We start from the raw sequence: 115,343 nt of genomic DNA, 5'->3' as shown, positions 1-115,343 counted from the left end.
TCCTCGTTTTACCTTTTGTTGCTCTACCTGAGAAGCCGTAACCATGGACATTTCTACAGCTCCCTCCTTTCCTTACGCGCCAGATAGAGGAAAAACGGAACGCCAATCAATGCGATCAAAGCGCCAACCGGCGTTTCCTCAGGCGGGTTAACCATCCGTGCCGCAAGGTCTGCGAACACGACCAACAGGCTTCCAAGCACGGCAGAGCAAGGAATGATCCAGCGATAGTCCACTCCCACAAGCTTGCGAGTGAGATGGGGAATAATCAGACCGACAAAACCAACGGCTCCAACAACAGAAACCGCCGATCCGGCAAGGATCAGCACGATGATGGCGCATGCAAGCTTGATCAGTTTAGTGCGCTGCCCCAGCCCTCTGGCAATATCCTCGCCCAGACTAAGCAGAGTAACCGAACGTGATAAAGCGATTGCGCCCGCGATTGCAGCGGTTATCCAGGGCAGCATAATTTTCAATTGCAGCCACTTGGTTCCCGCCAGGCCTCCGGCGTACCAAAACGCGATATCCTGGCCAACCCGGAACAATAAAGAGATTCCTTCGCTAAGAGCGCTAAGCAAAGCGCTGAGCGCTGCGCCCGCCAGCACCAGACGCATCGGGGTTAAGCCGCCTTTGGCCAGCGCTCCGATACCGTAAACCAATCCCGCCGCAATACCTGCGCCAAGAAAACAGAACATAATGATATACATAAAAGGCAAACCCGGAAAAAAAGCAAAACAAATAGCCAACGCAAAGCCGGCTCCCGCATTCAAACCAAGCAAGCCGGAATCTGCAAGCGGATTTCGCGTCATCCCCTGCATGATGGCGCCCGCTACCGCAAAGCTGGCTCCAACCATAGCGCCGCCAATAATGCGGGGCAGACGCAGCTCCCATATGACATGATGATCCGGTATGTCCGGGTTAAAACGAAAGATCGCTTCCCACACAATTGCAAACTTGATATCCGCGGCTCCAAATGATACCGACAGCCCTAATCCAAAAATTAAAGCCGCAATGCCGCCAAAAATAATGAGCGTTGCTGCCCATGGACGGCTTTTGAGCTTTTGATGGTCTCCGCGCTTCAAAGCGGGATTGCTCTGATGTAAATTAGCCATAACGTCTCCTTCGGATGATATCAATTCTCATTATCACTAAAAAGAAGTATAGTTTATTTATTCCGTTAATGCAATGCACTTTTTAGCATTTATGATATCGTTTTTGTGACTTGTCCGGAAACAAAAAGGCTTTGCCAGCGTACAGAGACGCCGACAAAGCCTATATTCATTATGATTCATCCCACCGAGGAATTTAGCCTGCCGAGTTCATCCTCTACTAGAGAGGTTAATTCATCTTCGTATCCACCAGTGATTCGGTATTTGCGAATATAATCCTTCACAAATTTCCGCGGGTCCTTAGGCTGAAAAATCCTCGTCAGTTCCTTCAGGCTTTCCTTGACTTCATTCTGGCTATGCTTCGCCATGAAATCTCCTCCCTTATACGATGGATGGTCGTCCTAAACAGCATGATCCGAGAACGTTTGCGGCTTTGACACCGCAATAACCCCCCGCTCGGTACGGCAACTCCATGGCCAATGAGTCACAATGTTTTCATTTTTCTTACTATTATAACAGTTTAAAATCAATTATGAAAGTGAACATTTCGGTAGCGCTTTCTTATTGGCGTTCGGAAATAGGGCCGATAAACCTTTTATACATTCTCTTCATCCTCGGAAAGCTTGCGGCGCAGCACCTTGCCAATCATGGTTTTGGGCAGCGATTCCTTGAAAATATAACGATGCGGCACCTTGTAGGCAGCAAGACGATCCCGGCACCATCGGTCCAGTTGAGACGGGGATACCTGCCAGCCGTCCTTCAGCACAATAAAAGCCTTTACGCTTTCACCCCGGTATTGATCCTTCATGCCAGCCACTGCGGCTTCCTTCACTGCCGGATGCTCGAACAGCACCTCCTCTACTTCGCGAGGATAAATGTTGTAGCCGCCCGCGATAATGACGTCTTTTAACCGGTCCTTGATCGCAAAATATCCCTCCTCGTCCATCGATGCGTAATCACCCGTCCGCAGCCAGCCATCGTTGAACGCTCCCTCGCTTTCAGCCGGACGGCCCCAATATCCCTTCATCACCTGCGGGCCTTTGATCACCAGCTCCCCCAGTTGTCCCGGGGGAAGACGCTCGCCAGTCACAGGATTCATAATGGCGGCTTCCGTATCGGGCAAAGGAAGGCCAATCGTGCCGATTTTGCGCCTTCCCCAGATGGGATTGGCATGAGTAACGGGCGAAGCCTCGGTCAAGCCGTAGCCTTCAATCAAACGCCCGCCCGTCAACAGCTCAAAGCTGTCCTGAATTTCCAGAGGCAGCGCAGCGGAGCCGCTTATGCACACATTAATCGACGACAAGTCGAATTGATTCGCATCCTTTCGATTGATAAGGGCAACATACATGGTAGGAGCTCCGGGAAAAATCGTTGGTCTTTGCTTCTGGATGGCTTCAAGCACCTTATCCGGCTCAAAGCGGGGAAGCAGCACCATTTTCCCGCCGCTCCGCACCGACATATTCATTAATACCGTTAATCCAAATACATGAAACAGCGGCAGCGCCGCCAAATAGATTTCTTCGCCAGGCTTCTGCTTATAGCACCAGGCAGATATTTGCAGCGTGTTGGCCACCATGTTGGCATGCGTCAGCATGACGCCCTTCGGAGTTCCCGTTGTACCTCCCGTGTACTGCAGAGCGGCAAGCTCATCGCCCGTTCCAAGCTCTGGCAGTTGCTCAAGCTCCAAGCGCCGCCCGGAAGAAATCAACTCCCTGTAGCTCCGAACGCCTTCAGTACCGTAAGGCATTTTATGACGAACTCCCTCTTTGCGCTGCTTGATCGGGTATAGAAGGTTAAGCGGAAAAGGAAGACCGTCCTTTATAGAAGTAACTATAACATGGAGCAATTCGGGCAGCTGCCCTTCCCGAGGCTGTTCTCCGCGAGCGCGGGACAATCGGGGGTACAGCAAATCCAGCGTTATGATGGCACGTGCGCCGCTATCCTTAAGCTGCTCCTGAAGCTCGCGTTCAACATAAAGCGGGTTGGTCTGAACCACAACCGCGCCCGCCAGCAAAACGCCATAAAACGCCGTTACCGCCTGGGGACAATTGGGCAGCATAATGGCGACCCGGTCCCCTTTTGCAATGCCGAGCCGGGCCAGCCCTGCGGCTAAGGAAAGCGCATCCTCCTTCAGCTTGCGGTAGGTAACATTTTTGCCCATAAAATGAACCGCAATTTTGTCGGGATAAGCTTCTGCTGCATCCAGCAGAAACTTCGCTACATTAATATCGGGGTAATCCAGCGAAGGAGGAACCTCCGCCGGGTAATGCTTCAGCCAGGGCTTCTCCGGCAAATCCGCGGAAGGCGTTTCCGCCTCTGCGGATTGCGGAGTCGAAGAGACGGATCCGGCATGGTCTTCGGAGTGGGCAGTACGTTCCGTTTCGTCATGCTGTTCCAATACTGAGCTCCCCCTTTACCTAACGTAATGTTCGGTTTCAATCACCTTCGCCGCAATTTTCCGTTTCCGGCTGATGATGTCCGTTGCCGGCGCACGCAGCAGCTTTCTCAAAATGGACAGCTGCAATTGCAGGCCGTCTCCCCGCTCCAGGGCAACCAGCGCAGTTTTGGCAAGCCCGTGAACCTTGTCGACGGTCTCCTGAACGAACGTCTCCACCATCAGGCTTGCCAGAGTTGTACGCTCCTCCGCTGCTCTTTTCTCCAACTCCTTCAACGCCGCTTCCTTCAACGCCGCTTCCTTTGAGCCCAGCGCTTTTTTCGCTCTCAACAGCCCGCTTTCCATTGCAAAAATGCAAATCATCAAATCGGCTAATACGCACAGCACCTCCTGCTCCTCCTCTAGCCGCAAACCATACTTTTGCACAGCCAGGCCGCCAACAAGAAGAAATACTTTTTTGGCTTGCGAAACCAGATAGAGCTCTTTGTCGAGCGGAGCGTCAAAGGAAGGCGCAGCAGCGGCCCCCATCACCTCCGCCTGAAGCTCCTTTGCCTTCTCCAGAAGCGGAAGCTCGCCTTTTGCCGCTTTTTTCAGCAGCATTCCAGGAATAAGCAAACGATTGATTTCGTTGGTGCCTTCAAAAATCCGGTTAATTCTGGAATCCCGGTAAAGCCGTTCCACCTTGTATTCTTTGATATAGCCGTAACCGCCGTGAATTTGCACCCCTTCATCCACAATCGCGTCCAATGCTTCCGAAGCAAAAACCTTGACGATAGAGCATTCCAGCGCATATTCGCCTATTGCTTTTGCCGCCCTATTTTCGCCAATGCTTGCAAGACGTTCATCCATCCAGCCCGCGATCCGGTAAACCATGCTCTCCAGCATGTAGGCGCAGATATTCATATCCGCCAGCTTCGCGGCAATAAGCGGGTAGGAGGAGATGGGTCGCCCGAACTGCTGGCGCGTATTGGCGTAAGCCGCCGAAAGCTGAATAGTTTCCTTCGCGGACCCCAGACAGCCTGCGCCAAGCTTGAATCGCCCGATATTTAATATATGAAAGGCAATCAGATGGCCCTTGCCTATCTCCCCCAGCACATTGCTTACAGGCACCTCCATTTCCTCAAAATACAAGGGACAGGTCGAGGAGCCTTTAATGCCCATCTTGCTCTCCTCCGGTCCAACGCTAAGCCCCGGAGTGCCGCGCTCCACAATAAATGCGGTAAACTGCTTGCCGTCCACTTTGGCGTATACGATAAAAAGATCGGCGAAGCCCGCATTGGTGATATAAAGCTTGGAGCCGTTCAATATATAGGATTTGCCGTCAGGCGATAACCTGGCAGTGCTTCGCGCTCCCAGCGCGTCGGAGCCGGAGGATGGCTCCGTCAGGCAATAAGCCGCTATTTTGGCGCCGGACGCCAATTCGGGCAAATATCGGTTTTTCTGTTCTTCCGTACCGTAGAACACAATAGGAAGCGTGCCTATGCCTACATGCGCTCCAACGGACAGGGCAAAGGAAGATGCTCGGGCCATGCTTTCCGCAAGCAGCGTCGTGCTTACCTTATCCAGCCCCAGACCTCCGTATTGCTCCGGCACATCGGCCCCCAAAAGACCGAGCTCTCCCGCCTTCCGCATCAAGCTGACGGTCAGCTCGTAGTTCAGCGCCTCCAAATTGGCGTCGTTCGGCAGCAGCTCTCCCTCTACAAACTGCCGCGCCGCATCCTCCAGCATTAGCTGCTCCTCTGTAAAATCCTCCGGCGTTGTCGTCAATTCCGGCGCCATATTTTCTATAACGAACCGGCCGCTCCAGGAAATCCTTCCCGCGCTCATGACTCCCCCTCCTCACCGTATACTTCGAATACGCCAGCCGCCCCCATGCCTCCGCCCACGCACATGGTCACGATTCCTATCCCGCCTCCCCTGCGGGCAAGCTCATGTACCAATGATACCGTCAGCTTGGTGCCGGTGCAGCCCAGCGGATGGCCCAGCGCAATCGCCCCGCCATTTACGTTGACCCGCGCGGGGTCTATACCAAGCCCGTCGATGACAGGAATGCATTGGGCGGCGAACGCTTCATTCAGTTCAAACAGATCGATCTGCCCCAGCTCCAGACCAGCCTGCTTCAGCGCCTTGGGTACTGCTTCCAAGGGGCCGATTCCCATAAGCTCAGGCGCAACGCCTGCGGTTCCGAACCCGCGAAGCACGGCCAGCGGCCGAATGTCGAGCTCTCGGGCTTTGGCACGGCTCATCAGCACCGTCATAGCCGCCCCGTCGCTCATTTGCGAGGCGTTGCCCGCCGTAACCGTCCCCTCTCGGGCAAACGCAGGCCGCAACCTCGACAATGTCTCCGTATCCGTATCGCGGCGAACCCCTTCATCGGTATCAAAAATAAAGCTGCTCTCCCACGGCCTGCCTTTGCTGTCGCTCCCTGATCGCCTTGCCATGACGGGAACAATCTCCCTGTTGAACCGTCCCTCATCCAGCGCGGCAGCTGCTTTGACATGACTTTCCGCCGCAAACTGGTCCTGCCGTTCACGCGATACGCCAAATTTGCGTGCGACCTCCTCGGCCGTATGTCCCATGCTCATATAAATTTCGGGCATCGTATCCGCGATGCCCGCATGAGGGGACATCCGAAAGCCGGCCATCGGCACATGACTCATGCTCTCCACGCCTCCCGCTATCACTACGTCCGCGCCGCCCGACACAATCCGGTCCGCCGCATACGCAATAGATTGAAGGCCGGAGGCGCAGAAGCGGTTGACCGTAACGGCGGGGATGGACGGCGGCAAGCCCGCATACAGGGAAATAATGCGCGCCAGATTCAGCCCCTGCTCCCCCTCCGGCATCGCGCAGCCGATGATGACATCCTCTACATCCGCCAGCTTAAGGCCCGGCAGCCGCCCCAGCGCGCCGGCAAGCGCGGTTTTCCCTAAATCCTCGCTCCTCACCCCGGCAAGGCTTCCCTTAAAGGCCTTGCCCGTCGGCGTGCGCACGGCGGCTACAAGAACCGGGTCCCGATCATTGTCTTGAAACGGCGAAACGTTTGCTTCTGACATGTCCCTTCCCCCTTTCCGGCGACCCATCTGCCGGTCAATTGCGAAGCGGCTTGCCCGTTGCCAGCATGTGGCTCATCCTGTCCTGCGTTTTTCGCTCCCCGCACAGACTGAGGAACGCTTCGCATTCCAGGTCAAGCAAATATTGCGGACTTACAGCCGTGCCCGGAGCAATATCACCCCCGCTCAGCACATGCGCAAGCTTGCTCCCGATCAATGCATCATGGCTGCTGACATGTCCTCCAAGCCTTAACGACTTTACTGCCAGGGACAAAAGCGCTTTTCCTTCCCTTCCCGCTACAGGAATACGCTCGTCGCCGGACGGCGAATAGCCTTGGCGATCCAGCTCCAGCACGGCCCGTTTGGCCTCCGCGATCCGGCTGTCCTGACGTCTGATTATTCTGTCCTGCGGCCGCAGGAAACCAAGCTTTGCGGCTTCATGCGCACTCCCCGAGGCCTTGGCCATAGCAATGGTTTCAAACATCGCGGTCAATTGGGGCTGAAGCCTGGCAAGAGCATAGACTACATCCGTGCCTCCCGCATTCTTCACGGAACCGCCATGTGCTATGTCTGCCGGCCACTCCGCCCGGAGCGCCGCCATCGCTGCCGCTTCCTTGCAGCCTCCGCCGGCGGGAATCAGGCCAACCCCGGTTTCAACCAGGCCAAAATAGGTTTCTGGAGGCATCACTATAATATCTGCAGGAAGACAGGCCTCCACGCCGCCGCCAAGGGTCATCCGATGAGGCGCGGCGACAACGGGCCGATCCAGCCGCTTCAGCTGCAGCATGCTGCTCTGAAAGGCCCGGATCATATCCTCAACCTCTTCCCACTCGCCGTTTTGCGCCTCCATCAGCAGCAGCATCAAATTGGCGCCTACCGAAAAATTCCGCCCTTCATTGGCAATGACCAGGCCGCGCCAATTGCGCGAAACCTCCGCCGTTGCATACCGGATGGCGGACAAAATATCTCCGCCAATGGCATTATTCGGGGAATGGAATTCCAGACATGCCACTTCGTCGCCCAAATCGACAAGACTTGCCCCTTGGCCGCTCCATATCGTTTTACCGCTTGCCTTCAGCGGCGCCAGATACAACGTGTCTCCATCCTCCCGCTCCTCGGCCAGCTTGCCGCCCTCCGCCGCATAAAACCGTTTGCCCATGCCCGTCTCGTAAAAGGAAGTCCGTCCGCTTGAGAGCCACGACTCCACCCATTCCGGCAATTCCTCTCCTTCCTCCTTCATTTTTGCGGCGGACTCTGCCAGACCAATCGCGTCCCACAGCTCAAAGGGTCCCAGCTCCCAATTAAAGCCCCAGCGCATCGCCCGGTCGATATCGGAAATGGAATCGGCTATAACGCCCGCCATTTCCGCGGAATAAAGTAAAAGAGATTTCAGCGTAGACCAGACAAAATCAGCTTCTCTCCCTCCGGCGGCCAGCAAAGCCTTCAGCTTGCTGCCGGTTCCTTTAGCAGCCTTTGCCGCATCCAGCGCGGGGGAAGACACCTGCTGCTGCGGCCCGTAATCCAGACTGTCCAGACGGATGGACTGAATCAGGCTTCGCCCGTCTCCTCCCCTAAGCTTCCGGTAAAAGCCTTCGCCGCTTTTGGCGCCAAGCCTGCCCTTGGCCACAAGCGCCTCCAGCACCGGAGGACGGACAAACAGCTCGCGGTCCCGCTGGCTTTCCGCTCGCTGCCGGACATTATCCACCACGTGGAGCAGCGTATCCAGCCCGATCATGTCCAGCATGCGAAAGGTTGCCGTACGCGGCCTGCCCATCAGCGGACCTGTCAACGCATCGGCCTCCTCAACCGTCAGGCCAAAACGCTCCGTATCGCGCAGCGTTGTCAGCATGCCATAAGCTCCGATTCGATTAGCAATGAAATTGGGCGTATCACGTGCAACAACGACGCCTTTTCCAAGTCTCTTTTCGCAAAGCTCGGTCAGAAGCTCCACCACGGCAGGGTCTGTATCGCCAGTCGGCACAACCTCCACCAGCTTCATATAACGGGGCGGATTAAAAAAATGAACCGCGGCAAAATGGCGCCTGAACTCCTGGCTTCTGCCCTCCGCCATAGCGGCTACGGACAACCCGGAGGTATTCGTGCTGACAATGGAGCCAGGCCGGCGATGATTGTCGATCAGCTCCAGCACGCTGCGCTTGATGTCAAGACGTTCGGTCACTGCCTCCACGATCCAGTCGACATCTCCAAGCGCAGATGCATGATCGGCCAGATTGCCCGGAGTGAGGCGGGAAACCCAAGCGGGATCATAGAGCATGGGCGGAGTTGCCTTCGGCATGGCCGCTATCGCGGCAGCAGCAAGCGCATTTCGGTCAGGGCTGCTGCCTTGGCCTCCGCCTTGACGGGTTTCATGCTCACCAGCTTCTCGTAAACTTTCGTGCCGACGCTGAGGATTTGCTCCCCCATCTTCCCCTTCGCTTCTGGCCTGCGGCGGCAAAACATCCAGCAGCAATACCCGCATTCCCGCATTGGCAAGATGAGCGGCTATGCCCGCTCCCATAACGCCTGAGCCGATAACGGCCGCGGTCGTGACCGCTCCCGCACGTTTGGAATCAGTTGCTTGCAGCGGCATCTTTTGAAATCACCATCCTTTGCTTATTTTCCTTCACTGCCAAAAACACTTTGAGCAAGCAGCTCCGCAACATCCCGCGCGACGGTCCCTTCGCCTTCCTGCAATGCCTTCAGGCCATCCTCCATCATCGTCAGGCAGTACGGACACGACGAGCTGATAACGGTTGGCTGGACCTGGAGCGCCTGCTCGGTCCGGGCGTAATTGACTCGCGTCCCGCTTCGCTCCTCCATCCACATCATCCCGCCTCCCGCGCCGCAGCACATGCCGTTTGACCCGGAGCGCTCCATTTCCTTTATTTTGATGCCGGGAATGGCCCTCAGCAGCTCGCGCGGCGCTTCATAAATCCCGTTGTGACGACCCAGATAGCAGGAATCGTGAACGGTTGCCACTTCGTCTACGGAATGGGACGGCCGCAGCCTTCCCTCCGACAGCAGTCTGGCCAGAAGCTCGGTGTGATGCTCAACTGCTACATCCCTTCCCAGTCCAAAATCGGGGTATTCGTTGCTCAGCGTATTGTAGGTGTGAGCGCAAGGAGTGACAATATGACGCACGCCATACTTCTGAAGCGTCGCAATATTATCGCGGCATAGCTCCTGAAACAGCATTTCGTTGCCCATCCGCCTTGCGGTATCCCCCGAATTACGCTCCTCGCTCCCCAATACCGCAAAATCCATTCCGGCTTCCGCAATAAGCTTCACCAGGTCAAAAAGCACGCGCCTGCTGCGATTATCATAAGCGGCCATCGTTCCCGCCCATAATAGAAGCTCCGGCTTCTGACCGCGTTCACGGCATTCCTTCATCGTCCGCACGGCAATTCCGGTTTGCACCCGGCATTCTTCGATCCAGCTATGGCGCTCCCCGCGAGGCAGGCCCCAAGGATTTCCTTGCCGCTCGATATTTTGCAAAGCACGCTGGCCGTCCACAGGCAGCCGCCCCTCCATCAGCACCAGATGACGCCGAAGATCGATGATTTTGTCTATATGCTCGTTGCCTACGGGGCATTGCTCCTCACAGTTGCCGCAGGTGGTGCAAGCCCAGATTTCCTCCTCCGTCATAATGTCGCCTGCAAGCTCCAGCGATTCCGCCTCGATATTATCTCTAGGCAGCCAAGCCGCAGCCTGCATTTCCATCGTTCCTTGGATAGCGCCGGTGTAGAGAGGTGTTTTTCTGGTACGCCGTCCAGCTTCCGTGAATTCCGGCTCCCTCGCCGGCAATACGGGCCCCATGCCATGGGGCGGGGGCAATCTCCCCCTTCTCAAGCCGCTGGGCAGCCAAGGAGAGGTGGACGTAACGGCTGCCCCCTTCTCCGTCAAGTGATCCCTCAGCTTGACGATCAGGTGCATGGGAGACAGCAGCTTCCCGGTATTGGAGGCCGGACACACATTGGTGCAGCGGCCGCATTCCACGCAGGCGTAAAGGTCAAGCAGCTGCTTTTGCGAAAAATGCCGGATATCGCCGGCTCCAAATGACTCCGCCTCCTCGTTCTCCAGATCGAGCGGGGTCAATCTGCCTCTTGGCTCTGAACGCCGGAACCATAAGTTAACCGGCGCTGTCATTAGATGAAAATGCTTGGATTGCGGCACATATACCAAAAAAGCCAGCAGCACAAGCAGATGCAGCCACCAGAACAGCTCGTAACCGGCATGAGCAGCCAAGCTGCCGCGAGCAATTCCGGATTGCTCCAGCAGAGCAGCGAGCGGCGCGCTGACGGGTGCATATCGCATATCCACCATCGCGGTTTGGGCGTTGGCTCGGGAAGGCAGGGGCGAAGCTGCCTGGGCTGCCTGTTCAGAAACTGCTTGGGCTGGCTGGACAGAAACCAGTTCAGACTGGACAGAAGCGGTTTGTGCCTGACTGGAAGCCATATCTGTCTCGCTGTTTGCTTGGATTGTCTGGACAGCGGCAAGCTCGGGCTGTTCGGCTGCAAGCCGTTCAAAGGCCAGAGTAAGGAGCACGGTCAGCATCAGCCCGCCGATAAACCAAAGCACAAGCGAAGGCTTCCAGTCCCTTTTCAGACGAGGCAGCTTCTCTCCGTATCGCCGGTACGCGCCATACAAAACAGCCAGCAGCACAAGCGTAACGGTCCATTCCTGCGACCAGGCAAACCAGTTATAGAAAGGAAAGGGAAGTCTGGCTCCCCCGTTCAGCCCCTTCCAAATCAGGTCGATTGCTCCGAATTGAAGCATGATAAAGCCGTAAAAATAAACAAGATGCATCACGCCGCTGCGGACATCCTTCAACAGCTTTGAATGCCCGAACACTTCTTGTGCAAAACGGCTCTCCGCATGCTTTACACGACTCCGCCCGGCAGCCCCGGCTGGGGATTTTTGCGGGCTGGCCGCATCTCTCCTGACATTGGGCTCAGCCTTTTGCCGGTCAGCTGCGGCTTTTTCGGTATCAGGCACAGCATTCTGCGGGTTGGCCGCACTTTTCCTGGCGACCGGAGCAGTCTTTTGCGGGCTGGCCGCACTTTTCCCGGCGACCGGAACAGCCTTTTGCGGGCTGGCTGCGCTTTTTCCGGCGACCGGAGCAGTCTTTTGCAGGCTGGCTGCGGCTTTTCCCGCTTTGTTAGCTGGCGCCCTCCAGCGCCGGAACGGAACCGGCACGCCCAGCTTTATATAAGTAATGCGAAGGCGAACAACAGCGGCAAACAGCCATAGCGCCGATAGAACAAGAGCGGTAAACAGGAGCCATTTTGCCCAAAACCAGAAGACCGGGTCCCGAACCATTCATCTCTCCCCCTTGCCGTATCTGTTGATTTCATCACATTCTCCTTGTGCGAAAGACTATTCAAGTATATGAGCGCCTTCCTGCGCACATTCGTCATGAAAGCGTTCTCCAAATGGTATAACGGGAGCTCAGGCGTCATATGGTAGCACAGGCGGGTACCCAAAACCGGCTTCTGAAGCCATGTGATTCTTCGCATTTTGAAGGGAGGGACTTACATGAAATGGGTGGTGCTGCTGAAGCAAACCTTTGATACGGAGGAAAAGATTTATTTTACGGAGGACGGCATTCGGGAGGAAGATGTCAAGCTGATCATTAATCCCTATGACGAATACGCATTGGAGGAAGCGCTGCGGTGGAAAGAGCAGCTTGGAGGCGAGGTTATTGTCGTTACATGCGGAACCGAACGAACCCATGAAGCGCTGAGGCTCGCGCTCGCGATGGGAGCGGATCAGGCTATTCGCGTCAGCTCGGACGGCATTCCCGACGATAGCGGCGTCCTTGCGGATGTTCTCGCGGCCGCTATCGCTCCGCTTCAGCCGGATTTGCTGCTGGCGGGGCTTTTTGCCGTCGATACAGGCTCTGGCAGCGTGGCGCTGCAAACGGCGGAATTACTGGGCTTGCCGCATGCCGGCGCGGTCGTGAAGCTGTCAATCGGCACTGCGGCGGAGCTGGGAATTCAGCCGGGAGACGAGCGTCCTTACGCCCTTGCCGTAAGGGATGTGGAAGGCGATCAGGAAACAGTGGCTCTGCCGCTGCCCGCGTGTATTACCGCGCAGCAAGGCCTCAACGACCCTCGCTACCCGTCTCTGCCCGGCATTATGAAGGCCAAACGCAAGCCTTTGATCGTAATCGAGCCGGCAGAGCTAAAGCCCTATCGGCCTTTAGGCGAAGCCCTCATAAAAGGTCAGCCGCCAGCAGGAAATTCCGGTTTATTGGCAGAATCGGACAGCTATTTTGTGCCGTCTGCACGGACATACCGGACACAGCTGTCTCCCCCTCCGCCACGCGCCGCCGGAAAAAGGCTGACTGGCTCACCCGCAGAACAAGCCGAGGAGCTGGCTCGGGAGCTGCATGATGTGCTGGCGGAGGCTTTGGACAAAAAATAAATCTTGCTGCGTGCAGGCTGAACTAGCCGGATTAGCCAGATTAGCCGGATTAGCCGGATTAGTCGGATTAGTCGGGTTAGATGGGTTAGATACGGGAAGGAACGAGTTCGATGCCGTACTATCCAAGAGAAAAAGAAGCACCGGATTCGCTCAATGACGAAGCAGTAACACCGTCAGGAAAGAAAGGAGCTGCATGCAATGGCACGTACGATATTGGTTTACGCCGAGCGGCGCGACGGAGCGCTGCGCCGCGTAGCATTCGAGGCGCTGGGCGCAGCCAGGCGCCTCGCGGGCGATGACGGCACCGTTCACGCCGTCATTGCCGCCTCCGGCGGAGCGGCGGCCGGGGCGGCTGAGGATGCCGCCGCGCTCGCCGCGAGGGGCGCGGACGTCGTGCATATCGCCGACGATCCAGCCTTGGGGGCTTATGCGCCCGAGGCATACGCCTCCATGCTCGGCGCAGCAATTGAAGCGGTGCGGCCGGATGCGCTGCTGCTCGGCCACACCGCTTCGGGGCGCGAGCTCGCGCCCCGGGTGGCCGCAGCTTGCAGCGCCGGCCATATTGCAGATGTCATCGCCATCCACAAGGATGGAGAAGGCGATGACATCAGCTTTACCGCTCCGCTGTATGCAGGCAAAGCCTTGCAGCGGCGGGCTTTTGCTCACGGCGTCATGTGGGTTGTGACCGTGCGCCCGAATAATTTGCCTCCGGCAGAGGCTCTCCCCGAGGGCGGAAAAACCGGCTCTGTCGTCGAGCTTCGCTTTACAGCGCCAACCCTGCTCACGACGCTGCGCGGCATCGTACGCAAAACAAGCGGCGCCATCGATCTGGCTGAAGCCGATATCGTTGTCGCCGGAGGCAGAGGCGTGCGCAGCGCAGCCGGCTTCGAACCGCTCCAGGCGCTGGCGAAGGCGCTGGGAGGCGCCGTCGGAGCTTCCCGCGCCGCTTGCGACGCCGGCTACTGCGACTACTCCATGCAGATCGGGCAAACGGGCAAGGTGGTGACGCCAAAGCTCTATATCGCCTGCGGCATCAGCGGCGCGATCCAGCATCTGGCCGGCATGAATCAGTCCAAAACCATCATCGCCATTAACAAGGACCCCGACGCCCCTATTTTTAGCATCGCCGATTATGGGATTGTTGGAGATTTATTCGAGGTGGTCCCGCTATTTCTTGAAGAGGTACAACGCTTAAGGCCCATACCCGACTAAACATCCTAATCAGCCAGTTTCAAATAAAATTTCAATTTCAAGAGAGCGTCTGGAAGATGAAACATTTCTGCGGACAAAAATGACCGTTAGAAGCTCCTTTTTACTGACTTTCACTTTGTAAAGGACATTGGCGTCCGTAAAACCCCAAATCCACGCCTATATACGCTTCTTTGAAGCTCTAAAGGACACGCATGACCGTTGCTCAAGGAAACTCCAGCTATTTCAAGCTCTTACGGTCATTAATGTCCGCCAAAACACAGATCAGTTCAAAGTCCACCCTTCATTTACTATGGGTGATGTGGTTTCACCAACCTCCGTATTGCTGCAAAAACTGCGCACTGGAAGCTTCGCGCGGGGCGAAATGCGGGGCGAAAATCCAGCCTCCAGAAATTCAGCGTACTCATCCTCACATCTCGCTTGCTACAAGTCAAACACTGGGTCTTAGGTGAAGCCGCGTAAAAAACTGCGCCTGATGCCACGCCATATATGGCTCTCCTTTAAGTAAGCCGTTAAGCAAACCGCCTAAAACAGCTAGCTTAAAGGAGGAGCCTGCCAGACAGCCCGCACCGCGACTTCCTTATTGAATAGGAAAAATAGCCCGACTAGATACGGTAACATGCCCCTTCATAATCTGGTGCAATTGCCTATTCTGATCAAGCAAAATCGCCAATCGAAATTTCCAGCACGCAATCCGGCGACTCGTATTGTTCATCGTGTACGGCGTTGGTAACGGGGTAAGAGCGCGTCAGGTACCCCTCCAATGGCTCCAAATGCTTGCGGAGTCGGCTGAATTCCCGCTCCTTGGGATTAAGCCACTCCTCGACCCCGTCCTCATCCAGAATGATGGGCACCTTAGGCTGCCAAGCGGACATATGACCGGCGGATGCTGCCGTCAGCATCGTAAATGCCCGCTCCTCACGTCCTCCAAAATGCCTCCAGCTATCGTAAAATCCCGCTATCGCGAGCAACGGCTGAGTGGGTACAGTCGTATACATGGCGCGGGGATCCCTCTCCTTTCCAATCATTTTCTGACCGTAAAAGCCGCTGCAAGGAATAACGCAGCGCTGAGTCTTCAGCATTCTGTGGAGGAAAGGCTTTTCTCCAAGCGTGTCATGATCTGTATTAATGGCATCTTTGGCCCAAAATGGAAACAACCCCCATCGGGATTCCTGAAGCACGCGCCGATCATGGCGGTCGTTCATAATTATGGACGCCGTCTGCGTTGGAGCCACGTTAAACCGGTTGCCCTGTTCGCTCATCACCTGACGAACGCCAAACCTCACTGCCACTTCTTCCATATCTGCCGTTAACGCAAAACGTTCAATCATAGCCTCTATCTCCTTTTGCCCAAGGCATGCGTAATTGAATCCATTTTTTGCTATCCGGCTCGTAATTATGCATGAAATTGGCAGTAAAAAAACAACCGGACCCACACACAGCCAAAGGTGTCATGTGCAAAGTCCGATTGTTCGGTTTAGAAGCCATCAAACCTAGAACCTTAAAGACTCAGCAGTCTAAAGGACGGATTTCAGGATTTCAGGTTTTCAGGTTTTTAGGTTTTTAGGTTTTCAGGTTTTCAGGTTTTCGCCTTGTTGCATCAGTGAGCTGTAAAGCGCTTGCGGAACTTAAGAGGCGGCATGCCGGTGTGTGCGGCAAAAAGCCGCGAGAAATGCGGCGTTTGACGGAAACCCGTGTCCTCTGCTACCTTGGCGATCGTCCAGTCCGTTTTAATCAACAGCAGCTTCGCCTGGTCAAGACGATAATAAAGCAAGTATTGCTGCGGCGTGCAGCCAAATACTTCGGACATACAACGCGTAATGTAGTTGGTGTGCAGCTCCAGCGTTTCACTCAGCATGGCATTGGTTATCGGCAGCCGATAATTCATTTTCAGATAAGCCGCCGCCCGCTCCGCAACAGATACCGCAGCTTTTGCCGCGTCGGAACGCCAGCCCTCGTCCAGCATTTGCAGCAAATGAAGAAAACGCTGCTGGCGATCCCAAAAAGCTCCATGAGAGGAGCTTTGAGCGGCGTCATGCAATTGTGAAAGTACCTGCGCGGCTTCCTCCGGGTACGTAAGCTTCATTTTTTTGGGCACCCGTATCGCATATGTGTAATAATCTCCGCGCAGCGTGCCGGGCTGGTTGGCCGGCGTCTCCTCCCATGCCCCCACTGTCTGGAAATGGACCCAGTCAAAGGTCGTTTCCTCCGTGCAGGGCTGGAACGAATAGTGCCAGCGATCCGGTCTCAGAATGAGCACATCGCCAGGCTCCAGGATCCAGCGACAGTCCTCCTCCGCTATAGAAAGAGCGCCTTTGTGTACAAACAAAAGGTCAAATACCCCAATATTGGAACGGTTGGGATGCTCTTCTCCAGGCTTGTATGTCAGCCGGTTCGATTCCACAAAAAAAGGAAGCGGCGGCGAGCGAAACGTCAGCAATAAATCATCTGTCAAAACAAATCTCCTCCAGCCATACGTTAGTCCATCATCAATTGGCGATTTGCTCTAATGGCGCTACATCTCATTTTAATGCTCGTCCCGCCAAAGGACAACGACTTTTCGACAGACTGCCACGCCGATACCTACCGAAATAAAAACTCGCCCTCAAAACACCCTTTCCCGTCCAGTCCTCTGCTGTTTCCCGTCCGGTCCTCTGCTGAATAGTTATTCACAGACTTTTTGGACAGCCCCTCATAATGTGAAAAACGCTCTGCCGCAAGCGGACCTCGTTGTCCAGCTGCTTCAGAGCGTTTTAATGGGAATCGTTCCATTCGTTCATAACCATAATTTTGACCAGTCTCATATAATCCAGCGATTCCTTCAGGGAATCCGGGTCCAGCCGCCAGCGGATGATTTTGCCAGACAGGGGGAGAAGCGCTTCAATGACGGAGGGCAGCCTTCCAAAAGCGTAATACCCAAATACAGCCGTCATGTGGCGATACAGAGCCAGCGCATCCTCGTTGTCATCGGCAACCAGCTTTTGCACCGTATAATCGCCCTTTCCGTCAGGGTGCATATGGATCATATGAAAATGCTGCGTCAGCTCCATCCCCAGCTCTTCAACATAAACGGAGAAGGTTTCAAAACGGGCCATAATCGCCCCTTCGCAAGGACGATGTACCAGAAAAGACTGCAGGCTGGAGGTGATTTGATGCTTGATTTGCAGAAAGTGCTCACTTGAATGAAATTGATAATGCCGATTGGTAAAACGCCTCATCACCGACCGTTCTACCATTTCATCGCTTCGCTGCCCGTTCGGCTTAAGGCAAATGTCAAAAGCGGACAAACACGCGGACTGCAAAGCCAGATCGGTCCAGCCATCGGCAGCTTGTCTGCAAGCCACATGGCCGGTCTTTTGCCTCAGAGGAGCTTGATTGCGCAGCAATCGTTCAATCTGTACATCCTCCATCCGAAGCAGAGGCGTCATTATCCCTTGCACAATACGCCCGCCATAGCCGCGCCAACGGCTTTGCCCTGCTCCTTTTCTTCATCGGAGGCGTTATACTCAAACTTCAGGCTTTCCACTATGATTTCAGCTCCAAGCTCCTTCAGCTTTTTTTCGATAATGTCAACCGCTCCGCAATAGTCGGGATATGAGGTGTCGCCGGAACCAAATACGGCAGCCTGCTTGCCGTTCAGATCAAGGCCCTCCATGTCCTCGTAAAAGTCCAGAAACTCATCTGGAAGCTCGCCGTCACCCCATGTATATGCGCCCAAAATAATCCCGTCATATTGCTCCAGCTCAGCCGCCTTTGCATCATAAGCTTCCTTGAGCGTAACCTCCAGTCCTGCTTCTCTTGCGCCGGCTGCGATGGCTTCTGCCATTTCCTCCGTATTTCCAGTCAAGCTTGCATACACCACAATTACTTTAGTCATTTCCGTTTCCTCCCCGAGCTTATAGCCTCGAATAAATATGCTGCCCTATAGCTGAATGGATTGAACGCCCTGAAAGAGCGTAGCCATGTATAGCTGCTTCCCTTGTACATCTACATCCGTAACCGGAAAACCAAGCTTGACGGACAACAGCACAAGCCGATCCGCCATGCAGGTCAGGGTGAACAACCCCTGATCCGTGCAAACGTAGATATCCCGCCCTTTTGCCGTAACGGAGAAAATAAATTTGCCGCCGAATTTGATCCGGTCAAAACGGCCCTTTTTATCCCCTACGAATAATTCGCCCTGGTCGCTTGTGCCAAGCAGATGCCCGCGATACACGGCAAGGCTTGTAATGCTGCGCTCCAGCTCAAACTCCGCCCATTCATCCATAAAGCGGTCATACAGAGATATGCCGCTGTTATGGCCTACAATCAAGTATTGCGGCAGGTTCATAAAATCGTAGATGCTTTTCCCTTCGCAGGCCAGATAGCCCCATTTTGCCCCCGTTTTGATCCATAAACCATTATCCGTTCCCGCATACTTCGTTCCGCCGATATCCCGATATTGATAACACGGCAGACCCAAGCCGTCGTTTTCCCAAGAATCCCCCGTCCATTCGTAGAGGCCATGGTTCGTGCAGGCATGCAATAGCTCATTTTGAAGCTGAAGGCGATGAATACTGGTTGTATCCTCCAGTCCTTTGTTTAATTTATCCCAAGACTCTATGGCACTGTCGATTTCATAAACGCCATAACCAACAGACGCGGCATATACGCCTTCTGCTCCCGCTTTGATGGATGAAAACGGGAACAACAGCCAATTCCAAGGTTTCTGTATCCCTGTCTGCATAAAAATGCTCCTTTCCGGTCTATTCCCCGCTCCTGTCTGTTTGCTCTGATTGTTGTTTTGCACTGCCTATATAATCGTTCCGCAGTTTGCGGATTTTCTTATATTGTACAAAAGAGGTTCGCTTTTTTTGTATGTGATAATGATTATCACTTTCGTATATATGATAAACATTCTCATTAATTCTGTCAATGCTGCTCCACCTCTATCTCCTATGCTGTTCCGATTCCGCGCGACCGGGGCGATGCCCTCAAAAGCGCCCATTTTTCCGAAAATAGTCAAACGCCTATCCATGTTCGCCCTTGCACCCAAACCTTTGGGGGCATTTGACCATAAACTAAATAAACTTCAGGGAGGTGCATGAATCTGGACTTTTCGCCCAAACGCAACCAACGCCGAAAAGGCGCAGCGAAGCCGCTGTGGATCAGCCAATACAGAAGTAAGCAAAAAACGAAAAAGAAAATAAAATCCGCAGACTCCGGCGCTATTGTCAACAAGGACAGAATTGTTATTCAGGGAGGCGCAAGGCCTCATCGCGATTGCGAGGAAGAATTGCTCGGACCTCTTGGCGTTCCCGGTCCTATCGGCCCCATCGGCGAGCGTGGAAGACGAGGCAAGCGAGGCAAACGGGGACATGACGGCGAGCGCGGGGCGACAGGCGCTACAGGGCCAACGGGCGCCACGGGGGCTAATGGAGCAACCGGCGCCACAGGTGGAACAGGTGCGACCGGACCTTCAGGAGGGCCGCCTGGGCCAACCGGAGCCACTGGCGCAAGAGGCGCTCAAGGTCCGCAAGGACCCCAGGGGCCGCAAGGCGCTCAAGGTTCAATAGGGCCGCAAGGGCCTCAGGGCATTCAAGGCGATCCCGGGGTTCAAGGACCCCAGGGCATACCCGGACCTCAAGGCGTGCAAGGTCAACAGGGTCCGCAAGGACTGGCCGGACCGCAAGGCCAGCAAGGACCGGCTGGCCAGCAGGGACCTCAGGGCCTGCAAGGGCCGACAGGCGCTACTGGAGCAATGGGCGCGGCTGGAGCGCAGGGCGCAATCGGACCACAAGGACCGCAAGGCAATGCGGGCCCCCAAGGACCAGCCGGACTTCAGGGACCTGCGGGTTTACAAGGTCCTGTTGGAGCACAAGGCCCAGTTGGAGCACAGGGTCCAGCCGGCGCTACAGGGCCATCAGGACCGGCCGGGGCTACTGGCGCTGCGGGACCAACCGGCGCTGCGGGCACAACGGGAGCTATAGGACCAACCGGACCTACGGGAGCTACAGGTTTAGGCGACACCGGGCCGACTGGCGCTTCGGGGCCAACCGGCGCCACGGGCACAACGGGAGCTATAGGACCAACCGGACCTACGGGAGCTACAGGTTTAGGCGACACCGGGCCGACTGGCGCTTCGGGGCCAACCGGCGCCACGGGCACAACGGGAGCTATAGGACCAACCGGACCTACGGGAGCTACAGGTTTAGGCGACACCGGGCCGACTGGCGCTTCGGGGCCAACCGGCGCCACGGGCACAACGGGAGCTATAGGACCAACCGGACCTACGGGAGCTACAGGTTTAGGCGACACCGGGCCGACTGGCGCTGTGGGGCCAACCGGCGCTACGGGGCCGACTGGGTTATCGGGAAGCGGCGCGCTTATTCCGTTTGCCTCCGGCGTACCGCTTGCATTAACAACTATTGCCGGTGGCTTGGCAGGCACGGCAAGCCTGGTCGGTTTTGGAAACAGCGGTCCGCTGCTCAGCACTCTTGGAGCAACAATCGACCTCACAGGAGCAGCCGGAACATTATTGAACTTTGCCTTTACAGTTCCCAATGACAGCATCATTACCTCTATTGCAGCATACTTCAGCACAACAGCAGCCTTGACTCTGATCGGAACTGACATTACGGTCAACGCTCAGCTCTATAGCTCGCCCGCTCCTGACAATACTTTTTCACCAATAGCCGGAACCAGTCTGTCACTCACACCTGCATTAAGCGGACTTGTCAGCATTGGAACCATAAGCAGAGCGCGATTGGACGGACTTAGCATACCTGTAACAGCAGAAACCCGACTGCTGCTTGTATTTTCGGCAACTGCCAGCGGTGTAGCGCTTGTTAATGCGGTTGGCGGCTATGGCAGCGCCGGCGTAACCATTATAGAAACTTGATTTTTCTCGCTTGAAAAGAAACATTTCTCTAGAAAAAAAACATGACGAGATTAATGCTGAGACTAACGAGAATAAAGCCTGGGGTACCGGGGGCGGCTTTTACTTGTTCTCTCATTTTCCGTCAAAAAATAATTTCCTAAATGCACACTCCTCTATCTTTGAATTTTCATAATATATCACCAGACATAAAGGAGGTGTCCATTCTGATTAATCAACCACGCAAAAAAAAGGTATTGCGCATTAGTAAAACTAAGTCGGCTATCAAAAGAGGCTCGCTTGAGGTACATTCGCGCAAAGAGCATTGTGTCAAAAGGGAGCGCCAGAAAAAGAACAAAAAGCACGACAGGGAAAAAATTTCATTTTTGCGAGGTCCTCGTGGACTACGCGGGTTCAGGGGAGCCGTTGGACCAGTCGGAGATATTGGTGAATGTGGTGAAATAGGACCATGTGGAGAGCGTGGAAAAAGAGGAAAACGAGGAAAACGAGGAAAACGCGGTCATAGAGGCCCTACAGGGCCAACAGGAGCTACGGGGGCTACCGGGGCCACTGGCGCTACGGGCGCTACTGGACCAACTGGCGCTACGGGTTCTGGCACTACTGGCACTACTGGGGCTACAGGCGCTACGGGCGCTACTGGGGCTACGGGCGCTACGGGGGCTACGGGTTCTGGCGCTACGGGCGCTACAGGAGCTACAGGCGTTACGGGTGCTACGGGCGCTACGGGCGCTACGGGCGCTACGGGTACTGGCACTACTGGCGCTACGGGTGCTACGGGTGCTACCGGAGCGACTGGGCCATCAGGGGGGCCAGCTGGACCGACTGGCGCTACTGGTGCTACTGGGGCTACTGGGGCAGACGGCGCTACTGGACCGACTGGCGCTACGGGCGCTACGGGGGCCACTGGGGCTGACGGCGCTACTGGACCAACTGGGCCGACAGGACCTATCGGACCCACTGGCGCGATTGGCGCTACTGGAGCAACTGGGGCAGACGGCGCTACTGGAGCAACTGGCGCTACGGGTGCCACTGGTGCACTTGGCGCTACAGGCGCTACTGGCGCGGACGGCGCTACTGGACCGACTGGCGCTACGGGAGCAACTGGGGCACTTGGCGCTACAGGAGCAACTGGCGCTACGGGTGCCACTGGTGCACTTGGCGCTACAGGAGCAACTGGCGCGGACGGCGCCACTGGACCAACAGGCGCTACAGGAGCAATTGGGGCAGACGGTGCTACTGGACCAACTGGCGCTACGGGAGCAACTGGGGCTGACGGTGCTACTGGACCGACTGGCGCTACGGGTGCCACTGGTGCACTTGGCGCTACAGGTGCTACTGGCGCGGACGGCGCTACTGGACCAACTGGCGCGACTGGCGTTACAGGTACTACGGGTGCCACTGGTGCACTTGGCGCTACAGGTGCTACTGGCGCAGACGGCGCGACTGGACCAACAGGAGCGACTGGCGCTACAGGTGCTACGGGTGCCACTGGTGCACTTGGCGCTACAGGTGCAACTGGTGCGGACGGTGCTACTGGACCAACAGGAGCGACTGGCGCTACAGGTGCTACTGGTGCACTTGGCGCTACAGGAGCAACTGGCGCGACTGGCGCTACGGGTGCTACTGGTGCACTTGGCGCTACAGGTGCTACTGGCGCAGACGGCGCTACTGGACCAACAGGAGCGACTGGCGCTACAGGAGCAACTGGCGCGGACGGCGCTACTGGACCAACTGGCGCGACTGGCGCTACGGGTGCCACTGGTGCACTTGGCGCTACAGGTGCTACTGGACCAACAGGAGCGACTGGCGCTACAGGTGCTACGGGTGCCACTGGTGCTACTGGCGCAGGGGCAATCATCCCCTTTGCATCTGGTGCACCTGCTATCCTTACCACTGTTCTCGGTGGGCTAGCTGGAACAACAAGCCTTGTTGCCTTTGGAGAAACTGCTACTGGCGTTAGCGTTTTGGGCGGCACCATCGATGTCACTCTACTGTCAAACCTTGCATTCTCAGTACCAAGAGACGGCACTATCACATCCATTGCCGGCTTCTTTAGCACAACTCTGGCGTTGACCCTTGTTGGCTCCACTGTATCCATCACAGCTCAGCTCTTCAGTTCGACAACACCAAACAATATTTTCACAGCTGTTCCCGGGGCCTCTGTTACACTTGCCCCTCCATTGACCGGCATCGTAGCCATCGGAGCAACAAGCAGCGGCATTACGTCCGGTTTGTCCATCCCGGTTACTGCGGGAACGAGACTGCTGCTGGTATTCTCCGCTAGCGTTACGGCGGGCATAGACATCGCTACAACTATTACAGGCAATGCAAGCGGCGGCGTAGGCATCGCTTAATCCAATGCTGTAATCCTAAACGCTCCTGACTCCATGGCAACATGGATTCAGGAGCGTTTTTCCAGCTATGGCGGAGCCATTTTACAGCTTGAGTGGACGTTTACTTAATGCATTGAACCATTGGCAAAACGTCTAAAGCCAAGAAGAGCGATCCCTAATCCAACAAAGCCGATCCCAAGCAAAATGGTTGCATTCAGCCAAATGCCATCTATATGCATCCCCCGCAGCATAACATCCTGCAAGCCTCGCTGGGCCCAGAACTGCGGCGTAAATTTGCCAATCATTCGGACAAACTCCGGCAAAAAGTCATAGGGAAACCATAATCCGCCAACAATAGCGCCGCCCATCGTAATGATTTGGACAAATCCGATGCCCTGATTTTCGCTTCTAACCAGCATCGACAACATTAGGCCGATTCCCGTACAGCAGACAGCCAGGCAGCAAATCAACAACGCGACGGCACTTATATCGCCCAGCTGAAGTCCGTATACGATTTTACCAAACAAAAGCAAAACGGTGCATTGAATAAGGACAACAACTATGTTAGGAACCCACATTCCGATCAAATAATGATGGCTCCTCATCGGGGTCCCGCTCAATCGCGCAAGCATACCAGAGTTTTTGTCCCGCAGAAAATTGCGGACCATCGTAATCATAATGAAAAAGACGAACATAACCGTATACCCCGGCACCACTTGAGTGACCGTATCTATTTTGACCGCCGACTCCTTCATCTCTTGAAGCTCAACCGGAGATGTAAGTATGTTCTCCACAGCGTTGCCTTGTTGTCCAAGCTCCTCCAATACGGCGGCAAGCTTAACCTCTTTGTACTGGCTTACGATGTTGCCCAGCAGAGCAGACACCGGCGCTGAAGCATTATCATCCGCCGCATCACGGTATAGCTCCAGCTTGGCCGTTGCACCAGATTGAAGGCTTTCTCCATAACCCTTCGGAATAACCAGCAGCGAGGAAATTTTCCCCGAGCGTATTCCTTCCAACTGATCGTCAAGCGGCTCATTGGAGTTATTTTGCAGCTTAAAGCCCTCCACTTGGTTAATCAGGTTAAGCAACTGTTCAGAAGCCACGGAGTGGTCAGCATCATAATATCGAACGGCATATTCCTGGGATGTATTGCTGAATATGGCGGAAAACATAACAATGAATAAGATAGGGAGAACGAACAACCAGAAAAACGTTCCTTTTTCCTTGAACGTAATACTCAATTCCTTACGCAGAATGCTGCCTATCATACCGGGCACCCCTTACTTTTCATAGTGGTTACATAGTGGTTATCTAGTACCGGCCGATCATTCATCGCGAAGCGAGCTGCCGGTTAGCTTCAGGAAAACACTTTCCAAGGACGGAGTCATCATTTCAAGACTTCGGACATGAATGCCCTTGGACTGAAAATATTGAACAAGCCGTCCCATCAAGGCCAACGGATCGCTGCTCTCCAGCATCCATCCCCTGCCCTTTGCGCTTGCTTTTGCGATCCCTTCCAGTACAGGCGGTACAGTCACGTCATCGCTTTCTAAATAAATGGCTTTGGCCGCATGCGCCTCCAATACCCCATTCAGCGAACCCTCGGCAATCACTCGCCCGTTGTCCATGATGGCAATATCCTCGCACAACGCTTCTACCTCTTCCATGTAATGCGTTGAATACAAGATGGTCATGCCCTTTTTTTTCAGAGCCATAATCATTTCAAAAATATGATTTCGCGACTGAGGATCAATGCCAACCGTCGGCTCGTCCAAAATGAGCAGCTTGGGGTCATGCAGCAGCGACGCGGCAATGTTAATCCGTCTTTTCATCCCGCCCGAAAAAGTCCCTACTGCATCCTTCGCCCGATCCGCCAGCCCGACCTGTTGAAGCACCTCTTCGATCTTGCGTTTAAGCGGCTCTCCCTTCATCCCATACATTTCCCCAAAAAACACAAGATTCCGCCGCGCGCTAAGCGTCTCGAATAACGTTATTTCTTGCGGCACATACCCCGTTTTTGAAATGATGGCATTCCGATTATTTCTTGCATCCATGCCCATTATGGTCATACCGCCGGAATCCGGGGACAAAATACCCGTCAAAAGCTTCATAAGCGTCGACTTACCCGCTCCGTTAGGCCCCAGAAGCCCAAAGCAGCCGCCTTCCTTTACTTTGAATGTGATGGCATCGAGCGCTTTCTTTTGCCCATATTGCTTGGTCAGGTCATTAATCTCCACAATTGCATTCATATTTGTACCCCCTTATTTGCGTACGGAATTGTTCATGGAACGAGCTTGTTTTCTAAAATAACTGGATATCGCAAGCCAGAATATCGCATAAATAATCATAAAAGTGCCTGCTCCCAGCAGGATCGGCCGCCACTGAAGCTCAATCCAGCCCACGCTTATGGCGATGGGAAAAAACAGCATGATCGACAAGAGAAAATGAACGACAAGCTGCTTTAAGGGACTCCATTTTTCATGCTCAAACAGTAGTGAGGCGATGCCAAAATAGACCCCCATCAGCAGGCTCCCCAGCATATTTTTCCATAAATCGGGCACGGATACATCCACTTCGTTTATCATTAACACCGTCAGGGCAATGAACGTAATAATGCCTCCCGAGCTTATTCCCATAAAACCGCGCTGAATGATGTTACGCACCATCCTTGCCACCTCCCATAATTAAACGCTGTTTCAATTCTGCAACATAGCTTCTGGACACATACTCCTTGTTGCCCGAATGAAAATGAACGCACAAGTTTCCGTTAAAGGCCAGCTCAAAACGGTTGATATGATCCAAATTGCCGATCACTGATTTTGAAAACCGCATAAATGCTCCCCCGGCAAGCAGCTCTTCTATTTCGTACAGCTTCATTTTGAGCTCGATTCGCCTCTGCTTGGTGACGGCAAAAACTTTGCGCTGCTCCGCGCAAACATAATCCAGCTCTGCGGGGTCCAGCAAAATGGAACGTTCATCCTCAACGCCAAGCAGCCGGCGAGGGGTGGATGCCTGAAGCTTGGCCACAAGGGCTGCAAGCTCCTCGGTCCATTCTTTTGCCTGTATGGTAACGGAGGTTTCCTCGCAATGTTCATCAATATGAATATGTATTTTCAACGCGTCCTCACTCCCTTGTGAGCTTTATTATGCAGTTATTTCATATACACCGCTATCGTTTTGACACAACCCGCTGATTCCAATGCATGAAATGCTGATTTACATGACTGAACATGGAAGGATTTACTTCAACGTCCTGCCCGAATAGACAAAAGACTATTTTCACATCCAGCCATAGCTGCCGCCATCTGCTATACATACACTGTTACAGCAGCCTTGCACATTTTAATAGAAAGGAGTTTGATCTTGGTGAACGCTCGTCGTCATTCACAACCAATCTCCTCTACATCCAAGATGTCACAGCTATGAAGTCCCGTAAAAAGTCCCTGACAAAGAAAAAAGGAATTTTTAGCGGAAAGAAGCCTCCCTTTGCTCATTGCAGAGTTGGCCCAACCGGACCGACTGGCCCCCCGGGTCCTCGAGGCAAAAAGGGCAAAAAAGGAAAGCGCGGCAAAAGAGGCGCTGTTGGGCCAACAGGAGTTACAGGCGCGGATGGCGCTACCGGACCGACAGGTTCATCAGGCGCAGACGGCACTACCGGACCAACGGGAGCCACTGGTGCGGATGGCGCTACTGGTCCGACGGGTTTAACAGGCGCAGATGGCGCTACCGGTCCGACGGGTTCAACAGGCGCGGACGGTGTTACTGGACCAACAGGAGCCACTGGTGCGGATGGCGCTACTGGACCGACGGGAACCACTGGTGCTGACGGGGCTACCGGACCAACAGGAGCCACTGGTACAGTTGGCGCGACAGGACCGACAGGTTCAACAGGCGCGGACGGGGTTACTGGACCAACAGGAGCCACTGGTGCAGATGGCACTACTGGACCCCCAGGGCCAACAGGCGCGGATGGCGCTACTGGTCCGACGGGGCCCACTGGTTCGGACGGCGTTACCGGATCAACAGGTTCAACAGGAGCGGACGGCGCTACCGGACCGACGGGGCCGACTGGCGCTGACGGTGTTACTGGACCAACAGGAGACACTGGTGTGGATGGCGCTACCGGATCAACCGGGCCAACGGGTGCGGATGGCATTACCGGACCAACAGGAGCCACTGGTGCAAATGGCGTTACTGGACCAACAGGTTTAACAGGAGCAGATGGCGCGACGGGAGCGACAGGTTCAACAGGCGCGGACGGCGCTACTGGACCAACAGGAGCCACTGGTGTAGATGGCACTACTGGACCAACAGGTTCAACAGGAGCGGATGGCGCTACTGGTCCGACGGGACCAACGGGCGCGGACGGCATTACCGGACCAACAGGAACAACAGGTGCGGATGGCGCTACTGGACCAACAGGAGCCACTGGTGCAAATGGCGCTACTGGATTGACAGGTTCAACAGGCGTGGACGGTGCTACTGGACCGACGGGGCCGACTGGAGCAGACGGCGCTACCGGACCGACAGGTTCAACAGGCGCGGATGGCGCTACCGGACCGACAGGTTCAACAGGCGCGGACGGTGTTACTGGACCAACAGGTTCAACAGGTGCGGACGGCGCTACTGGATCAACTGGGCCAACGGGCGCGGACGGCGCTGCTGGACCGACGGGGGCGACTGGCGCGGACGGCGCTACCGGACCAACTGGGCCAACAGGTGCGGGTGGCACTACTGGACCCACAGGACCAACGGGCGCGGACGGTGTTACTGGACCAACAGGGTCAACTGGGCAGACTGGCGCGGATGGCGCTACTGGACCAACAGGGCCAACTGGCGCGAACGGGGCTACCGGACCAACAGGTTCAACAGGTGCGGACGGCGCTACTGGAACGATGGGGCCGACTGGAGCAGACGGCGCTATTGGACCATCGGGGCCAACTGGTGCTGACGGGGCTACCGGACTCGTGGGGCCAACGGGCGCGGACGGCTCTACTGGACCGACAGGGCCAACGGGCGCGGACGGTGTTACTGGACCAACAGGAGACACTGGTGCTGACGGCGCTACCGGACCGACGGGGCCGACTGGCGCGAACGGTGTTACTGGGCCAACAGGAGACACTGGAGCGGATGGCGCTACTGGACCGACGGGACCAACTGGCACGGATGGCGTTACTGGACCAACAGGGCCGACTGGCGCGGATGGCGCTACTGGACCAACAGGAGACACTGGTGCTGACGGTGTTACTGGACCAACGGGGCCGACTGGTGCTGACGGTGTTACTGGACCAACAGGAGTTACAGGCGCGGATGGCGTTACCGGACCAACAGGGGCTAATGGTGCGGATGGCAGTACCGGATCGACAGGTTCAACAGGCGCGGACGGCGCTACTGGACCGACGGGGCCAACGGGCGCGGACGGCTCTACTGGACCGACGGGAGCAACTGGCGTAGATGGCGCTACCGGATCAACAGGACCAACGGGACCGACTGGTACAGACGGCTCTACTGGGCCGACGGGAGCAACTGGCGTAGATGGCGCTACCGGACCGACGGGGGCAACCGGTGCGGACGGCTCTACTGGTCCAGCGGGAGCAACTGGCGTAGATGGCGCTACCGGACTGACGGGAGCAACTGGCGCGGATGGCGCTACCGGACCGACTGGAGCAACCGGTGCGGACGGCTCTATTGGACCAACGGGAGCAACTGGCACGGACGGCGCTACCGGGTCAACGGGACCGACTGGCGCTGACGGCTCTACTGGGCCAACGGGACCGACTGGCGCTGACGGCGCTACTGGGCCGACGGGAGCAACTGGCATAGAGGGCGCTACCGGATCAACTGGAGCGACCGGCGCGGATGGCGCTACTGGACCAACAGGAGCGACTGGCGCGGATGGCGCTACTGGACCGACAGGTTCAACAGGCGCGGACGGCGCTACTGGACCGGCGGGAGCAACTGGCACAGACGGCTCTATTGGACCAACAGGAGCCACTGGTGCAGATGGCGCTACTGGACCGACAGGTTCAACAGGCGCGGACGGCGCTACTGGATCAACAGGAGCAACAGGTACCGATGGCGCAACGGGGCCGTCTGGTTCAACAGGCGCGAATGGCGTTACCGGACCAACAGGGGCTACAGGTGCGGATGGCACTACCGGATCGACAGGTTCAACTGGCGCGGACGGTATTACTGGACCAACAGGAGCCACTGGTGTGGATGGCGCTACTGGATCAACCGGGCCAACGGGCGCAGACGGCATTACCGGACCAACAGGAGCCACTGGTGCAAATGGCGCTACTGGACCGACTGGTTCAACAGGCGTGGACGGTATTACTGGACCAACAGGAGTTACTGGTGCAGATGGTGCGACGGGACCAACAGGTTCAACAGGCGCGGACGGTGTTACTGGACCAACTGGAGACACTGGTGCGGACGGCGCTACCGGACCGACGGGGCCGACTGGCGCGAACGGTGTTACTGGACCAACAGGAGACACTGGAGCGGATGGAGTTACTGGACCGTCCGGGCCAACAGGCGCGGACGGCGCTACTGGATCAACAGGAGCAACAGGTACTGATGGCGCAACGGGGCCGTCTGGTTCAACAGGCGCGGATGGCGTTACCGGACCAACAGGGGCTACAGGTGCGGATGGCACTACCGGATCGACAGGTTCAACAGGCGCGGACGGCTCTACTGGTCCGACGGGGGCGACTGGCGCAGACGGCGTTACCGGACCGACGGGGCCGACTGGTGCTGACGGTGTTACCGGTCCGACGGGGCCGACTGGCGCAGACGGCGCTACTGGTCCCACGGGGCCAGCGGGTGCTGACGGGGCTACTGGTCCGACGGGGCCAACGGGCGCGGAAGGCATTACCGGACCAACAGGAGCCACTGGTGCAGATGGCGCTACTGGACCAACAGGTTCAACAGGCGCGGACGGCGCTACTGGACCAACAGGGCCAACGGGCGTAGATGGCGCTACCGGACCAACAGGGTCAACTGGGCCGACTGGCGCGGATGGCGCTACTGGATCAACAGGGCCAACGGGCGCGGACGGCGCTCCCGGTCCAACGGGACCAACTGGTGTAGATGGCGCTACTGGACCAACAGGAGCCACTGGTGCAGATGGCGCTACTGGACCGACAGGTTCAACAGGCGCGGACGGCTCTACTGGACCAACAGGGCCAACTGGCGTAGATGGCGCTACTGGACCAACAGGAGCAACAGGTGCGGATGGCGCTACTGGACCGACAGGTTCAACAGGCGCGGACGGTGCTACTGGACCGACGGGAGCTACAGGTGTGAATGGCGCTACTGGACCAACAGGGCCAACTGGTGCGGATGGTGTTACTGGACCAACAGGAGCCACTGGTGCAGATGGCGCTACTGGACCGACAGGTTCAACAGGCGCGGACGGTGTTACTGGACCAACAGGAGACACTGGTGCAGATGGCGTGACAGGACCGACGGGACCAACAGGCGCGGACGGAGCGACTGGACCCACAGGGCCTACTGGCGCGGTTGGCGCTACTGGACCATCAGGGCCAACCGGTGCGGTCGGCGCTACTGGATCAACAGGAGCAACTGGCGCAAATGGCACTACCGGACCATCAGGGCCAACCGGTGCGGGCGGCGCTACTGGATCAACGGGAGCAACTGGCACTACCGGATCCACAGGGCCAACCGGTGCGGGCGGCGCTACTGGATCAACAGGAGCAGCTGGCGCAAATGGCACTACCGGATCCACAGGGCCGACTGGCGCGAATGGCGCTACTGGACCGACTGGACCAACGGGCTCTGTCGGTGCTACTGGACCGACCGGGCTGACTGGTACTACTGGAGCAACAGGCGCGACGGGACCCAACTTTGCTACAAACGGTTTTTCAGGCAGAATAACCAATGTGAGTTTATCTTCCAGTGCGCAACTAACTAACTGGTCTACAGCAAGTCCTTATTTCAGTAATGCTAATTTTAATGAGACTACTGGAACTTTTACCATTCCCGCTACAGGACGATATTCCATTAAAGCAACGATTAACTATACAACCACAGCAACAATTACAATCGGCATTGGGGCAGGTATATTTCCTTCCTTCCGAGTCAGACGTACATCGCCGACAACAACAGATATTATTACTGGCAACTTCCCTATCTTAAACGTCAATATCACTTTGTTGACTTTAAGAACTATTTTGGGCAGCGGGACGGTTACGCTTGCAGGGGATGCTACACTCAGCTTGAATGACCAAATTGGATTATTTTATGTGGCGGACGGTCTTACTATTGGTCTGGAAATTGGCGGTACCGAAAATGAAGGCATCATTTGGTCGATTCATCAAATTAGCAGCTAACAACCCTCAACCTTATAAAAAGAATAATAAAACCCTTGCCCAACAGCACACAAGTATAGATCATGTAGCTTCCTTGACACGATCTTGTGTGGTAACTGCTTGAAGCATGGGTTTTTAACTCTTGTTGAAGTCAACTTTTCAGAATCGAAAATGAAATACAGAATGATATGACTACACCTCGCGGTTTCAATTCTACTGTTGGCAAAGGCAATAGACCATATTCAAGACCAGCCATAGCTGTCTCCATTTGTCATACATATACTGTTACATCACAGTTGGTACATTTTAATAGAAAGGAGCTTGATCCTGATGAGCAATCATTATTATCTGCAAACAATCTCTTATCCATCTAGGATTGCAGAGGCATGAAATACCGCAAAATAATGAGATCCAGAAAAAAAGATCTTTTGTGCGAAAAGAAGCAGTATCTTGATCACTGCATAATAGGACCAACAGGGCCTCCAGGTCCCCAAGGAATAAAGGGTAAGAAAGGAAAGCGCGGTAAAAGAGGCAAAACCGGACCGACGGGGCCGACTGGTGCGGACGGCTCTACTGGACCAACGGGAGCGACCGGCGCGGATGGCGCTACCGGAACAACAGGAGCAACTGGCGCGGATGGCGCTACTGGACCGACTGGGCCAACGGGCGCGGATGGCGCTACCGGATCAACAGGACCAACGGGTGCGGACGGCTCTACTGGACCGACGGGAGCAGGGTCAACGGGACCGACTGGCGCTGACGGCTCTACTGGGCCAACGGGACCGACTGGCGCGGATGGCGCTACTGGACCGACAGGGCCAACGGGTGCGGACGGCTCTACTGGACCGACGGGAGCGACCGGCGCGGATGGCGCTACTGGAACAACAGGGCCAACGGGCGCGGATGGCGCTACCGGATCAACAGGGCCAACGGGCGCGGATGGCTCTTCTGGACCAACAGGAGCGACTGGCGCGGATGGCGCTACCGGACCGACGGGGCCAACGGGCTCTGACGGCTCTACTGGACCGACAGGAGCGACTGGCGCGGACGGCTCTACTGGGCCGACGGGAGCAACTGGCGCGGATGGCGCTACCGGACCGACGGGAGCAACCGGTGCGGACGGCTCTACTGGACCGACGGGAGCAACTGGAGCGACCGGCGCGGATGGCGCTACTGGACCAACAGGAGCGATCGGCGCGGATGGCGCTACCGGAACAACGGGACCAACTGGAGCGACCGGCGCGGATGGCGCTACCGGAACAACAGGAGCAACTGGCGCGGATGGCGCTACTGGACCGACTGGGCCAACGGGCGCGGATGGCGCTACCGGATCAACAGGGCCAACGGGCGCGGATGGCTCTTCTGGACCAACAGGAGCGACTGGCGCGGATGGCGCTACCGGACCGACGGGGCCAACGGGCTCTGACGGCTCTACTGGACCGACAGGAGCGACTGGCGCGGACGGCTCTACTGGGCCGACGGGAGCAACTGGCGCGGATGGCGCTACCGGACCGACGGGAGCAACCGGTGCGGACGGCTCTACTGGACCGACGGGGGCAACTGGAGCGACCGGCGCTGATGGCGCTACTGGACCAACTGGAGCGACCGGCGCTGATGGCGCTACCGGAACAACAGGAGCAACTGGCGCGGATGGCGCTACTGGACCGACTGGGCCAACGGGCGCGGATGGCGCTACCGGATCAACAGGACCAACGGGTGCGGACGGCTCTACTGGACCGACGGGAGCAACTGGAGCGACCGGCGCTACCGGGTCAACGGGACCGACTGGCGCTGACGGCTCTACTGGGCCAACGGGACCGACTGGCGCGGATGGCGCTACTGGACCGACAGGGCCAACGGGTGCGGACGGCTCTACTGGACCGGCGGGAGCAACTGGCACGGATGGCGCTACTGGAACAACAGGGCCAACGGGCGCGGACGGCGCTACCGGACCAACGGGAGCAACCGGCGCTGACGGCGCTACTGGACCAACAGGAACAACAGGCGCGGATGGCGCTACCGGACCAACGGGAGCGACCGGCGCGGATGGCGCTACCGGATCAACAGGACCATCGGGCGCGGATGGCGCTACCGGATCAATAGGGCCAACGGGCGCGGACGGCTCTACTGGTCCGACGGGAGCAACTGGCGTAGATGGCGCTACCGGATCAACAGGGCCGACGGGCGCGGATGGCGCTACCGGATCAACAGGGCCAACGGGCGCGGATGGCGCTACCGGACCAACAGGAGCGACCGGCGCGGACGGTGCTACCGGATCAACAGGACCAACGGGCGCTGACGGCGCTACCGGACCTACTGGGCCAACAGGTGCAATCGGCACGAATGGCGCTACCGGTCCAACTGGACCGACAGGTGATGTATCGGCGATTCAAATTATTCCTACTGCAAATCGCTATTTTTATTTTCCGCCCTCAGATCTGGACTTGTCCTCTTCAGTTACAGTTCCTGCGGGGGATTTCACCGATGATAATGGAAATAACATTACCCAATTTTCCGGACTAGACACAAACAGCTTTAACAACCTATATATTAATGGGCTTATGCAACCAGGCAATTCGTATAACCTAAGTCCAACCATGTTGTTTTTCCCTGCACAAAGCGGCATCATATTTGCCGGCACGCCAATCATTATAGAGACCGTACAATTTAGTATTCAAGTGTAGCATGGATGAAAATGGTTTTACCTCCCCGTTCCTTCGCCCTAGCGCTTCCGAATCTACCACATATACTATTTTTAGGTAGGGAGGTGAGAAACCATGCCAATCGTAACCCCATATCAAAACAGTCTAAGATTCGCATCCACCTTTGGCGCAGGAACAGGAACAGGAGCAACATTCGCTATTGCTGCCACTGCGTTTACTGACGACGAAGGTACTGCCGCCACAGCATTTCCGGGCTCGTACAATTACTACAATCTTTATATTAACGGCTTGTTGCAAACTGCGGATACATCCAGCGTTACAACGACTGCGATTACCATCCCCGGTGGCGATGTACTGAATGACGGCACACCGCTTGTCGTTCAGTTTGTCGTATCTTAAGAAGGCCTGAGTCATTCAAAAACAACTTCTATCCAGGAAAAACCAGATAGAAGTTGTTTTTTTGCGTTAAACATCCCTCAAGTGCAGCTTTAGCTTCTCTAAAGTTGAGCTAAGACGGGAAGACTGCCGCCATAAGTTTTGAACAATAAGCAGAATTCCGTTTATGCTGGGCCTGACTGCCTGACTGACTGCCTGACTAACTGCGCGGCCTGTCTCGGGATACCCCGCCCATATCTTTAAAATGGAAGCTGCATGTTGAACAAAATTTTAATTTGTCCGGTTGCGAATTGTACATCTTTTACTGTGAATAAATCGCCTACCGGCAAATCAAGGGGAACCGTGATTTCCTCCAGCATGCTGACGGGCAGCGAAATATCTTTTAAACGAAGCGAAACAGGCTCCAGCTTAATCGTTGATCCATCCCATTTCATATCATAAACAGCCTGTACCCCGGCTGGAAACCGGTCATAATAAGTAATATTCAAATCCGCCAATAGACGGCTGCCCTCCAGTGAAAAATCTCCTCCGTTCACCGTGACAGCGTCAGAGTAAACGGGGTCCATATTCATTTTGATCAAATTGTTGATATCTTGCTCCGACAAAAGCAGCTCGGGCTTCATGGCCCTGATCATCTCCAGCGCTTTTTCCCTGACGTCAATCCTGCCATAGGCCAAATCCCGCTCCTGATCCGGCGCGATATAGGAACTGAACCACCAAAGCCCCCCGCCGATCAACACCGCCGCTACAACTAGAAAAATCAAAAGCCTTCGCATAAATTTCTTCATCCGTCTCCCCCGCTTTCTTGAACCGGATACATATATGGCTGCGTGCATGCCCAATCTAGTATCGTTAATGGTATAATAAATCAATCTTGGACTTGATTCAAAAGGAACAGTCTATTTCAGAAGGAAGGTTTACCTATGAGCTCGCAGCCAAATTTAGAGCACCGCATCAGCCTGGAGGAAATCGTGCAGGCGCATATGCATTTGAAGGATGTTATCGTCCGTACGCCTCTTCAATATAACCGGGTGCTATCGGAACGTTATAATTGTCAGGTGTGGCTAAAAAGAGAAGACCTGCAAATCGTCCGCTCGTTTAAAATAAGGGGAGCCTATCATATGATGCGCTCGTTATCATCACAGGAAACCTTAAAGGGAGTCGTATGCGCCAGCGCAGGGAACCACGCTCAAGGGGTAGCGTATTCCTGTCAAAGCCTGGGCATACCGGGCAAAATCTATATGCCCAGCACCACCCCTAGGCAAAAGGTCAAGCAAGTCGCTTTTTTTGGCGGCGATCAAGTCGACATTATTTTGACTGGAGATACCTTCGATGATGCCTACGCCGAGGCTCTTGCAGAGAGCCAGCGCAGCGGTATGGCATTTATTCATCCCTTCGACGATCGCAAAATCATCGCGGGCAACGGAACTGTGGGGCAAGAGCTGCTGGAGAAGGCGGAAATTGCTCCGGATTATATATTCCTGACTGTGGGCGGCGGCGGGCTGGCGGCAGGGGTGGCCTCCTATACCAAAATCGTCTCCCCATCTACTCGCATTGTAGGCGTTGAGCCTGAAGGAGCCCCCTCGCTCAAGGCTTCGCTGGACGAAGGTGCGGTCGTGCCGCTGGAGCATATCGACAAATTTGTGGATGGAGCTGCCGTCAAGCGGGTTGGCGATTTGACCTTTAGTATTTGCAAGGACCTGCTCGACGAGGTCATCGCTATACCGGAGGGCAAGGTTTGTACAACGATGCTTGATTTGTACAATGAAAATGCGATTGTTGCTGAGCCCGCCGGAGCGCTTCCTATCGCCGCTCTGGATAGCTTCAGGGAGCAAATTGCAGGTAAAAATGTAATTTGCATCGTCAGCGGCGGCAATAACGACGTTGACCGAATGCAGGAAATCAAGGAACGTTCCTTGATTTACGAAGGGTACAAGCATTATTTTATGGTCAGCTTCCCTCAACGCGCAGGCGCGCTTCGCGAGTTTCTGGATCAGGTATTGGGGCCGAATGACGATATTACCCGATTTGAATATACGAAAAAATCCAATAAGGATAATGGTCCGGCGCTTGTTGGCATCGAATTGAAGCATCGCGAGGATTACGAGCCGCTTGTAAGCCGCATGACACACAAAGGATTTCAATTCGTTGAGCTGAATAAAGATCCCGTATTGTTTAATCTCCTGATTTGAGCAGCTAAAAGGATTTCATCCCCTAAAAACAGCGACCTAATAAGCAGCGCCAGCTCCGGTAGATAGTCCGGTAAGCTGGCGCTGTTTTTGAGAATGTGGAATTTAATATATTTTTGAAAATGTCGCTAAGTCGAATCATTTGCGTTCTGCTATTTTTCAGTTCAGCTTATATTTTTACCACGCATATGCTTTTGGCGCATCGCCGCCGGGTCCTGGGAAAATCTCATCCAGACGCTTCATAGCGGCTTCGTCGAGCTCCACCTCAAGCACCTTAAGAGAACGCTCGAACTGCTCCAATGTACGCACGCCAATAATTGGAGCCGTCACTGCGGGATTGGCAAGCAGCCATGCAAGAGATACCAAGTCCTCGGCATGTCCCAGCTCGTCGCAAAGCTTGGCATATTCATCTAGCTGAGCGCGGTGTTTTTCCAATCGTTTTTCATCTCCGCTCCGGCGTCCGCCATCCTTCCGGCGATGATTGCCGCTCAGCAAGCCGCCATCCAGCGGGCTCCACGGAATTACGCCCAAGCCAAGCGCTTTGGATGCCGGCAGCACTTCTAGCTCCGGCAATCGGCAAAGCAAATTATATTTATGCTGCTCCGACACCAAGCCAAGCTGACCTCTCGCCTTCGCCTCCCCTTGCGCTACAGCAATATCCCATCCGGCAAAGTTGCTGGAGCCTACATACCCGATTTTGCCCTGCAGCTGCGCTTGCTGGAAAGCTCCCCAAAGCTCGCTCCAGTTTACATTCCGGTCGACATGATGCATTTGATATAATTCAATATGATCCGTTTGAAGTCGTTTTAGCGAGCCTTCCAGATGACGGCGAATTTTGTACGCGGACAGTCCTCTTTCCCGGTTAGGTCCATCATGGGAATCATGCATATCGCCATACACTTTGGTCGCCAATACCGTGCTTTCGCGGCGGCCCCCGCCTTTGGCGAACCATTTGCCGATAATTTCTTCCGTACGCCCCGAGTTTTCAGCCCATCCGTAAATATTGGCGGTATCAAAAAAGTTGATGCCCGCATCACGAGCGGCATCCATAATGCGAAACGCTTCCCTCTCGTCCGTATCGACGCCAAAGTTCATCGTTCCCAGACAAAGACGGCTTACCCGCAGACCCGATTGGCCCAGGTATGTAAATTCCATGCTGCTTCACCCTTCCTCAAATGGATTGGATAATGGACTACCCTTTAAGTATAACGGATTGAGGAACGGGATCAAACATCCGCCTACATTTTGGATATGAAACATATTTCTGTATAATAGGAAAAAAACTATCCCTTCCCTAAAAAGGAGCTTGATCGTGCCTACAGCGACATCCTCGTGGTTTAAAGGAGAAATGAGCTTGCTCTCCCTTACGCTGCTTATTGTTCAATTCGTGCGCGGAGCAGTGCTCATCAGCCTGCTGCCTATTTATGGCGCGGGCACGCTTGGCCTTTCGCCGGATATTATCGGAATCGCCATTTCGGCTCACTACATAACGGACACTGTCTTGAAAATAGCCATCGGCTATTTGCTCGACCGGTTTTCGCCGGGGCTGATCCTGAAAATTAGCTTAATCATTGCACTAGCTGGCGTTTATGCCCTGCAATTTGCCGATGTGCCCTGGATGTTCATCGGCGCTGCGGCCTTGTATGGAATCGGCATGTCACCAATCTGGATTATATGCCTGACCAAAGTTTCCGCGCAGCACCGGGCTACACAAATGGGGACTCTGTATACCATTTGGCTGATCGGACTTGGCGGCGGTCCTATTTTGTGCAATATTATGCTGGATTACAGCGCCGAATGGACCTACCAGCTGCTTCTGCTGCTTTCCTTGGCCGCCGCACTGCTAGGCTTGGTTATGAGGCCCGCTGCATCCATCAAGCTTCGGCTAGTGCCGTTTGGCGAGCAGCTTCGAGCGTTGAAGAATCAGCTTTCCGCGATGCGAATGCTGCTGCCCGGCATGATATTGCAGACGATGGCGGCAAGCATGCTGCTGCCGATTTTGCCCCATTACGCCGTGGACAAGCTAGGCTTCAGCGGAGCGCAATATTCCTTCCTGCTGGCATCAGGCGGTTTATTCGCCGTTGCTGGCCTCATACCCATGGGCAAGCTGTCCGACAAGGCTGGAGGACAAAAATTTTTCCTTGTCGGCGGTTTTCTTGCCTTTGCGATTGGACTCTGTCTGTTGGCAAGCGGCCTCTCCTTTTGGTATTGTTTAATTATTGCTTTGGGACTTGGCTTGTCCTATGCCGCCATATTGCCTTCATGGAACGCGCTGCTCGCCTCCTACGTTCCGCCTAAGCAAGAGGGCGTAGGCTGGGGATTGCTGTCTACCTTTGAAGGAGTCGGCGTTATGGTCGGCCCCATTGCCGGAGGCGTGCTTGCTCTGCATGGCGGTGAAACCGCCGTTTTCTGGAGCAGTGCGGCCGTGTTTGCATTAATCGGTTTATTTTATGCCAGATGGAAAGGATTTGGACATTTACGATGAGCGCGTGGCAAGACTGGATCAACAATTTAAAAAACATGGATATCCACAGCATACAGCAAACCTTGGAGAGTTATTCTCAATTCGGTCCGCTGCCGGGCATATTGTTGCCCTTTATTGAAGCCTTCCTCCCCTTCCTGCCGCTAATTCTTATCATTGCGGCAAATGCCAACATCTACGGTTTAGGATTCGGATTTCTATTTTCCTGGAGCGGGGTTGTCGGGGGCGCCCTGGTTCTGTTCCTGCTCTGCCGCACACTGGGTAAAAACGTACAGGCCAAATTGCTGAAGCGGTTTCCCAAGTCTGCCCGCTTCTTTAATTGGGTTGAACGAAGAGGCTTTACCCCCCTCTTTCTGCTGGCTTGTTTTCCATTTACGCCGTCGGTGGTCATTACGGTTGTTTCCGGCTTAAGCCGCGTACCGTTTCACACCTTTTTTCTGGCGACGCTACTGGGTAAAGGCGTCATGATCTTCTGTATTTCGATTATCAGCTTCGATATCAGCAATTTGGTGGAGGAGCCTTGGCGGATTTTTGTGTCCGTTACTGCGGTGCTTGTCATGTGGTTCGGGGGCAAACGGCTGGAAAATCGTTACCAGGTAAACGGCTGATAGGAATTGCGGTTTTGTGACAAACTAATTCTGATCTTCCGCGATAAGATCCATATGCATGAAGAAGGAGCGATTGCCATGTCCGGCAAACACCACTCTAATGAGCAGTTGTCTGCAAGCAAGGCGCAGTCCCTCGCAGACCGCAAGCTGGCAAGCAAGCAGAAAGCCAGCAAGCTTCAATCCAAAGCCGATTCCGATGCTGTACCCAAGCACGGCCTGTAAACTGACACTGCAAGCCATCATTTGACGCAACGCTTGACCCATCATTTTGAATAAAGGGGCAATGGGCAGCATGAGCAATCAGGAAAAACATCGGATGGAGCCTCTATCCGGCGAAACCGTAGAGGCTGACGGCGTTTACCGTAACGAATGGGGAAGAGACGAGCAGATGAAGCGAGGCGAAACGTTTCCTTCCGATCCCATATTGGGGTCCACGGAATGGAAGCAGGTAGAGCTGGATTTCGACAATCACCATGATGGAAAAACAGATCCCCGGCTCGTTCCGCATGACGATGACGATAATTCGGAGGCTCACATGCAGCATCCCCGACGTCATACAACAAGCAACAAAAACAAGGAGTAAAAAAGAAAGACGCTTTCCCAATCCGCTGCCTGCGGTAAAAGAAAGCGTCTTTGATTTTTCCGCTGCTTTTCAGAGGCTTTTCAGAGTAACCCCTGCGAAGCCAATTTCATCGCATCGCTATGGCTTACAATGCTTTGCTTGCAGCAGCCAAAGCGGAAATCTGGTTTTTATGATGATTGTCATGATCGCTAAATTCATGGATGATGTAAAGCAATGAGTAAGGAGTGCCTGTATGAGGGCAATTTTCGGTGCCGTTAGCAGTCACATGCTTAGCAGCAACGTCCGGCTCTGTTAGCAGCAGCTCAACCAGTTGAAGACGGGTTTGCTTGAATTCCGCAAGCATTCTATTTTTAGCAATGCCCGATCGCGCATATTCATAAGCCTTTTTGTTAAACGAATCAAAATCGGGAAAGACCATGCCCTCTCCCCTTTTAATTGCCGGGATAATAGTGTGGATAAGGTAATGATCCCAATTTTGAAGATGGGAAACGATTTCCGCAACTGTTGCTTTGCCTTCAGCGATTGGAGTTACCCAAACATTGTCATCCAAATCATGTAAGGTATCCATCCACTCTATAAATCCTTTATACCGATGAATCGTATCTTCACCTAATATAACCATATCCCAAACCTCCCGATAGACAAGAATAGAAACGTATGTTCCTATATTACCCTAAAACATCTCGGAAAGCAAGTAAATACCATATTTGGTTATAAAAATTATGTCAGTAAACTTGTCGCTAGGCAAAATAAGCATTATCCGCCGTAGTCAGGCTCAAGCAGCGTTAGCGATGTGCGAGCCACCTCCACGCCATTAACCCACAGTGTTACGGCATGATGCCCCGGATAGTGCTTTCGGGTAGTCAAGTCCGCAAATCTATGTGTACGAACCCCTTCGGCTTGCTCCCCTGCAGCATATTCCCGATCCGATAACAAAAAACGCTTTAAGGACGTCTTTCCGCCCGATTTCACAAAGTCAATTCCATATTCCACTCGCAATTTCAGCGTACCCGCTCCCGCTGCGGCTTGTCCCGCTCTGAAGCGATAACGAATGCTTGTATCTCCTCCAAAAGGGACGGTTTCGCTGCTCAGACTAATAGCAGCCTCCGTCGCCAGCCCGCTGCCTGTGCTTTCTCCGCTGGACGCATAGCCGAATAAAGCCATAGCTTCCCGATTGCCCTTCTTGACCAGCGTTCGGCAGGCGTGCCGGACAATCCAATCGGTTTCGGCCGTTTGGCCGAGCCAGCTTCCCGCTACTTGCAGCACCAGCTCCGGGTGATCCTTGGCGATATCGTTCAGGTTGTTCGCTACGCTGCGCCTGACATACAACGATTCGTCATTTTTGAGCGCCTCCAGAATAGGCAATAAGGGCTGCGGATCGCGCTTGAACAGCGGCAGGGATTGGCCCCATGGCAAGCGCGGACGCGAGCCTTCACTGGCAAGCCTCCGCACATGCTCATTGGGATGTGCGGCCCATTCCGCAAGCTGAGCAAGCATTCTCTGCGGATGCTCCAGGATGAATGGGCGTACAGCAAACTCGGAGCTGGAGCGGCGGGTAAAGCGGGCAAGCGCCTCCATCGATTTTTCGAAATGACGCTCCTCCCTGCCAAAAACCTCAACGAAATCAGGGAAAAACAAATACGGAAATCCCGTACACTGCTCGTCAATCCGATACAAGATTGCTAATGCTTCCTCGTAATCCTCTGGCAGAGACGCCCCCAGCGCTTCCGCAATTCGCCTGATTCTTTCTTTTAGCTCAAGCTCCGTCCAGTTCCCGCTCCTCACTCGGCCAATAAAAGCTTCTTCGTCAAAGTCCCCCCATGCTTTTTGCAAGCTTGCTGCAAATGTTTCAAGAAAGTTTCCATCATACATATTCTTTAACGGCTCTGCCAATTGATTTCCTCCTGCCAGTATTTAATGAGATCACATGTTCGTATTTATTCCTCATTAAGGTATATCACATTTTGCTTTACTTTTCAACCAAAGCCGAATGCGGCATATGATGCTGCGGCAAGTTGACTGTGAAGGTGGTTCCAGCTCCTATCTGGCTCTCAGCTGTAATGCTCCCCTGATGATTATCGATGATTTTATAAGTGACCATAAGACCAAGCCCCGTCCCTTTATCCTTTGTCGTATAAAAAGGCTGCCCGATTCTGGCCAGCTGCTCGTCCGGCATTCCAACTCCTTCATCCCTGATGATGATGGAATGATCCTCTTCATCCATCTCTTCGTCCGCTTGCCGGAAGGCCACCGTAACCTTGCCTCCATTGTGCATGGACTCGATACCATTTTTAAGCACATTAATAAATACTTGCCTGAGCTGGCTCTCGACGCCCTTGACCCATAACGGCTGCGGCTGGTCTGCCATTTCCAGCTTGACGCCTCCAATTTTGGCCTGGTTGTGAAGAGATTGAATGCTCTCCTTGAGCAGCTGTCGCAAATCGATGACTACAAACTCATTCATCTGAGGCTTGGATAACATCAGCAATTCGCTAATAGTCGTTTCAATCAAAGCCAGCTCGGAATTCATAATAGCGGAATAACGGTCATTGGGAACCCGCCCTGTGGCAATCAGTTGAATAAACCCTTTAAGAGAGGTTAGCGGATTCCGGATTTCATGGGCAATCCCTGCCGCCAGTTGTCCGGCAATGGTCAGCTTCTCCGCGTTAACGAATAGCTCCTCATTTCTTTTACGCTCGCTGATGTCCCGAATAATGGCTTGCATAATAGGCACGCCATCCAGAATCGTGCTGGTTCGAACCACCTCCGTCAAAATCAGCCCTCCCTCCAATGTAATCCACTGAAGCTCGACCGTGCTGGAGGGCAGCGTTTCGCCGGCCCGGATGCCGCCAAGCCATTCCGCCATTTCCTCATGGTACGGCTTTTGCAGCAGATGAAAAATAGAGGTGCCAAGCAACTGTGCCTCATGGCTTGCCCGAAACAGGGCCAGACCGGACGGATTGATATACTCCCACCTGCCATCCTTGATTAATACAATGGTATCCAGCGAATTTTCCACCAGCAGCTTATAGCGTTCATCCATGGCGGCATACTTTCGCTGGGTTGACCAGGTGACAAGACTAAAGCTTGTAATCAGAAAAGCCGCCATCCACAAAATAACCGCCAGCAAAAGCAAATATTCATTCAGCCTGTCAATGGTGAGAATGTCGCGGTACTGAACCATTAGAGCTTGCAGACCAAGCTGATGCATCGTAACCCCGCCGGCGCCCATCGTAACTGCGCCTATCAGGGCATCGTAACGCGGCTTGCAACGAATGATGCTGAAGGTAAAAAAGGAGGCCAGCCAAATAACGATGAGGGAAAGAATAAGCGGAAACGCTGAAAACGTGTAGTATACAAAGGAGGGGGCCAGGAATGACAGATAATGAAGCATCGCGGCGGCGAAAGCCATCAAAGCGGAAGCCGCTAAATCCGTCAGCCTTTCCGAAAACGGCTTGCGAATATGAAGGAGGAGCGCACCGTACACAAGGCTCATCGTGATGCCAAAAATAAAAACCGTTCTCCAGTTCACCGCCAGCATCCGATCCGAGGCTAGCAGCGCAACCGTATGTTTGGTCCAAAGTCCGAGAGAAAAAACAACTGCCGCCCCCAGAAGAGGAGGATAGAGCCATGGCCTTGGCTTGGATGCAACCTGATGAACTATTTGGATCATCGTATAAGAAACGTAGCTTAGTATGGATATGGATAGCAAAAAATAATAGGGGTTGCCAATCCACGTAGAAATAATCATGGCTATCCTCCCAAATAAAAGTATGAACCCATCTTCACCAGATGCTATCAGGAGTCTGTCCGGCTTATGTGGTAAAAAGTTCGACATCTTCCCAAAATATCCTTTTCGCATGCCTTCAAAAAGGAATGAAGATTTTATAATTTTCTAATGTTTTATCTCATTCTTGCTTTGTCGTATTAGTAATGCTAGATTTGTTCATAATGATAGCAAGCAAATCCATAGCGTGGGGGTTTTATTGGAATGAAAATGTTAAATGAATTCAAGGAGTTTGCCGTAAAAGGCAATGTCGTCGACCTGGCCGTCGGTGTCATTATCGGAGGCGCTTTTGGCAAAATCGTCACCTCTCTGGTTAACGATGTTATTATGCCTCCTATCGGAAGAGTAATGGGAGAGGTAGATTTCAAGGACCTGAAAGTTTACCTGGCGGATCCCGCAGGGAAAACCGGCGATGAGCTGGCCGCTGTTCCATCGATCAACTACGGGCAATTTATTAATGTAATGATTGATTTTATTATTGTGGCATTTTGCGTGTTTTTATTGGTAAAAGGCATTAACGCCCTGCGCCGCAAAAAGGAAGATCCTAATGCGGCAAAGCCGGAGCCTACCGAAAAGGAATGCCCTTATTGCCTGTCGCAGGTTCCCGTAAAAGCAACCCGCTGCAAGCACTGCACCTCTCAGCTGGAGTCGGCCGCTAATGCCTGAGGAGTTTTTTGATATTTACGATGAGGAGCTGAATCCAATCGGGACTGCTTCTCGCCGGGAGACGCATGCCAAAGGCTATTGGCATCGTACCTTCCATTGCTGGCTGGCAAGGCGATCCGACGGACGGGAGCTGGTCCTGTTTCAGCGCAGACAGCTCGGCAAGGATACCAATCCCGGCTGCTATGACATTACGGCAGCCGGGCATCTGCTCGCTGGCGAAGGCTTGTCCGATGCTGTCCGTGAGCTAAAGGAGGAGCTTGGCGTATCCGTTTCGTTACAGGAGCTGATTTATCTGGACCAGGTGCGGGAGGAAGCGGACGGCCTAGTTGGCGGGAAACCATTTATTGACCGCGAGGTTAGCGATGTGTACGGCCTTATCACTTCTATTCCGCTGGAGTCGCTGGCGCTTCAGCAGGAGGAGGTTGCCGGCGTCTATGAAGCGGAAATTTCCGATATGCTGGCGCTTTTTCGCGGCGAGCGCGATTCCTTGACCGTTACCGGCATTGAGCACGCGAACGCTGGAAAAAATAATGAGTACAAGCTCATCAGCCGGATGATAACTGCCGGACAGTTTGTACCGCGGCCGTTCTCGTACTATATAGATGTGCTGGAAAAGCTTCAAAATTGTATAAAGGAATGAATACTTAACGTTTCGAGCGGTAGGCCATAAACAGGCGGGCTCCAGGTCTTAAACCCTGCAGCCCGCCTGTCTTGTCCACCTACAGCAAAAAGAGCTAGCCGATAAGTCTGCTCCATCAAGCCTTAGAAGAAACCATATCCGCCGCCATACCCGCCTCCGTAGCCGTAGCCGTTGCCATATCCGTTGCACAGGCTTCTGACGCAAATATCAAAGGTAATTGTAGCTGCTCCGCCGCGTCCGAAGCTGCAAATTTTCACACAGTCGTAACCAGGCTTTTTGAAGAAGCACACCACTCTGGAATGGCAGCCAGCCAGCAGGCAATTGATAGTTGCTGCGTCACAACAGCGAATGGCATGAACCAACCGCCGTGCATTACGTCGACAACGTAAACGAGCGAACGTTTTACTCAAATCGCGGCTGATTTCCTGAATGCCCTCCACTGCAAAATCTTCGTGATGATGGAATTTCCTTTTGCCTCTGTATGCCCCTCTTACAGCGCCTCTTTCCCAACCGCTGACCTTCATTTTTTTAGACATAAGCATCCTCCTCCCTGATCCGCTTACTCTATTCTATGCAAGCTAAATTGAGAGGTATGGGTTAGTATAGACAGGCATTTGCTGAAATACGACGAGCTTGCCGGTTTAAGTCGACTTCCCTGACAGCCTTGTTTATAATGATCATAATTGCCGCCCATTCTTTACCTATTATTCCTATCTATTTTTACGTAAAATAGAGTTTCACTTGTAAATCAAGTTTCACTGCAAAGGAGTTCCGCCATCATGAGTTCATCCCAAAATGGAGCTGCAGCTCTTATGCCGGGCCAAAATAGCTATTGGCAAGGCATTAAGGACTGTATTCCGACCTTGCTGGGCTACATCAGCATTGGCTTTGCGTTTGGAGTTGTCGGCATTTCGTCCGGCATCAGCGTGCTAGAGGTAGCGCTGCTTTCTTTTCTTGTGTACGGCGGCGCCTCTCAATTTATTTTTTGCGCGTTACTAGTGGCAGGCAGCCCTCCCGCCGTTATTATTTTCACGACATTTATGGTGAACCTTCGCCATTTTTTGCTTAGCCTGACATTGACGCCCCATTTCTCTCATTATTCTCTTGGACGCAATATCGGTATCGGTATTTTACTGACGGACGAGTCGTTCGGCGTTGCTGCCAGCAAGCTTGCGGGCGGTTCTAGGCTTGGGGACAAATGGATGTATGGTCTCAATTTTGCTGCGTATGTATGCTGGGCACTTTCCTGCCTGCTGGGGGCTGTTGCGGGACAATGGGTCGAAAATCCGGAGCCGCTCGGGCTTGATTTTGCCCTGACAGCCATGTTTGTTGCCTTGCTTGTTCTTCAGATTGGAGATGGAGTTTCCTCCAAAATCGGGACAAGTCTGACGTTAATTATATGTACAATCATTACGATGGTCCTTTTTTCATTTTTTATGCCGACCTATATTGCAGTGCTGCTCTCGACCATTCTGGTAGCGGGCCTGGGGGCGGTGATAGACCAATGAGTACAAGCATGCCGATGTTCTGGCTGATTGCCGCCTGCGCCATCGTCACCATCCTGCCCCGCATCCTTCCATTTGCGCTGGTCAGAGGCGTCAAGCTGCCCGCTCCCGTTCTAAAATGGCTCAGCTACGTGCCGCTTGTTTTATTAACGGCGCTAATCGTGGAGGGAATGCTGGTGCAGGAGGGCGGGACACTTGCCGTAAACTGGGAAGGGCTCCTTGCATTAATTCCTACAGCTGTCGTGGCGCTATGGACTCGAAGCTTGTCCGCAACGGTCATTGTGGGCGTGCTTGCGATGGCAATGGTGAGACTTTTATTTTAAGGAAAAAATGAACCGCAGAACTTCCTTTGCCCTCTGCTGCACATGGTCAGCATGGTTAAGGAAGTCCCGGCGGTTCATTTTTATTTTATAGGTAATAAGAAGGCTACATTTTTATGGCTTACGTATGTTGCGCGTAAACAGGAAAAACACTCTGCAAATCCATGCAATGATCAATACAGCGAGAGCGGAATACAGCGTAACGGCAACCGATACAGGAGCCCAAACCTTAATAACCGGCAATGGCAAGCCTCCAAGGGAAAGTTGTGGCGTCATGATAACAATTGCAGCCACCAACAAGGTAAACAGGTTGAAAATAACGGTACGAGCGCGGGTTGGCCGCGTCCATTTTCTTTTGCGGCTTGCAACCTTTTTGCACATGACAGCTATGGCTATAATCCCTGATATGCCTAAACAAATGATGACAATATTAACAACGGTCAGGATACGATCAAAGGTCAGGTAAAAATCAGAATGATCTGGTGCCCCTTCCTGATCCTCCCAAATCCTCATCACGCCTTCACCTATAGCAGTAGGAAATGTCGAGTTCATATTGGCCAATACCGCAATTCCAACCTGCTCATCCGGCTTCAAAACAATGTACGAGGAGAAGTTTGGATTTTCGCCTGCATGCGAAATATAGGATACGCCGTTTCTATTTTCAACAATCCAGCCCGCTGCATAATAAGAATCAGGCGCCAGGGGCTTCACAGTCTCGTCCGGAGTATGGGACGCCCGAAGGATAGCAGGATTAAAAGCGCTGCTCTCTTTTCCGCCTGCTTGAAGCTTCAGCCATTTTGCGATATCCTCCCCGTTGGTGACCAAATACCCTGCGGGTATATTGCCGCGGTAAACAGGAGATTTCAAAACGCGCGGCTTCATAAAGCCGATTTTGTAGCCAACGGCCATTTTCGTCAAATGGCTTTCATTTAGTTGATGCAGCCCAACATAGGTATCCGTCATTTCTAACGGCTCCAGAATATATTGCTTCACATATTCATCATAAGGCATTTTTGAAACGTTCTCGATGATCAGGCCTAACACATCATAATTAATCGTTGCGTATTCATAGGAGCTGCCCGGCAAGCGGTTAAGCGGCTTTTCCAGCAGTGTTTTCACCGTAGCCTCCAGCGCATCTGCGGCATTGGTTTCCGGAATTCGCCCAATGGAACTATAAGGAATTCCGCTTGTGTGGTGGAGGAGATGGTTCAGCGTAATGGGTTGCTGCTCTCCCTTGTAGCTTAGCTTCATCCATGGGATGTAGGCGGAAACATCATCGCTGCGATGCAGCAGCCCCTGCTCCTCCAGCTGTAAAATCGCCAACGCGGTAAACGCCTTTGTTGTCGAGCCGATTTCAAACAGCGTTTCGCTGGTGACAGGCTTTTTGGACTGTACATCGGCCAGCCCAAAGCCTTGCTGCAGGATGGTTTCTCCTTTTTCGACTAAAACAACAGAGAGCCCCGGAATTTTGCTGATGCTTTGCTGCACTTCTATGAACCGGGATATTTTCTGAAGCTTGTCCCCGGTTTCGGCGGAGGCATGATGCGGGAAAAAGCCGGGAGCTGCTAACAGCATAATGCTTAGCATACAAATTAGCAGCAGGGCCAGCTTGTTGGAAGGCCATTTAGGCCGTTTATTTGAAGATCTCTTTGTTTTATCTCGAAATGCTTTTGGGTCATTTTCAATGGTTTGGTTCATGTTATCCATTGCGTTTTGTGTATACTTTGCAATTTGTGTGATTTGTGAGATTTGTAAGTTTTGTTTGTATTGCACTTCTTGTTCACATTGTACCTTTTTTGACTTTTTATGGTCCAACCTAACCCCGTCATACTTCATGGTTTAATCTCCCCTTCAAGCTCTTCCAGATGTTGGTTTTTGCTTGTTCATTATAGGAGATGTCAGAAGAAGCGTCCATAGATTAAGATGACAATTGGAAAAATTAAGGTGACAACTTTGTGACAATAGATTTATTTGGATTCAAGTGAACGACCTTCATCCCCGTCCTGTGCAGGAGCCATGAGACCGTTGAAGGCTCCACCCAATTTTTGAAGAACAGCTGCAAGCTCCGCCCTGGTTACGGGTTGTTCAGGGCGAAAGCTGTAATCGGGATAACCCTGCATAAGCGAGGCTTCCGTAACGTCACGAATCGCTTCTTCTGCCCAATGGCCTGCTTTGACGTCGGTGTAGGAGGTTAAGGGCGGATTCGGACTATCTGGAACAGCAGGTATTCCGGGACTTTCAGGACTATCAGGACTATCAGGAATAGCGGGACTATCATTGTCATTGTCTTTGAAAGAATTACCGCCCGGCTTTTCTGTTTCTCCGTTTGTCTCCCCTGCCTCAAGCTGTTGAAGAGCCGCATTGACCCGCTCCTTGAAGCTAGTCCAATCGCGCCAGTCTCCGCCGTTGTACATGAGTCTGGGACATATTTTGCGATAGCCCGATGATGAAGGCCAATCCCAATGCCGTCTCAGGCGGTCCACTCCCCAGCCTCTTGTCCTCAGCATGTCCGCTACAAGCTGAACGGCGAATGTCAATGTTGCTTCGTAATCGCCGCTTTCGCAAATTTCTATGCCGATGGACGTCATATTTCCGCCACCGGCCTTGGTGCCGTCTCCGGCATGCCAGCCCACCTCGTTAAGCGGTAAGCATTCAATCGCCATCGGAGCGCTGTTTGCCGCCGTCGATTCCGGTCCGATGACAATGTGGTAGCTGGCGGTTACTCCATTGGCTGGATTGGTCAGCCACGCTCTTTCATTAAGCGCGGTACTGGTTGGATTGCCCGTATTGTGTATGGTCAAGGTCGAGGCTTTAAGCGTGCGCCCCGAACGGCGATTGTTAGGAGTATTGCCAGGGATATGATTCATTACATAACGGGGAAAAAGCTTTTTGGGGTCAAATTGAATGGCAATAGCATGGTGCACCATTCGTTCTGTATGATTGAGCGACATATCTGCCACATGGTATGGGCGCTGGCGCTTTGCCTTGTCGATCTCTAGCATGCTGCGAAGCTGGGCATTGTTCGTCGCAAGGGTGGCGCTGCCTCCACCGTCAAGATTGACGGCCTGGGTGCAGCCGTAATGGACGGCAAGCTGCGCGGATTCGGATAGCGTCAATCCTTTGTCATAGCTTCCGCGCCCATCGCCCAAAATGAGGCAAAGAGTGCCGTCCGCTTTGATGCCGGCGAGCAAACGCGGGTTTGAGGCGATAAGGTCTGCCGGTGTTTGCTCTGCTTCAGGAGGCGTTAGGTAAGGCTTGCCGTTTGCGGCAAGTGTCGGCACGGCGCTGATTGCCCAATCAAGCCCGGCTGCACTCTGCTGCCTTCCGATGCCAAATTTACCTCCCTTGCGGTAAAAATGCGGGCGATGCTCGGTTTTGCTTTTAACATCAGGAAATAGGGTTTGTCCCGCTTTATGAGTAAGGCCCAATAATGTGCCGTCTTGGGAGACAAAGGAGGCATTGAAGCAAAGCCACTCGCCTCCATGCCGCTCAACCTGCTGCGCCAAAATAGCGCTGACTGTTTTACCCTTGGCTGTCACCAGCTCCGTGCGGATAATCGCGTCTGGCGGCAAGCTGGCGATGCGGATATCTGTCCAGCCCTGCTCCTTGCTGTTTGCGCCAGTAAGCGCATAGGTCAATGTCCCCTCCTCGACCCGGCCATTTTGGATGCGGATACGCTTATGGGCGATCATGGATTTTTTCTCCTGACTGGCTTTGGTCATTGGGGTGCTTGTGATCTATGGAGGTGATCTCGGAGCTGCTCTCCCCCATATGGGGCCCATTCAGGCTGGCTGGCCGTTCTTCTTCGATATGAGCTTGGGCCGTATATACGCCTTCATTGTCGTGTGTGGCGGTGGATTTCTCTTTTGGCGCCGCTTCTTGAGTTGCTTCATGAGCAGCTTTATGAGTTGTTTCATGAGTTACTTCATGAGCTACTTCACGACTTGCTTCATGTTCAGCCTGCTGCTGAGATTCCTCGTACCTCTCCACGTTAAACGGATTGTCGCCGGATTTGCTCTTCAGCACTTCTACAGCCCTCTGCAGGGCAGGGGGAATGGGAGCGCCGATGCGGCCCGCATTTTCAATCAGCGATAACAGCTCATTGGACAGATAAAAAAAGATGGCGGTGTCCCGGAATAAATGCGCTTCGCCCAGCGCTGTGTCAATCAGGTGCGCAACGGTTACGATTCCGAAAATCATCACCTTTTTAGCAATGCCCCATAGCCCCACATCGCTCCTGAGCTTTCCCTCCTTGGCTGCCGCAGCCAAGCCGGTGCAATAATCAATGATAACGAAGGTTAGCAAAATGGATAACATGATCGACCAACCCCCAAACAAATAAGATGCAACCGCCCCTCCTGCTGCGATTGTTATTTTCGCTAATGCTTCCATGTGTAAACCTCCAGAAAATAAATTAGGGAAGCCGCTATTGGCTTCCCCCTTAACAAATTGTACATATCTTTGTAAAACATACGATGCACCAGTCTAATTTAAAATGATCAATAGGCGGTTATACATTTTGAAATGCTTAGTTTTGAGCCAATGGCCAGAAATGTGATGCAGCGATTCAAAATTCCACATTTCTCTTAGTAAGCACGTTGCTTACAAGAAATAGGATGCACTCATAAACCCCATATCATCTGGCTTCTCCCATAAAAAAATAACCCTACTTATGCAGCGGGGTCATACTGTTTACCTGTGATTTGTTGATATTGAGCTGCCGTGATCTTGTTACCAGCTACAAAAACAGCAACTTGCTCGTCATTGTATCTCTTTGCATCGTAATGCCGTTTAACGATTTCAAACCAATCCATGCTAGATCACCCCCTTGTCAACCAGCTCCAGCAGGAGTGTGGCATGATCATTTTCGGACTGTTGGAGTCTTGCTTGGGTATCGACCAATTCCAGCGCAAGCAATGCGGCTTCGTACTCCAACGCCTCGACAGTTACAGCTATCGGAGGCTTTGCTGGAGTAAGTGGTTCGTCTGCAAAAACGAGATAGTTCCCGTCTATTAAATATTGCTCTTCAACTAGATGCTTATCTGCGTGCGTTTCAACAAGAGCCTGCTTCTCTTCTTCGTTTGTATAAGGGTATTTGTATCTCATACTTTAACTCCTTTAAGTGGCCCTTAGAATATGGCCCTCCGTAAATTATGACCCTGTATTCCATAGTGTTGGATTCGGATTATTAGATGTCTGAAACCTTACGCCCCCCGATCCTGCTGCTGCTGAGTAGTCACTTGTCCATAGGTATAAAGCACACTCGTCGCCTTTGGCAAAATATAAATCCTGCGTGTAGTCGCCTAAGTCGGAGTTTGCTCTTCCGTGCATAATCCCGTAAGGAACGTCGTTTTTGTATATCTGGCCGTAGGCTACATTGCCATGCGATGACATGCTAAATGTGATTCTGTAGATGCCGTTACGATTAATTTTGTAGCTGCGTGCGAGCCTGGGCGTTGGACCATAACCACTCCTGGTAAACGGATCGGAGAGGATAATGGTATTCCCCGCGCTGAAAACTTCTTCTTCGACCAGCGTCCCAGCAAGCCCGAAAACATTGACGCCGCTGCGGATATTGGCTGCTATAAAGTTGGGGTCATCTCTATAAACCCATGAATTACCTTCAACCCCATCATAGTAACCCTTAGGCGGCATCAGAAACAGCCTGTGAGGGGCCGCTGTAGAGTCAATCGCTGTCGCTTCATTCCAGTTAATTCTAATCGGCATCGTTCCTGTTAAAAGTCCGTTATCAGTACCGATTGTCTTCCCGGCCCACACATCGGATGCTGCTGCTGTTCCATACTCACCCCCCTCCCCCATTAATTGAAAAGCCGTGCCATTATAGACTAGGGTGTGAATTGACCAAATACGCATAAACCCAGCGGGAGGGGACGTCATATTGCTGCGGATAATATCTTTTGCACCTAAACCGTTAACATTAATTGTTGGTGATGTCCCATTTGCAAGATGAAAGCTAATTGTTAGCCGCAAACCAGGTTTATATTCCGTTATTGCAGGGCTAAACGTAACCGTATATGCTGTGCCTGTACCTGTCGTTTGAGCAAATGGTGGTGCAAATAAACTATTCAATATAGCAACATCATCTGCAGCCGCAGGAGCCGCAGCCTTCATCCGCCCGGCAGAATCCCGCTTAACCAGCGTTGATGCAGTTGCAGCATTGGTTGCAGCATTCAATGCTGCCTTATCTGCCGCAGGCATCAGACCATTAGCTGACCCTGTGGCTACCGCTGTACCAGCCTTAGCATTCCATGCTGCTTTTTCCGCATCAGTGACAAAGCGGTTGCTAGAGTCCTGCGTAATAATGGATGGTGGATGCGATGAGGGATGCGTATAGTTATTCGCCCCCGTCGCCACGCCGTCTAACTTGCTTTTATCCGCAGCCGACATTAATCCCGCTGCGGATGTCGTTGCAGCCCCCGGGTTGACCTGCGCCCCTGCCGCGATACCATTAAGCTTTACTTTATCTGCGGCAGACATTCGGCCAGCATCCGTTGTGCTGACAAGCTTGGTCACTTCAGCATCCAAAACATCAGAATTGCCGTTCAAATCCTCAACATTTATAGCATCCGACGCTTCCGGCTTTTTCAATTTCAAATTTGGTGTTAATTGCATTGTTTATCCTCCTCCATACGTGCGTAATTGGCCCCATGTGCGTGTTGCGGCATTTTGCCATGTCAATCCCGATACCATGTCCCAGGTGGTGAAGGTATACAGGAAGGAATAAGAGAGATGGGCCGGGCGAATTTGCTCCAGCATTGCCATAAACCCTGCCATATTGGCCGGGACGCCTAATACCCCGATGAACCGGATTACAAACCGATGCTCACCAGGGTACTCCAACACATCCACTTCACCGCCGCTAAAGGCGGAAGCCACATCAATCAGCATTTGTTTGGTTACCGTTCCATGACCGCGCAGCTTGGCGCTGATCATCTCCCGACGCCATTCGTCAGACATGGACGGGTCTGTCGTTAAGCCAAACTCCTGCTCCCAATGCGCCAGCCCCCAGGTTGACGTTGAAACAAAAAACTGATTGATCAGATCGGCAGCCAAGGTTATTGAAATGCCCAGCTCCTCCGCGAGTGTGCTCTGTAACTCCTTCATATCTCTTATACCCTGCCAAAAATCAGGAAGGTACGCCATCAGATCGGGACGTTTTGCTTCAGGCGTTTCCGTGGAAGTTCCCTGACTTCCAAACATCCCGGCGCCATAAAGCGCGACACCGTAGGTCACTACGCATCACCTCGCAATTGCCCCCACGTTAGTGGACCCTTTGGCATGACTTCATCGGAATTTGCCAGTTGCCGCCATGGCAGCCAGCTGTCCGAATTATACAGGGCAAGACGATAATGGATCGGGGCATTATTATTGTAGGGATACAAATATTGAATAGCCGCCATGCTGCTATAGCCCTTTACCGTCATAATTGTGCAATATTGCACGTTGTTAAATCGGCTGGCCGGATTGTTGCTAAAAAAAACGGTCAACCCCCGATCAAACGTTGAAGGCAAAGCATCCCCCTGCTTCCAGTTATCCGCCTTCACGTTTAACGCATCATGACTGTGCGTCGACGGAGGAAAACCAGTCGGTTTGCCGCTCACGCCCGACCATGGCACACTGTCAGCAGCTTCAGCCATATCAACCTTTCCGTTGTCATTGCTGTCGTAGACGCTTTTGAGCATATCGCCAGCGCCAACATTAGCCAATCTTTTGTCGATTGCCTGCTTAACTCGCAGCGGCGTCATATCCGTTGTATGATCTTCGCCTGCTTCTGCTTGCGCTTGAGTGGACAGCCCCCTGTTCACCTGCGCTCCTGCCGAAATGCCATCCAGCTTCGTCTTATCTGCGGCGGACATCAAGCCATTAACGGAGGACGTTGCTGCCACCGTGCTTGCCTTGGCATTCCAAGCGGCCTTTTCCGTATCCGTCACAAATCGGTTGCCAGAGTCTTGAACAATGATAGACGGCGGATGAGTAGCGGGGTGGCTGTAGTTATTTGCGCCAGCCGAAATACCATCCAGCTTCGTCTTATCTGCCGCAGACATCAAGCCATTAACGGAAGCCGTAGCTGCTGTCGTGCTTGCCTTGGCATTCCAAGCGGCCTTTTCCGTGTCCGTCACGAATCGGTTGCCAGAGTCCTGAGCAATGATAGACGGCGGATGGGTAGCCGGATGGCTGTAGTTATTTGCGCCAACCGAAATACCGTCCAGCTTCGTCTTATCTACGGCCGACATCAAGCCGTCAGCCTCAATTGTGGCTGCTGCCGTCTCGGCCTTGGCATTCCAGGCCGCTTTTTCCACATCGCTCACAAACCGGCTGCTTGCATCCTGAGCGATAATCGCCGGAGGATGGGTCGCGGGGTGAGTGTAGTTATTGGCCCCGGAGGCTATGCCGGCGAGCTTGGTTTTTTCGGCTGTTGTATAGTCATTGGCCGATAAACCCTTGCCTGCGACCTTGTCCACCTTGCTTGCAAGCTGCATAGTCATCGTACCAGCAAAGTCCGGGTCGTTATTTAACGCGTCCGCAATTTCCTGCAACGTATCCAGGGCATCGGGAGCCGCTCCAACAATGGTTTGGATACGCTGATCCGTTTCGCTTTTGGTATAAACGCTCGTTTTGTCCGCTTTTGCAACCAGCTTCGAATCGACGTCCGTTTTGTCCGCTTTGCCCTGCTCAACTGCAATAACCCTTGAATCCGTCAGGCTTTTATAGCGGTCGAGCTCCTCCTGCGTTGCCGTTGCAGCCGCCTGAAGCTCGTTAATATCGTCTGCATCCACCTGATCTCCCGGCGTCTGATAGGTCATATAGACAGCATCGGCGTCCGCAAAAATACGAATGTATCTGCGCCATGGCGTTTCCGCAGGCACAGACACCGTAAAGGCCGTTACCTCCTCGCCAGTCATTTTGGGCCCGGTGTGAGCCCGGATCGAGCTGTTCGCAATGTTATCATGTGCCAGCAAACCTTCAAATTTGCCAGCTACAAGGGAAAGCTCCTCCTGTACGGTATAGGCGGTACCGTCGGTCCTTTTGTTCAGCTTAGGCTTAAAAACATCAACTTCATCTGGATAAGGCATCACCTACACCTCCAATTCCACATTTGCCAGCGCCGGGATGTCATGGTCAGACAACGGCACATTGCCCGTCCCGCCATTTAGCGTCAAGCCGGAGTAGTCTTGAACTCCCGCTACTGAAAGCAGCAGCACGCCGATCGCGGCAATACTGACATAGGATGCGGAAAATGCAATTGAACGGAAGTGCGCTTCAAGCGCCGCCGTAAATGCATCCGTTACGCCTTGCAGCGTGTAGCCTGCTCCCAGCACGATACGCGCCGCAGCAACAACCGGCGCAGCGGTAGCGGAAACGACCGTTACCGCTGCTCCAACCGGGCGCACCGTTTCGATATATTCCGCCGTTTCGGCTACCAGCACGGCGCTGGCCGGCGCCTTGTTGCTATCGACAATAATAACTTTAACGGTGCCCGGCCCATCCCACAGCGGCTTGACCTTGGCATCGCCAACGCCGGATACGCCCATTGCCCAGTCGCGGTAATCTGCGGCGTTGCCGCCGCTGGACGGGTTGCGCACCCGGTGAAGGTATCTCGTTCTAAGCGATTCATCGCTTTCCCGGTCTTCGCCGGGAACAAGCAGCTCGCCAAGCTCTGCCCGAGCCAGTCCCTGTATAAATTCCAAAGGCAGTAGCTCGCCAAAATATACATTGCCGCCTCTTCCCGCCACATCGCAAACCAGCACATATTGCCCGCTCCCGAGCTTGGCGGATACCGTATAGCTATAGCCGCCCCCGCTGTACCGGCTGCCAATCGGAACCTCAAGGGGCTCATTATTGCTGCTGTAAAAAGAGCCCTTCCGCTGGGCCGCATCAGCCGGACGACGAGTCAAACCAAAGTCCGCCGCCCGCAAATCCAGATATTCACCGCTGCTGGTAGTGCCAAAGCCCAGCCGCAACTGAAGCTCCATATCCATATACATCTGAGCCATCTCCGCCGCAGCCGGAGCACAGGCATCATAAATGATGCTGCCCTCGCGCTTGTCGATCGTATCCGGTATCCGGTCCAGCATGCGATTCAAAATCGCCTCATAGGTTTGCGCTTCATGCAAAGCCAACCACCTCCTCTTCAAAGCTTCCATAATCACTATGGACCGTAAACGTGACGACAGCCTGGTCTCCCCGCTGACTGACCTTCACTCCCTCCACAGCAATAATCCGATCATCCTGCAGCAGCGCTTCCTCCAGCATCCGCTGGGCCTCCAGTTGCACAAAAGAAGGCTGACGGCCAACCAGCTCCGCCAACTCATTGCCGTAATTTCCGCTGTAGATGACATGGCGGAAGCGCTGACTTTGCAGTATTTTGAACACAGCTTGCTTTATGGCATGCAGCCCGTCCGTTTTGCCCGATATGACGCCACGCTCCAAGTCCATGCGCCAGGTAGCTGACGGCTGGCTCGCCGCAGCAATGGTTTCCGTTAAAGAACCTCCTTGCGGTATCATGGCTTCACCAGCCGATCCAGCAGCAGATAACGCTGACCGCCCTGCATGCGCAGCAAAATGACTGCATCCCCGGCCTCAAGCCCTCTGCGGATGAGGATAGTTGCGGAGGAAGCTTGCTCCGAAATACTGCCCGGCCCAACAGCTTCACCGCTGCTCAGATCTATTTCAAGCGCCGTCAGCGATTCCGGCACAATTAAAAAATCCGCCGGAAGCGTAAAGCGCTGGTCGACTTTTACGCTGAGCGGATTTGCGGACACCACTTCTCCCTGGAGAAGCTGAACGGGATTGCCCGCTTCGACAGCGCCAATCCCTGCTTTTTTGATTAGTTCCAGCATACTCATCCTAGATCACCTTCACATCCAGCGCCATCGTATGGAGAGCGCCGCTGAATTTATGACTGCATTCGTCAACAAGAAACGGCTGGTTCAAGCCCAGCCGCTCGATGACTACATAGATATAGCTTCCCGCGCGCACCTGCAAATCGCCTAAAGCGTTAAGCTTCATCGTTTTGCTCTCGCGGTTATGAAGGGTTGAAAGCATCCTCAGCAGTTCGCCGATTTGCCCCTCGTTCTTTTTTTCGTCCACCGATTGGTACAGCTGGAGCATGCCCCACTTCGCTATGTTTGCAGCATCCTGCTCAATGAACAGCTCGCGATTGCCTGTTTTTTTGTTGTCCTGATAAAGGACAATCCGATTGTACGTGTCCTGGTCGATGGACAAGCTGGTGCTGTAATCCGTCAGCAGGCTGCCTTCACCCAGGTAGTTGTCCGCAACCATATCCTCGATATTCCGCAGCGCAAGGGCACCAAAATCGTCATAAAGCACATAGTTTTTCCCGCCGTGAATCAAGGTCAAGTCTAGCGCCTTGTTGCAAATATCCAGCAGCTTTTTTCCATCCTCCACCATTTCCGGAATGAGATACGGCGTCGTTTCGATATGCCCGGTTTTCAGCTTGAATTTATTCGCCACTTCCACGATGATTTCAGACGCCCGCTTGTTTTTGAAAATAAAGGTGTCCGAAGCCATGAGATACCGGATCTGATCATAAGCTTTGACCTTAACGGTCTCGCCGCTGCCGCCCTCCAGGGTGAAAATATAGCCATGGAACACTGGCTTGTCGCCATATCTGACCTGAACAATATCGCCGTTGTTGATGGCAAAAGCACGCGATTGGTACAGTCCTTCGGTCACCACCGTAAACTCCAGGCTGCCTGCCCTGCCGATCCGGCTTGTTTTCCAGGTGACGTCTCCGGCAATTTGCGATAAATCCCAGACGTTCCCGTTTTTATTGTCCAGCAAAATCGTAATCATGGCAGCTTCAGCACCTTTCCGATGGGCAGCCTTCTCAGCTCGGCGTCGGAAATGCCGTTAAGCTTCTGGATTTCGCCCCAGCGGGCGCCGCTGCCAAGCTGGGTTTGAGCCACCTTCCACAGCGAATCCCCGGCCACCATGACATAGGTTTTGGACTTTTCCCTCTCGTCCGGGCGCTGTGCGTTGGCGGTAGACGCTTTGTTGTCCTTGATGGTCACCTTTTTGGCGGCATGAAAGACGTAATGCTTCAGTTTGATCGTGTATTCAATGTCTCCATTGCCGCCCGCTGTTTCTTTCCATGAAAAGGATTCGATGCTTGCCGGCGTATTGTACACGATTCCGGCTTTTCCCTCATTGCCTGAATCGACAATTAGCCGAATCGGTCGTTTGCTCTGCATCCAGCGGCTAATCTTCAATACCAGTTCTATAGGTGGCTCCCAATTTGGCGGAACGATTTCATTCCCTTGCAGATCCTTCTGCTTTTCAAAAATAAAAGGATACGGCTGCCCCGGAAAAAAGCTGCTGAAGCCGTATTCCGAAAGCTTGCGCTCCTTAATGACGTTAATTTCGCCCAAGCCAATAACCTCGAAGGTGCTTCCCTTAACCCCGTCCGACACCTCAAACGAAGCAGGCAGCACCGGGATAACCAGCTTTTCCTTAAAATTATTAAAGCTTAATTCTATGCGGTAGCTCATCGGTAAACCCCCTCTGCAGAAGACGAGATTTCGTCCTGAAGCATCGTGGTGATCGCTTGCACCATTGAGCCAACATCCATGCCATTGCGGATATCTCCGGTTTGAACATTGACGGAAGGCTGGAGCGTTACGAAGTTTTGAATATTTTTCATCTCCGCCAGCTCGCGCATCATCTTGATATCTTCGCTGCTGATGTCGACGGTATCATTGATTTTACCTACCTCGTCAAGACGGCCTCCGGAAACAGCAACGGCATTTTGCTCAGCAAGAACGCTGTTTGAGGCGGAGGATTCGGTTGGCAGGCCTGTGACCTTCTGCTCCTGTTCGATTTCATCGGCTGCTCTTTTTGCAGCACGTTCGGTCATAAGGTTCTCCCGATATTGGGTCAATTCTTTGTCTTTATTTTCAAGCGTCTGTTCTGCAGCTGCTTTTTCAGCTTTTACAGCTGCGAGTGCTAATTCAGATAAATTTCCAGTATTTAATTTAAAATCAAGTTCTATTTCTTTTCCAAACAGTTTAAACAAAGACTTAATCCCTTCAACCAGTCCATCAAAAAGAAAGTCAAAAATGGAACTTGCTTTTTCATATAGAAACAGGAAGGCTTTTATCGCAGCCTCAGCAAATGACCAGAAGTAAATAGGAATTCTATAGAAAAACAAGATAATAGAATGCCATGCTTTTAAGAATCCCATGGCAACTGCATCGTTTTCCTTGTACAAAGTAACAAGCGCCATAACTAATCCGGCGATTAGGGTAACGATGAGTATGATAATATTACCTTTCATTGCCGCATTCAATCCACGCCATCCTTTTTCTGCGTATGCCGACGCAACTGCTTGAGCATACAATGCCAATGAATTAAGGAACGTGTAGGTTTTACTGATCAGTTGCAGGGCGTTATATGCTTGAATTGCCACGCTTGCGCCTTCATATACCGAACCGAAAAAGCTCCAGTTGTCATTAATAAAATTGGAAACCGCTTCATTCTCGGAAATAAAGCTTTTGTACATTCCCGATAGCTCCACCATCTGCTCCGAGAGGTTGGGCAGCTTGGCCTCTACCTCAGCAGCCTTGGCGGAAGCGGCTTCAGTCTGTGCTACAGCCTCAGCGCTTACTCCTGCACCGCCAGCTCCTGCTTCTCCTGCAACAACCAGCGCCGTTTCGGCGGCTCCAACGGCAAGCGCAGTCGAAGGGCTTCCTGCATTTACAGCGGCGCCCCCCGCTCCTCCGCCAAAAGCTGCGCCTCCCGCAACCATGGCCGTTTCGCCTGCCAGAACGATGCCGGTTTCAACTGACCCCGGCAATGCCGGTACGGAAGGGCCCGCAGGGAGCGCCTTTGCCGCCTGCTTCTCCATATCCTGAGTCCGTGCAGCACGTTTCCCGGCTTTGAGCGCTTGCTGATTACCAGACATTAAATTAGTTGTGGCGGAAGATACCGGGGAGGGACGAGCCCCCGCTCCGCCATTAGCGCCTGCTCCCCTTTGATTAGCCATACTCTTGAAAAATTGGCCTAGTTGATCGAGGGAGGTCGTTATTTTTTGCGCTTCCTGATAGATTTGCCCCAAAGCGGCGATCAATAGCTTCCCCAGTGTATCCAGGGTGGCATTAATCATCCCGCTTTCCGTTGCGATTTGAAGCAAGGGGGAATTCAGGCTCTCCTGTGCGGTTAGCAGCTTCTCCACGGTGACGCTCAAATTAGCAGCATCTCCGGCCTTTTCCTGCGCCGAATTATCCCCATCTTTTTTGGCTCCATCCTTGGATTGAAACGTCGGAAGATGCTTGGCTAAAATTTTGCCAAACTCCTCGATCTTCTCGCCCAATTTTGTGGCATTGTCTTTTGAATCGGAGGGTTTCTTTTCACTATTCGCAACAGCCGTCGCCTGGCTTGCCGCCATAACGGTATTGGCCGCCTGCACAGTATTAACAATTGTAATAGAGCCTGCCGGGTTCCCTCCCATTGTCGGAATAGCAGCGCTCATAGCTTGCAGCTGCCGGGTCGCCTGCTTGATCGGCTCCACCAGCTCTGTCATCGCCTTTTCTACCGATTCCATACCCTGCTGCGCGCGAGCAGCCGCTTTGGTGTCAAAGCTCTCCAGTGCGCGCAGCATGCCGGAGGCGGACGCCGCCGCTGATTGCATGATTGCAGTCATTCCAGACGCCGATGCCAGCATTCGCCGCTGTTGAACCGCCATTGCTTTTGCTGTATTCAATTTTTCACCACCTTTATATAACGCATGAAGAGAGCAGGAGCGATATGCAGCACCAACTGCACCATCCCGCCCCATTGCTCAGGCGGCTAGTGCCGCTGACGGCGTTTCCTGCCCTTTCTACTTGCGCTTAGCCGACCTTTTCTCCGCGGCAAGCCGCTCCTGAATGCAGGCAATCATAAACGCCTTTTCCTCTCGCGTCTGGCTCATGTATTCCCGCGGCGTCATATGAAATTTCATGAGGGCGTAGTACGCGTAGTTCGCGTCGCTATCGCCCTCCCTGATTAGTTTTTTGCTTCGTCCACAAGCTCCTCAAAGTTTGTGTTGTAGCCGGAAATCTGCTGGATTTCCTTGGACAGCTCCTCGATTTCACCAGCCAGCAGCACCTTTTGCAGGTATTCATCGGCATCCGTGCAGCCGAGCTGACGGATGCTTTCCGCATCCTTGAAGCTTGGCACAACCGTATGATTGATCACGATAGCTTTGGAAATAGCGCTGGCGTCGATCTCCACCTTGCGGTCCTTGCTTTTTGGATTGATCTTCATCGCCCGCTTCTGATAAGCAGCCATATCGTCGGCGCTCATCGCCCGGATGGTGAATTTCAGCACGTTGCCATCCTCATCCTTAAAACGATTGGAAATTGCCACCTCCGCTGTCAGGTTGTCAACCGGGTTGCTGTTCAAAAATTGCTGTAATGTGCTCATTTCTTAATACCTCCGCCTTGGGTTGTTTTGTTCATTCCGTCTTCATCGTTTGTTCCGGCGGGCAAGCCTATTGGCTTCCAAGTAGGCTGCCCCGTTCCCTAACACGCCGCCCCCCAGAGCAGCTTACCGCCATTATTGCAGAGAGGAGAATTTATCCGGAATATCGAAGTCTTCAAAAGTAAACGGAAGCTCCTCCTCCAGCGAATCCTCTGCCGTGGCGTCGAATTTTGCCAGCAGGATGCTGTCCAGGTTGCAGCGCTTAAGCACCACGGTTTGCTTGCCCGCGCGGGAAGACGGATCTTCGTTCACGATGGTCAGCTCAAAGTAGAAGTCCTTGCCGGTTTTGACGTAATCTTTTGTCAGCTCCCGGAACTTGGAGGTCATGTAATAGATGGTCAGCGTGCCGGTGCCTGTCCAGCCAACTGTCTTTTTGCCAACGGTTGTGCGGCCCAGCATAGGGACGTCCGCTTTTGTTTTTTCAATGGTTGCTTCACCCGTTTTGGCGTAAAACAGCTCCTCCTGCTGGCCGTTGATCGTTACCGTTGCTTTGGCTTGCTTGCCGCTGATGGTGTCTTGCACGTTCATATAGGACATATTAGTTTACCTCCACTGTAATATAGATTTTTTCAATAGCATCCACAGGCTGAACGCTCAGCTCCACCAATACGCCGTCGCCTTGGCCCTGAATCGGCAGCACCGCGATGTCCGTATCGGAATCGAAGTTTTGGATCGCCCCGATATTTTGCAGCCCCGTCAAATAATTGACGCATTCGTTGCGCAGCAAATTGCGGCCGTCGGCATCATTGGCCACCTTGCCAATGTAGAACGAGCTGAACACTTCAGCAAAATCATTGTTAATGGCATCAAGCACGCGAACAACGCGGTTTTTGCCAAAATGGCGTCCCTTCTCCGGCGTAAAGGACGTAAAGGAGTTGATATCCTGCTCCACCACCGCTCTGCCTTTATCCTGGGTAAAAACAAACTCGCCGTTTTGCAGAGCCGCAATCGTCTGCGTATTGGTATAACGCGGATTGGCGTCCACTGCGCCGTCATAAGCGGCGTAGGTAAGCGATTCGTTGGTGCTCGCGCCTGCCGCCGCACCCGCTGTCCAGGCAACGGCTTCAACCGCGCCAAGCTTTGTTCCGTTATCCAGCACAACGCCGTTTTTGACGCTGATGATGCCTTCATAATCTCCTTGCGGATAACCTGCCAGCACCAGCGTTGCCTTGCGGCCTTCCACATCGCGCAGCGTGCGGATAAAAGAAGCGAATACGCCCTTCAGATCCGTATCGTCGGAAGGAAGCGCCATTGCGTTAAACTGCTGCGTCTCAACCGCGCTGAGGTAATCCATATAATCCTGTACCGTCGCCGTACCGTTGCTGCCGCCGGTCAAAGGAGCGCCAGCCGTTTCCTCCAGCGCACCGGAAGCATTCCAGCTAACCCAGCCATTATCGTTCAATCCGGCAATGTCCGATACCGTTTGAACATCCTGCACGGCTCCCGCTACCACTGTCTTGACGTCAAACAACGCTTCATCATCGGCATTAGCCTCCACGATAATAGAAATGTCATTTCCGCGAATGCCGCCGTAACGAGCCGTTGCAACCAGCTCGCCTACTGTGGCCGATGCTTTGACGCCGGTGTTTACCCGGTAAAGCAGCAGCGTTTTGGCGCGTTTAAGGCTTTCTCTAACCAGTTGCAGCTCGGCTGCGGATACGACATAGCCCAGCTTGTTCAACGTATTTTCGCCAGCCTCCAGCGTTACGATTTCCTTGGGCTGTCCCCAGGACAGAACGAGCGGCATTGTAACTACGCCTCTCTCCCCTGCTACTCCAAGCGGCTGCGGCGTGCTGTTAAAATTGATATAAACGCCTGGTCTTACTTTATTTTGTGCGGTCCAAGTTCCTCCGGTCATCCTATTCCACTCTCCTGTTTTTAAAAGTTTGTACAGCCAGCTCTGCTTCTGCGACTGTGTAAAGCTCACTGTCTTGCAGCAAAGCCTGCAGTTGATTCTTTTCACGCGAGCTCCATCGCCTGGAAGCAAGCAATTGACGCTTGGAGTACCTTCTTTCCTGCGGCGCATGCTGCCCATGCGCTCCCGCGAGTGCCTCCTCCGTCCCGCCACTGCGATCGACTTCGGAGGCTTCGCCCCCATGCTTGATTCCATGAGCTTTACTGCTGCCCTTTTGTCTTCCATCTTGTTGCGGTATTGTCCATTTCCATTTCTTCATTTCAGACCCGCCCCTTGCGCCAAAGCCCCCATTGTTGCAGCGGCTGGTTCTGACCGCTTGATTCGGATGGTTATTTCCCAACCGAAACGGAGCCGGCCATCCTTGATTTCGTGCTTCAAGCCGGTGGAACGGTACGTGAAACCATCCACCTCGATTTCCTGAAGCAGTTGGTACAACTCTTCCGCCATATCATGCAGCGCGGATGTTTTTTCATCGCCATCGGGCACCTGATACTGAATGCTGAATCCATGCGTTCGGCTGCAATAGCCGCCCAGCATAGACGCCTGAGTCATGCTCAAAAGCTCAAAAACCATTCCAGGCGAAATTCCGGCACCGGCAACAGGATCATCCACAATGGACAGTCCGACAAAATGGCCCTTCAACCGCTCCATAATGCCAACTCGAAAGCTGTTAACCGTCATTGCAATCACCCATCCCTCCTTGCGTATTTCTCTCAAAATAAGAACGTGTGTTCTATATTTCGACATCTAAAGCTTATCACAGGAAGATCACCAGGTGCTCCCCAACTTACCCCCAATTTCCCCTCGCCTGTTCGATTGAAAGCAGCAAATATGCAACCCATTGTGAATGCATCTGTTAAAAGGAAAACACCGGGCAATTGCCTCGCGAGGCTCCCGGTGCTCCATATGTCTTGACGTATCTTAATTTGTGCTGACGTATCATAGTGACTCTCAATGCCTTATTACCGTAAATACATAGTGAGCACATATAGCTTCCCGCTCACTCCGTACCGCCATCAAGCTCCCACTCCAGCATGCCCCACATTTTCAAGGTTTGAGCTACGGATAACAAGCCGTCATTGATGCGCCTGTCGATAGTTGAGCTTTTGTCGCCGCGATTCATATAATAGAGCGTTTCGGAATAGGTGTGCCCCTTCAAATAACGAAGCGTAATGGCCTGCTTGGATTCATCGTCGCCGATCATATCTACAGCTCTCTCCAATGCATTCCGCAGCAAATCGCATTTTTCGGCGGCACGCTTCTGGTTTTGGGCCAATTGAACGGCATTGGCGGTTTTATTGGCGTATAGCTCGTCCGCATCTAATCGGCGCGTTGACTCCGAGTTATAGATCGTTTGCTTTAATAACTCCTCATGACGGCGAAAATCCTCCACCACAAGCTTTAGTTCCTTATACTTGCGCAGCATTTGCTGGGCTGTCTTTTTTTCCTTTATATTTGGTTTAGCCAAAAATTGAAATGTTGCGCTGCCTGTTCCGTTTACCAACGTCATCGCCCCCATTGTTCTTGTTTACTTTGTGAAGATGTTGTACACGTTTCTTGTACTTTCTATTCTCAGTATAAGTACAAGATTCTTGTATGTCAATCCAAAGTACAAGTATAATGTATTTATTGTTGCAAAATAAGCAGGATATAGTACAATAAAGATGTACTTATGCGCGGGGAGAGATTACGTTGTTCAGAGCCGACCGATTAACAGAACGCCGCAAGCAGCTTAGATTAACTCAGGAACAGCTTGCCCAGCAGGTCAACCTGACCAAAGCTGCAATTAGCAACTACGAGCATGGCCGAAGCGCCCCGCCGCATGAAACATTGGCTGCGCTGGTTGATGCGCTTCAGACCAATGCCGATTATTTGCTGGGCCTGTCGGATTCTCCCGCTTCATCCGCCGATGCGCAAGGCTCCCTTGCAACCGGCTCGGAGACAGACAAGCAGCCCAAAGAGGCCGTTGCTCCGGAAGCGGGCATTTATATTGCGTACCTTGGCGGACCTCCCGAAGAGATGGATGAAGAAGAAGCCGAACATTTGAAGCGCGAATTGGAAATGTTTCGAGCCTTCAAAGATAAGCGCAGACGAGAACGAGAGCTATACGATCAGAGCTGAATAGAGCTTGTCCTATTTTAAAGCCCGAAAGGGTTTTATTTTTCGCCATACATACGAACATACATTCTATTCTGGAGGTTGCAATGGAAGAATTGGACATGGAGCTGTACAAGCCGACTGAACTGGAGCAGTGGATTTGCAGAATTTATCAGGCAAACGGCATCAGACGATGCGAAGATATGGAGGATTTGGATCATGTCGCTTCCTTATTCAACACTTTTATCGCCTATACAGAGGGAGATACCAAGGTCCTTTATGACGAGGATGGGGATTGCATGATTTTTCTGAATATCTATCTGGAGAAAAGAGAGCAACGGCTGGCGTTTTTCCATGAGCTCTGCCATCCTGCCATGCATACGGGCAATCAGCGCAGCTTGCCTCCGTCTTTTGTCGCTCTGCAGGAGAATCAGGCAGGCTTGTTCCAGCAGTATGCCGCAATGCCCTTTTACATGCTGCCGGACTTTCAGCGGCAGCGCTGCGAGGCTGGACAAATCGCTGAAGCCTTCGCCCTTCCGGTATCCTTTGTCAGACAGCGGCTGGAGCGCGTCAGGCGCCGCATTCGGCAGCAGCGCGAGGATTTATCTCTGCACTCTCGCCTGACCGCAACGTTCCCGCCTGTGCCGCAAGAGCCCTCCCATGCTGCAATGGAGCTTTTGACGAAGCTTAATCGGCAAGTGCGAAACAGAAAGGAGCTGCGCCTATGAAGCTGACCTGTTATTCGGAATGGGATGGTTATGAAGGCATCCAGCGCCCCGTCCTGCTGCTGCTCTATTCGACAGGTTTCGATTGGACAAAAACGTTGGAGGTGAAGCTGGAGGCTCCCTTCGAAAGCTGCGATGAGGATAGTTATAATGAGGCTATGTCGCTAATTGTTCCTGACCATGTTTATGTACGGCAGGCCAACGGGCAGCGGGGTGAAATCGGCATATCCATGCCGCTGCTGGCTAAGTATGCGCAACGCGTGTTGGCCCAATCCGCCAATCCGCCGGGTCTGTCGGATATAACAAGGCTGGTGATAAGAATTTCGGATATCGAAGATATGCTGGTTTTGGAAAAAGGGGCTCCTGTGCAAAAATCAGGCAGGAACATTCCGTGATATGTGGGCCAAATCACGATTGCACGCCACGATCTATTTTATAATGGTTTTATGTCATTTGATTATGCGTAGGAGGCTATCCGTTATGAAAAGATATATCCCCAACCAGCACGGAGCCTGGGCCATGCTTGTCCTTCCGTTCCTGTTCGGGCTGGCAGCTTCGCAGGGAAAATGGCCCCATATCCCTTTGTTCCTGACCTGGCTGCTCCTTTATTTGTTCAGCTTTCCGCTTCTGCAATGGACGAAGACGCGCCGGGGAGACCGCTACCGCAAGCCGGTTATTTTATACGCTGCATTGTTGCTGCCATTTGCGGTCTATATGCTTATTGCTGTTCCGCAGCTTATCTGGTTTACGCTTCCGCTTATTCCGCTTTTCTGCATCAATCTATACTATGCGCGCACAAAAAATGAACGCGCCTTGCTGAATGACATTGCCGCAATTGTCACCTTCAGCCTAATGGTGTTTCCTGTTTTTTATATAGGCGAAGGGGAGGATTGGAGGACGGCAGTCGTGCTATTCGCCGTTTCGATGATCTATTTTACCGGCACGGCCTTGTACGTAAAAACGATTATTCGGGAAAAGAAAAATCCGAAATACTACTATGCATCTATTGCTTACCATCTATGCTTTATTGTATTCGGCTTGTGGTTTTTGCCGCTTGCAGCCGCTCCCGTATTAGCAGCTCTGCTGCTGCGGGCGATCATCGTCCCCAAAATGGGCGTTACGCCCAAAGTGACGGGAATGCTCGAAATCGGATTTACGCTAATGCTGTTTCTTGTTATTCTGTTTAATATGTAACACGAGGTTGAAAGCAAAGTGCTATTTTTAACGTGATCCAGCTTTTGCTGGTCATTCATGACCGTTACAGCCTGAAAGGGCTGGATTTTCCTTGGTCAACGGTCACCCGTGTCCTTTAGCGCTCCAAAGTGGCGTTTACGGGCGGGATTTAAGGGGCTTACGGACGCCAACGTCCATTACAAACTGAAATCCCTGTAAAAACAGCGTCTAAAGGTCATTTTTGTCCGCAAGAATAAGGCCTTCGTTCCATAGGGAGATCGCTCGAAGGTTCATCCCCCGATATACGACATGCCGATTTTGGGCTTGCTAATCGCCGACTCTTCTGTCCGTTCTTCCGAATACCGGTCGCTGCGGTTCTCCCATACATTCGCAATGAAGGCCATCAGCTCTTCATCGCTTGCGCCGCGGCGAATGATATCTCTCAGATCAAAGCCGCGAGATGCAAAGAGGCATGTATACAGCTTCCCGTCGGAGGACAAGCGGGCACGCGTGCAGGTTGAGCAGAAGGATTCGGACACCGATGTAATAAAGCCGATTTCCGCGCCGTTATCCGTGTAACGATAACGCTGGGCAACCTCGCCAAAATAGCTTTGATCCACCGGCTCCATCTCGTATGCTCCTTGAAGAAGCTGCAGGATGTCGCGTTTGGAAACAACCTTTTCAAAGCCCCAGCCGTTTCCGTTGCCTACATCCATAAACTCGATAAACCGCAGCGTAATGCCCTTCTCCTTGAAATAAGCTGCCATTGGCAAAATCTCGGCCTCGTTAACTCCCTTTTGCACAACCATATTTACCTTGACCTGAAACCCGACATCTGCGGCGTGTTCAATATTTTTCAAAATGTGCTCCGGCTTGACCCCTCTGTTGTTGATGCTCATAAACAGCTCTGGATCTAGAGCGTCAAGACTAATGTTCAGCCGGCGTAAGCCTGCATCGTACAGCGGCTCAGCCAGTCGGCCCAGCAGCACGCCATTGGTTGTTAACCCAATATCCTTTACCCCAGGCACAGCTTTAATATCCCTCACCAGCTCCGGCAGGTTGGGGCGCATCAGCGGTTCGCCGCCGGTCAGGCGAATTTTCTCAACGCCAAGCGAAACGAATAACGCCGTGAGCCGCTTGATTTCGTCAAAGGACAACAGCTCGCTTGGCGGCAAAAAAGCGTAGTCCTCGCCAAAAAGCTCCTTGGGCATACAGTAGGAGCAACGGAAGTTGCAGCGATCCGTTACCGATATCCGCAAATCATGCATAGGTCTTTGCAACCGATCTTTAGGCGCAACCATTCCGATCGTCTCCTCTCCATAAAATACGTGCTCTCACGAACCTTTTATTCAACTTTTATATGATCCAACAGTCCGTACCTTCCTCCACCCCGAGCAGAAGCACATCTACCGTATCGCCTTCTGCAAAATGACGGGACCCGCCCGGCAGGACCATCAGCGCATTGCCGCGGGCAATGGAGGAAACCGCATTTGATTTATTAAAGCCTGCCGAACGCACGCTTGAACCGTCGTAGACCGCGCGGATAAAGCGCGTGAACGGATTGGCCTTGGCAAGCGTTTCACCAAGCCGGGCTGTTGTTCGGGGAAGATAAGGCTTCGTTGCCCCCATCATCTTCAGCAGCACCGGGCGTGTAAACAATTCAAAGCCGATATAGCAGGCGGACGGATTTCCCGATAGCCCAAAAAGGTATTTCCCGGAATGCACGGACACTGTCGTTACGCTGCCGGGACGCATAGAAACCTTATTAAAAAGCACCTTGGCTCCAAGGCGCTCATAAATCGCGGGCAAAAAGTCAAAATCGCCAACCGACACCCCGCCAGTTGTAATGAGGCAATCACATTCCTCCATTGCCTGGCGAACCATGTCCAGGCAGCTCTCCAGCTCATCGCCAGCCGTTTTGTACATCCGGCAGGAAATCCCCATCCGGGCAAGCTGCGCCGCAATCATTGGCCCATTGCTATTGCGGATTTTCCCCGGGCTAAGCGGCTCATGTACATCCAGCAGCTCCGTACCGGTTGACAAAATGCCAACAACAGGACGGCGCGCTACTTTTACATCAGTATAGCCGAAGGTAGCCAGCAGCGCTACAATGCCTGGCTGAATAAAGGAGCCGGGAGCCGCAAGCATTTCGCCCTCCGCCATATCCTCGCCCTTGAGCGAAAGATTTTCAAGCGGCGCAAACTCTTTTCGAATCATAAAGGAATTGCCGTTAATGCTCGCCTGCTCAAACATAACAACCGCATCGGCATTGCTTGGCAGCGCAGCCCCGGTCATGATGCGAACGGCCTGCATCGGCCCCAGCTCTCCTTCAAATACGGCGCCTGCTCCATAATGGCCTATTACCGTAAATGCTTTGCGGCTAGCGCCGGAGGCTCCCCTTGAATCCTCGGAGCGGATTGCAAAGCCGTCATAGGGCGAGCGGTCAAACGGAGGCACATCATGAGTAGCTTTGAGCGGCTGAGCCATGATTCTGCCGAAGCTTTCGTCAAGCGGAACGGTTTCCGCCCCTAATTCCCTGGCATGCGCCATCACTCTCTCCACCGCCTCCGACACGGTTATCGGGGTTCTCAACTCTATCATCTCTGTCCGCTCCTTAAGCAACCTGGCCTTATCTATCTTAAGCTTTGCGTTCCTCCGTAATGTCCGTGAAGGTGCCTACATAACGAAGATGCTCCCCGGTCTCATCTTTAATGGCGCTAATATTCAACCATTGGAGATAGTCCTCTCCATTTTTGCGCTTATTCCAAATTTCTCCCTGCCACATGCCCTTTTCTTTCAGATTGCTCCATAAATCCTGGTAAAATGCTTTTTCCTGCTTGCCCGACTTCAACACGTTTGGCTTTTTGCCTAAAACCTCTTGCTCCGTAAAGCCGGTGAGCTTCGTAAATGCAGGATTGACGGATTTAATGTTGCCCGCTATATCCGTTACCAGAATGCCTTGACCCGTGGAGTTGAATACCTCGGAGGTTAAAGCCAGCTTGCCATGGTAATAAAGCCAGATAACAAGCACCAGACTTGCCAGCGCAACCTCGGACAGCAGCATAAAGCCGATCGAATATTGGCCGGTAAGCGAATAAATCAAGGATAGCATGATCGGCGGGAAAAATCCTCCCAAACCGCCCATCATGGATACAATGCCGTTGACGATCCCCGCCTGCTTGTTGAAATACATCGGCACCAGCTTGAAAATAACGCCGTTCCCCAGTCCCGCGCTAAACGCAATTGCGAGACAGCCTACGGTATACAGGCCCATCGACGGTACGAAAGCAAGCAGCACGGCAGCTCCTGTATAAATGACAAAAGTGGCAATCAGCAGCAGCAGCGGCTGAAATTTGTCTCCAAGCCAGCCCCCGACAGGACGCATAAAGGTAGCTAATGCGATAAAGCCTGCTGTACGCAGTCCGGCATCCACCTTCTCCAGATCGAAATTAGTCACCAGGAAGTTGGGAAGATAAATCGTAAACGCCACAAACGAACCAAACGTAATAAAATAAAACAACGAAAAAAGCCAGAGCTTTTCATTTTTGATGACGCCTTTGATTTGATCCATAATCGGCGTTTTCACCTTGGTCTCATGGCGATCACCGAAAAAGAAGTTAAGCACGATAAATATCATCAGCAGTCCCAAATAAAGCTTGATGGTAAGCGACCAGCCCAGTTGCGTAGCCGCAATGGGGGCCATAAACGTGGAAAGCGCCGTTCCCAGATTGCCGATACCGTAAATTCCGTTGACAAAGCCGTGTTTTTCTTTGGGGTAATATTTGGGCAGTGACGTTACGCCTACAGAAAAAACAGCGCCGCCAATGCCGAGGAACAAACCGCCGATGATCAGATCGCCGTAGGTTCCTGCTTCGCTAATGTAATAAACAGGAAACAGAAGCAAGACAAAGCTGGCGAGAAAAATAACCCGCGCTCCCAAAACATTGGCATAATAACCAAGCGGTATGCGCAGGATCGACCCCAGAACAACAGGCAATGCCGTAACCATCGCCAGCTTTTCCGCAGGTATGGCGATATCCTCCCTAATAAAGGGCAGAAGCGAGGAGATAATGACCCATACCATAAAACCCGTAATCAAATTCAATGTTTGAAGCGGCAATTGCATTTTCTTAATCATAGAACTCACCTTTCATCCATGTTGTTCCAGCTATTTGCCTGAAGTCATTCTATGTCCATATTGTAGCTGGCTGGAGTACGGCTCATATATAAGGGAGTTCCCTCTCCTTGGCGGGGGACTCCCTGTAAACAGCAAAAAAACCGCTCCCCGGGGGAAACGGCCTGGATGACAGTCAAGATTTGTTCAAAACGCCATGATTGCTGCTGTGGCTATGGACGTTGCTGAGGGGAGCGTCAAAGGGCTTTTCAAGAAATAAGCGTATTTAACTGCTGATCCAGACGTTTTCTTGCGCCGGGACCAATTTGCTGCTCCGCCATAGGAAACAGCACCGTTTCTTCCTTGACGAAATGAACGGTCAAGATTTCAAAAGCCTCGCCGGCGTCGCGGGCAACCGCGCGAACCTGCCCCAGCGACATCTGCTCCACGCCAGTTTCTGTATGATGCATGAAATGGTCGATATAAGCATCAATCTCTTTATGCTCTTCCTGAATGCCGACCAGCGGGCCTTGCTCAAATCCGATATAAGAGCCAAGGAGCGGGAAAAAATAAGCCTCTTCCTTTTCGGTATGCTTGGCCAAAATGGGCTTGAACGCCTCAAGCTGGCCCCGCAGCTCAAAAATCAACGCGCGCCCCTCTTCCGCCGTCTTGACTCCGCTATCCAGATAACGGACAATGGCATGCCATTGCTCCATCAGATAGGTAAGATAACGATGCTCGTTTTCCAATATCCGCATGGCGGGCGTGTTAAATCTAAGTTGATTGGTCTCTGACAAGAGGACAACCTCCATTCCTGTTTAAGACGTTCCTGAATTCGGCATGTCTACTCCAGAGGAGTGTTCACCACGCCCTAGAAATCCAGCAGTTTCTTCCGCAGCGCATATTCCACCAGCTCGGGACGGCTGGAAAGGTTTAATTTTTCCATGATTTTGGCTTTGTTAGCTTCTACGGTTTTTACGGAGACATAAAGCTTTTCAGCAATTTCCTTGTTTCCGTAGCCCTTTGCAATCAGCGGCAAAATTTCCATTTCACGCTTGGACAGCAGCTCAAAGGGGTCCTCCGTGTAGGAATCCTTTTCCTTGCGAATAAACTCCCGGACAAGCGAAGTGGCCATTTTGGGATGGATGTACATGCCGCCTTGATGAATGGTCCGAATCGCCAACAACAGTTCCTCGTCGGGCGCGCTTTTCAGAACATAGCCTGAGGCGCCGTTTTTAAGCACATGGAACAAATATTCTTCATCATCATGCATGGTCAGAATGAGAATTTTGGTATCGGGATAATCCTCTTTGATCTTGCCGGTAGCGATCAGCCCGCTTTCGCCGGGGGGCATGCTAAGGTCCATGATCAATATGTCGGGGCGATGCTTGGCAACCATCGCATACGCTTCAAGTCCATCCGCCGCTCCGCCGATAACCTCAATATCTTCCTGAAAATTAAGGATCATCGCAAACCCGCTTCTTACAATCGCATGATCATCCGCAATAACGATTCGCATAGCCAGCTCACTCCTTCCCTTGTTGCCTCATAATCGGAACCTGCAAAATGATTTTTGTTCCTTGCCCCATTCCCGTTATCAGGTTGAACGTTCCGCCTACCAGTTCGGCGCGTTCTTGCATGCCGTACAGGCCAAGGCCCGTTCCCTCCGGCTCGTCGTCCGGTCTGAAGCCGACGCCTTCATCCTCCACAATCAGCTGCAGCAGATTGCCTTGCTCCGCCAGCTCCACCTTCACGCTGTCGACCTGCGCATATTTTATCGCATTAAATACCGCTTCCTGGCAGATGCGATATATAACCGTCTCAATCTCGTTGCCATATCGTTTTGTAGACAGGCTGGACAGATATTCAATGGCAACCCCGTAATTCTGCTCCACCCGCTTAAAGTGGGAGCGGAACGCTGCCTCCAGGCCCAAATCGTCCAGCGCCGCAGGACGCAGCTCCACTGACATATTACGGATATCCTGCAAAAGCCGGGTCATAACGCCCTCGGTCTGCTTGACCTTTTTCAGTATGTCGTCTTCCTTGGTCATATATTTCAGCACTCGAAGGTCGACCATTGCGCTTAGCAATTCCTGCGCCACGCTGTCATGCAGCTCCCGGGAAAGCCGCTTGCGCTCGTTCTCCTGTGCTTCCATTACATGCTTGACCATTTTGTTCTGGTAAAGCTTCTCCTGCGTTTTGAATTGCTTCGTTAAATCCCTCAGCATAAATGCACGAATGCCTTTTGCAGGATCAATCAGCTGAATGGTAGCGGCGTAAGGAACAACACCTTTTCCTTTTGTCTCCAGATAAACCTGGAACGAACTGAACTCCTCAATGACGGGCGCAACAAAATAGCAGTTCAGACAGGTTCGCAGCTCCTGATCGCTGGTATACCCTCTGCACGTGCCGCACAACGCTTGAGCCTCGCCTTGAAGAAGCCGCTTCATCACCTCGCTGTCTACGATCTCCGAAGCTGCGGGGTTCATGGCTAATGCCGTTCCTTCCCGGTCAAAAAAGAAAATAGCCTCTGTGCTGTTTTTATACAGTTGCGTCATCATTTGTTCAATCGCTGTATTCCCCGCCTGGATCGTCAACTCAACAACAGTTCCTTTCCGTTCAAGTCTCCGATTCCATGCTGCACGCATTGCTTCAGCGCTTCCAGCCTGGCTTCGTCCACCTGCTCCTCGCCCCGGAAGCCGCCCAGCAGCACGCCCGCAACCCGGGCGTCGTTCCATAATGGGACCGCTCCGAAGCTGGCCAGATTTTCAGACTTGATGATGGGGTATCTGAAGAGCGAATCCGGTCCCATCTGATCCCGGACAGAGGAAAGGAGCAAGGGCTTTCCGGTTTTGAACACCAGCCCCGCTATACCTCTTCCGGATCGCAGAACAATGCGCTTGAAGCGATCATTCAAATTGCCGGAGGCGTATTTCCACTTGATGACATAGTCGAACTCCGCTGTTTCGACCAATGCCAGCGCCATGAAATCAAAACCCAATTTATTGCGGATTTCATCCAGCTCAGCTTGATAACCCACATGATCATTCATTTCATTTCTCCATCATTTCGATTTATTTCTTCTATATAGAATATAACTTCTTCCTACATAATTCAACGGAACGCTCCATACGTGTACCAGCCTTGTAAACGGCCAAAAGCCCAAAATGGCAAATCCGGACAATACGTGTATTTTAAAGGAAAGCGGAACGTCCGTCATTAACGAAGCGTCCGGGCTCAGATAAAACAAACCGCGGAACCAGATGGAAATGGAGGCGCGGTAATCAAATTCCGGCTGAACGGCATTAGTAACCAGAGTGGCGTACATACCCATAAATACGATAAACAGCAAAATGGCATTAACCGCCAGATCGGAGCCCGAGCTGAGCCGTCTTACATTTTTGAGTGTAAACCGCCGGAAGGTCAGGACCAGCATCCCCGCCAGCGTAATCGCGCCGAAAAAACCGCCGATATAAATGGCTCCAATATGATACATATGATCGTTTACGCCAAGCGCATGCATCCATGATTTTGGAATGCCAAGCCCTGACACATGCCCCATGATGACGGGAATAATACCAAGATGGAACAGCATGCTGCCTATTTTCAGCTGCTTCTTTTCGATAAATTCACTGGATTTGGCCGTCCAGTTAAACTGATCCTGACGATAGCGGAATAGATGTCCAACAATAAACACGACAAGACACGTATAAGGAAAAATAACCCATAATAGTTGATCCAGCATTTTCATTTCTCCGGCACCTCCTGTTGTCTGCATGCCTTAAACGTCTCCCGCAATCCTTTGACAAGATAAGCATACGGGCTCTTGTTCTTCTCCAGCGCCTGCAGCAAATGGTAAGTCCCATCCTCAAGCACCGCAATCAGCATTTTAAAATTTTCTGCGGCCTGAGGGTCCTGCCGCCATTCGGCGGCATACAGGAACTCGCACATCAGGGGCAGGAAATCCGGCAGCTCGCCTTCCGGCATTTCCAGTCCGAACATTTCGTATAGCAGCTTAAGCTTGGCAAGGAGCTGTCCGCGCTCCTTGCCATCCTCAAACTTGAAATAGCTCATGTAAAGGGTGCAGTCCTTCTGAAAATCAAAGGTTTCCGCGTACATCTCCTGGATATCGTCCAGACTGAAATCCTGCATCGCTGTCCAATAGGTCATAGCCAGACCATAGGCAGGATGCGCCGAATCAAAGCTGGTCTCAAGCATGACCGGATTAAAATCCAGCTTCTCCGGATACATCAGCTGCCGTGCGAAAAACCCGAAAGATGGCTTGTAGTCGTAAAGTCTAGTTACATCAATCACGCCAAATACCTCCGTAGAAGTTTTCTTCGTAGGCCTTCTTCCCGGACTTTGTCATCAGGTTGATCGCTTCGGCCGGGCCGCATCCGGAGCAATCGTCGCCCATTTCACCAAAGCCGGAGGAGCCTTGCGCCTTATACGGGTTCATCGCTTGCTCTCTATGCGAAGTTGGAATAACGAAACGGTCTTCGTATTTCGCAATCGCCAGCAAACGGTACATTTCTTCCATTTGTTGCCCTGTCATGCCTACGCGCTTCAGTCGATTCTGGTCAAATTCCTTGCCGGTAGACAACGCGCGCATATAAGAGCGCATCATTGCCATCCGCTGCAGGGATTCCTTTACCATTGTTGTGTCTCCCGCAGTCAGCATGTTGGCCAAATATTGAACGGGCGTGCGCATTTCCTCAATCGCCGGGAAAATGGCGTCCGGGTTGTTCAAGGAATCCTTACCTTCAAAATAGTTCATGATCGGGCTAAGCGGCGGTACATACCAAACCATTGGCAATGTGCGGTATTCCGGGTGAAGCGGGAACGCCAGCTTATGCTCGATGGCCAGCTTGTAGACCGGCGAGTTTTGTGCCGCCTCGATCCAATCCTGCGAAAGTCCGTCCTTGCGCGCTTGCGCAATGATCTCAGGATCATGCGGGTCAAGAAACAAGTCGCATTGCGCCTGGTACAGGTCTTTTTCGTCCGGCGTGGACGCTGCTTCCTGCACCTTGTCGGCATCATAGAGCAATACGCCAAGGTAGCGGATACGACCCGTGCAGGTTTCCGAGCAAACCGTCGGCAGGCCCGCTTCGATACGCGGGAAGCAGAATGTGCATTTTTCCGCCTTGTTGGTTTGCCAGTTGAAGTACACCTTTTTGTAAGGACAGCCGGTCATGCAATAACGCCAGCCGCGGCAAGCCTCCTGGTCCACCAGAACGATGCCGTCCTCTTCGCGCTTGTACATGGCTCCCGATGGACAGGAGGCCACGCAGCTAGGGTTGAGGCAATGCTCACACAAACGAGGCAAATAAATCATAAACGATTTTTCAAAATTGATTTTGATTTCTTCTTCAATCTTCTGGATGTTGGGGTCGAGCGGGCCAGTCACATGCGCGCCGGCCAAATCGTCCTCCCAGTTGGGTCCCCATTCCAAATCCATCTTTTCGCCAGTAATTACGGAATGAGCCCGGGCCACAGGAGAATGCTTCTGCTCGCCCGCATTTGTCAAATGCTCGTAGTTATAGGTCCAAGGCTCATAATAATCCTTCATTTCCGGCATGTCCGGATTGTAGAAAATTTTGCCCAGAGCGACCTTGGACAGCTTGTTGCCCGATTTAAGCTCCAGCTTCCCTTTGCGAAGCTTCCAGCCGCCTTTGTAAAGCTCCTGGTCCTCCCAGCGTTTGGGGTAGCCGATACCCGGCTTGGTTTCTACGTTGTTGAACCACATATATTCCGCGCCCTTACGGTTCGTCCATGTCGTTTTGCAGGTTACGCTGCAGGTATGGCAGCCGATACATTTGTCCAGGTTCATGACCATCGCGATTTGCGCTTTAATTTTCAAGCCAGTTGACCTCCTTCATTTTGCGTACGGCTACATACAAATCCCGCTGATTTCCGATTGGGCCGTAGTAGTTGAAGCCGTAACTGATCTGAGCGTAGCCTCCGACCATCTGGGTTGGTTTCAAATGAATGCGGGTCGGAGCGTTATGGCTTCCGCCGCGGGTGTCTGTAATTTCAGAGCCTGGCACCTGGATATGCTTATCCTGGGCGTGATACATGAACATCGAGCCGCGCGGCATGCGCGGACTGACGACGGCTCTTGCCGTAACAACGCCGTTGCGGTTGTAGACCTCCAGCCAATCATTGTCGTTAATGCCGTGAGCGTCGGCGTCTTCGTTGTTGATCCATACGGTTGGACCGCCCCGAAACAGCGTCAGCATGTGCTGGTTGTCCTGATAGGTGGAGTGAATGTTCCATTTGCCGTGCGGTGTCATATAACGCAGCACCAGCGCGTCCTGACCGCCTTTGATTTCCCTGTCGCGCGGTCCAAAAACCATCGGCGGCAGCGTTGGCTTGTATACCGGCAGCGTTTCGCCGAATTGCATAAACACTTCATGGTCAATATAAAAATGCTGTCTGCCTGTGAGCGTCCGGAATGGCACCAGACGTTCGATATTAATCGTAAACGGCGAATATCTGCGGCCTTGCTTATTGGAGCCCGTAAATACCGGCGTCGGGATAACCTCCCGCGGCTGTGCTGTAATGCTTTGGAACGTAATTTTTTCGGCTGCGCGCTCTGCCGATATATCCAGCAGCTCTACGCCATGCTCATGCTCCGCCTCTGCAAAAGCTTTCTGAGACAAACGTCCGTTTGTTGCCGATGACAAATGCAGGATTGCATCGGCCACGCGGCGCGCTGAATTGATTTTTGGCAATCCGTTTTTGATCGTGTCGTCATGGTAAACGCTATTGATCCGCTTCAGTTCCTCGTATTCCTCGCCTACCGGGAAGGTGACGCCGTGCGCGCCTAACCGGCCGTTTGCAAGATTAGGGCCAAGCGTCACGTATTTATCGTGGATTTTGGTATAATCCCGCTCGATGATGCTGAAATTCGGCATCGTTTTGCCCGGTACAGCGTCAACCTCGCCTTTGGACCAGTCCTTGACCAAGCCCATAGGCTGCGAAATTTCGCCTTTGCTGTCATGACCAAGCGGTGTCATCAACACATCCTTGTACACGCCCGGCAGATGCGTTTTGGCCATTTCCGAAAATACTTCGGACAGGTCGCGGTAAATATCCCAGTCGGAGCGGGATTCCCACAGCGGATTAACCGCCGGGTTAAAGGGATGCACAAATGGATGCATATCGGTTGACGACAAATCCGTCTTTTCATACCAGGTAGCCGCAGGAAGGACAATATCTGCGTACAGCGGCGTAGCCGTCATACGGAAGTCCAGCGCTACCAGCAAGTCCAGCTTGCCTTCCACATCATCCCGCCACACGATTTCCTCCGGCTTCTGCTCTTCATTCGGAGAAGCAAGAAGGCCGCTGGACGCGCCAAGCAAATGCTTCATGAAATATTCCTGCCCTTTGGCGGAGCTGGAGATCAGATTGGAACGCCAGACAAAAAGCGAACGCGGGAAGTTTTCCGGTGCTCCCGGGTCCTCCACGGCAAGCTTCACCTTTTTGGAAACCCATTCATCGACAGTATTTTTGATAATTTCTTCGTTCGACGTTTTGCCCGCTTTGGCCGCTTCCTCCGCAAACAACAGGCTGTTTTTGTTGAATTGAGGGAAGGACGGCAGCCAGCCAAGGCGAGCTGCAAGCACGTTGTAATCCGCCGGATGCTGATAAGCGACATCTCCGCCTATCGGCGATTTCAGGCTGTCTGTGCCGCTTTCCTCATACCTCCACTGATCGGAAGCAAAATAGAAGAAGGACGTCGCATTTTGCTGTCTTGCTCCGTTTTGCCAGTCCTTGGCGAATGCGACCGTCGACCACCCTTCGATCGGACGGCATTTCTCCTGGCCGACATAATGCGCCCAGCCGCCGCCGTTCACGCCTTGCGACGCTGTCAAAATAACAAGGTTCAGTATGGCGCGGTAGATCGTGTCGCTGTTGAACCAGTGATTGATGCCCGCGCCCATAATAATCATGGAACGTCCGCCGGTATCCAGCGAGTTTTGAGCAAATTCCTGAGCGATTTGCACCAGGACGCTTGCTTTCACGCCCGTCACCTTCTCCTGCCAGGCTGGCGTGTAGAAGGATTCTGCGTCGCTATAGCCTTTGGCATTGTACGGGCTGTCGGTTCTGGCAACGCCGTATTGGCTCATCATCAGGTCATAGACGGTTGCGGCGTAACGTTCGCTTCCGTCGGCAAGCCTGATTTTGATAGCGGGAATGGAACGTTTAAAAATGCCATTCCCGGCATTGTCGAAGTAAGGGAATACGATTTCGACGGTTTCATGATCCTGGTCCATTACGGTAAGCGCCGGATCAACCTTCGTTCCATCCTCGCGCTCCAGAATCAGATTCCACTTGGCCCCTTCTTCCCAGCGCTGGCCCATCGTTCCGTTCGGCACTATCATCTCGCCTGCCGCCTGGTCGTAAATAACAGGCTTCCAGTCCGCATTTTCACTGTGCAGGCCCAAATCGCTGGCCCGAAGGAAACGGCCGCCCTTCAAGGCATCCTCATGCGGGTCCAGCAAAATAATAAATGGCATATCGGTAAACTGCTTGGCGTAATCCATAAACATCGGCTCCGAGCGATCCTTATAAAACTCGTTCAGGATGACATGCGTCATCGCTTGCGCAATCGCGGCATCCGTTCCGGGATGCGGAGCCAGCCAATTGTCGGCGAACTTCACGTTTTCTGCAAAGTCGGGAGCAACCGACACAACCTTGGTGCCTTTGTAGCGCACCTCCGTCATAAAGTGGGCATCCGGCGTTCTGGTCAAAGGCACATTGGAGCCCCACATAATCAGGTATCCCGCGTTATACCAGTCGGAGGATTCCGGTACATCCGTCTGCTCGCCCCAGATTTGCGGCGATGCGGGCGGAAGATCGGCATACCAGTCATAGAAGCTAAGCATCTGTCCGCCCAGCAGCGAGATAAATCTTGCTCCTGAGGCATAGCTGATCATGGACATCGCAGGAATCGGGGTGAAGCCAGCGATCCGGTCAGGCCCGTATTTACGAATCGTATAGATTAGCTGCGCGGAAATCAGATGCATGGCATCGTTCCAGTCCACGCGGATATGACCGCCTTTGCCGCGCGCGGATTTGTATTCCAATGCCTTCTGCGGATCTTCTACGATGCTTGCCCAGGCATCAATCGGGCTGTCGTGCTCGGCAATCGCTTTTTTCCACATCCGCCACAGCTTGCCCCTCATATAGGGATACTTCACGCGAAGCGGACTGTATTCATACCAGGAGAAGCTTGCTCCGCGAGGACATCCGCGAGGTTCGAATTCCGGCATGTCCGGTCCGCAGGACGGATAGTCGATCTGCTGATTTTCCCATGTAATAATTCCGTTTTTCACAAATACCTTCCAGCTGCAGGAGCCGGTGCAGTTAACGCCGTGCGTCGTGCGTACAACCTTGTCGTGCGACCAGCGCTGGCGGTACATATTTTCCCAATCTCTGTTTTTTTCCTCAAGAATAGACCAATTTCCCGAATAGCTCTCAATCGGTTTGAAAAAATTAAGTCCAAATTTCTTTTTCATTAATGCAAACACTCCTTTTTATGCTCCTAGACATGCATGGGCCGGCTCAATAGTGTTTTTTTTAAACGATTTCTCTAATTACTTTCATTATGGAGTTATAGGGCGCAGGTTCCCATTAGGGAGTTCCCTCTTTCGCCGACAGATAAAGCCTAATCAGCAAAATGAGGGGCATCCGGTATGCTATACTGAAAAAAATGCTATATAAGTTCAACTAACAAACAGCAGATGCAGGCCAAAGTGTAGATGGTTCTGTAGAAAAGCATATGCTTACGATGCGACGTTCTTTCAGAACGTTTCAAGCGTTCGCTTGTGTTTCCGGATTCCAACAATCGACTTAATGATTAAAGGGAATCTGGAAACAACTGCGATCGGAAGATCCATCCACACGGCGGCCTGGCTCCTGCCAGCATTATTTAGTTGAACTTATATAGGACATGCACTAGGAGGAGGTATTGCACATGGTAGGGCCATCCTTGCGGCAATTGCACGCCCATCATGCCATCCATGAAGGCGGCTTGTCAGGGGCAATCGATAAAACCGAAGAGGTTGAGGAATTGCTGGAAATGAAGGAATATGAGGTCGCCCGTCAAGCGGCGGACCACTTGATCGAATATTGGGAAACCCGGATTCTCAGCCACGCGGAAGCGGAAGAAGAAGGTTTTTATCAGGAGAAGGAAGCGGGCAACCCCGAGCTGGCAACGGACATCGTCAAGCTGACCCGCGATCATGAATTGCTGCGGATTATCGTTGGCGATATCAAAAGCCGGATTACCGAAGAGGGAGTTACAGCGGACATTATGCATCAATTCCATGCCTTGATTGTGGTTAATGCCATTCATAGCCGCGAGGAAGAACGCCTGCTGTTTGTTTCTCCTTAAGGGCGCAGGTCAAAACAAAAACATAAAAGCGCAGCTTCAGGCCATTCAGCCTGGTTCTGCGCTTTTTTTTCGTTTGGAGCTGACTTCACTATTGAGTTTCCTATTCATACTCATCCTGACCCTCTATTTGAAATGCCCGCCGATCCGCTCCCCTCTCTCCCGGGCAACGCCGGCAGCCAAAAGCGAGGAGGCACGCATTACAGCCGTATCGCCGAAACGATCCTTGATGCCATCCAGGGTCCGCTCCAGATCGAAAATTTTGACCTTATCGTCAAAAAGGTCCAGCTGCTGGATCCTGTCGGAGGACAGTCCCGTCAACGCGATCGCGATATGGCTGACCGGCATCCCTTGCCAAAACGTCTCGAATAACCGCAAGACGGCGGCAGCCAGCTCGTGGGTAAGCGAGGTTGGAGTGGGCAAGGTAAGCTGCCGATTGAACACGTTCGCCCTCTGTCCATCCGATTCTCCTATACCCAAGGAAACGACTCTTCCTTCGTAACCAAGCCTTCTGGCGCGCCTGCATACCTCGACGGAAAGCTCCAGCAGCACCACTTCAATATCCTTGCGCCGACTATACAAAGAAGCACGCAGCGCTTTGCCATGGCTGATGGATTTGATCGGCGTACGAATGTAGGATACAACGGGGCTGGGATCGATGCCTCTTGCCGTTTGCCAGTAATATTCCGCCTGAATATCCGACTGTTTGCCCATCATTCGTCTCATCATCCTTTTGAAAACGGGCAGCTCCAATCTGGCAATGTCCCCTATAGTGCGAAGGCCGCTCATGGTGAAGCGGGCCGTCATACGCGAAGCCACCATAAACATCCGGTTGACGGGCAGCGGCCACAGTTCCTTTTCAATGTTGCCGTGGTCCAGCCTGAAGATGCCGTCATCCCGTTTTTTGGCAAAGTTGTCGGTCGCCATTTTCGCCAGTATTTTGGTGGGCCCAATGCCAACTCTTGACCATACCCCCGTCGCCAGCATCACCCTCCGCTGAATTTCACGGGCAATCTGCTCGGCCGTTCCGCACAAAGCGGCGGACCCCGTCACATCCAGAAACTGCTCGTCGATGGAATAAGGCTCAACCTGATCCGTAAAAGCCTCGAAAATCTCTGTTATTAGAAGCGACATCGCAATATAGCGCTGCATGCGGGGACGGATCACCACCAAATCCTTGCATAAAGCCTTTGCTTCGCTCACCCTGCTGGCGGTGGTCACTCCCTGCTCCTTCGCCAAGGGGCAGGCTGCGAGTATAATGCCCGATGAGCGATCGGGATCTCCAACAGCCACGGGCTTGTATTTGTATTCCGGGTGGGCTGATTTTTCCAGCGAAGCATAAAAGGATTGTCCGTCGATCAGCAGGATGCTTCGTTCACGAGACATGGACGGATGCCGGATTAAAGGCCAATATGCGATCCAGGCGAAAGCTGCGCGGGCCATTTTTTCCCGGATCAAACGCAAACATTGTTCCGTTTCTGACACCCAGCACCACAACTATTCTTTGGCTGACATGCTTTTGTCCGTCGATATAAATAAACTCAATCCGCTGCCCCTTGTATTTTTCTATCGGCATTTCAAAAACCTCCCCGTCAAGTTTTGATCTCATTCTAATACGAACAAGAGTTCCCATTCAAGATACAAAATATTCCTCTGACTTGTCCTTTGTTCTTCACAAAAGACCCGAGGGATTTCACCTGTTGAATAGCTCTAATATTGCTGGCTTTATAGACTGATATCTCATGAATCATCAAAAAAGCATTCTTTTCCGCAATGCTTGTTGCAAACGCACACTCAAGTTTCCGGTTTTCGCCGTAGCATATCAACAGAATAAGGAGGTGTTCAATCTGAGCGACAAAAAGAGAAAGAGGATTTTTAAACGCTTAACAAAAAGCGGAGCAGAAAGTCGAATCAGCCGATACTCGCAGAATGACCACAAGAAAAAATGCAAGAAGCGAAAGATAGGCACAATATGCCCCAAACGGGGAGCGCAAGGCCCTAAAGGATTCAGAGGACCTACCGGACCTACCGGACCTACTGGCGAGAGAGGGCCAAGAGGAAAGGAAGGGAAGGAAGGGAAACGCGGCGGGCGCAGGGGCTATCCTGGTGAGACAGGGGCGACTGGGCCTACGGGGGCTACGGGCGCGACTGGACCTACCGGGGTAATTGAAGGTGAAACTCTCTTCAACGTCATAGGGCCTGTAGGATCTGCCACAGTTGAATTTGGCGGCGATCTGATTTTTGAGTCAAACACAATTGATATTGTTGTTACTCCTGGCTCCGCCATCGTAAGTCTAGAAACTACGGCAGGAACAACAGGACCGACTGGTCCAACCGGAGCTACTGGCGTGGATGGCGCTACGGGACCTACAGGACCAATCGGTGCAACTGGAGCTTCTGGCGCGGATGGCGCTACGGGATCTACAGGACCGACGGGAGAAACTGGAGCTACTGGCGTGGATGGCACGACGGGACCTACAGGACCAACAGGCGCAACTGGAGCTACTGGCGCGGAGGGCGCTACGGGACCTACAGGACCAACAGGACCAACAGGAGAAACTGGAGCTACTGGCGCAGATGGCGCTACGGGATCTACAGGACCGACGGGAGAAACTGGAGCTACTGGCGTGGATGGCACGACGGGACCTACAGGACCAACAGGCGCAACTGGAGCTACTGGCGCGGAGGGCGCTACGGGACCTACAGGACCAACAGGACCAACAGGAGAAACTGGAGCTACTGGCGCAGATGGCGCTACGGGATCTACAGGACCGACGGGAGAAACTGGAGCTACTGGCGTGGATGGCACGACGGGACCTACAGGACCAACCGGTGCAACTGGAGCTACTGGAGCTACTGGCGCGGAGGGCGCTACGGGAACTACAGGAGCGACAGGCGCAACTGGAGTTACTGGCGCGGAGGGCGCTACGGGATCTACAGGGCCAACCGGCGCAACTGGAGCTACTGGCGCGGAGGGCGCTACGGGATCTACAGGGCCAACCGGCGCAACTGGAGCTACTGGCGCGGAGGGCGCTACGGGATCTACAGGACCAACAGGCGCAACTGGAGCTACTGGCGCGGATGGCGCTACGGGATCTACAGGACCAACCGGTGCAATTGGAGCTACTGGCGCGGAGGGCGCTACGGGAACTACTGGACCGACCGGCATAACTGGAGTTACTGGCGCGGATGGCGCTACGGGACCGACTGGACCGACCGGTGCAACTGGAGCTACTGGTGCCGATGGCGCGACGGGACCGACTGGACCGACCGGTGTAACTGGAGCTACTGGCGCGGATGGCGCTACGGGACCTACAGGACCGACCGGCGCAACTGGAGCTACTGGCGTGGATGGCGCTACGGGATCTACAGGACCAACGGGAGCTACTGGTGTGGATGGCGCTACGGGTTCTACAGGACCAACCGGTGCAACTGGAGCTACTGGCGTGAATGGCGCTACGGGAACTACAGGAGCGACAGGCGCAACTGGAGTTACTGGCGCGGATGGCACGACGGGACCTACAGGATCAACCGGTGCAACTGGAGCTACTGGCGTGGATGGCGCTACGGGAACTACAGGACCAACCGGTGCAACTGGAGCTACTGGCGTGGATGGCACGACGGGAACTACAGGAGCGACAGGAGCGACAGGCGCAACTGGAGCTACTGGCGCGGATGGCGCTACGGGATCTACAGGACCAACGGGAGCGACAGGTGCAACTGGAGCTGCTGGCGCGGATGGCGCTACGGGTTCTACAGGACCAACGGGAGCTACTGGTGTGGATGGCGCTACGGGATCGACAGGAGCGACAGGTGCAACTGGAGCTGCTGGCACAGATGGCGCTACGGGATCGACAGGACCAACGGGAGCTACTGGTGTGGATGGCGCTACGGGAACTACAGGACCAACCGGTGCAACTGGAGCTACTGGCGTGAATGGCGCTACGGGAACTACAGGAGCGACCGGTGCAACTGGAGCTACTGGTGCCGATGGCGCTACGGGACCGACTGGACCGACCGGCGCAACTGGAGCTACTGGCGCGGATGGCGCTACGGGACCTACTGGACCGACCGGTGCAACTGGAGCTACTGGCGTGGATGGCACGACGGGACCGACGGGACCGACCGGCGCAACTGGAGCTACTGGCGCAACTGGAGCTACTGGCGCGGATGGCACGACGGGACCTACAGGAGCGACAGGCGCAACTGGAGCTACTGGTGCCGATGGCGCTACGGGATCTACAGGAGCGACAGGCGCGACTGGAGCTACTGGCACGGATGGCACGACGGGACCTACAGGATCAACCGGTGCAACTGGAGCTACTGGCGTGGATGGCGCTACGGGACCTACAGGACCAACCGGTGCAACTGGAGCTACTGGCGCGGATGGCACGACGGGACCTACAGGAGCGACAGGCGCAACTGGAGCTACTGGTGCCGATGGCGCTACGGGATCTACAGGAGCGACAGGCGCGACTGGAGCTACTGGCACGGATGGCACGACGGGACCTACAGGATCAACCGGTGCAACTGGAGCTACTGGCGTGGATGGCGCTACGGGACCTACAGGACCAACCGGTGCAACTGGAGCTACTGGCGTGGATGGCACGACGGGACCTACAGGAGCGACAGGCGCAACTGGAGCTACTGGTGCCGATGGCGCTACGGGACCAACTGGACCGGCTGACGGCGCTACGGGACCGACCGGACCAACTGGAGCTACGGGACCGACTGGACCGGCTGACGGCGCTACGGGACCGACCGGACCAACTGGGCCAACAGGGGCCGACGGTGCTACGGGACCGACTGGACCAACTGGACCAACTGGACCGACCGGAGCTGATGGTGCGACGGGACCAACCGGATCGACTGGACCGACTGGACCCACTGGAACGGTTACGCCGAATCCGTTCGAAATCTATGTTCAAGCAGGTGCAGTCGGCGGCGACGGTACGCAAGCCGCCCCGTTCGGAACAATCCAGCAAGGAGTGACCGCCGTTTCTCCAACAGGAACAGTCCACGTGCTTGGAGGAACTTACGTGATAACCGCGACGATCTCCATTAATAAAGCCGGGGTGACCCTTCAAGGATATCCAAACACGTTAATTTCTCTGCAGAGCAGCGTTATCGCATTTCTTGTTTCTGGAGATGGCGTTACAATTGACGGCATGACGATTACAAGCGACAATCCGTACGCGGTGGAGTTTATTCAGCTCGCCGGGACGAATCACAAATTAACAAACAATGTGATTTTCGGCCCCCCCCAAGCGCCGCCCTCAACAGGTTGGGTTGTCAACCGCGGGTTCGTTACGCAATCTAACGTCACGAATTTAATAGCGCGGAACAATATTTTTTATTCACTTAGACAGCCTGCTTATTTAAATCCAAATTCGACCGGATTTATTACTTCTAATGTCGTCTACAATACTCGCGGGTTCGTAGTTGATTCTGCCGTATTCGTTTTTTCAGGAAACTCATGGGGATCGCCCGTGAATGCTGTTGACATCGCGCTTCTTGTCGGTACAATTACTGGGTCTCCTTACGACCCATTAACTGATCTCTCCGCAAACAATAGCACTGCTTCAATAAGTGACCAGAGATAAGCGTCTATCGAAATTAGACAGCTCTCCTTCTCTAGGGAAAGCTGTCAGGGCTGTCCAAAAAATCTGTTAAGGTGAATCATTATTCCGCAAAACCGTCCCTTCCGGAAAAGGGTGTCTTGGAAGCTTCAAACCTATTTGTCCGCTTTATTTTGATCCTATTTGCAGTGGATAAAAATGGACAAAAAACTCTCCCTCAAGACACCCTTTCCCGCCCAGTCCTCTCTGCTGATAGTTATTCGTTTCACTTGACTTTTTGGACAGCCCCATCCATTCATTTATCCAATGAATAATCACCAGAAACGCTCGCAACGGCCGCACTCTAATCATCCAGATCCGCCAGTACCAAGCAAGGCCTGGATTTGCTGTTGTGCAGATCGGCAAGCTGTGGAGTTGCTCAAAAGGCATCTCATTGTCTTTGGCTGTTTTAATCACGCATTTTTGGGAAAAGGGGCAGCTCCATCCTTGCAATACCGCCTATCTCGCGAATGCCGCCTATGGTAAAGTGAGCCATCATGCTGGAAGCCACCATAAACCTTGGATGAACAAACAACAGCCAAAGCTCCTTCTCGATATTGCCATATTCCTGCCTAAAAATGCCGTCATCCCGCTGACTGTGTTTAGCCCCTGCTTCTTCGTCATGGGGTAGACTGCAAGAGTATAGTGCCTGATGAGCGATCTAGCTCTCCTACTACTACCGGTTTGTATTTGTATAACAGGTAGGCTGACTTTTCCAGCGAGGCGAAGAAGGTATGACCGTTGATCGGCAGAATGTTCCGCTTATGAGACATGGCAGGATGCCAGACTAAAGGCCAAGATTCAATCCAGGCGAAAGCCGGGCGGACGATATTCCGCATAGCAAACGCAAGATCAGAGTCATTTTACCTGTTGAATAGCTCCAAAGCCGCTGCCCATTATGGACTGATATCATGATCTTCAAAAAAAATACTACTTTTTCTTAACGCATGTTACAAACGCACACTCAAGTTTCAGGTTTTCGCCGTAGCATATCAACAGAATAAGGAGGTGTTCAATCTGAGCGACAAAAAGAGAAAAAAATTATTTATCCGCTTGGGAAAAAGCGGAACAGAAGGTCTAATCAGCCGATATTCGCAAAATGATCACAAGAAAAAATGTAAGAAACGCAAGATAGGCAAAATATGCCCCAAACCGGGACCGCGAGGCCCTAGAGGATTCAGAGGACCTACCGGACCTACCGGACCTATGGGTGAGAGAGGACCAAGAGGAAAGGAAGGGAAGGAAGGGAAACGCGGGCGCAGGGGCTATCCTGGTGAGACAGGGGCGACTGGGCCTACGGGGGCTACGGGCGCGACTGGACCTACGGGGGTAATTGAAGGTGAAACTCTCTTCAACGTCATAGGGCCTGTAGGATCTGCCACAGTTGAATTTGGCGGCGATCTGATTTTTGAGTCAAACACAATTGATATTGTTGTTACTCCTGGCTCCGCTATCGTAAGTCTAGAAACTACGGCAGGAACAACAGGACCGACTGGTCCAACCGGAGCTACTGGCGCGGATGGGGTAACGGGAGCCACCGGACCGACTGGCGCAACTGGCGCCGATGGCGCGACAGGACCGACTGGACCGACGGGGGCTGATGGTGCTACCGGACCAACCGGGGCCGATGGCGCTACGGGCCCTACCGGACCGACGGGTGCTGATGGAGCAACGGGACCGACAGGGCCACCAGGGCCTGCAGATGGCGCTACTGGACCTACTGGACCGACGGGTGCTGATGGTGCTACTGGACCTACAGGGCCAACCGGAACGGACGGCGCAACGGGGCCTACAGGGCCGACGGGCGCTGATGGCGCGACGGGACCTACTGGACCGACTGGTGCTGATGGCGCAACGGGACCTACTGGACCGACTGGTGCTGATGGCGCAACGGGACCTACTGGACCGACGGGTGCTGATGGCGCGACAGGAGCTACCGGACCGACGGGTGCTGATGGCGCAACGGGAGCTACCGGACCGACGGGTGCTGATGGCGCAACGGGAGCTACCGGACCGACGGGTGCTGATGGTGCTACTGGACCTACTGGACCGACGGGTGCTGATGGCGCGACGGGAGCTACTGGACCAACAGGTGCTGATGGCGCGACGGGAGCTACCGGACCAACAGGTGCTGATGGCGCGACGGGAGCTACCGGACCAACAGGTGCTGATGGCGCGACGGGAGCTACTGGACCGACGGGTGCTGATGGCGCGACAGGAGCTACCGGACCTACAGGTGCTGATGGCGTAACGGGAGCTACTGGACCGACGGGTGCTGATGGCGCGACAGGAGCTACCGGACCGACGGGTGCTGATGGCACTACGGGGCCTACTGGGCCGACAGGTGCTGATGGCGCGACGGGAGCAACCGGACCAACAGGTGCTGATGGTGCGACGGGAGCTACCGGACCAACAGGTGCTGATGGCGCGACGGGAGCTACTGGACCAACAGGTGCTGATGGCGCGACGGGAGCTACCGGACCAACAGGTGCTGATGGCGCGACAGGAGCTACCGGACCAACAGGTGCTGATGGCGCGACGGGAGCTACCGGACCAACGGGTGCTGATGGCGCGACAGGAGCTACTGGTGATACTGGACCTACAGGGGCTACTGGTGCGATAGGAGCTACTGGCGATATCGGACCGACGGGCGCTACTGGTGCGGCAGGGGCTACTGGCGATACCGGACCGACAGGCGCTACTGGTGCGACAGGGGTTACTGGCGATATCGGACCTACAGGTGCTACTGGTGCGACAGGAGCTACTGGCGATACCGGACCGACGGGCGCTGCTGGTGCGACAGGGGCTACTGGCGATATCGGACCGACGGGCGCTACTGGTGCGACAGGAGCTACTGGCGATATCGGACCGACGGGCGCTACTGGTGCGACAGGGGCTACTGGCGATATCGGACCTACAGGGGCTACTGGTGCGATAGGAGCTACTGGCGATACTGGACCTACAGGGGCTACTGGCGATACCGGACCGACGGGCGCTACTGGTGCGACAGGGGCTACTGGCGATACCGGACCGACGGGCGCTACTGGTGCGACAGGGGCTACTGGCGATACCGGACCGACGGGCGCTACTGGTGCAACAGGGGCTACTGGCGATATCGGACCGACGGGCGCTACTGGTGCGACAGGAGCTACTGGCGATATCGGACCGACGGGCGCTACTGGTGCGACAGGGGCTACTGGCGATATCGGACCTACAGGGGCTACTGGTGCGATAGGAGCTACTGGCGATACTGGACCTACAGGGGCTACTGGCGATACCGGACCGACGGGCGCTACTGGTGCGACAGGGGCTACTGGCGATACCGGACCGACGGGCGCTACTGGTGCAACAGGGGCTACTGGCGATATCGGACCGACGGGCGCTACTGGTGCGACAGGAGCTACTGGCGATATCGGACCGACGGGCGCTACTGGTGCGACAGGAGCTACTGGCGATACCGGACCGACGGGCGCTACTGGTGCGACGGGCGCTACTGGTGCAACAGGGGCTACTGGCGATATCGGACCGACGGGCGCTACTGGTGCGACAGGAGCTACTGGCGATATCGGACCGACGGGCGCTACTGGTGCGACAGGAGCTACTGGCGATACCGGACCGACGGGCGCTACTGGTGCGACGGGCGCTACTGGTGCAACAGGGGCTACTGGCGATATCGGACCGACGGGCGCTACTGGTGCGACAGGAGCTACTGGCGATATCGGACCGACGGGGGCAACAGGGGCTACCGGATCGGCTGCTGTTACACCTAACAGTATGTCTGCTGTAAATACAACAGGAGGAGCAATTGCAGTAGTACTGGGAGGAACAGCTATTCCTTTAGCAGATGTTCAAAGCTTAGATGGATTTACTGCAAACGGGACTTCAACATTATTTACCGTTCCTGTAACTGGAACGTATTATGTTACGTATCGAATTAATTTAACTGCCGGTGTCTTAACAGGCGCTCAAGTTGTCGTGAACGGCACAGGAGTTGCAGGGAGCATTGTCTCACCAGCGCTAACATTAAGTAGTTTTGAAGGTAATGTCATCACTGCATTAACTGCAGGTTCTACGATAGGCATCCAGTTGTTTGGTGTTATCGCTGCAGCAACCCTGCAAGGTGGTGTAGGTGCCTCCTTAATTGTAATAAGACTCTCTTAGCCATAAGCATGATGCCCAAACCTCCAGGTTTGGGCATCATGCTTTTTAATGAATTGGCGATGTCAATAGATGACATTCGAATTGCGAAAAGAAAGTCGGAACGCAAGACAGCCATTTAATGAAAAAAGAGCGCTTCTCTTACATACTTCCGATCGATTATCGTCTGGCCAGCGATTGGAAGAATCCTCTGGAACGGTCTGTTGGCAATTAACTCACTTGTCACTTTCGGCTTTCCGCCCATTCGCTAACTTCTTTCATCACTTTTTTGCCGCCATTGTTCATCCATTCCTCTACAAAGGTATCGAATGCATTAATGGGAAGCTCCCCCGTAATCATCTTCAAATAATAATCCTGCTCAAGCCGTTGAAGACTCGGCCAATACTGATCGTACGCGGGCGTGCTGTCAACGAATAATGCTTCCACCCGAATCATGGGATGTTTGCTAATTTCACCGCCCTGCAGATATGCCTGCGAAATGATCCAAGCCTCCAGATCCTTGCGAGGATTTTCCTGTTCAAACAATATACTGTCATACATCTCCTGCATTTCCTGGTTCATGTCTTGTATTTCCAGCTCGCCCTCAAGCGCCTCCACAAGAATGTCATGGCGCCGAATTACAGCATCTCGGTAATCCAGCAGAAGAGTGAGCGGAAAATAATTGCGTAGCTGGTTCCCCATCTGCTGGGCTGTCGCCCGAATCGCCGCCGTCGCTTCGTCCTCTTCCCCGCTGAAGCGATCCAGCTCCGTAATTAAATTAAGAATTTTCAAAGCGGCTTCAGGATGGGGATAATCTTTACGGACAACCATGTAGCTGTCCGTCACCGCAGAGCTTCGGGTTACGAATTGGCCCGCCGCATCCTTGGGCGCCGCATAGACCTTCCACTCCGCCTTGGCGTCCTTCGAAACCGTGCTGCCCAGCGGCCAATAAGGCCCCCACCATGGCGCAAACAACAAACCGACCTGATTCTGGTCTGTCAGATAGCCGGATTCTTTCCGCAGCATAAATTCCGGATCGATAATGCCCTCCCTGTACCAACGGGCAAGGAGCTCCAGCGCCTGCTTCGCTTCGGCTTGAATAGAGCCGTAGACGACATGGCCTTCCCCGTTTATGTACCAGCTTTTTGGAAAGGCGCGATAGGCTGCAAAAATGCTGTCCAAGCCGTAAACGCCGGTTCTTTTGTTGTACACCAGGCTTTTGTCAACCGGCAAGCCAAGTGTATCGTCTACATTATTGCCGTCGGGATCCCGCTCGATAAAAGCCCTCGCAATATGCTCAATGTCCTCCAGCGTTGAAGGAGCGGGGAGATTCAGCTTGTCCAACCAATCCTGGCGGACCCACAAATAAGAAGGCGTGTCCGCCTCGATCACAACATTTGGAAACGCATACAGCTCCCCGTCAAATGTAGCCTCCGCCAGCGCCATGCCATCCGTAGAATCGTAGATGGAACGGACCATCTGCGAGGCATAACGCGGATACAGGGAGGTGAGATTAGCAATCTGATTCCGTTCGATCAGCGTAAGGAACTGCTCGCGATTCACAACAAAAACATCGGGCAAATCGTTGCTCTGAATCGCCAAATCCAACATGTTATTGTATTGCTCTTGGCCGCTCGCTTCCCAATCGTACTTAATGACAATGCCAAGCTTTTCTTTAATATACCGCGATATAAAGTTTTGATCGCCGACGTCTCCCTCCGGCAGCGTAATGTCTGAATAGGAGTAGGCGACCTTGATTGTAACAGGATCCTCGTACGGAAGCTGTCCCTCCTCCAATGGCTTCGGCTCGCTTCCGTCTTGGCCCTGCCTGCAGCCTGAAGCAACCAGCAATACACAGCCCAGCAGCATAAGGAAGCCAAGGCGCAGTGTTAGCCCGCTGCTCTTCCGGCTTGCCTGGTTCATGGGCAGACGCGGCCCCTGTCGTTCCGAAAACAAGCGTCGCCTCATTCCGCGTTCACCTCTATGACTTGATGGATCGTCCGATATTCTGTCGGATACATGCCGACCCGCTCTCTAAAGGTGCGGCTAAAATGCTTGTTGTCGTCAAAGCCGATTGCGCCGTCAATTTCCGCCGATTCCTCCAACGCTTCGGGAAGCGACTCCACAAACGTTTTGACCAAAATAACGTAGAACGGCGATACAATGGCGGGCAGGATGTAAGCCAGATAATTGTTGACCATGCCCAGATTCATCATAATGATGAACCATGGAATAATGCTGGCATTGAAATACATCGTAATGACCACAAAACGGTACCAGAATACGCGTCCAGCCATTTTTCTTTTGGTGAACAGGTATCCCAGGAAGGCTGAGCCAAATACAGTCAGAATCGTACCGATCACCGTCCGGCCCACGGATACAAGAGCAGCGGTTGACAGCCCCTTTACCTTCAGCACCTCGACATAATTATTGAAGTGAATGCCCTTGGGCAGCCAGGTAATGGCGCCGCTGGCGCTCAAGCTGTTGTCGCTGATCGTTTGGATAAACAGATAATAGAAAGGAAACGCGCAAAGCAGGGTGAAAATACCGAAACCAATATAGTTAACCGTCGAAAATACTTTGTCTCCCCATCCGGTTTTATGCATATCCTTCTTCCTCCTCTCGTGAACGGCTCCGTTAAATGATTGTTTCGCCGCGAACCCACTTGGAGCATTGGTTCGCCACAAACAGCAGAACTACGCTGACTACGGATTTCAGCATGCTGACCGCCGTCGCAAACGAGAAGTTGTTGCCTACCATACTCGTGTTGTAAACGTACAAATCAAGCACTTCGATGCTATCCTTGTTAAGTGCGTTCTGGAATACAAAATATTGCTCCATGCCGTTGTTGATGAAGTTAGCAATGGAGAGCAAAAGCAGAACGAAGAAGGTGGGCATGACGCCGGGAAGCGTAATATGCCACATCAGCCTTACGCGGCCCGCTCCGTCAACCTTAGCCGCGTCATACAGCTCCTGGTCGATGCCCATAATGGCAGCGATGTACAGAATAGCGCCCCAGCCGAGGCCCTTCCAGACGTTCCAAAGCGTCATTTTCAGCCAGATATATTCGCCCGATGCCAGATAGTTGATATTGCCGTCCTGGAAACCCAAACCGATCATTATTTTATTGATTAGGCCGTTATCGTAGGAAAACAGCATAAACGCAATCGCGTAAACCAGTACCCAGCTAATAAAGTTAGGCAATGTCGTTAACGTTTGCACCAGCTTTTTGTACCAGTTCGTTTTGATCTCAACCAGAAAGATCGCAAAGATGACGGGCAGAATCGAGGTCGCAATCCCCAGCAAGCTCATGGCAAAGGTGTTGGTCATGACCCGTTTAATTTCTTCAAACTGATACGGGTTATTGATAATGGACAAAAACCATTTGAAACCGACAAACTGCTCACTACTGAGCGGAATACCAGGCTTGTAGTTGTAAAACGCATACGTCCATCCATACAGCGGAAAATAACCGAATACAAGAATCAGCAGCAGGAATGGGGACGCATATAGCAGCAGCCGGTACTTTTGGCTAATGCCGGTTTTTACGTTCTGTGGTTTTGTCTCTCCTTGCAGCGCAGGATTCATATAAATCCTCCCTCATTAATGATATGGCAGAACTTCCCTTGAACACGGGTAAGCGCTTTCCGTTTTCTTTATTTTAATGAACTTTATTGGGACAACGGGAGTGAAGGCTGTTGCTGGATGCAGGAATTTTGTCGCCAATTCACAAACATTTTTCATACCGCATCAGACGAAATTGCACCCCGCCCTACATAAGCAAAAAAAGACTCCCTGACGCATCGGCTGAATCAGCCAAGCGATAAGGGAGCTTTGGTGGACTAGTGGGACCAGGCGAGGTCCCTATGCAATGGATATGGATGATGTCATCCCAAGAATTGTTTAACGTATTCCCATCCGTTTCGGGCTCAGCATAGCTTTCGCATGGCTAACTCTATTGGTCCCCGGGCCATTTTTTTGCGCCAAAGCATTGAAAAAACAGCGGCAGCGGCAAAATAAAGCAAAGAATAAAAAACCGTAAACGGCAAGCTTTTGTTTTCCAAATAACCTATTCCCTGGAGCAGCCCCAATCCGATTGCAACATGCCCGATGTAGTGGGTCAACGACAGCTGCCCGGTGTGGATGAGCATGGAAACAGCCTTGCTGCCCCGAAATCTTTCCGCTAGATGCAAACAAATGATAATAACGACCACCGCCGAACCTGTTCCCGAAAAAATGTACAGCACAGAAGGCGGCATCGGCTTGGTGGAGAACAAGGCTTTTGCCGCTTCATGCCCCAGTCTGAGGGAAGTCCATTTAACGAGCAGCCAGGAAGCCAGCTCCACAAGCACGACGCTGCCAGCGCCAGCCAGCAACAAGGGAAGGCGAAGCTCCTTTTGGGCCAGCCACCCTTTCCTTCCCACCCATAGCCCGGCCAGGAAAAAACCTATCCATGGAAAAACAGGATGAAAACCGTTAAAAAGCAAATTGCGGATAAATCCCGAAAGGGTCCACAAATCGTCATATTCATGAAAGCTTGAAGACCAGCCCTTGCCATAATCGAACAACATAAGAAGGATAGGAGAGAGGGCTACTGAACCAAGTCCCAATCCCAGCACCATTCGGTCCGATGCAGAGATCAGAAGCGCGCCTGCAGCTAGAAAAACAGCATAATAGTGCAAAATATCGGCGCTCCAATCCAACAAGAGCAGCAAAACTCCGGCAGCAAGCAAAAATAACGCTCTTTTGAATAAACTGCTGCGGCTTTGCGAAAGGAGCGCAGCATCCCCCGATTGCCGCGCCTTGGCCGTCATTAAAGCAACGCCAATCCCCGCAAGCAGCACGAACAGGGCGGACGCCCTGCCTTCCAGCAATTCTGTCGCTGACCTCAGCCATGAGGGGCCGCTATTTTCAGCTGACATGGCTATTTTGTAGTTCACAATTATCATGCCCAATATAGCTAGCGCCCTGGCTAAATCCAGCCCATAAATTCTATCCTTCATTTTACAAGCCTTCCTTCAAAAATTGCTCGATGGCGTCCATGTATCCTTTGACCGTTATATTTCTCGGCTGAAAAAGACTTAGCCACCATGCGCGGAGCTCTGAATCCGCCGTTTGGACGGACAACATGGAATGTTCAGTATCGGGGAATACCTCAACGCTCAGCAACGCTGATGGAATAATCGCACGATACACCGCTTCCGTTTCCTTCACATCCACATGAATATCCTTTTCGCCAAGCAGAAGTAAAACGGGCGTTTGAAAATTGGCCAGGTCCGCGTTTGCATCGGAGCGCACATTTTTTTGGACAAATTCCCAGCGTTCCTCCGTCATAGGCTCTCCCTTATGGGAGATTGCCGCGTAATCCGCATACGTAGCGCCATTCAGAAGCAGCTCCTTGATCTCCTTCTCATATGCGACTTGACTCTCGATTTCCGTATTGCTGTAACCCTCCTTTGCCATCTGGCTGCGGGTATTGTATTCTCCCTGAGTGAGCCAGTTGATGGCGGGGGATACAAGAATGCTGAAGGCAAGCCTCTCCTTGCCCGCCAGCTTAGGAATAACCCAGCCGGCTTGGCTGGCTCCCCATACGCCGATTCGGCTATCGTCGATCATCGGCTGCGTTTTGGCCCAGGCCAGCGCCTGACGTGCCTCCTCTACCCGATCATCAATACTCTGCTTCAGCCAGCTGCCCTCCGAACCTCCAATGCCTCGTTTATCCAGGGAGAGGGATGCGTAACCAAGGGACGCAAGCTTTTCCCACAGCGGCTTGTAGCCATCGTTATGGGAGGCGTTGATAGGGCCGTCTCCATGGATAAACAGTACAAGTCCCAGCTTCCCGCCTTCCCCCTTGGGCAACGTGAGCGTGCCGCTCAATACGCCTTGCGGCGTGTCAATCACGACGGCTTTCTCCACCATGTCATAGCTGTTCTGCTGCAGGATATAGAGAAGTGCTCCGCCTGCCGCAATGACGAGAGTCAAAATTGTTGCTATTAGCTTCTTTTTCATACTCCCTCCCCATTCTGCGCCGCTTCGTCTTTTTCCTGGACCTCAATCATTAGCTCGTAATTAAGCTTGTTCGGACTAAACAGCGATAAGTAGGATTTTTCAACAAGCACGGCAGGTCCGTTCAACGCAATGGATTGCGAATCCGCATATTGCAGCATGTGCTGAATCCGCAATTCGATCTCACCCTCATCCTCCGCCAAAAAGGGATAGCAGAGACAGCGGGACTCCGGCAGCATCAAATCGCCTTCTGTTTTCGATTCTGTGCAAACGGCCATTTTTCCGTTATCCTCTATGACAAAATAGATATCCGACTCGAACAGATCAGGAGGAGGCGATTGCTTGGCCAGCAACATGGCATCCATCCCCCGCCGGGCATCCGTATGGAACCAGCATTTGAGCTCCGTTGCTTTCCTCTGCTTAATTCGATATGCTGGCGAAGGTCCGGCATATTCCCTCTGTTCTTCCAGAATGTTGACTGTCAGCCTGCGCAGCTCGTCCAGCCGCTTTATTTCCGCTTCAAGATTATCCACCGAGGCACGAAGCAACTGCGACATTTGCTCGGGCGATGGTCCGTCTATGGATTCCTTTATTGTTTGAACGGACAAGCCCAGCTTGCGAAGCAACAAAATTTGCGCCAGCCGATAAACCTGCTCGAGGCCGTACATTCGATACTGATTGGTATCCGTATAGGCGGGAAGCAACACTTCCTTGTCCTCAAAATACCGAATTTGGTGCGTCGAAACCCCCATCAATCTGGCAAGCTCGCTAATTGTAATTTCATTTTTCAAACGCCATCGCTCCCGGGTTGTGTCTGGTTTAACCTAAAGATACACCTTAGGTCTGACCTAAGGTCAATAGTGCCCTTTTACTTTTTTATTCATGCACAAAAAAACCTCCGCCGGGGCGAAGGCTTGATGCATCTCATAGGCTGCTACTGCTTTATTTTGGGGCATTTCCCCCACTTCTATCAAACGAGGCTTTTGACCATTCTGAACATCGACAAGGTTGGTTTATTGATTTCGCCCGTTACGCGGTACCCCAGCTTTTCATAAAGCTTGAATGCCCCGTGATTATCGCGAACAACGGTTAAGGAGCTTTTACTGTAGCCCTGCTTCCGGGCGATTTGTTCAGCGTGATTGATCAGCAGCGAGCCAACTCCAAGTCCTCTGCTCTCCGGCATGGTGGCCAATGTTCCAATATGGAATTCATCCTCATGCCCTTCTTTTAACGTAAGGAGCGAAAAGGCTTCTGCGGGATGAAGCAGATGGTAGCCGATCAGTCCCCAATTGCGAGCGGACAGCAGCTTTTTAAAGGTTGGCCATGCCAGGCGGTTAGCCAAAGTGATGGGGTAACAGGTGACCATTCCTAGCGTTTTTCCTCCAAGTTTCGCTTCATGAGCATAGGCATGACTGAATCGGTTGCTTTCTCCCTGCCAAAGCTTTCCCAGCGTTTGCTCCACGACGTTCTCTTCCCTGGTGCCTGCAAGAGCATAGGCCATGCGGCCAAGCGCCATGCGATTGAGCCTGCTCCCCGCCAATGTTGTGCGATCTGCCCGTTCAATGTAAATGTTCTCCATCTCCATCACTCCTTGTCTCTGTTGTTTGTGTTTTGTTGAATTTGGCTATTTGGGGCTGTAACGGTCAACGATGACCAGCAGGTCCTAGCCATATCTGACGGCCAGGCTAAGTGACCGCTGACTGGTGACTGGTCTGGCAACTAATACAAAATATTTTGATATATTTATATATCATTTGATAAAATTATAAATCAAAAATAAACTAAATGCAACATCATTGTTTGTTAGTGACGATATAGCAAAAAACCGCATTTCCCAGAGGAAATGCGGTTGAATGAATCGTTCGTTTCCAAAAACTTAGTTACCTAACTGGGAGATCCTGACTTAATCGTAGTAAGAATCAGCATAATGTCCATTATGGTATTTCATAGGGCGGTGTGCCAGGTATGGGCGGGTAAGTTCCAGGAGTGCCTGGATAATCAGTAGGCGGAGTTGAATTGATTACAACTTGGAAATCAATCCAGCTGCCATCCGAAATCAATTGTCCTCCTGCCTGATTGGACATTTCCTTAAAAATAACGCGAATGGTTTGCCCATTCTCAAAAGGCTGCTCCGAATGCAGCCCGTGTATGCCTACAACAGGCTCGGAGGAAGCACTATCCCAATAGTATCCCGTTTGATTTGTTAAAGAGATTTCCGTTGTTGTTGAGTCAGTAGATATGACCTGAATTGAACGAATAAACTCTGTTATCACGACATTGGAACTTGCATATTCCGAATTTAAATCGCTATGAAAAGCAATGGTCAAATAACCGCTCTCCGGCATAAAATTCAGCACACGAGCTGTCTCTGCCTCCAGTTCAGATGGAGACGTGCTGGTCGGGCTTGTAGTTGGCTCCGGGCTATCTGTAGCCGTTGATGAAGGCATTGGCGACGACGTTTCAGTTGCTGTTGGCGTCGGCGTTGTCACTGCGGTTCCTGTTGGTGTCCATACAGGAGTGCTTGTTGGCGTCGAAACCGGCGTGCTCGTCGGCGTCTGAGTCGAAACAGGAGCGCTTGTTGGCGCTGGGGTCGGTACAGGTGTGCTTGTCGAGGTTGCCGTCGGGGTTGCCGTTGGCGATGGCGATACCGTTGGGGTTGCCGACGGCGTTGGCGACGCCGATGCTTGAGTCTCATAGACGGCTTTGGCCTCATAGGCTCCCATTACCAGCAAATCGCGGGTAGCGTTTGTTTTGCCTCCGAATTGTCCATCGGCATTGCCCTGAAGCAACTTCAGCTCCAGTGCAAGAGCGACATAACCTTTTGCCCAATCGGAAACCGTGGAGTCGTTTAAACCAGGAGTAGAGGACACCTTGTCTTCTACGCCAAGTCCTCTGACAAAAAATGTGGCAAGCTGTTCCTTGGTCACCGTACCTGCCGGATTAAACTTGCCGTCGCCCACTCCGTTGGTGATGCCAGCTTTTTTGACGGCTTCAATAAACGGAAGCGCATAGCCATTAGCAGTGTCATCAGCTTTAACATCGCTGAAGCTTGATGTTTTGACATTGGCATCCACTTGAAGGCCAAAAATCAGCGCTGCAACCTTGGCAAATTGGGCGCGGTTCATCTCATCCTTCAACCCAAAAGTGGTATCGGAGACTCCATCAAAAATTCCCGCATTTATCATTGCGTCAAACTTTGCTTTTGTAGCTGCGTCCAAATCCTTCAAATCCGCAAAATCGGCTGAACTCTTCGCCAAAACCGGGATTATTGATCCCGAAGCGATAAGTGCGGCAGCTAAAATGGTCAGCAGCCATTTTTTCATTGTACCCATCCCCTCTATGCCCCTTGTTTAATGAATTACATCTTTATTATCGGTACGCGCAAGACAGAGAATTATAGAGAAATCGAGCATCGCAATGATTTTTTTCACATCAAAATAGGCAAAACGGCAATTAATTTCCAGCCTCTCCCTTTTCAAAGCCATTGCATGAATTCCTGCGCTTTCGCATAGGCATAAATAAACAATTTCTTCCCGGTTGCTTTATGGCGCAATTGGAAACGAAAGCGGGGATATAATTATGTTTTTAAGAAAAAACAGGCTGCAGGTTGAATTGCCGCCTTCGCCTTATGCAGACGCCAACGCCGCTGCCGCGGTTCAGGAATTGCTTGGAGGAAAGTTCGGCGAAATGTCAACCCTCAACAACTACTTATATCAATCCTTTAATTTTCGCGGCAAAAAAAAGCTCAAGCCCTTCTACGACCTGGTATCCAGCATTACCGCGGAGGAGCTTGGGCACGTAGAGCTTGTGTCCAATACGATCAATATGGTGCTGACGGGAACGACCAGTCCCGGTGATCCCGATTCCACCCCTCTGCGCCCTGGCCTCGACAAACGCAACAGCTATTTTTTCATCGCAACCGCACAAACCTCGCTGCCCGGCGACTCCATGGGGCGGGCCTGGACCGGCGACAATGTATTCAGCAGCGGCAACCTGGTGCTGGACCTGCTTCATAATTTTTTTCTGGAATGCGGCGCGCGCACGCACAAAATGCGGGTGTACGAAATGACGGACCATCCCACTGCAAGAGCAATGATTGGCTATCTCCTTGTACGAGGCGGCGTGCATGTTTTGGCTTATGCCAAAGCGCTGGAGGTTGCAACAGGCGTGGATATGAAAAAGATGATACCCATCCCCAATCTTAGCAATGAGCATTTTGAAACCGCCCGCAAATTTGAAGCGATGGGTCTTGGCAATAAGCTGTATACATTTAGCCCCGAGGACTATCGGGATATTGCCTTGATCTGGAACGGACAAAATCCGCTAACCGGCGCCAAGCTAGAGGTTATTCAGGGTGCGCCCGAAGGCGCGCCGATTCCCGACCTTGAAGAATTGCCAGAGGAATTTGCCCCTGGAATTTCTCAGGAGGATTTTATGGAAATTGCGAAGCGTCTTAAACAAAATGCAGGGTTATAGCGATATTCCCCTCAAAGTAAAGAAGAAACTACGATAGCCTCACGGATGGCCGCCAGCTCTCCAAGCACCCTCAACCTCGGACGCCTACACCGCGCTTCGGGGTTTTCGTGCTCCCCCCTCGCCTGTGCTATACTTGGTTAAAAAGATTGGATTGAGGGATTGTATGCAGCTTTTGGCCATGATTACCATGCTGATTGACCACGTCGGGTATGTCTGGTTTCCGAATGATGCTGTATGGCGCATTATCGGACGAATCGCTTTGCCCCTGTATGCTTACTCCATCGTTATCGGCTACAAACGGACGCGCGATATCAATAAATATATGATTCGCGTAGGCGCTCTTGCGCTCATCTCGCAGCTCCCCTACATGTATGCATTTGATACCAGCGAAGTTAATGCGATTGGCACGTTGTTTGTTTGTCTCCTGGCTCTTGTGCTGACAGACCGCCTTCGGGGCAAATTTGTGCTGCAGGTTTTGCTGCTCGCGGGTCTGACCTTATTTATGGAAGTTATCCCCTTTGATTACGGCGCCTACGCACTTCTTCTTGTGCTTATTTACCGCTATGCGGGCGTGGAGCTTATGGCTTTAATGCATTTGCTGCTAAATATTGCCGCATGGCTATATACGAGCGGCGGCTGGACGCTTCAGTTTTTCAGTCTTTTCCCGACTCTGCTGCTCGTTTACGCGCCTGAGTTTTTGAGGGGATTGGATAAAGTCAAAATACCAAGAATGCTCTGGCGAAGCTTTTATCCCGCCCATCTTGCCGCTATTGCCATATTGTACTTCGTATTAAATGGTCATTTTATCCAATAAAAATACGACATGTTTAAAAACCCCATGGCAGGTTTAGTATAGAAAAGATACTTATTTCCCAATAATGATTAAGTAGTTAATCATTATTTGCAGCGCCATTCTTACCCGACTTTTCCACCTGTTTTTTCGGGAAATAATTTGTTAGGAAAGTATAAGTAAAGTAAACAATATCCTGACGAGTGCTTCATAAGGTGCTAAAATGTTCCCGCTATAATAAGGAAAACAAAGTCGGAGGTGATGTTGCCATGATGCGAATTATAACCTTCAAAGATCGCTCCGTTCCGGTTTATTTCAAGCAAGAAGGAACAGCATCAGTTGAATTGCTTCATCATAAATTGTACGAGATGGAACTTGATTTTTCGTTCCGGAAAAAGTGGAAAAGAATCAAATCCGTAGAAATGGTACGCGATGTCGCCATCTTCCAATACAATGACGGAACAAAGCTTTATCTGGAGGTCAGCTAAGAACAAACATCAAGACTTGGTGCAGCCTTGTCTCTATATCGCTTGCTTTATCTCTCTGGCATCAGCCAATGGGATAGGCAAGCGTTTTTTCATTCCAGTCAAAATAAAAATCCCTTACATTCGACATTGCATCGAACATAAGGGATTTGCTCCATAGCTTATCACCTGCTTGCTACTGAAAGACACTCATTAGCTTGCTTTGCTTGCCGTACTTGCCATGGCAAGCCAGGCGGACCCGTAATCACGCTTCAATCAATCCCGCCTGAATTAGCAATCTCCGGGCCATCGCGGCTGCTTCCGCTCTAGTAATCTCTTCTTTTGGAGCAAGACGATTGTCCGAGCGGCCGGATACGATACCTGCTTGCACCGTTTCTCCGGCAGCCTGCTTGGCCCAATTCGACAGAAGCTGCATATCTGCAAAAGGAGCAAGCAGCGCTTCAGTCCCAGCTGTCTCCTCTGCCAGCGTGAAACCAGCCAGCCTCATGGCGCGCGCGATCATAACCATCGCCTGCTCCCTGGTGATGGATGCCTCCGGACGGAAGCTTCCATCGCCGTAGCCTTCAATCAATCCATAAGCTGACGCAGTGCTCACGCCTTCATAATACCAGCGATTTGAAGCAACATCGTCAAATGCCGGCAGGCCTTCTTCATGCTTCAAGCCTAATGCTCTTGTCAGCATGGCGGCAAATTCAGCACGGCTGACCTGGCGGCCTGGCGTAAATAAATCTCCGCCTGTGCCGTTAACCACAAGCCGGGATGCCGCGTCATTGACATGCGTCTTGCTCCAATGTCCTTCTACGTCGCCCATTTCAACAACGTTGTAGATGAGCGGGAATACACCGTCGTAAAAGCTGTTCACTGTAGCGTAGTAGACACCGTCCACGACTTCTACATAGGTTGGCGTATGGGCCATTTTGTCATGGCGATCCATATAAATGCCTGTCGTTATCGGCTTATTGCCCCCGTTGCCCGGCAGCTTGATCCGAAGTTTTCCGTATTGACCCAGCTTACCCGCATCGGTTTCCTTCCCGTTGAAAGTAAACGTAAGCTTGACCTCAACTGGAACGCCGACCAACTCCGCACCGTTATCCTTGATCAGCTTGCGATATTGCTCCAATGCTGTAGAATCTACCCGTGATAGCTTAATCTGAACCGCAATGTCCTTCAAGGCCGCAGAGCTGCCAAGAGTATTCCGTATAGCTCCGAGATTAACACCGGAAGCTGGAAGCGTGTAGCTGAAGTCTTGCGTCTCTATAACAACCGTTGTTCCTTTATTCGCCATCCTGGACAGCAGCTCCGCGTTCAGCGACAGCTCGACATTTTCGCCGCTGTGAGGGTAGCTGATGATGACATTGCTGGCTTCTCCGGCTTTATCCAGCTCGGAACCGACCTTTTCGTTATCCAGGCTGATTTTGGCAGTGGCGTCATTTCCGTTTGTTGTTTTGACCACCGTCACAACGCCCGGAATCTTGGTGCCGTTAAGGATAACTTCAGCCTCTGGCTTAATCACGATTGGTCCGTTGCCGCTGCCGCCGTCTGAAGCTGCCTGATCTGCAAAACCAACAAGCTGGAATCGGCTAAACTTGTTAATTTCAAAGGAGACGGCAACCGGCACAGCATCCTGGTACACAATGATTGCCGATTTAAACTCCGTTGTATTGTCGCTATGCTCGATGTAAACAAACGGATTTTTCAAGAAGCTTGCCTTCTCTGCTGCCGACCATTCGCTCATTCCGCTAAGCGGGAGTTCAATCGTTGTTGCATAACCCGTAAAATTCGTTTCAATTTTTCTCGGAATTTCGCGTGAAACGATTCTTTTACCGCTAGCGGCCTGAACAACAAGGCGATCGGCCCCCAGCTTAGCCTGAGCCTCTGATTGCTCGGTAGCCTCCTTAACCGGCACAATGCGGAAGAACAAATCGGAAGCGGACGAACCGCTATTCCGTATCGCTTCACTCGACAAAATAACCGAGCCTTCATCCGTTGCAATTTCCAGCTTTCCGTTTCTGTCCGCAAGCGCCTGTATCGCTTCATAGGACAGCTCAACGGCAAATTCATCAGCTTTATTGCCGGCAGCAGCCTGGCGGATTTCAATAACAACTGTCCGTTCAGCCTCCGGCGCCAGCGGATTCATCGACTCCGTCAGTGCCTTCATCGAAGCGGCGCCGACAATAATGGTGTCGATTTCGGTGCCATCGCTAAGCGTTGTTCGATATATGGTGCTTCGCTCCACATTTTCGCTGCCCTCAGGTACAGAGGTAAGAGTCGCTTGGCGACCGGAAACCTGCCGTGTAGCGGCTTCCTCTTTGGAGACGCTCAAATTTTTAACCACCATCAGGAATGTTTTGGTGATGGAAGCATTACCTTTGGAGATGGTTGCTGTCAAAATAACATGCTCATCCCGTTTTTCAGGACGTGTCACATTCCCCTTCGCTTCCTCTCCTTCGCTGGAAACCGTAATAACGTTAGCTTTAGAGGAGGTCCATCTAATAGACGTACCGTTTAATCCTTCAGTGAGCATCAGGAATCTGGTTGTTACACTTTCCCAAGTGTCGCCCGGCGCAAAGGAAAATGCCGTGTCGATCGTCAGATGCTTTCCGGCTTCCTTCACATCCTCTTCGTCATTTCCGGCCATTTTGAGAACCTGGACAACAAATATCTTGGTTAACGTTTCTCCGGTACGCGTATCGGTGATGATTGCTGTCAACGTAACCACCGCATCAGCCTGATTGGCCTCAGGGCGGACTACCCGTCCCGTTGCGCTGACATTAGCGGGAATTGAAGACGTCCATTCCACGGTTGTATGCCCCGATGCTCCCTTGCGAGGGAAATACATAGCTTGCGTCACATGCTCTGCATAGTCCCCTGCGCTATACACAATGGCAAGCTGATCCAGGTCCTTCTGCAGATCGTCAGAGTCAGAAGAGATATCTTCAGCTTTAAGCTCTATCAGTTGGAAAGCCACTACTTTCCCCTCGGAATCCAGCTCGTACACGCCGATGTAGCGATTTTTAACAGAATCCACACCAGGAATAGGTTCTCCCGCAACATAAGGATCAATCGTCGGATTGGCAGGCCCGTTGTCGCCAATATTCGGAGTAGCAATAACAGTATCCGACACAACCGCTACCAGCTTGTTTCCAGCTCCTGCGTCAGGACCCGACAGCTTCGTTTCGCCCGGGTTGTCTCCCGGGTGCGGTGCAAATGGCGGGTTAAACACAGGGGCAGGCACTTCCTCTCCCCCTCCGCTATTCCCCTTCCGAATTTCATCAGGGTTAAGCACGATAAGCGTAAAACGGATTACCGTGTCGCTAGCGTCCACCTCGTAAATGCCGATATAGCGGTTAACCACAGGGTCTACGCCAGGAATATCTCCGCCCGCATACGGGTCGATAACGCCATCCCCTGCCGGTGCAGCTTCCCCGGTACGCGGCGTGGCAATTACTTCATTCGACACCTTCACCAGCACACGATTGTCTGGGCTCACTGAAGGAACAGGCACATTTGTGGTGCCTGGGTCCGTACCCGGCCCTGGCAGCGGCGCCGGTACAAAGCCCGGTACGCCTTCCTCTTCGCCTCCGTTTCCTCCTCCGCCGTCATTGTCACCCTTAATCTCATCCGGGTTCAAAACAATAAGCGTAAACTTCATGATTTTACCATTGCCGTTTACTTCATAAATCCCGATGAAGCGATTAACCGCCGGATCAACGCCCGGAATATCTCCGCCGGTGTACGGATCAAGCATGCCCGCTTCCGGAGTGAAGTCATCTCCGATCAGCGGAGTTGGAATAGCTGCGCTGGACACCTTCACCACTGCGCGGTTGCCAAGTTCAACAGGAACGGGCACAGGGAAAACCGTTGTGTCCGGATCTGCTCCAGGCTCGGGACGCGGCTTCGGCTGGAAGCCCGGCACTGGATCAGGTGTCGGGTACGGTTTGACATCGCCGTCCTCCAGCACGATCAGTTGGAAAGCAACCACCTTGCCGTCTCCATCCAATTCATAAATACCGATGTATCGTTTGCCCGCTGGGTCCACACCGGGAATAGGTTCTCCCGCAACATAAGGATCAATCGTCGGATTGGCAGGCCCGTTGTCGCCAATATTCGGAGTAGCAATAACAGTATCCGACACAACCGCTACCAGCTTATTGCCAGCTCCTGCGTCAGGACCCGACAGCTTTGTTTCGCCAGGGTTGTCTCCCGGGTGCGGTGCAAATGGCGGGTTAAACACAGGGGCAGGCACTTCCTCTCCCCCTCCGCTATTCCCCTTCCGAACTTCATCAGGGTTAAGCACGATAAGCGTAAAACGGATCACCGTGTCGCTAGCGTCCACTTCGTAAATGCCGATATAGCGGTTAACCACAGGGTCTACGCCAGGAATATCTCCGCCCGCATACGGGTCGATAACGCCATCCCCTGCCGGTGCAGCTTCCCCGGTACGCGGCGTGGCAATTACTTCATTCGACACCTTCACCAGCATACGATTGTCTGGGTTCACTGAAGGAACAGGCACATTTGTGGTGCCTGGGTCCGTACCCGGCCCTGGCAGCGGCGCCGGTACAAAGCCAGGTACGCCTTGCTCTTCGCCGCCGGTTCCACCGCCGCCATCATCGTCGTCCTTGATTTCGTCAGGGTTCAAAACAATAAGCGTAAACTTCACGATTTTACCATTGCCGTTTACTTCATAAATCCCGATGAAACGGTTGACCGCCGGATCAACACCCGGAATATCTCCGCCGGTGTACGGGTCAAGCATCCCCGCTTCCGGCGTGAAGTCATCTCCGATCAGCGGAGTTGGAATCGCTGAGCTGGACACCTTCACTACAGCGCGGTTGCCAGGCTCAACAGGAACAGGCGCAGGGAAAACCGTTGTGTCCGGTTCTGCTCCAGGCTCGGGACGAGGCTTCGGCTGGAAGCCCGGCACTGGTCCGGGGTCTGGATTCGGATTAACGTCTGCATCCCCCAGCACAATCAATTGAAAGGATACGACCTTGCCGTTGGCATTTAATTCATATAGGCCGATATAACGGTACACAATAGAATCAACGCCCGGAATCGGATCTCCCGAAACATATGGATCAATGGTCGGATTGGATGGACCGCTGTCTCCTACATTCGGAGTTTCAATCATCCGGTTAGCTACAACGACAACATGTTTATGCCCTGCAATCAGCTCCGGTATCATTATTTCAGCCTCTCCAGGTTTAGGACCCGGCATCGGATAGCATAGAGGATACGGTGTCGGCACAGGAACAGGGAATTCCGTCGGTTCCGGGTTCACGTCCTCCGCATCAAGCACAATAAGCTGAAAGCGGACAACCTTGCCGTCTCCATTCACCTCATAAAGGCCAATATACCGATACACAACAGGGTCTGCTCCAGAAATCGCATCGCCCGCTATATAAGGATCAATCGTTGGACTAGCAGGACCGTCATCACCCATGTCCGGTGTTGGAATGATGCGACTGGATACTACAGCAACCAGCTTGTTGCCTGCTCCGGCAGAAGGACCCGGAATCTCCGTGTCACCGGGATTATCGCCAGGCCTTGGGTCAAAAACTGGCTCGAAGCCAGGCGCTGGTTTAGGAGTAACATCCTCGAACTCAAGAACAATGAGCTGGAAACGTACCACTCCGCCGTCCCCGTCAATCTCGTAGATGCCGATATAGCGGTTCACAACGGGATCAACGCCAGGTATCGGATGACCGGACACGTATGGATCAATCGTTGGATTGGACGGTGCGGCATCTCCAAGGCTCGGCGTGGCAATTCGCGTGCTGGAAACAACCACCATCAGCTTATTGCTCGCTCCAGCCGAAGGACCGGTAACCTCCGTATCGCCGGGATTATTTCCCGGCTCAGGGTCAAAGCCCGGATCAAAAGCCGGCGCAGGCGATAGCGGCGCAATGGTATAAGCTTCCGACATGGCTGCACTATCCTTCATGCCGCTTTTTCTGGCAATGGCCAGAATCGTTGCTGCCTCACGCACAACAATTGGCGTTGAATACAATAAGCCGCTTTCGGCAGGATCGCTGCCATCGGTCGTATAATAAATCGAAGCTCCATCCGTTGTCGTTGACAGGGCTACTTTGCCGCCTTTTTGCAGCTCGCCCGATGATGGATTCGCGGAAGGCTTGGCCGCCGGCTCCAGTTCTGTTCTGAAGCCCCATACATTTGCTGCGCTAATGCCTGCAAATGCCGTTCCCGCGGCGTCAACAAAGGCCCCCGCTTCAATCGTGACATAATAAGCGCTGTTATAGGCCAACGTGTCGACATTTATCGTTGCGGTTTTTCCCGAAACGGATATGTTAGAGGTATCCCCTGCATCAAATGAATAAACAGGAGTTCCGTTTGCTGTCACAATTTTTATTGCTTTTCCTGCAACTGCTTGTACATTTTTGTTGAATGAAAGGCTAAGAGCGGCGTCAACAGGCTGATCCTGCTTGTTGTTGGCCGGATTATAGGCTGCCGCAAGCAGCGGGCCAGCCAGCGTTCCCGTCGTAAAGCTCCAGCTGTCATCGCTGATGCCCTCATAGGGAAGACTCACGCCATCAATCACTGTTCCTGGAGAAATATGGACTTCATAACTCGTTTCATAATCCAGATTTTTGACAGGATTAAGCGTCACACTTTGGAATGCCGTCGAAGGCAGATCGTTCCCGGTGAAGGTTTCAACAATTTCCCCATCCTCCTGCCGGACAATATCAATTTTCGCCGATCCTCGTGTGACCATTTCATTAAACTGTATAGTCAGGTCCGTATCCACTGGAACGCCGGCTGCACCCGGGGAGGGACTGAAGGCAACGGCTACAGGCGGCTTTTCGTCAAGCGTATAGTCATACAAAACGTATGTGGCGCTGGAACTGGTGTTTAGTATCGATAAATGAAGCTCTCCATTGCTTGAATATAATCTAGGAATAGGATTGCCGCTTGGCTGAACAGGGCCAAGCGGAAGCTCTACCCAAGCGCTGCCTGTCCAGCGAGCTGCCACAATTCTTCTTACTGAAGAGATTCTATCCATGTAAGTGCTATAAATCTCACCGTTATTTACAAAAAAGCTGGCATTTTCCTTGACCAGACTTCCTCCGACCTGCTCCCATACTGTTCCGTCATATTGATAAAGAGAGAGAACGCCGCCGTCAGTAACGGTTGCATATAATTTTTCATCAAATTGCGATAACGAGATCAAACGGTAGTTGCCGCTGTTGGGAATACCTGACCCTTCCTCCTCCAGCATTTTTTTCTGCCAGAGCCCGTCCTCCAGCATAAAAAACTGATAGGAAGGCAGATTTGCACCATTGGTCCTGTAATACACCGCATAGGCTGTTCCATTCAACACGCCAGCATTTATAATTCTTTCACCAGTTACAATAGGAGCAGATGTTAGACTGGTCATCTGCACGGTACTCCAGCTGTTTGTAGAGCTGTTATAGCGGCTTTCCCTGCTGTTTTGGCCATACGTATCAAGCAGAATAACCTCGCCATTATTCACAATCAACTGGTACAACTCATTCAAATAATAACCGGGAATTGAATTTCCCAGCTTCGTTTGCGTTCTCGCAAGCAGGTTGTATTTGTACACGTTTATTTGACGATCCTGGGTAGTTTGGGAATTATAGGTGTAGGTTGCGCCATAGATATAACCATCCTCGACAACAACATCAACCCCCGAAAAGGTGCGATTGTTTCCTTCTGTATTCCAACCAACAGTGTACGTCCACCTTCCACTCCCTGTGTATTCATATAATTGTGCATTATTTGAAAACACCAGGACGGCGTAAGACTTGCCATTATTTCCTTGGATCACTCTTGCACTGCTCATATTGTTCATTTGGCTGTTGGTAAATCCGCTATAGCTCCAGCCGCCAGCTGCGCTTGCATCGACCCTCTTCGGCGTCAGCGCAAGTCCGGAGACAACGATGAGCATGGCCATCGCGGCAAGCAACGTCCGTTTGAAGAGATTTCGAACATGGCGCTTGCCCGATTCATTTTGCTTCATTTCATATTCCTCCCATGGTTATGTCTGTAGTCGCTTTGAACTATATACTCAACATATACCAGAAGGACTGTTGCAAATTTGTTGCAAATCTCGTCATAACACCCGACAATCCCCTATAAAGCGACAAAAATATCCCCAACAAAATAAAAAAGGCAGCCCCCTGGACCGGGCATGCCTGCTTTCCTATTCGTGTCTTTGCTCATCAAGCCTGTATACAAAATCCATTTTCAATGCGACTCTCGTGCTTAACCTCTAAGGGTGTAGGCTCACCGAGCAGATGGCCTTGCACAAAATGACAGCCCCACTCCTTGAGCAGCTGATACTGCGCTTCGTATTCCACGCCTTTGGCGATTACCTCCATACCCAGCTTGCGCGTCAGCTTAACGACAGATTCCACGATATGATACTCTGCGCCTAACAAATCAATCTGGCTCACAAAGTCCTTGTCTATTTTCAAGCATTGAAAAGGAAGCTGTCTCAGCGTATGATACGACGAATAACCTACGCCGAAATTGTCCAATGCAATCCGAACGCCTGCAGCCCGCAGACGGCTTAATACGGCTACGGCCAGCTCAAAGGAGCGGCAGACGACGCTTTCCGTAATTTCAAGCTCTAATGAAGCGGGGGGAATCTGAAATTCCGCCAGCGTGTTCAGCACTGTCGCTGCGAATCCCGGGCTCAGAAGCTGCACCGTAGAAATATTCAACGACATTACGAGCCCCTGATTTCCAGCATGGCTTAACACCCTGCACGCCTCGCGCAGCACCCATTCGCCGATTGGCACAATCAGCCCATTATGCTCCGCAACTGGAATAAATTCATGGGGGGAGATACTCCCCAACTGAGGATGATCCCATCGCAGCAGCGCCTCATACCCTCTGAGAACGCCGTCCTCCATGGCGACGATTGGCTGATAGAGAAGATGAAGCTGCCCCGTAGCCAAGGCCGGACGAATACCCGTCTCCAGCATCAGCTTCCGGTCAAGCTTGCTGGAATGTTCCGTATTGTAAAATAACGCTCTGTTTCCTCCATGCTCCTTCACCTGATACAACGCCGACTCCGCGCGGCAAAGCAGCTCCTCTCCGGACCTGCCGTCCTGCGGATACACGGTTGCACCGATGCTGGCGGTCAGATACAGCTCCTCGGCGCCGTCCTGCACTGGACGTTCCGCAGCATTTTTCAGCCTCTCGACCATGCTGAAGTGGTGAGAAGCCGATTCGTCCACCGGAACAATCGCCAAAAAGGTATTGCCTTCCATTCTTTTCATCACGGCTTGAGGAGATCCCGACATATGCGATGCCGTATCACGCAGCCGTTTGCTGGCAACGCTTAGCACAAAATTGCCAAATTCCGTACCTTTTGTTTCGTTCACCCGATAAAACCGATCCAAATCAATAAGCGCAATGAGCAACCGTTTTCCTGTGGCCTGATTGTGATTGATCGCAAGATTTAGCTTGACGCAAGCTCCCATACGACCAAGCGCATCAATGGCGCTTTCCATGGATTCCTGTTCCCCCTCCGATTTTCTTTTAAAAGGTCGTTTAAAAAGTACGCTTCCCATTACGAAAACCATACTTTGATCCACTCGCTTGTATGCCGCTCTATGTTGTATTAAGTCTATACTGTCATAAATCTATTAGAAAAATGCCGAAACCTTTTTTAGATGTTTGTTAGGTTATGCTAACTTTTCAAGAGAATCGACAAAAAACCTGCCCTGGCGATAAGCCGGGACAGGTTAACGTTAGTGAAAATTACGCTTTAAGCCAATTCTCTCCTTGAATAAAACGCGATCGAAGCCCAGATGGAAAGACCAAGAATAAGTATAACCGGAATCATAGCCAGCCAGGCGAACGCCAACAGAGATAATCCATTCACGAAAGGGAAGGTTTCCTTCAGCCAAACGGCTGCACCCTCATTGCCAGCCAGAGCCATTGTTCCAAAAAACAGCACAAAATAGATGAGTGAGCTTATGAACCGCGATTTTAGATAACCGTATTTAAACACAATAGGGAAATTGAAGGCATACATCAAGGTAACCACAATCAGCGCCATCAAAATAGAGGCAGGCGACCAATCACTGTCCTATATTAAGGAGCCAAACCCCGCTACCCGCATAACAGCGCCAATAATCCATTTTAGGGCAAATACGAATAGAGCAAGTAAATAAACCATGACATATTTACTCAACACGATAGTCGAGCGCTTTAGCGGCAGGCTGTTCAGCAAAACGCCGGCTTCGCTTTTCTCCTCCAGCCCAATGGAGTTAAAGGTAACGATATAAGTGACTACAAGCACCGCCATTAACAAGGTGGCTTCATCAAAAGGCGAAGA

General features: G+C 52.7%; 92 protein-coding genes and 2 pseudogenes (2 of these 94 only partly in view). 27 read left to right on the top strand and 67 right to left on the bottom strand.

What is annotated here, in order from left to right; genetic code table 11:
* The 8 genes from A7K91_RS25510 to A7K91_RS25475 all read right to left on the bottom strand — a co-directional run.
* Window positions 1-51, bottom strand: the start of a protein-coding gene (locus tag A7K91_RS25510) for a FecCD family ABC transporter permease (protein WP_068687299.1). The gene continues 984 nt to the left of window position 1, outside the view; the window shows 51 of its 1,035 coding nt (coding positions 1-51); the start codon lies at window positions 49-51; its stop codon lies beyond the left edge, outside the window.
* A gap of 2 nt (window positions 52-53) precedes the next feature.
* On the bottom strand, window positions 54-1,109 hold the full coding sequence (locus tag A7K91_RS25505; protein ID WP_068687298.1) for a FecCD family ABC transporter permease: 1,056 nt from the start codon (window positions 1,107-1,109) through the stop codon (window positions 54-56).
* A 176-nt stretch (window positions 1,110-1,285) separates the two neighbouring features.
* Window positions 1,286-1,474, bottom strand: a complete 189-nt coding sequence (locus tag A7K91_RS25500) for a hypothetical protein (protein WP_068687297.1) — start codon at window positions 1,472-1,474, stop codon at window positions 1,286-1,288.
* 227 nt (window positions 1,475-1,701) lie between these two features.
* Window positions 1,702-3,399, bottom strand: coding sequence for a long-chain-fatty-acid--CoA ligase (locus A7K91_RS25495; RefSeq protein WP_068687392.1), 1,698 nt, complete (start codon window positions 3,397-3,399; stop codon window positions 1,702-1,704).
* 120 nt (window positions 3,400-3,519) lie between these two features.
* Window positions 3,520-5,328 (bottom strand): acyl-CoA dehydrogenase family protein, encoded by a 1,809-nt coding sequence (locus tag A7K91_RS25490; RefSeq protein WP_068687296.1) that lies wholly within the window; start codon window positions 5,326-5,328, stop codon window positions 3,520-3,522.
* Window positions 5,325-6,557 (bottom strand): thiolase family protein, encoded by a 1,233-nt coding sequence (locus A7K91_RS25485; protein ID WP_068687295.1) that lies wholly within the window; start codon window positions 6,555-6,557, stop codon window positions 5,325-5,327. Before A7K91_RS25485 ends, A7K91_RS25490 begins: the two co-directional genes overlap by 4 nt.
* Before the next feature lie 34 nt (window positions 6,558-6,591).
* Complete coding sequence (locus tag A7K91_RS25480) at window positions 6,592-9,144, bottom strand: 3-hydroxyacyl-CoA dehydrogenase/enoyl-CoA hydratase family protein (RefSeq protein ID WP_068687294.1); 2,553 nt, start codon at window positions 9,142-9,144, stop codon at window positions 6,592-6,594.
* Between the two features lie 23 nt (window positions 9,145-9,167).
* Window positions 9,168-11,873, bottom strand: coding sequence for a heterodisulfide reductase-related iron-sulfur binding cluster (locus tag A7K91_RS25475; RefSeq protein WP_068687293.1), 2,706 nt, complete (start codon window positions 11,871-11,873; stop codon window positions 9,168-9,170).
* A 216-nt stretch (window positions 11,874-12,089) separates the two neighbouring features.
* Between A7K91_RS25475 and A7K91_RS25470 the strand changes: the two genes are divergently transcribed.
* Together A7K91_RS25470 and A7K91_RS25465 are read left to right on the top strand one after the other, a co-directional pair.
* Window positions 12,090-12,980, top strand: a complete 891-nt coding sequence (locus A7K91_RS25470) for an electron transfer flavoprotein subunit beta/FixA family protein (RefSeq protein ID WP_068687292.1) — start codon at window positions 12,090-12,092, stop codon at window positions 12,978-12,980.
* A 198-nt stretch (window positions 12,981-13,178) separates the two neighbouring features.
* On the top strand, window positions 13,179-14,192 hold the full coding sequence (locus A7K91_RS25465) for an electron transfer flavoprotein subunit alpha/FixB family protein (RefSeq protein ID WP_068687291.1): 1,014 nt from the start codon (window positions 13,179-13,181) through the stop codon (window positions 14,190-14,192).
* 653 nt (window positions 14,193-14,845) lie between these two features.
* Here A7K91_RS25465 and A7K91_RS25460 read toward each other — a convergent pair.
* The 5 genes from A7K91_RS25460 to A7K91_RS25440 form a co-directional block, all read right to left on the bottom strand.
* Window positions 14,846-15,520: an SOS response-associated peptidase gene (locus A7K91_RS25460; RefSeq protein WP_068687290.1), complete on the bottom strand. Its 675-nt coding sequence runs from the start codon at window positions 15,518-15,520 to the stop codon at window positions 14,846-14,848.
* 269 nt (window positions 15,521-15,789) lie between these two features.
* Window positions 15,790-16,644: a helix-turn-helix transcriptional regulator gene (locus A7K91_RS25455; RefSeq protein WP_068687289.1), complete on the bottom strand. Its 855-nt coding sequence runs from the start codon at window positions 16,642-16,644 to the stop codon at window positions 15,790-15,792.
* Window positions 16,645-16,942: 298 nt separating this feature from the next.
* Window positions 16,943-17,629 carry a hypothetical protein gene (locus A7K91_RS25450; protein ID WP_068687288.1) on the bottom strand — a complete coding sequence of 229 codons (687 nt, stop codon included), beginning with the start codon at window positions 17,627-17,629 and terminating at the stop codon, window positions 16,943-16,945.
* On the bottom strand, window positions 17,617-18,066 hold the full coding sequence (locus A7K91_RS25445; RefSeq protein ID WP_068687287.1) for a flavodoxin: 450 nt from the start codon (window positions 18,064-18,066) through the stop codon (window positions 17,617-17,619). The genes A7K91_RS25450 and A7K91_RS25445 overlap by 13 nt, the downstream gene beginning before the upstream one ends.
* A 45-nt stretch (window positions 18,067-18,111) precedes the next feature.
* Window positions 18,112-18,915: a hypothetical protein gene (locus tag A7K91_RS25440; protein ID WP_068687286.1), complete on the bottom strand. Its 804-nt coding sequence runs from the start codon at window positions 18,913-18,915 to the stop codon at window positions 18,112-18,114.
* A 357-nt stretch (window positions 18,916-19,272) separates the two neighbouring features.
* Here A7K91_RS25440 and A7K91_RS27350 point away from each other — a divergent pair, with 357 nt between their 5' ends.
* Together A7K91_RS27350 and A7K91_RS26290 are read left to right on the top strand one after the other, a co-directional pair.
* On the top strand, window positions 19,273-21,069 hold the full coding sequence (locus A7K91_RS27350; RefSeq protein ID WP_068687284.1) for an exosporium glycoprotein BclB-related protein: 1,797 nt from the start codon (window positions 19,273-19,275) through the stop codon (window positions 21,067-21,069).
* Window positions 21,070-21,437: 368 nt separating this feature from the next.
* A pseudogene (locus A7K91_RS26290) lies at window positions 21,438-23,420 on the top strand (exosporium glycoprotein BclB-related protein); the annotation flags it as partial.
* Between the two features lie 104 nt (window positions 23,421-23,524).
* Here the strand turns inward: A7K91_RS26290 and A7K91_RS25415 are convergent.
* The 4 genes from A7K91_RS25415 to A7K91_RS25400 are packed head-to-tail and all read right to left on the bottom strand — an operon-like array spanning window position 23,525 to window position 26,519.
* Complete coding sequence (locus A7K91_RS25415) at window positions 23,525-24,670, bottom strand: ABC transporter permease (protein ID WP_068687283.1); 1,146 nt, start codon at window positions 24,668-24,670, stop codon at window positions 23,525-23,527.
* Between the two features lie 57 nt (window positions 24,671-24,727).
* Entirely contained in the window at window positions 24,728-25,651 is a 924-nt protein-coding gene (locus tag A7K91_RS25410; protein WP_068687282.1) for an ABC transporter ATP-binding protein, read from the bottom strand.
* A gap of 12 nt (window positions 25,652-25,663) precedes the next feature.
* The gene (locus A7K91_RS25405) at window positions 25,664-26,068 is read right to left on the bottom strand and encodes a DUF3021 domain-containing protein (RefSeq protein ID WP_068687281.1); all 405 of its coding nucleotides are present in this window, start codon (window positions 26,066-26,068) and stop codon (window positions 25,664-25,666) included.
* Entirely contained in the window at window positions 26,058-26,519 is a 462-nt protein-coding gene (locus A7K91_RS25400) for a LytTR family DNA-binding domain-containing protein (protein ID WP_068687280.1), read from the bottom strand. Before A7K91_RS25400 ends, A7K91_RS25405 begins: the two co-directional genes overlap by 11 nt.
* Window positions 26,520-26,824: 305 nt before the next feature.
* Between A7K91_RS25400 and A7K91_RS26285 the strand changes: the two genes are divergently transcribed.
* The 3 genes from A7K91_RS26285 (at window position 26,825) to A7K91_RS25350 (ending at window position 34,797) form a co-directional block, all read left to right on the top strand.
* Window positions 26,825-31,756 carry a beta strand repeat-containing protein gene (locus A7K91_RS26285; RefSeq protein ID WP_082967745.1) on the top strand — a complete coding sequence of 1,644 codons (4,932 nt, stop codon included), beginning with the start codon at window positions 26,825-26,827 and terminating at the stop codon, window positions 31,754-31,756.
* A 365-nt stretch (window positions 31,757-32,121) separates the two neighbouring features.
* Window positions 32,122-34,419 (top strand): DUF4183 domain-containing protein, encoded by a 2,298-nt coding sequence (locus tag A7K91_RS25360; protein ID WP_281198665.1) that lies wholly within the window; start codon window positions 32,122-32,124, stop codon window positions 34,417-34,419.
* 93 nt (window positions 34,420-34,512) lie between these two features.
* Window positions 34,513-34,797: a DUF4183 domain-containing protein gene (locus A7K91_RS25350; protein ID WP_068687270.1), complete on the top strand. Its 285-nt coding sequence runs from the start codon at window positions 34,513-34,515 to the stop codon at window positions 34,795-34,797.
* A gap of 236 nt (window positions 34,798-35,033) precedes the next feature.
* Here A7K91_RS25350 and A7K91_RS25345 read toward each other — a convergent pair whose 3' ends face one another.
* Complete coding sequence (locus A7K91_RS25345; RefSeq protein WP_068687269.1) at window positions 35,034-35,582, bottom strand: HlyD family secretion protein; 549 nt, start codon at window positions 35,580-35,582, stop codon at window positions 35,034-35,036.
* Between the two features lie 135 nt (window positions 35,583-35,717).
* Between A7K91_RS25345 and ilvA the strand changes: the two genes are divergently transcribed.
* Window positions 35,718-36,986 (top strand): threonine ammonia-lyase IlvA, encoded by a 1,269-nt coding sequence (gene ilvA, locus A7K91_RS25340; protein ID WP_068687268.1) that lies wholly within the window; start codon window positions 35,718-35,720, stop codon window positions 36,984-36,986.
* 174 nt (window positions 36,987-37,160) lie between these two features.
* On the opposite strand, the gene A7K91_RS25335 is transcribed toward ilvA, so the two are convergent.
* On the bottom strand, window positions 37,161-38,138 hold the full coding sequence (locus A7K91_RS25335) for an aldo/keto reductase (protein ID WP_068687267.1): 978 nt from the start codon (window positions 38,136-38,138) through the stop codon (window positions 37,161-37,163).
* Between the two features lie 157 nt (window positions 38,139-38,295).
* On the opposite strand from A7K91_RS25335, the gene A7K91_RS25330 reads away from it, so the two are divergent.
* The 4 genes from A7K91_RS25330 to A7K91_RS25315 all read left to right on the top strand — a co-directional run bounded on the left by A7K91_RS25330 (window position 38,296) and on the right by A7K91_RS25315 (window position 40,656).
* Entirely contained in the window at window positions 38,296-39,468 is a 1,173-nt protein-coding gene (locus A7K91_RS25330) for an MFS transporter (protein ID WP_245697815.1), read from the top strand.
* Complete coding sequence (locus A7K91_RS25325) at window positions 39,465-40,073, top strand: TVP38/TMEM64 family protein (protein WP_068687265.1); 609 nt, start codon at window positions 39,465-39,467, stop codon at window positions 40,071-40,073. The genes A7K91_RS25330 and A7K91_RS25325 overlap by 4 nt, the downstream gene beginning before the upstream one ends.
* A 78-nt stretch (window positions 40,074-40,151) precedes the next feature.
* Entirely contained in the window at window positions 40,152-40,295 is a 144-nt protein-coding gene (locus tag A7K91_RS26790; RefSeq protein ID WP_169833453.1) for a hypothetical protein, read from the top strand.
* Between the two features lie 70 nt (window positions 40,296-40,365).
* Window positions 40,366-40,656, top strand: a complete 291-nt coding sequence (locus tag A7K91_RS25315; protein WP_068687263.1) for a transposase — start codon at window positions 40,366-40,368, stop codon at window positions 40,654-40,656.
* 124 nt (window positions 40,657-40,780) lie between these two features.
* Here A7K91_RS25315 and A7K91_RS25310 read toward each other — a convergent pair whose 3' ends face one another.
* The 3 genes from A7K91_RS25310 to A7K91_RS25300 all read right to left on the bottom strand — a co-directional run bounded on the left by A7K91_RS25310 (window position 40,781) and on the right by A7K91_RS25300 (window position 44,407).
* Window positions 40,781-41,278 carry a DinB family protein gene (locus A7K91_RS25310; protein WP_068687262.1) on the bottom strand — a complete coding sequence of 166 codons (498 nt, stop codon included), beginning with the start codon at window positions 41,276-41,278 and terminating at the stop codon, window positions 40,781-40,783.
* A 134-nt stretch (window positions 41,279-41,412) separates the two neighbouring features.
* Window positions 41,413-42,549 (bottom strand): DNA alkylation repair protein, encoded by a 1,137-nt coding sequence (locus A7K91_RS25305; protein ID WP_068687261.1) that lies wholly within the window; start codon window positions 42,547-42,549, stop codon window positions 41,413-41,415.
* A gap of 76 nt (window positions 42,550-42,625) precedes the next feature.
* Window positions 42,626-44,407 (bottom strand): ATP-binding protein, encoded by a 1,782-nt coding sequence (locus A7K91_RS25300; protein ID WP_068687260.1) that lies wholly within the window; start codon window positions 44,405-44,407, stop codon window positions 42,626-42,628.
* Window positions 44,408-44,647: 240 nt separating this feature from the next.
* Between A7K91_RS25300 and mscL the strand changes: the two genes are divergently transcribed.
* Window positions 44,648-45,109 carry a large-conductance mechanosensitive channel protein MscL gene (gene mscL / locus A7K91_RS25295; protein WP_068687259.1) on the top strand — a complete coding sequence of 154 codons (462 nt, stop codon included), beginning with the start codon at window positions 44,648-44,650 and terminating at the stop codon, window positions 45,107-45,109.
* Window positions 45,102-45,749: an NUDIX hydrolase gene (locus tag A7K91_RS25290; RefSeq protein WP_068687258.1), complete on the top strand. Its 648-nt coding sequence runs from the start codon at window positions 45,102-45,104 to the stop codon at window positions 45,747-45,749. The genes mscL and A7K91_RS25290 overlap by 8 nt, the downstream gene beginning before the upstream one ends.
* Window positions 45,750-45,871: 122 nt before the next feature.
* On the opposite strand, the gene A7K91_RS25285 is transcribed toward A7K91_RS25290, so the two are convergent.
* Window positions 45,872-46,285 carry a hypothetical protein gene (locus tag A7K91_RS25285; RefSeq protein WP_068687257.1) on the bottom strand — a complete coding sequence of 138 codons (414 nt, stop codon included), beginning with the start codon at window positions 46,283-46,285 and terminating at the stop codon, window positions 45,872-45,874.
* Between the two features lie 243 nt (window positions 46,286-46,528).
* On the opposite strand from A7K91_RS25285, the gene A7K91_RS25280 reads away from it, so the two are divergent.
* Together A7K91_RS25280 and A7K91_RS25275 are read left to right on the top strand one after the other, a co-directional pair.
* Window positions 46,529-47,257: an AzlC family ABC transporter permease gene (locus A7K91_RS25280; protein ID WP_211274567.1), complete on the top strand. Its 729-nt coding sequence runs from the start codon at window positions 46,529-46,531 to the stop codon at window positions 47,255-47,257.
* On the top strand, window positions 47,254-47,577 hold the full coding sequence (locus tag A7K91_RS25275; protein ID WP_068687256.1) for an AzlD domain-containing protein: 324 nt from the start codon (window positions 47,254-47,256) through the stop codon (window positions 47,575-47,577). The genes A7K91_RS25280 and A7K91_RS25275 overlap by 4 nt, the downstream gene beginning before the upstream one ends.
* 111 nt (window positions 47,578-47,688) lie before the next feature.
* Here the strand turns inward: A7K91_RS25275 and A7K91_RS25270 are convergent, their stop codons facing one another.
* From A7K91_RS25270 to A7K91_RS25180, 20 genes are all read right to left on the bottom strand, one after another.
* A complete protein-coding gene (locus A7K91_RS25270) occupies window positions 47,689-49,161 on the bottom strand; it encodes a serine hydrolase domain-containing protein (RefSeq protein ID WP_068687389.1) in 1,473 nt (490 codons plus the stop codon).
* A gap of 380 nt (window positions 49,162-49,541) precedes the next feature.
* Complete coding sequence (locus tag A7K91_RS25265; RefSeq protein ID WP_068687255.1) at window positions 49,542-51,266, bottom strand: phosphodiester glycosidase family protein; 1,725 nt, start codon at window positions 51,264-51,266, stop codon at window positions 49,542-49,544.
* Window positions 51,253-51,966: a phage holin family protein gene (locus A7K91_RS27485; RefSeq protein WP_082967742.1), complete on the bottom strand. Its 714-nt coding sequence runs from the start codon at window positions 51,964-51,966 to the stop codon at window positions 51,253-51,255. The genes A7K91_RS25265 and A7K91_RS27485 overlap by 14 nt, the downstream gene beginning before the upstream one ends.
* Window positions 51,967-52,244: 278 nt before the next feature.
* Window positions 52,245-52,388, bottom strand: coding sequence for an XkdX family protein (locus A7K91_RS26275; RefSeq protein WP_082967741.1), 144 nt, complete (start codon window positions 52,386-52,388; stop codon window positions 52,245-52,247).
* Window position 52,389: 1 nt separating this feature from the next.
* Complete coding sequence (locus tag A7K91_RS25255) at window positions 52,390-52,680, bottom strand: hypothetical protein (protein WP_068687254.1); 291 nt, start codon at window positions 52,678-52,680, stop codon at window positions 52,390-52,392.
* A 45-nt stretch (window positions 52,681-52,725) separates the two neighbouring features.
* The gene (locus A7K91_RS25250) at window positions 52,726-54,207 is read right to left on the bottom strand and encodes a hypothetical protein (protein WP_068687253.1); all 1,482 of its coding nucleotides are present in this window, start codon (window positions 54,205-54,207) and stop codon (window positions 52,726-52,728) included.
* Window positions 54,208-54,210: 3 nt separating this feature from the next.
* Window positions 54,211-54,738 (bottom strand): putative phage tail protein, encoded by a 528-nt coding sequence (locus A7K91_RS25245; RefSeq protein WP_281198667.1) that lies wholly within the window; start codon window positions 54,736-54,738, stop codon window positions 54,211-54,213.
* A gap of 89 nt (window positions 54,739-54,827) precedes the next feature.
* On the bottom strand, window positions 54,828-56,669 hold the full coding sequence (locus tag A7K91_RS26915) for a hypothetical protein (protein WP_068687251.1): 1,842 nt from the start codon (window positions 56,667-56,669) through the stop codon (window positions 54,828-54,830).
* Window positions 56,670-56,672: 3 nt separating this feature from the next.
* Entirely contained in the window at window positions 56,673-57,710 is a 1,038-nt protein-coding gene (locus A7K91_RS25235; RefSeq protein WP_068687250.1) for a baseplate J/gp47 family protein, read from the bottom strand.
* Entirely contained in the window at window positions 57,703-58,101 is a 399-nt protein-coding gene (locus A7K91_RS25230) for a DUF2634 domain-containing protein (RefSeq protein WP_068687249.1), read from the bottom strand. Before A7K91_RS25230 ends, A7K91_RS25235 begins: the two co-directional genes overlap by 8 nt.
* The gene (locus tag A7K91_RS25225) at window positions 58,098-58,442 is read right to left on the bottom strand and encodes a DUF2577 domain-containing protein (protein ID WP_068687248.1); all 345 of its coding nucleotides are present in this window, start codon (window positions 58,440-58,442) and stop codon (window positions 58,098-58,100) included. Before A7K91_RS25225 ends, A7K91_RS25230 begins: the two co-directional genes overlap by 4 nt.
* Before the next feature lies 1 nt (window position 58,443).
* Entirely contained in the window at window positions 58,444-59,412 is a 969-nt protein-coding gene (locus A7K91_RS25220) for an XkdQ/YqbQ family protein (protein ID WP_068687247.1), read from the bottom strand.
* The gene (locus A7K91_RS25215; RefSeq protein ID WP_068687246.1) at window positions 59,409-60,107 is read right to left on the bottom strand and encodes a LysM peptidoglycan-binding domain-containing protein; all 699 of its coding nucleotides are present in this window, start codon (window positions 60,105-60,107) and stop codon (window positions 59,409-59,411) included. The genes A7K91_RS25220 and A7K91_RS25215 overlap by 4 nt, the downstream gene beginning before the upstream one ends.
* Entirely contained in the window at window positions 60,104-62,317 is a 2,214-nt protein-coding gene (locus A7K91_RS26910) for a hypothetical protein (protein WP_068687245.1), read from the bottom strand. Before A7K91_RS26910 ends, A7K91_RS25215 begins: the two co-directional genes overlap by 4 nt.
* Before the next feature lie 281 nt (window positions 62,318-62,598).
* Window positions 62,599-63,018, bottom strand: coding sequence for a phage tail assembly chaperone (locus tag A7K91_RS25205; protein WP_068687244.1), 420 nt, complete (start codon window positions 63,016-63,018; stop codon window positions 62,599-62,601).
* A 132-nt stretch (window positions 63,019-63,150) separates the two neighbouring features.
* Window positions 63,151-63,612 (bottom strand): phage tail tube protein, encoded by a 462-nt coding sequence (locus A7K91_RS25200; protein ID WP_068687243.1) that lies wholly within the window; start codon window positions 63,610-63,612, stop codon window positions 63,151-63,153.
* A gap of 1 nt (window position 63,613) precedes the next feature.
* The gene (locus tag A7K91_RS25195) at window positions 63,614-64,933 is read right to left on the bottom strand and encodes a phage tail sheath family protein (protein WP_068687242.1); all 1,320 of its coding nucleotides are present in this window, start codon (window positions 64,931-64,933) and stop codon (window positions 63,614-63,616) included.
* A 1-nt stretch (window position 64,934) separates the two neighbouring features.
* Window positions 64,935-65,249 carry a hypothetical protein gene (locus tag A7K91_RS25190; RefSeq protein WP_068687241.1) on the bottom strand — a complete coding sequence of 105 codons (315 nt, stop codon included), beginning with the start codon at window positions 65,247-65,249 and terminating at the stop codon, window positions 64,935-64,937.
* Window positions 65,246-65,671 carry a phage tail terminator family protein gene (locus tag A7K91_RS25185; protein ID WP_342671760.1) on the bottom strand — a complete coding sequence of 142 codons (426 nt, stop codon included), beginning with the start codon at window positions 65,669-65,671 and terminating at the stop codon, window positions 65,246-65,248. The genes A7K91_RS25190 and A7K91_RS25185 overlap by 4 nt, the downstream gene beginning before the upstream one ends.
* 319 nt (window positions 65,672-65,990) lie before the next feature.
* Window positions 65,991-66,494 (bottom strand): hypothetical protein, encoded by a 504-nt coding sequence (locus tag A7K91_RS25180; protein WP_082967740.1) that lies wholly within the window; start codon window positions 66,492-66,494, stop codon window positions 65,991-65,993.
* A 188-nt stretch (window positions 66,495-66,682) separates the two neighbouring features.
* On the opposite strand from A7K91_RS25180, the gene A7K91_RS25175 reads away from it, so the two are divergent.
* The 4 genes from A7K91_RS25175 (at window position 66,683) to A7K91_RS25160 (ending at window position 69,006) form a co-directional block, all read left to right on the top strand.
* Entirely contained in the window at window positions 66,683-67,111 is a 429-nt protein-coding gene (locus A7K91_RS25175; RefSeq protein WP_068687238.1) for a helix-turn-helix domain-containing protein, read from the top strand.
* An 83-nt stretch (window positions 67,112-67,194) separates the two neighbouring features.
* On the top strand, window positions 67,195-67,815 hold the full coding sequence (locus A7K91_RS25170) for an ImmA/IrrE family metallo-endopeptidase (RefSeq protein WP_068687237.1): 621 nt from the start codon (window positions 67,195-67,197) through the stop codon (window positions 67,813-67,815).
* Window positions 67,812-68,207 carry a hypothetical protein gene (locus tag A7K91_RS25165; protein WP_068687236.1) on the top strand — a complete coding sequence of 132 codons (396 nt, stop codon included), beginning with the start codon at window positions 67,812-67,814 and terminating at the stop codon, window positions 68,205-68,207. The genes A7K91_RS25170 and A7K91_RS25165 overlap by 4 nt, the downstream gene beginning before the upstream one ends.
* A gap of 85 nt (window positions 68,208-68,292) precedes the next feature.
* Entirely contained in the window at window positions 68,293-69,006 is a 714-nt protein-coding gene (locus A7K91_RS25160) for a YwiC-like family protein (protein ID WP_082967738.1), read from the top strand.
* Between the two features lie 269 nt (window positions 69,007-69,275).
* Here A7K91_RS25160 and moaA read toward each other — a convergent pair whose 3' ends face one another.
* From moaA to A7K91_RS25105, 11 genes are all read right to left on the bottom strand, one after another.
* Window positions 69,276-70,286 (bottom strand): GTP 3',8-cyclase MoaA, encoded by a 1,011-nt coding sequence (gene moaA, locus A7K91_RS25155; protein WP_068687235.1) that lies wholly within the window; start codon window positions 70,284-70,286, stop codon window positions 69,276-69,278.
* Window positions 70,287-70,341: 55 nt separating this feature from the next.
* Entirely contained in the window at window positions 70,342-71,586 is a 1,245-nt protein-coding gene (locus tag A7K91_RS25150) for a molybdopterin molybdotransferase MoeA (protein WP_068687234.1), read from the bottom strand.
* A 37-nt stretch (window positions 71,587-71,623) separates the two neighbouring features.
* A complete protein-coding gene (locus tag A7K91_RS25145) occupies window positions 71,624-73,123 on the bottom strand; it encodes a nitrate/nitrite transporter (RefSeq protein ID WP_068687233.1) in 1,500 nt (499 codons plus the stop codon).
* 245 nt (window positions 73,124-73,368) lie between these two features.
* Complete coding sequence (locus A7K91_RS25140) at window positions 73,369-73,896, bottom strand: hemerythrin domain-containing protein (RefSeq protein ID WP_068687232.1); 528 nt, start codon at window positions 73,894-73,896, stop codon at window positions 73,369-73,371.
* Between the two features lie 74 nt (window positions 73,897-73,970).
* The gene (locus tag A7K91_RS25135) at window positions 73,971-74,618 is read right to left on the bottom strand and encodes a response regulator transcription factor (protein ID WP_068687231.1); all 648 of its coding nucleotides are present in this window, start codon (window positions 74,616-74,618) and stop codon (window positions 73,971-73,973) included.
* Window positions 74,619-74,625: 7 nt separating this feature from the next.
* Window positions 74,626-75,696 (bottom strand): sensor histidine kinase, encoded by a 1,071-nt coding sequence (locus tag A7K91_RS25130; RefSeq protein ID WP_068687230.1) that lies wholly within the window; start codon window positions 75,694-75,696, stop codon window positions 74,626-74,628.
* Window positions 75,693-76,151: a GAF domain-containing protein gene (locus A7K91_RS25125; RefSeq protein ID WP_068687229.1), complete on the bottom strand. Its 459-nt coding sequence runs from the start codon at window positions 76,149-76,151 to the stop codon at window positions 75,693-75,695. The genes A7K91_RS25130 and A7K91_RS25125 overlap by 4 nt, the downstream gene beginning before the upstream one ends.
* 12 nt (window positions 76,152-76,163) lie before the next feature.
* Window positions 76,164-76,850, bottom strand: coding sequence for a respiratory nitrate reductase subunit gamma (narI, locus tag A7K91_RS25120; RefSeq protein WP_068687228.1), 687 nt, complete (start codon window positions 76,848-76,850; stop codon window positions 76,164-76,166).
* The gene (gene narJ / locus A7K91_RS25115; protein ID WP_068687227.1) at window positions 76,847-77,413 is read right to left on the bottom strand and encodes a nitrate reductase molybdenum cofactor assembly chaperone; all 567 of its coding nucleotides are present in this window, start codon (window positions 77,411-77,413) and stop codon (window positions 76,847-76,849) included. Before narJ ends, narI begins: the two co-directional genes overlap by 4 nt.
* Window positions 77,406-78,959, bottom strand: coding sequence for a nitrate reductase subunit beta (narH, locus tag A7K91_RS25110; RefSeq protein WP_068687226.1), 1,554 nt, complete (start codon window positions 78,957-78,959; stop codon window positions 77,406-77,408). Before narH ends, narJ begins: the two co-directional genes overlap by 8 nt.
* Window positions 78,949-82,623 (bottom strand): nitrate reductase subunit alpha, encoded by a 3,675-nt coding sequence (locus A7K91_RS25105; protein ID WP_068687225.1) that lies wholly within the window; start codon window positions 82,621-82,623, stop codon window positions 78,949-78,951. Before A7K91_RS25105 ends, narH begins: the two co-directional genes overlap by 11 nt.
* A 458-nt stretch (window positions 82,624-83,081) precedes the next feature.
* On the opposite strand from A7K91_RS25105, the gene A7K91_RS25100 reads away from it, so the two are divergent.
* The gene (locus tag A7K91_RS25100) at window positions 83,082-83,501 is read left to right on the top strand and encodes a hypothetical protein (RefSeq protein ID WP_068687224.1); all 420 of its coding nucleotides are present in this window, start codon (window positions 83,082-83,084) and stop codon (window positions 83,499-83,501) included.
* 123 nt (window positions 83,502-83,624) lie between these two features.
* Here A7K91_RS25100 and A7K91_RS25095 read toward each other — a convergent pair whose 3' ends face one another.
* Both A7K91_RS25095 and A7K91_RS25090 read right to left on the bottom strand, forming a co-directional pair.
* Window positions 83,625-84,884: a DNA polymerase IV gene (locus tag A7K91_RS25095; protein ID WP_068687223.1), complete on the bottom strand. Its 1,260-nt coding sequence runs from the start codon at window positions 84,882-84,884 to the stop codon at window positions 83,625-83,627.
* Complete coding sequence (locus tag A7K91_RS25090; RefSeq protein WP_068687222.1) at window positions 84,874-85,074, bottom strand: hypothetical protein; 201 nt, start codon at window positions 85,072-85,074, stop codon at window positions 84,874-84,876. Before A7K91_RS25090 ends, A7K91_RS25095 begins: the two co-directional genes overlap by 11 nt.
* Window positions 85,075-85,336: 262 nt before the next feature.
* On the opposite strand from A7K91_RS25090, the gene A7K91_RS27345 reads away from it, so the two are divergent.
* The 3 genes from A7K91_RS27345 to A7K91_RS27210 all read left to right on the top strand — a co-directional run bounded on the left by A7K91_RS27345 (window position 85,337) and on the right by A7K91_RS27210 (window position 93,277).
* On the top strand, window positions 85,337-89,101 hold the full coding sequence (locus tag A7K91_RS27345; protein ID WP_281198664.1) for a collagen-like domain-containing protein: 3,765 nt from the start codon (window positions 85,337-85,339) through the stop codon (window positions 89,099-89,101).
* 367 nt (window positions 89,102-89,468) lie between these two features.
* The gene (locus A7K91_RS26635) at window positions 89,469-89,747 is read left to right on the top strand and encodes a hypothetical protein (protein WP_156739806.1); all 279 of its coding nucleotides are present in this window, start codon (window positions 89,469-89,471) and stop codon (window positions 89,745-89,747) included.
* A 575-nt stretch (window positions 89,748-90,322) separates the two neighbouring features.
* Complete coding sequence (locus A7K91_RS27210) at window positions 90,323-93,277, top strand: BclA C-terminal domain-containing protein (protein WP_425415674.1); 2,955 nt, start codon at window positions 90,323-90,325, stop codon at window positions 93,275-93,277.
* 219 nt (window positions 93,278-93,496) lie between these two features.
* Here A7K91_RS27210 and A7K91_RS25055 read toward each other — a convergent pair whose 3' ends face one another.
* From A7K91_RS25055 to A7K91_RS26905, 8 genes are all read right to left on the bottom strand, one after another.
* The gene (locus A7K91_RS25055) at window positions 93,497-95,221 is read right to left on the bottom strand and encodes an extracellular solute-binding protein (protein WP_068687217.1); all 1,725 of its coding nucleotides are present in this window, start codon (window positions 95,219-95,221) and stop codon (window positions 93,497-93,499) included.
* Window positions 95,218-95,859 (bottom strand): hypothetical protein, encoded by a 642-nt coding sequence (locus A7K91_RS25050; protein ID WP_068687216.1) that lies wholly within the window; start codon window positions 95,857-95,859, stop codon window positions 95,218-95,220. Before A7K91_RS25050 ends, A7K91_RS25055 begins: the two co-directional genes overlap by 4 nt.
* Window positions 95,860-95,890: 31 nt before the next feature.
* Window positions 95,891-96,841 carry an ABC transporter permease subunit gene (locus A7K91_RS25045; RefSeq protein ID WP_068687215.1) on the bottom strand — a complete coding sequence of 317 codons (951 nt, stop codon included), beginning with the start codon at window positions 96,839-96,841 and terminating at the stop codon, window positions 95,891-95,893.
* A gap of 341 nt (window positions 96,842-97,182) precedes the next feature.
* Window positions 97,183-98,256, bottom strand: a complete 1,074-nt coding sequence (locus A7K91_RS25040) for a DUF418 domain-containing protein (RefSeq protein ID WP_068687214.1) — start codon at window positions 98,254-98,256, stop codon at window positions 97,183-97,185.
* 1 nt (window position 98,257) lies between these two features.
* A complete protein-coding gene (locus tag A7K91_RS25035; RefSeq protein ID WP_068687213.1) occupies window positions 98,258-99,262 on the bottom strand; it encodes an alpha/beta hydrolase family protein in 1,005 nt (334 codons plus the stop codon).
* Entirely contained in the window at window positions 99,259-100,050 is a 792-nt protein-coding gene (locus A7K91_RS25030) for a MerR family transcriptional regulator (RefSeq protein WP_068687212.1), read from the bottom strand. Before A7K91_RS25030 ends, A7K91_RS25035 begins: the two co-directional genes overlap by 4 nt.
* 179 nt (window positions 100,051-100,229) lie before the next feature.
* Window positions 100,230-100,838, bottom strand: coding sequence for a GNAT family N-acetyltransferase (locus tag A7K91_RS25025; protein ID WP_068687211.1), 609 nt, complete (start codon window positions 100,836-100,838; stop codon window positions 100,230-100,232).
* 355 nt (window positions 100,839-101,193) lie between these two features.
* Window positions 101,194-102,582, bottom strand: coding sequence for an S-layer homology domain-containing protein (locus A7K91_RS26905; protein WP_068687210.1), 1,389 nt, complete (start codon window positions 102,580-102,582; stop codon window positions 101,194-101,196).
* Window positions 102,583-102,838: 256 nt separating this feature from the next.
* Here A7K91_RS26905 and A7K91_RS25015 point away from each other — a divergent pair, with 256 nt between their 5' ends.
* From A7K91_RS25015 to A7K91_RS25005, 3 genes are all read left to right on the top strand, one after another.
* Window positions 102,839-103,735, top strand: coding sequence for a manganese catalase family protein (locus A7K91_RS25015; protein WP_068687209.1), 897 nt, complete (start codon window positions 102,839-102,841; stop codon window positions 103,733-103,735).
* Window positions 103,736-103,898: 163 nt separating this feature from the next.
* Window positions 103,899-104,549 carry a TraX family protein gene (locus A7K91_RS25010; RefSeq protein WP_068687208.1) on the top strand — a complete coding sequence of 217 codons (651 nt, stop codon included), beginning with the start codon at window positions 103,899-103,901 and terminating at the stop codon, window positions 104,547-104,549.
* A 245-nt stretch (window positions 104,550-104,794) separates the two neighbouring features.
* Entirely contained in the window at window positions 104,795-105,013 is a 219-nt protein-coding gene (locus A7K91_RS25005; protein WP_068687207.1) for a hypothetical protein, read from the top strand.
* A gap of 241 nt (window positions 105,014-105,254) precedes the next feature.
* On the opposite strand, the gene A7K91_RS25000 is transcribed toward A7K91_RS25005, so the two are convergent.
* The 3 genes and pseudogenes from A7K91_RS25000 to A7K91_RS27200 form a co-directional block, all read right to left on the bottom strand.
* Window positions 105,255-113,012 carry an immunoglobulin-like domain-containing protein gene (locus A7K91_RS25000; protein ID WP_068687206.1) on the bottom strand — a complete coding sequence of 2,586 codons (7,758 nt, stop codon included), beginning with the start codon at window positions 113,010-113,012 and terminating at the stop codon, window positions 105,255-105,257.
* A gap of 202 nt (window positions 113,013-113,214) precedes the next feature.
* On the bottom strand, window positions 113,215-114,513 hold the full coding sequence (locus tag A7K91_RS24995) for a putative bifunctional diguanylate cyclase/phosphodiesterase (protein ID WP_068687205.1): 1,299 nt from the start codon (window positions 114,511-114,513) through the stop codon (window positions 113,215-113,217).
* A 257-nt stretch (window positions 114,514-114,770) separates the two neighbouring features.
* Window positions 114,771-115,343: pseudogene (locus tag A7K91_RS27200) on the bottom strand (ABC-2 transporter permease) (it continues 84 nt past the right edge of the window).

This window comes from Paenibacillus oryzae (genome assembly GCF_001675045.1).
In the GTDB taxonomy this organism is placed as follows: Bacteria; Bacillota; Bacilli; order Paenibacillales; family Paenibacillaceae; genus Pristimantibacillus; species Pristimantibacillus oryzae.
This window is presented reverse-complemented; position numbering and strand designations above follow the sequence as displayed.

Bases quoted from the DNA above. Each gene is read 5' to 3' on its own strand.
- A7K91_RS25505 (WP_068687298.1), bottom strand. From the start codon at position 1,109: ATGGCTAATTTACATCAGAGCAATCCCGCTTTGAAGCGCGGAGACCAT.
- A7K91_RS25500 (WP_068687297.1), bottom strand. From the start codon at position 1,474: ATGGCGAAGCATAGCCAGAATGAAGTCAAGGAAAGCCTGAAGGAACTG.
- A7K91_RS25490 (WP_068687296.1), bottom strand. From the start codon at position 5,328: ATGAGCGCGGGAAGGATTTCCTGGAGCGGCCGGTTCGTTATAGAAAAT.
- A7K91_RS25485 (WP_068687295.1), bottom strand. From the start codon at position 6,557: ATGTCAGAAGCAAACGTTTCGCCGTTTCAAGACAATGATCGGGACCCG.
- A7K91_RS25480 (WP_068687294.1), bottom strand. From the start codon at position 9,144: ATGCCGCTGCAAGCAACTGATTCCAAACGTGCGGGAGCGGTCACGACC.
- A7K91_RS25475 (WP_068687293.1), bottom strand. From the start codon at position 11,873: ATGGTTCGGGACCCGGTCTTCTGGTTTTGGGCAAAATGGCTCCTGTTT.
- A7K91_RS25470 (WP_068687292.1), top strand. From the start codon at position 12,090: ATGAAATGGGTGGTGCTGCTGAAGCAAACCTTTGATACGGAGGAAAAG.
- A7K91_RS25465 (WP_068687291.1), top strand. From the start codon at position 13,179: ATGGCACGTACGATATTGGTTTACGCCGAGCGGCGCGACGGAGCGCTG.
- A7K91_RS25460 (WP_068687290.1), bottom strand. From the start codon at position 15,520: ATGATTGAACGTTTTGCGTTAACGGCAGATATGGAAGAAGTGGCAGTG.
- A7K91_RS25445 (WP_068687287.1), bottom strand. From the start codon at position 18,066: ATGACTAAAGTAATTGTGGTGTATGCAAGCTTGACTGGAAATACGGAG.
- A7K91_RS25440 (WP_068687286.1), bottom strand. From the start codon at position 18,915: ATGCAGACAGGGATACAGAAACCTTGGAATTGGCTGTTGTTCCCGTTT.
- A7K91_RS27350 (WP_068687284.1), top strand. From the start codon at position 19,273: ATGAATCTGGACTTTTCGCCCAAACGCAACCAACGCCGAAAAGGCGCA.
- A7K91_RS25415 (WP_068687283.1), bottom strand. From the start codon at position 24,670: ATGATAGGCAGCATTCTGCGTAAGGAATTGAGTATTACGTTCAAGGAA.
- A7K91_RS25410 (WP_068687282.1), bottom strand. From the start codon at position 25,651: ATGAATGCAATTGTGGAGATTAATGACCTGACCAAGCAATATGGGCAA.
- A7K91_RS25405 (WP_068687281.1), bottom strand. From the start codon at position 26,068: ATGGTGCGTAACATCATTCAGCGCGGTTTTATGGGAATAAGCTCGGGA.
- A7K91_RS26285 (WP_082967745.1), top strand. From the start codon at position 26,825: ATGAAGTCCCGTAAAAAGTCCCTGACAAAGAAAAAAGGAATTTTTAGC.
- A7K91_RS25360 (WP_281198665.1), top strand. From the start codon at position 32,122: ATGAAATACCGCAAAATAATGAGATCCAGAAAAAAAGATCTTTTGTGC.
- A7K91_RS25350 (WP_068687270.1), top strand. From the start codon at position 34,513: ATGCCAATCGTAACCCCATATCAAAACAGTCTAAGATTCGCATCCACC.
- A7K91_RS25345 (WP_068687269.1), bottom strand. From the start codon at position 35,582: ATGAAGAAATTTATGCGAAGGCTTTTGATTTTTCTAGTTGTAGCGGCG.
- ilvA (WP_068687268.1), top strand. From the start codon at position 35,718: ATGAGCTCGCAGCCAAATTTAGAGCACCGCATCAGCCTGGAGGAAATC.
- A7K91_RS25335 (WP_068687267.1), bottom strand. From the start codon at position 38,138: ATGGAATTTACATACCTGGGCCAATCGGGTCTGCGGGTAAGCCGTCTT.
- A7K91_RS25325 (WP_068687265.1), top strand. From the start codon at position 39,465: ATGAGCGCGTGGCAAGACTGGATCAACAATTTAAAAAACATGGATATC.
- A7K91_RS26790 (WP_169833453.1), top strand. From the start codon at position 40,152: ATGTCCGGCAAACACCACTCTAATGAGCAGTTGTCTGCAAGCAAGGCG.
- A7K91_RS25315 (WP_068687263.1), top strand. From the start codon at position 40,366: ATGAGCAATCAGGAAAAACATCGGATGGAGCCTCTATCCGGCGAAACC.
- A7K91_RS25310 (WP_068687262.1), bottom strand. From the start codon at position 41,278: ATGGTTATATTAGGTGAAGATACGATTCATCGGTATAAAGGATTTATA.
- A7K91_RS25300 (WP_068687260.1), bottom strand. From the start codon at position 44,407: ATGATTATTTCTACGTGGATTGGCAACCCCTATTATTTTTTGCTATCC.
- mscL (WP_068687259.1), top strand. From the start codon at position 44,648: ATGAAAATGTTAAATGAATTCAAGGAGTTTGCCGTAAAAGGCAATGTC.
- A7K91_RS25290 (WP_068687258.1), top strand. From the start codon at position 45,102: ATGCCTGAGGAGTTTTTTGATATTTACGATGAGGAGCTGAATCCAATC.
- A7K91_RS25285 (WP_068687257.1), bottom strand. From the start codon at position 46,285: ATGTCTAAAAAAATGAAGGTCAGCGGTTGGGAAAGAGGCGCTGTAAGA.
- A7K91_RS25280 (WP_211274567.1), top strand. From the start codon at position 46,529: ATGAGTTCATCCCAAAATGGAGCTGCAGCTCTTATGCCGGGCCAAAAT.
- A7K91_RS25275 (WP_068687256.1), top strand. From the start codon at position 47,254: ATGAGTACAAGCATGCCGATGTTCTGGCTGATTGCCGCCTGCGCCATC.
- A7K91_RS25270 (WP_068687389.1), bottom strand. From the start codon at position 49,161: ATGCTAAGCATTATGCTGTTAGCAGCTCCCGGCTTTTTCCCGCATCAT.
- A7K91_RS25265 (WP_068687255.1), bottom strand. From the start codon at position 51,266: ATGATCGCCCATAAGCGTATCCGCATCCAAAATGGCCGGGTCGAGGAG.
- A7K91_RS27485 (WP_082967742.1), bottom strand. From the start codon at position 51,966: ATGGAAGCATTAGCGAAAATAACAATCGCAGCAGGAGGGGCGGTTGCA.
- A7K91_RS26275 (WP_082967741.1), bottom strand. From the start codon at position 52,388: ATGGATTGGTTTGAAATCGTTAAACGGCATTACGATGCAAAGAGATAC.
- A7K91_RS25255 (WP_068687254.1), bottom strand. From the start codon at position 52,680: ATGAGATACAAATACCCTTATACAAACGAAGAAGAGAAGCAGGCTCTT.
- A7K91_RS25250 (WP_068687253.1), bottom strand. From the start codon at position 54,207: ATGCAATTAACACCAAATTTGAAATTGAAAAAGCCGGAAGCGTCGGAT.
- A7K91_RS25245 (WP_281198667.1), bottom strand. From the start codon at position 54,738: ATGGCGTACCTTCCTGATTTTTGGCAGGGTATAAGAGATATGAAGGAG.
- A7K91_RS26915 (WP_068687251.1), bottom strand. From the start codon at position 56,669: ATGCCTTATCCAGATGAAGTTGATGTTTTTAAGCCTAAGCTGAACAAA.
- A7K91_RS25230 (WP_068687249.1), bottom strand. From the start codon at position 58,101: ATGATACCGCAAGGAGGTTCTTTAACGGAAACCATTGCTGCGGCGAGC.
- A7K91_RS25225 (WP_068687248.1), bottom strand. From the start codon at position 58,442: ATGAGTATGCTGGAACTAATCAAAAAAGCAGGGATTGGCGCTGTCGAA.
- A7K91_RS25220 (WP_068687247.1), bottom strand. From the start codon at position 59,412: ATGATTACGATTTTGCTGGACAATAAAAACGGGAACGTCTGGGATTTA.
- A7K91_RS25215 (WP_068687246.1), bottom strand. From the start codon at position 60,107: ATGAGCTACCGCATAGAATTAAGCTTTAATAATTTTAAGGAAAAGCTG.
- A7K91_RS25205 (WP_068687244.1), bottom strand. From the start codon at position 63,018: ATGAGCACATTACAGCAATTTTTGAACAGCAACCCGGTTGACAACCTG.
- A7K91_RS25200 (WP_068687243.1), bottom strand. From the start codon at position 63,612: ATGTCCTATATGAACGTGCAAGACACCATCAGCGGCAAGCAAGCCAAA.
- A7K91_RS25195 (WP_068687242.1), bottom strand. From the start codon at position 64,933: ATGACCGGAGGAACTTGGACCGCACAAAATAAAGTAAGACCAGGCGTT.
- A7K91_RS25190 (WP_068687241.1), bottom strand. From the start codon at position 65,249: ATGAAGAAATGGAAATGGACAATACCGCAACAAGATGGAAGACAAAAG.
- A7K91_RS25185 (WP_342671760.1), bottom strand. From the start codon at position 65,671: ATGACGGTTAACAGCTTTCGAGTTGGCATTATGGAGCGGTTGAAGGGC.
- A7K91_RS25170 (WP_068687237.1), top strand. From the start codon at position 67,195: ATGGAAGAATTGGACATGGAGCTGTACAAGCCGACTGAACTGGAGCAG.
- A7K91_RS25165 (WP_068687236.1), top strand. From the start codon at position 67,812: ATGAAGCTGACCTGTTATTCGGAATGGGATGGTTATGAAGGCATCCAG.
- A7K91_RS25160 (WP_082967738.1), top strand. From the start codon at position 68,293: ATGAAAAGATATATCCCCAACCAGCACGGAGCCTGGGCCATGCTTGTC.
- moaA (WP_068687235.1), bottom strand. From the start codon at position 70,286: ATGGTTGCGCCTAAAGATCGGTTGCAAAGACCTATGCATGATTTGCGG.
- A7K91_RS25150 (WP_068687234.1), bottom strand. From the start codon at position 71,586: ATGATAGAGTTGAGAACCCCGATAACCGTGTCGGAGGCGGTGGAGAGA.
- A7K91_RS25145 (WP_068687233.1), bottom strand. From the start codon at position 73,123: ATGATTAAGAAAATGCAATTGCCGCTTCAAACATTGAATTTGATTACG.
- A7K91_RS25135 (WP_068687231.1), bottom strand. From the start codon at position 74,618: ATGCGAATCGTTATTGCGGATGATCATGCGATTGTAAGAAGCGGGTTT.
- A7K91_RS25125 (WP_068687229.1), bottom strand. From the start codon at position 76,151: ATGAATGATCATGTGGGTTATCAAGCTGAGCTGGATGAAATCCGCAAT.
- narI (WP_068687228.1), bottom strand. From the start codon at position 76,850: ATGAAAATGCTGGATCAACTATTATGGGTTATTTTTCCTTATACGTGT.
- A7K91_RS25105 (WP_068687225.1), bottom strand. From the start codon at position 82,623: ATGAAAAAGAAATTTGGACTTAATTTTTTCAAACCGATTGAGAGCTAT.
- A7K91_RS25100 (WP_068687224.1), top strand. From the start codon at position 83,082: ATGGTAGGGCCATCCTTGCGGCAATTGCACGCCCATCATGCCATCCAT.
- A7K91_RS25095 (WP_068687223.1), bottom strand. From the start codon at position 84,884: ATGTCTCGTGAACGAAGCATCCTGCTGATCGACGGACAATCCTTTTAT.
- A7K91_RS25090 (WP_068687222.1), bottom strand. From the start codon at position 85,074: ATGCCGATAGAAAAATACAAGGGGCAGCGGATTGAGTTTATTTATATC.
- A7K91_RS27210 (WP_425415674.1), top strand. From the start codon at position 90,323: ATGGGTGAGAGAGGACCAAGAGGAAAGGAAGGGAAGGAAGGGAAACGC.
- A7K91_RS25055 (WP_068687217.1), bottom strand. From the start codon at position 95,221: ATGAGGCGACGCTTGTTTTCGGAACGACAGGGGCCGCGTCTGCCCATG.
- A7K91_RS25050 (WP_068687216.1), bottom strand. From the start codon at position 95,859: ATGCATAAAACCGGATGGGGAGACAAAGTATTTTCGACGGTTAACTAT.
- A7K91_RS25045 (WP_068687215.1), bottom strand. From the start codon at position 96,841: ATGAATCCTGCGCTGCAAGGAGAGACAAAACCACAGAACGTAAAAACC.
- A7K91_RS25040 (WP_068687214.1), bottom strand. From the start codon at position 98,256: ATGAAGGATAGAATTTATGGGCTGGATTTAGCCAGGGCGCTAGCTATA.
- A7K91_RS25035 (WP_068687213.1), bottom strand. From the start codon at position 99,262: ATGAAAAAGAAGCTAATAGCAACAATTTTGACTCTCGTCATTGCGGCA.
- A7K91_RS25025 (WP_068687211.1), bottom strand. From the start codon at position 100,838: ATGGAGAACATTTACATTGAACGGGCAGATCGCACAACATTGGCGGGG.
- A7K91_RS26905 (WP_068687210.1), bottom strand. From the start codon at position 102,582: ATGAAAAAATGGCTGCTGACCATTTTAGCTGCCGCACTTATCGCTTCG.
- A7K91_RS25015 (WP_068687209.1), top strand. From the start codon at position 102,839: ATGTTTTTAAGAAAAAACAGGCTGCAGGTTGAATTGCCGCCTTCGCCT.
- A7K91_RS25010 (WP_068687208.1), top strand. From the start codon at position 103,899: ATGCAGCTTTTGGCCATGATTACCATGCTGATTGACCACGTCGGGTAT.
- A7K91_RS25005 (WP_068687207.1), top strand. From the start codon at position 104,795: ATGATGCGAATTATAACCTTCAAAGATCGCTCCGTTCCGGTTTATTTC.
- A7K91_RS25000 (WP_068687206.1), bottom strand. From the start codon at position 113,012: ATGAAGCAAAATGAATCGGGCAAGCGCCATGTTCGAAATCTCTTCAAA.
- A7K91_RS24995 (WP_068687205.1), bottom strand. From the start codon at position 114,513: ATGGAAAGCGCCATTGATGCGCTTGGTCGTATGGGAGCTTGCGTCAAG.